At 61.4% G+C, this 115,343-nt stretch carries 101 protein-coding genes, 5 tRNA genes and 1 pseudogene (1 of these 107 running past the window's edge); 50 read left to right on the forward strand and 57 right to left on the reverse strand.

What is annotated here, in order from left to right; translation table 11 throughout:
- The first annotated feature begins 571 nt into the window (after window positions 1–571).
- The 17 genes from ICM05_RS07565 (at window position 572) to clpX (ending at window position 16,515) form a co-directional block, all read left to right on the forward strand.
- Window positions 572–644 (forward strand) — tRNA-Asn (locus ICM05_RS07565).
- 215 nt (window positions 645–859) lie between these two features.
- Window positions 860–933 (forward strand) — tRNA-Gly (locus ICM05_RS07570).
- Between the two features lie 212 nt (window positions 934–1,145).
- The gene (efeU, locus tag ICM05_RS07575) at window positions 1,146–2,066 is read left to right on the forward strand and encodes an iron uptake transporter permease EfeU (RefSeq protein ID WP_188023986.1); all 921 of its coding nucleotides are present in this window, start codon (window positions 1,146–1,148) and stop codon (window positions 2,064–2,066) included.
- Between the two features lie 99 nt (window positions 2,067–2,165).
- On the forward strand, window positions 2,166–3,392 hold the full coding sequence (gene efeO / locus ICM05_RS07580) for an iron uptake system protein EfeO (protein WP_353055847.1): 1,227 nt from the start codon (window positions 2,166–2,168) through the stop codon (window positions 3,390–3,392).
- 33 nt (window positions 3,393–3,425) lie between these two features.
- On the forward strand, window positions 3,426–4,853 hold the full coding sequence (gene efeB, locus ICM05_RS07585) for an iron uptake transporter deferrochelatase/peroxidase subunit (RefSeq protein ID WP_188023987.1): 1,428 nt from the start codon (window positions 3,426–3,428) through the stop codon (window positions 4,851–4,853).
- A 75-nt stretch (window positions 4,854–4,928) separates the two neighbouring features.
- Complete coding sequence (locus ICM05_RS07590; protein WP_188023988.1) at window positions 4,929–5,534, forward strand: TetR/AcrR family transcriptional regulator; 606 nt, start codon at window positions 4,929–4,931, stop codon at window positions 5,532–5,534.
- On the forward strand, window positions 5,534–6,925 hold the full coding sequence (locus tag ICM05_RS07595; RefSeq protein WP_188023989.1) for a cytosine permease: 1,392 nt from the start codon (window positions 5,534–5,536) through the stop codon (window positions 6,923–6,925). Before ICM05_RS07590 ends, ICM05_RS07595 begins: the two co-directional genes overlap by 1 nt.
- Entirely contained in the window at window positions 6,922–8,040 is a 1,119-nt protein-coding gene (locus ICM05_RS07600) for a DUF917 domain-containing protein (protein WP_188023990.1), read from the forward strand. The genes ICM05_RS07595 and ICM05_RS07600 overlap by 4 nt, the downstream gene beginning before the upstream one ends.
- Complete coding sequence (locus tag ICM05_RS07605) at window positions 8,037–9,596, forward strand: hydantoinase/oxoprolinase N-terminal domain-containing protein (protein WP_188023991.1); 1,560 nt, start codon at window positions 8,037–8,039, stop codon at window positions 9,594–9,596. Before ICM05_RS07600 ends, ICM05_RS07605 begins: the two co-directional genes overlap by 4 nt.
- 173 nt (window positions 9,597–9,769) lie before the next feature.
- Window positions 9,770–10,216 (forward strand): MarR family transcriptional regulator, encoded by a 447-nt coding sequence (locus tag ICM05_RS07610; protein WP_188023992.1) that lies wholly within the window; start codon window positions 9,770–9,772, stop codon window positions 10,214–10,216.
- Window positions 10,217–10,306: 90 nt separating this feature from the next.
- Window positions 10,307–11,536 carry an MFS transporter gene (locus tag ICM05_RS07615; protein WP_353055867.1) on the forward strand — a complete coding sequence of 410 codons (1,230 nt, stop codon included), beginning with the start codon at window positions 10,307–10,309 and terminating at the stop codon, window positions 11,534–11,536.
- A 110-nt stretch (window positions 11,537–11,646) separates the two neighbouring features.
- On the forward strand, window positions 11,647–12,093 hold the full coding sequence (locus ICM05_RS07620; RefSeq protein WP_188023994.1) for an SRPBCC domain-containing protein: 447 nt from the start codon (window positions 11,647–11,649) through the stop codon (window positions 12,091–12,093).
- A 126-nt stretch (window positions 12,094–12,219) separates the two neighbouring features.
- Window positions 12,220–12,297, forward strand: a tRNA-Pro gene (locus tag ICM05_RS07625).
- Window positions 12,298–12,346: 49 nt separating this feature from the next.
- Window positions 12,347–13,684 (forward strand): trigger factor, encoded by a 1,338-nt coding sequence (gene tig, locus ICM05_RS07630; RefSeq protein WP_188023995.1) that lies wholly within the window; start codon window positions 12,347–12,349, stop codon window positions 13,682–13,684.
- A 146-nt stretch (window positions 13,685–13,830) separates the two neighbouring features.
- Entirely contained in the window at window positions 13,831–14,427 is a 597-nt protein-coding gene (locus ICM05_RS07635; RefSeq protein ID WP_188023996.1) for an ATP-dependent Clp protease proteolytic subunit, read from the forward strand.
- A gap of 32 nt (window positions 14,428–14,459) precedes the next feature.
- Window positions 14,460–15,125, forward strand: a complete 666-nt coding sequence (locus ICM05_RS07640) for an ATP-dependent Clp protease proteolytic subunit (protein ID WP_188023997.1) — start codon at window positions 14,460–14,462, stop codon at window positions 15,123–15,125.
- A gap of 118 nt (window positions 15,126–15,243) precedes the next feature.
- Complete coding sequence (clpX, locus tag ICM05_RS07645; RefSeq protein ID WP_188023998.1) at window positions 15,244–16,515, forward strand: ATP-dependent Clp protease ATP-binding subunit ClpX; 1,272 nt, start codon at window positions 15,244–15,246, stop codon at window positions 16,513–16,515.
- 212 nt (window positions 16,516–16,727) lie between these two features.
- Here clpX and ICM05_RS07650 read toward each other — a convergent pair whose 3' ends face one another.
- Genes ICM05_RS07650 through valS form a run of 3 tightly spaced genes read right to left on the reverse strand, consistent with a single transcriptional unit; the run spans window position 16,728 to window position 20,160 of the window.
- Window positions 16,728–17,255, reverse strand: coding sequence for a hypothetical protein (locus ICM05_RS07650; protein ID WP_188023999.1), 528 nt, complete (start codon window positions 17,253–17,255; stop codon window positions 16,728–16,730).
- Window positions 17,256–17,257: 2 nt separating this feature from the next.
- The gene (locus ICM05_RS07655; protein ID WP_188024000.1) at window positions 17,258–17,569 is read right to left on the reverse strand and encodes a Fe-S oxidoreductase; all 312 of its coding nucleotides are present in this window, start codon (window positions 17,567–17,569) and stop codon (window positions 17,258–17,260) included.
- 5 nt (window positions 17,570–17,574) lie between these two features.
- On the reverse strand, window positions 17,575–20,160 hold the full coding sequence (valS, locus tag ICM05_RS07660) for a valine--tRNA ligase (protein WP_188024001.1): 2,586 nt from the start codon (window positions 20,158–20,160) through the stop codon (window positions 17,575–17,577).
- Window positions 20,161–20,556: 396 nt separating this feature from the next.
- Here valS and ileS point away from each other — a divergent pair, with 396 nt between their 5' ends.
- The 4 genes from ileS to ndk all read left to right on the forward strand — a co-directional run bounded on the left by ileS (window position 20,557) and on the right by ndk (window position 26,254).
- A complete protein-coding gene (gene ileS / locus ICM05_RS07665) occupies window positions 20,557–23,943 on the forward strand; it encodes an isoleucine--tRNA ligase (RefSeq protein WP_285895422.1) in 3,387 nt (1,128 codons plus the stop codon).
- Entirely contained in the window at window positions 23,940–25,301 is a 1,362-nt protein-coding gene (locus ICM05_RS07670; protein WP_188024003.1) for a folylpolyglutamate synthase/dihydrofolate synthase family protein, read from the forward strand. Before ileS ends, ICM05_RS07670 begins: the two co-directional genes overlap by 4 nt.
- Window positions 25,298–25,762 (forward strand): DUF4233 domain-containing protein, encoded by a 465-nt coding sequence (locus ICM05_RS07675; protein ID WP_353055848.1) that lies wholly within the window; start codon window positions 25,298–25,300, stop codon window positions 25,760–25,762. The genes ICM05_RS07670 and ICM05_RS07675 overlap by 4 nt, the downstream gene beginning before the upstream one ends.
- 75 nt (window positions 25,763–25,837) lie before the next feature.
- Complete coding sequence (ndk, locus tag ICM05_RS07680; RefSeq protein ID WP_188024004.1) at window positions 25,838–26,254, forward strand: nucleoside-diphosphate kinase; 417 nt, start codon at window positions 25,838–25,840, stop codon at window positions 26,252–26,254.
- Between the two features lie 84 nt (window positions 26,255–26,338).
- Here ndk and ilvD read toward each other — a convergent pair whose 3' ends face one another.
- Complete coding sequence (ilvD, locus tag ICM05_RS07685) at window positions 26,339–28,198, reverse strand: dihydroxy-acid dehydratase (protein ID WP_188024005.1); 1,860 nt, start codon at window positions 28,196–28,198, stop codon at window positions 26,339–26,341.
- 84 nt (window positions 28,199–28,282) lie between these two features.
- On the opposite strand from ilvD, the gene ICM05_RS07690 reads away from it, so the two are divergent.
- Entirely contained in the window at window positions 28,283–29,092 is an 810-nt protein-coding gene (locus ICM05_RS07690) for a helix-turn-helix transcriptional regulator (protein ID WP_188024006.1), read from the forward strand.
- On the opposite strand, the gene ICM05_RS07695 is transcribed toward ICM05_RS07690, so the two are convergent.
- Window positions 29,093–29,524, reverse strand: a complete 432-nt coding sequence (locus ICM05_RS07695; protein ID WP_188024007.1) for a MarR family winged helix-turn-helix transcriptional regulator — start codon at window positions 29,522–29,524, stop codon at window positions 29,093–29,095.
- Window positions 29,525–29,760: 236 nt separating this feature from the next.
- Here ICM05_RS07695 and uvrB point away from each other — a divergent pair, with 236 nt between their 5' ends.
- From uvrB to ICM05_RS07750, 11 genes are all read left to right on the forward strand, one after another.
- Window positions 29,761–31,851 (forward strand): excinuclease ABC subunit UvrB, encoded by a 2,091-nt coding sequence (gene uvrB, locus ICM05_RS07700; protein WP_188024008.1) that lies wholly within the window; start codon window positions 29,761–29,763, stop codon window positions 31,849–31,851.
- Between the two features lie 49 nt (window positions 31,852–31,900).
- Window positions 31,901–32,470: a hypothetical protein gene (locus tag ICM05_RS07705; protein ID WP_188024009.1), complete on the forward strand. Its 570-nt coding sequence runs from the start codon at window positions 31,901–31,903 to the stop codon at window positions 32,468–32,470.
- A gap of 87 nt (window positions 32,471–32,557) precedes the next feature.
- Window positions 32,558–35,455, forward strand: a complete 2,898-nt coding sequence (gene uvrA, locus ICM05_RS07710; protein ID WP_188024232.1) for an excinuclease ABC subunit UvrA — start codon at window positions 32,558–32,560, stop codon at window positions 35,453–35,455.
- Window positions 35,452–37,383 carry an excinuclease ABC subunit UvrC gene (uvrC, locus tag ICM05_RS07715; protein WP_188024010.1) on the forward strand — a complete coding sequence of 644 codons (1,932 nt, stop codon included), beginning with the start codon at window positions 35,452–35,454 and terminating at the stop codon, window positions 37,381–37,383. Before uvrA ends, uvrC begins: the two co-directional genes overlap by 4 nt.
- Entirely contained in the window at window positions 37,380–38,258 is an 879-nt protein-coding gene (gene rapZ / locus ICM05_RS07720) for an RNase adapter RapZ (protein ID WP_188024011.1), read from the forward strand. Before uvrC ends, rapZ begins: the two co-directional genes overlap by 4 nt.
- 50 nt (window positions 38,259–38,308) lie before the next feature.
- Entirely contained in the window at window positions 38,309–39,289 is a 981-nt protein-coding gene (gene whiA, locus ICM05_RS07725) for a DNA-binding protein WhiA (RefSeq protein WP_188024012.1), read from the forward strand.
- Window positions 39,290–39,416: 127 nt separating this feature from the next.
- Window positions 39,417–40,031: a superoxide dismutase gene (locus ICM05_RS07730; protein WP_188024013.1), complete on the forward strand. Its 615-nt coding sequence runs from the start codon at window positions 39,417–39,419 to the stop codon at window positions 40,029–40,031.
- Window positions 40,032–40,116: 85 nt separating this feature from the next.
- On the forward strand, window positions 40,117–41,319 hold the full coding sequence (gene pgk / locus ICM05_RS07735) for a phosphoglycerate kinase (protein ID WP_188024014.1): 1,203 nt from the start codon (window positions 40,117–40,119) through the stop codon (window positions 41,317–41,319).
- Window positions 41,316–42,110, forward strand: coding sequence for a triose-phosphate isomerase (gene tpiA / locus ICM05_RS07740; RefSeq protein WP_188024015.1), 795 nt, complete (start codon window positions 41,316–41,318; stop codon window positions 42,108–42,110). The genes pgk and tpiA overlap by 4 nt, the downstream gene beginning before the upstream one ends.
- Before the next feature lie 87 nt (window positions 42,111–42,197).
- The gene (gene secG / locus ICM05_RS07745) at window positions 42,198–42,446 is read left to right on the forward strand and encodes a preprotein translocase subunit SecG (protein ID WP_188024016.1); all 249 of its coding nucleotides are present in this window, start codon (window positions 42,198–42,200) and stop codon (window positions 42,444–42,446) included.
- A 28-nt stretch (window positions 42,447–42,474) separates the two neighbouring features.
- Window positions 42,475–42,831 carry an RNA polymerase-binding protein RbpA gene (locus ICM05_RS07750; protein WP_188024017.1) on the forward strand — a complete coding sequence of 119 codons (357 nt, stop codon included), beginning with the start codon at window positions 42,475–42,477 and terminating at the stop codon, window positions 42,829–42,831.
- A gap of 82 nt (window positions 42,832–42,913) precedes the next feature.
- On the opposite strand, the gene ICM05_RS07755 is transcribed toward ICM05_RS07750, so the two are convergent.
- From ICM05_RS07755 to tkt, 3 genes are read right to left on the reverse strand one after another with little or no spacing between them, the layout of a single operon-like run.
- A complete protein-coding gene (locus ICM05_RS07755) occupies window positions 42,914–44,539 on the reverse strand; it encodes a glucose-6-phosphate isomerase (RefSeq protein WP_251364580.1) in 1,626 nt (541 codons plus the stop codon).
- The gene (gene tal / locus ICM05_RS07760; protein ID WP_188024018.1) at window positions 44,536–45,648 is read right to left on the reverse strand and encodes a transaldolase; all 1,113 of its coding nucleotides are present in this window, start codon (window positions 45,646–45,648) and stop codon (window positions 44,536–44,538) included. The genes ICM05_RS07755 and tal overlap by 4 nt, the downstream gene beginning before the upstream one ends.
- Before the next feature lie 8 nt (window positions 45,649–45,656).
- Complete coding sequence (gene tkt / locus ICM05_RS07765; protein ID WP_188024019.1) at window positions 45,657–47,726, reverse strand: transketolase; 2,070 nt, start codon at window positions 47,724–47,726, stop codon at window positions 45,657–45,659.
- A gap of 84 nt (window positions 47,727–47,810) precedes the next feature.
- On the opposite strand from tkt, the gene ICM05_RS07770 reads away from it, so the two are divergent.
- Entirely contained in the window at window positions 47,811–48,737 is a 927-nt protein-coding gene (locus ICM05_RS07770) for a heme o synthase (RefSeq protein ID WP_188024020.1), read from the forward strand.
- Between the two features lie 407 nt (window positions 48,738–49,144).
- On the opposite strand, the gene ICM05_RS07775 is transcribed toward ICM05_RS07770, so the two are convergent.
- Together ICM05_RS07775 and ICM05_RS07780 are read right to left on the reverse strand one after the other, a co-directional pair.
- Window positions 49,145–50,572 (reverse strand): APC family permease, encoded by a 1,428-nt coding sequence (locus ICM05_RS07775; RefSeq protein ID WP_188024021.1) that lies wholly within the window; start codon window positions 50,570–50,572, stop codon window positions 49,145–49,147.
- 48 nt (window positions 50,573–50,620) lie between these two features.
- A complete protein-coding gene (locus ICM05_RS07780) occupies window positions 50,621–51,724 on the reverse strand; it encodes an alcohol dehydrogenase catalytic domain-containing protein (RefSeq protein WP_188024022.1) in 1,104 nt (367 codons plus the stop codon).
- A 143-nt stretch (window positions 51,725–51,867) separates the two neighbouring features.
- On the opposite strand from ICM05_RS07780, the gene ICM05_RS07785 reads away from it, so the two are divergent.
- Window positions 51,868–53,319 carry a CdaR family transcriptional regulator gene (locus ICM05_RS07785; protein WP_188024023.1) on the forward strand — a complete coding sequence of 484 codons (1,452 nt, stop codon included), beginning with the start codon at window positions 51,868–51,870 and terminating at the stop codon, window positions 53,317–53,319.
- Here ICM05_RS07785 and ICM05_RS07790 read toward each other — a convergent pair.
- Window positions 53,316–54,236 carry a COX15/CtaA family protein gene (locus ICM05_RS07790; RefSeq protein ID WP_353055849.1) on the reverse strand — a complete coding sequence of 307 codons (921 nt, stop codon included), beginning with the start codon at window positions 54,234–54,236 and terminating at the stop codon, window positions 53,316–53,318. The genes ICM05_RS07785 and ICM05_RS07790 overlap by 4 nt on opposite strands.
- 252 nt (window positions 54,237–54,488) lie before the next feature.
- On the opposite strand from ICM05_RS07790, the gene sufB reads away from it, so the two are divergent.
- The 6 genes from sufB to ICM05_RS07820 all read left to right on the forward strand — a co-directional run bounded on the left by sufB (window position 54,489) and on the right by ICM05_RS07820 (window position 60,337).
- Window positions 54,489–55,907 carry a Fe-S cluster assembly protein SufB gene (sufB, locus tag ICM05_RS07795; RefSeq protein WP_188024024.1) on the forward strand — a complete coding sequence of 473 codons (1,419 nt, stop codon included), beginning with the start codon at window positions 54,489–54,491 and terminating at the stop codon, window positions 55,905–55,907.
- Window positions 55,908–55,909: 2 nt separating this feature from the next.
- Window positions 55,910–57,088 carry a Fe-S cluster assembly protein SufD gene (gene sufD / locus ICM05_RS07800; protein ID WP_188024025.1) on the forward strand — a complete coding sequence of 393 codons (1,179 nt, stop codon included), beginning with the start codon at window positions 55,910–55,912 and terminating at the stop codon, window positions 57,086–57,088.
- The gene (locus ICM05_RS07805) at window positions 57,088–57,420 is read left to right on the forward strand and encodes a non-heme iron oxygenase ferredoxin subunit (RefSeq protein WP_188024026.1); all 333 of its coding nucleotides are present in this window, start codon (window positions 57,088–57,090) and stop codon (window positions 57,418–57,420) included. Before sufD ends, ICM05_RS07805 begins: the two co-directional genes overlap by 1 nt.
- Window positions 57,417–58,175, forward strand: coding sequence for a Fe-S cluster assembly ATPase SufC (gene sufC, locus ICM05_RS07810; RefSeq protein WP_188024027.1), 759 nt, complete (start codon window positions 57,417–57,419; stop codon window positions 58,173–58,175). The genes ICM05_RS07805 and sufC overlap by 4 nt, the downstream gene beginning before the upstream one ends.
- Window positions 58,176–58,184: 9 nt before the next feature.
- Window positions 58,185–58,535, forward strand: a complete 351-nt coding sequence (locus tag ICM05_RS07815; protein ID WP_223160387.1) for a metal-sulfur cluster assembly factor — start codon at window positions 58,185–58,187, stop codon at window positions 58,533–58,535.
- Window positions 58,536–58,738: 203 nt separating this feature from the next.
- Window positions 58,739–60,337 (forward strand): ABC-F family ATP-binding cassette domain-containing protein, encoded by a 1,599-nt coding sequence (locus tag ICM05_RS07820; protein WP_188024028.1) that lies wholly within the window; start codon window positions 58,739–58,741, stop codon window positions 60,335–60,337.
- A 67-nt stretch (window positions 60,338–60,404) separates the two neighbouring features.
- Here ICM05_RS07820 and ICM05_RS07825 read toward each other — a convergent pair whose 3' ends face one another.
- The 3 genes from ICM05_RS07825 to ICM05_RS07835 all read right to left on the reverse strand — a co-directional run bounded on the left by ICM05_RS07825 (window position 60,405) and on the right by ICM05_RS07835 (window position 63,010).
- The gene (locus ICM05_RS07825) at window positions 60,405–61,415 is read right to left on the reverse strand and encodes a cutinase family protein (RefSeq protein WP_188024029.1); all 1,011 of its coding nucleotides are present in this window, start codon (window positions 61,413–61,415) and stop codon (window positions 60,405–60,407) included.
- A 43-nt stretch (window positions 61,416–61,458) separates the two neighbouring features.
- The gene (locus tag ICM05_RS07830) at window positions 61,459–62,370 is read right to left on the reverse strand and encodes an SURF1 family protein (RefSeq protein WP_353055851.1); all 912 of its coding nucleotides are present in this window, start codon (window positions 62,368–62,370) and stop codon (window positions 61,459–61,461) included.
- A gap of 259 nt (window positions 62,371–62,629) precedes the next feature.
- Complete coding sequence (locus ICM05_RS07835) at window positions 62,630–63,010, reverse strand: DUF3099 domain-containing protein (RefSeq protein ID WP_188024030.1); 381 nt, start codon at window positions 63,008–63,010, stop codon at window positions 62,630–62,632.
- Between the two features lie 142 nt (window positions 63,011–63,152).
- Between ICM05_RS07835 and fabG the strand changes: the two genes are divergently transcribed.
- Window positions 63,153–63,863: a 3-oxoacyl-ACP reductase FabG gene (gene fabG / locus ICM05_RS07840; RefSeq protein ID WP_188024031.1), complete on the forward strand. Its 711-nt coding sequence runs from the start codon at window positions 63,153–63,155 to the stop codon at window positions 63,861–63,863.
- A 79-nt stretch (window positions 63,864–63,942) separates the two neighbouring features.
- Here the strand turns inward: fabG and ICM05_RS07845 are convergent, their stop codons facing one another.
- The 5 genes from ICM05_RS07845 to ICM05_RS07865 all read right to left on the reverse strand — a co-directional run bounded on the left by ICM05_RS07845 (window position 63,943) and on the right by ICM05_RS07865 (window position 69,200).
- On the reverse strand, window positions 63,943–64,938 hold the full coding sequence (locus ICM05_RS07845) for a CPBP family intramembrane glutamic endopeptidase (RefSeq protein ID WP_188024032.1): 996 nt from the start codon (window positions 64,936–64,938) through the stop codon (window positions 63,943–63,945).
- A 91-nt stretch (window positions 64,939–65,029) separates the two neighbouring features.
- The gene (locus ICM05_RS07850) at window positions 65,030–66,640 is read right to left on the reverse strand and encodes a ubiquinol-cytochrome c reductase cytochrome b subunit (protein WP_188024033.1); all 1,611 of its coding nucleotides are present in this window, start codon (window positions 66,638–66,640) and stop codon (window positions 65,030–65,032) included.
- Window positions 66,637–67,725 carry a ubiquinol-cytochrome c reductase iron-sulfur subunit gene (locus ICM05_RS07855; RefSeq protein ID WP_188024034.1) on the reverse strand — a complete coding sequence of 363 codons (1,089 nt, stop codon included), beginning with the start codon at window positions 67,723–67,725 and terminating at the stop codon, window positions 66,637–66,639. Before ICM05_RS07855 ends, ICM05_RS07850 begins: the two co-directional genes overlap by 4 nt.
- 42 nt (window positions 67,726–67,767) lie before the next feature.
- Window positions 67,768–68,565 (reverse strand): c-type cytochrome, encoded by a 798-nt coding sequence (locus tag ICM05_RS07860; protein WP_188024035.1) that lies wholly within the window; start codon window positions 68,563–68,565, stop codon window positions 67,768–67,770.
- A 20-nt stretch (window positions 68,566–68,585) separates the two neighbouring features.
- Complete coding sequence (locus ICM05_RS07865) at window positions 68,586–69,200, reverse strand: heme-copper oxidase subunit III (protein WP_188024237.1); 615 nt, start codon at window positions 69,198–69,200, stop codon at window positions 68,586–68,588.
- A 161-nt stretch (window positions 69,201–69,361) separates the two neighbouring features.
- Here ICM05_RS07865 and trpD point away from each other — a divergent pair, with 161 nt between their 5' ends.
- Complete coding sequence (gene trpD / locus ICM05_RS07870) at window positions 69,362–70,429, forward strand: anthranilate phosphoribosyltransferase (RefSeq protein ID WP_188024036.1); 1,068 nt, start codon at window positions 69,362–69,364, stop codon at window positions 70,427–70,429.
- A 64-nt stretch (window positions 70,430–70,493) separates the two neighbouring features.
- On the opposite strand, the gene ICM05_RS07875 is transcribed toward trpD, so the two are convergent.
- The 5 genes from ICM05_RS07875 to ICM05_RS07895 all read right to left on the reverse strand — a co-directional run bounded on the left by ICM05_RS07875 (window position 70,494) and on the right by ICM05_RS07895 (window position 74,557).
- Entirely contained in the window at window positions 70,494–71,294 is an 801-nt protein-coding gene (locus ICM05_RS07875; RefSeq protein WP_251364582.1) for a M23 family metallopeptidase, read from the reverse strand.
- A gap of 168 nt (window positions 71,295–71,462) precedes the next feature.
- Window positions 71,463–72,107, reverse strand: a complete 645-nt coding sequence (locus tag ICM05_RS07880) for a phosphoribosylanthranilate isomerase (protein WP_188024038.1) — start codon at window positions 72,105–72,107, stop codon at window positions 71,463–71,465.
- Between the two features lie 31 nt (window positions 72,108–72,138).
- A complete protein-coding gene (locus ICM05_RS07885) occupies window positions 72,139–73,017 on the reverse strand; it encodes a hypothetical protein (RefSeq protein ID WP_188024039.1) in 879 nt (292 codons plus the stop codon).
- Window positions 73,018–73,219: 202 nt separating this feature from the next.
- The gene (locus ICM05_RS07890) at window positions 73,220–73,672 is read right to left on the reverse strand and encodes a hypothetical protein (RefSeq protein WP_188024040.1); all 453 of its coding nucleotides are present in this window, start codon (window positions 73,670–73,672) and stop codon (window positions 73,220–73,222) included.
- A 96-nt stretch (window positions 73,673–73,768) separates the two neighbouring features.
- On the reverse strand, window positions 73,769–74,557 hold the full coding sequence (locus ICM05_RS07895) for a phosphatase PAP2 family protein (RefSeq protein WP_188024041.1): 789 nt from the start codon (window positions 74,555–74,557) through the stop codon (window positions 73,769–73,771).
- A gap of 240 nt (window positions 74,558–74,797) precedes the next feature.
- Between ICM05_RS07895 and ICM05_RS07900 the strand changes: the two genes are divergently transcribed.
- Window positions 74,798–75,952, forward strand: a complete 1,155-nt coding sequence (locus tag ICM05_RS07900) for a P1 family peptidase (RefSeq protein WP_188024042.1) — start codon at window positions 74,798–74,800, stop codon at window positions 75,950–75,952.
- Between the two features lie 32 nt (window positions 75,953–75,984).
- Here ICM05_RS07900 and ICM05_RS07905 read toward each other — a convergent pair whose 3' ends face one another.
- Both ICM05_RS07905 and ICM05_RS07910 read right to left on the reverse strand, forming a co-directional pair.
- Window positions 75,985–76,812: an RNA methyltransferase gene (locus tag ICM05_RS07905; protein WP_188024043.1), complete on the reverse strand. Its 828-nt coding sequence runs from the start codon at window positions 76,810–76,812 to the stop codon at window positions 75,985–75,987.
- Window positions 76,809–77,672, reverse strand: coding sequence for an alpha/beta hydrolase (locus tag ICM05_RS07910; RefSeq protein ID WP_353055852.1), 864 nt, complete (start codon window positions 77,670–77,672; stop codon window positions 76,809–76,811). The genes ICM05_RS07905 and ICM05_RS07910 overlap by 4 nt, the downstream gene beginning before the upstream one ends.
- Before the next feature lie 108 nt (window positions 77,673–77,780).
- Between ICM05_RS07910 and ICM05_RS07915 the strand changes: the two genes are divergently transcribed.
- The gene (locus tag ICM05_RS07915) at window positions 77,781–78,485 is read left to right on the forward strand and encodes an exonuclease domain-containing protein (RefSeq protein ID WP_188024044.1); all 705 of its coding nucleotides are present in this window, start codon (window positions 77,781–77,783) and stop codon (window positions 78,483–78,485) included.
- Between the two features lie 191 nt (window positions 78,486–78,676).
- Here ICM05_RS07915 and ICM05_RS07920 read toward each other — a convergent pair whose 3' ends face one another.
- Both ICM05_RS07920 and ICM05_RS07925 read right to left on the reverse strand, forming a co-directional pair.
- Window positions 78,677–78,925 (reverse strand): type B 50S ribosomal protein L31, encoded by a 249-nt coding sequence (locus ICM05_RS07920; protein ID WP_188024045.1) that lies wholly within the window; start codon window positions 78,923–78,925, stop codon window positions 78,677–78,679.
- Between the two features lie 173 nt (window positions 78,926–79,098).
- Complete coding sequence (locus ICM05_RS07925; protein ID WP_188024046.1) at window positions 79,099–79,884, reverse strand: ABC transporter ATP-binding protein; 786 nt, start codon at window positions 79,882–79,884, stop codon at window positions 79,099–79,101.
- A gap of 77 nt (window positions 79,885–79,961) precedes the next feature.
- Between ICM05_RS07925 and serB the strand changes: the two genes are divergently transcribed.
- Both serB and ICM05_RS07935 read left to right on the forward strand, forming a co-directional pair.
- Window positions 79,962–80,609, forward strand: coding sequence for a phosphoserine phosphatase SerB (gene serB, locus ICM05_RS07930; protein ID WP_188024047.1), 648 nt, complete (start codon window positions 79,962–79,964; stop codon window positions 80,607–80,609).
- Between the two features lie 219 nt (window positions 80,610–80,828).
- Window positions 80,829–81,665, forward strand: coding sequence for an aldo/keto reductase (locus ICM05_RS07935; RefSeq protein WP_188024048.1), 837 nt, complete (start codon window positions 80,829–80,831; stop codon window positions 81,663–81,665).
- Between the two features lie 64 nt (window positions 81,666–81,729).
- On the opposite strand, the gene ICM05_RS12970 is transcribed toward ICM05_RS07935, so the two are convergent.
- From ICM05_RS12970 to ICM05_RS07965, 6 genes are all read right to left on the reverse strand, one after another.
- Window positions 81,730–82,176 carry a TetR/AcrR family transcriptional regulator gene (locus tag ICM05_RS12970; protein ID WP_188024049.1) on the reverse strand — a complete coding sequence of 149 codons (447 nt, stop codon included), beginning with the start codon at window positions 82,174–82,176 and terminating at the stop codon, window positions 81,730–81,732.
- Window positions 82,177–82,179: 3 nt separating this feature from the next.
- Window positions 82,180–82,623, reverse strand: a complete 444-nt coding sequence (locus ICM05_RS07945) for a GNAT family N-acetyltransferase (RefSeq protein WP_188024050.1) — start codon at window positions 82,621–82,623, stop codon at window positions 82,180–82,182.
- An 18-nt stretch (window positions 82,624–82,641) separates the two neighbouring features.
- Window positions 82,642–83,064, reverse strand: a complete 423-nt coding sequence (locus ICM05_RS07950) for a cytochrome c oxidase subunit 4 (RefSeq protein WP_188024051.1) — start codon at window positions 83,062–83,064, stop codon at window positions 82,642–82,644.
- 18 nt (window positions 83,065–83,082) lie between these two features.
- Window positions 83,083–84,717, reverse strand: coding sequence for a cytochrome c oxidase subunit I (gene ctaD / locus ICM05_RS07955; protein ID WP_188024052.1), 1,635 nt, complete (start codon window positions 84,715–84,717; stop codon window positions 83,083–83,085).
- 17 nt (window positions 84,718–84,734) lie between these two features.
- Window positions 84,735–85,586 carry a cytochrome c oxidase subunit II gene (gene coxB, locus ICM05_RS07960; protein ID WP_188024053.1) on the reverse strand — a complete coding sequence of 284 codons (852 nt, stop codon included), beginning with the start codon at window positions 85,584–85,586 and terminating at the stop codon, window positions 84,735–84,737.
- A 162-nt stretch (window positions 85,587–85,748) separates the two neighbouring features.
- The gene (locus tag ICM05_RS07965; RefSeq protein ID WP_251364583.1) at window positions 85,749–86,111 is read right to left on the reverse strand and encodes an iron-sulfur cluster assembly accessory protein; all 363 of its coding nucleotides are present in this window, start codon (window positions 86,109–86,111) and stop codon (window positions 85,749–85,751) included.
- Window positions 86,112–86,317: 206 nt separating this feature from the next.
- Here ICM05_RS07965 and ICM05_RS07970 point away from each other — a divergent pair, with 206 nt between their 5' ends.
- Window positions 86,318–86,851: a DUF3043 domain-containing protein gene (locus ICM05_RS07970; RefSeq protein WP_251364584.1), complete on the forward strand. Its 534-nt coding sequence runs from the start codon at window positions 86,318–86,320 to the stop codon at window positions 86,849–86,851.
- 119 nt (window positions 86,852–86,970) lie between these two features.
- Here the strand turns inward: ICM05_RS07970 and ICM05_RS07975 are convergent, their stop codons facing one another.
- The 6 genes from ICM05_RS07975 to ICM05_RS08000 all read right to left on the reverse strand — a co-directional run bounded on the left by ICM05_RS07975 (window position 86,971) and on the right by ICM05_RS08000 (window position 94,024).
- On the reverse strand, window positions 86,971–88,005 hold the full coding sequence (locus ICM05_RS07975) for a quinone-dependent dihydroorotate dehydrogenase (protein WP_370566773.1): 1,035 nt from the start codon (window positions 88,003–88,005) through the stop codon (window positions 86,971–86,973).
- Window positions 88,006–88,018: 13 nt separating this feature from the next.
- Entirely contained in the window at window positions 88,019–88,501 is a 483-nt protein-coding gene (gene nrdR, locus ICM05_RS07980) for a transcriptional regulator NrdR (RefSeq protein ID WP_188024056.1), read from the reverse strand.
- Window positions 88,501–89,811: a histidinol dehydrogenase gene (hisD, locus tag ICM05_RS07985; protein WP_188024240.1), complete on the reverse strand. Its 1,311-nt coding sequence runs from the start codon at window positions 89,809–89,811 to the stop codon at window positions 88,501–88,503. The genes nrdR and hisD overlap by 1 nt, the downstream gene beginning before the upstream one ends.
- A gap of 27 nt (window positions 89,812–89,838) precedes the next feature.
- Window positions 89,839–91,410, reverse strand: a complete 1,572-nt coding sequence (locus ICM05_RS07990) for a methyltransferase (RefSeq protein WP_188024057.1) — start codon at window positions 91,408–91,410, stop codon at window positions 89,839–89,841.
- 77 nt (window positions 91,411–91,487) lie between these two features.
- On the reverse strand, window positions 91,488–92,873 hold the full coding sequence (locus ICM05_RS07995; RefSeq protein WP_188024241.1) for an amino acid permease: 1,386 nt from the start codon (window positions 92,871–92,873) through the stop codon (window positions 91,488–91,490).
- 368 nt (window positions 92,874–93,241) lie between these two features.
- Entirely contained in the window at window positions 93,242–94,024 is a 783-nt protein-coding gene (locus ICM05_RS08000) for an SDR family oxidoreductase (protein ID WP_188024058.1), read from the reverse strand.
- Window positions 94,025–94,179: 155 nt separating this feature from the next.
- Here ICM05_RS08000 and ICM05_RS08005 point away from each other — a divergent pair, with 155 nt between their 5' ends.
- Entirely contained in the window at window positions 94,180–94,545 is a 366-nt protein-coding gene (locus tag ICM05_RS08005) for an RNA polymerase-binding protein RbpA (protein ID WP_188024059.1), read from the forward strand.
- 6 nt (window positions 94,546–94,551) lie between these two features.
- Here ICM05_RS08005 and lnt read toward each other — a convergent pair whose 3' ends face one another.
- The 7 genes and pseudogenes from lnt to ICM05_RS12775 all read right to left on the reverse strand — a co-directional run.
- Window positions 94,552–96,192: an apolipoprotein N-acyltransferase gene (gene lnt / locus ICM05_RS08010; RefSeq protein WP_188024060.1), complete on the reverse strand. Its 1,641-nt coding sequence runs from the start codon at window positions 96,190–96,192 to the stop codon at window positions 94,552–94,554.
- Window positions 96,192–98,480 (reverse strand): RNA helicase, encoded by a 2,289-nt coding sequence (locus ICM05_RS08015; protein ID WP_188024061.1) that lies wholly within the window; start codon window positions 98,478–98,480, stop codon window positions 96,192–96,194. Before ICM05_RS08015 ends, lnt begins: the two co-directional genes overlap by 1 nt.
- A 2-nt stretch (window positions 98,481–98,482) precedes the next feature.
- Window positions 98,483–99,316, reverse strand: coding sequence for a twin-arginine translocase subunit TatC (tatC, locus tag ICM05_RS08020; RefSeq protein ID WP_215401762.1), 834 nt, complete (start codon window positions 99,314–99,316; stop codon window positions 98,483–98,485).
- Between the two features lie 10 nt (window positions 99,317–99,326).
- A complete protein-coding gene (locus tag ICM05_RS08025) occupies window positions 99,327–101,426 on the reverse strand; it encodes a YafY family protein (protein WP_188024062.1) in 2,100 nt (699 codons plus the stop codon).
- Window positions 101,427–101,431: 5 nt separating this feature from the next.
- Window positions 101,432–102,334 carry a peptidylprolyl isomerase gene (locus ICM05_RS08030; RefSeq protein WP_188024063.1) on the reverse strand — a complete coding sequence of 301 codons (903 nt, stop codon included), beginning with the start codon at window positions 102,332–102,334 and terminating at the stop codon, window positions 101,432–101,434.
- A 108-nt stretch (window positions 102,335–102,442) separates the two neighbouring features.
- On the reverse strand, window positions 102,443–103,510 hold the full coding sequence (locus tag ICM05_RS12770) for a tRNA (adenine-N1)-methyltransferase (RefSeq protein ID WP_251364596.1): 1,068 nt from the start codon (window positions 103,508–103,510) through the stop codon (window positions 102,443–102,445).
- A gap of 177 nt (window positions 103,511–103,687) precedes the next feature.
- Window positions 103,688–104,263: pseudogene (locus ICM05_RS12775) on the reverse strand (HAD family hydrolase); the annotation flags it as partial.
- Between the two features lie 110 nt (window positions 104,264–104,373).
- Here ICM05_RS12775 and ICM05_RS08040 point away from each other — a divergent pair.
- Window positions 104,374–105,483, forward strand: coding sequence for a PAC2 family protein (locus ICM05_RS08040; RefSeq protein ID WP_353055853.1), 1,110 nt, complete (start codon window positions 104,374–104,376; stop codon window positions 105,481–105,483).
- 85 nt (window positions 105,484–105,568) lie between these two features.
- Here ICM05_RS08040 and ICM05_RS08045 read toward each other — a convergent pair whose 3' ends face one another.
- From ICM05_RS08045 to ICM05_RS08090, 10 genes are all read right to left on the reverse strand, one after another.
- Window positions 105,569–107,944 (reverse strand): hypothetical protein, encoded by a 2,376-nt coding sequence (locus tag ICM05_RS08045; protein ID WP_188024065.1) that lies wholly within the window; start codon window positions 107,942–107,944, stop codon window positions 105,569–105,571.
- Window positions 107,945–108,065: 121 nt separating this feature from the next.
- Window positions 108,066–109,313 (reverse strand): cysteine--1-D-myo-inosityl 2-amino-2-deoxy-alpha-D-glucopyranoside ligase, encoded by a 1,248-nt coding sequence (mshC, locus tag ICM05_RS08050; RefSeq protein WP_188024066.1) that lies wholly within the window; start codon window positions 109,311–109,313, stop codon window positions 108,066–108,068.
- Window positions 109,313–110,194: an undecaprenyl-diphosphate phosphatase gene (locus ICM05_RS08055; RefSeq protein ID WP_188024067.1), complete on the reverse strand. Its 882-nt coding sequence runs from the start codon at window positions 110,192–110,194 to the stop codon at window positions 109,313–109,315. Before ICM05_RS08055 ends, mshC begins: the two co-directional genes overlap by 1 nt.
- Before the next feature lie 93 nt (window positions 110,195–110,287).
- Window positions 110,288–111,601: a M20/M25/M40 family metallo-hydrolase gene (locus ICM05_RS08060; RefSeq protein ID WP_188024068.1), complete on the reverse strand. Its 1,314-nt coding sequence runs from the start codon at window positions 111,599–111,601 to the stop codon at window positions 110,288–110,290.
- 118 nt (window positions 111,602–111,719) lie between these two features.
- A tRNA-Leu gene (locus ICM05_RS08065) sits at window positions 111,720–111,804 on the reverse strand.
- 143 nt (window positions 111,805–111,947) lie between these two features.
- Complete coding sequence (locus ICM05_RS08070) at window positions 111,948–112,691, reverse strand: YidC/Oxa1 family membrane protein insertase (protein ID WP_353055854.1); 744 nt, start codon at window positions 112,689–112,691, stop codon at window positions 111,948–111,950.
- 208 nt (window positions 112,692–112,899) lie between these two features.
- Window positions 112,900–113,205 (reverse strand): hypothetical protein, encoded by a 306-nt coding sequence (locus ICM05_RS08075; protein WP_188024070.1) that lies wholly within the window; start codon window positions 113,203–113,205, stop codon window positions 112,900–112,902.
- A 128-nt stretch (window positions 113,206–113,333) separates the two neighbouring features.
- Window positions 113,334–113,418 (reverse strand) — tRNA-Leu (locus tag ICM05_RS08080).
- Between the two features lie 149 nt (window positions 113,419–113,567).
- Entirely contained in the window at window positions 113,568–114,062 is a 495-nt protein-coding gene (gene ybaK, locus ICM05_RS08085; protein WP_188024071.1) for a Cys-tRNA(Pro) deacylase, read from the reverse strand.
- Between the two features lie 47 nt (window positions 114,063–114,109).
- A protein-coding gene (locus ICM05_RS08090) for a DEAD/DEAH box helicase (RefSeq protein WP_353055855.1) crosses the window boundary here: on the reverse strand, window positions 114,110–115,343 show its 3' portion. It continues 575 nt past the right edge of the window; 1,234 of the gene's 1,809 nt are visible here — the last part of the coding sequence; its start codon lies off the right edge, out of view; its stop codon occupies window positions 114,110–114,112.

The raw sequence follows: 115,343 nt of genomic DNA on the forward strand, positions 1-115,343 counted from the left end.
ACCACGCATTGGGTTGGCGATGTCGTCGTTGGCACGGTTAATGGTGCCGGACATTAGTGATCTGGTTCTAGCGGCGTGATGACGCGGTTAGATCAGGGTTCCATCCACTCTTTTTGGCCTATAAGCCGACAGTTTCTGCCGAGATTGATGGTCTCATGCGCCTGAAAGACCTTGTTTCGGGAAACGGGCCTGTTTCGAGGCAGTGGCTGTGTTTCCTGTATGTGGCAACAGGTGGGTCGGGGAGCGGTGTGGGGGCTCCCGTTCTTTGCCGCCAATATGTAATCGGCCGTAGATATGTTCCAGGGGGCCTGAAACGGCATATTGAGGGCAGATCGCATATCTACGGCAAGAGTCTCAGCCGTGGCGGCGCACCGGAGCGGTTTGGCTGGACATTCTGGTTTACGAGAAGGAAACACGAACTGTCACGGTGAATTGCGGCGGTGATGGACTCGATTGCCCGGAAGGTCGTTGGTTTTGGAAAAGAAATTCCGACACGGCGCGCGACACGGGCAAATGATTTGCGATTGCGCTTCGCAGGCCGCTACTATCGTAAACGTTGCTTCGGCAATGATCCCCTGTAGCTCAGTTGGCAGAGCGCTTGACTGTTAATCAGGATGTCGCTGGTTCGAGCCCAGCCGGGGGAGCAAGCAAGACCCTCACCTTCGGGTGAGGGTCTTTTGTTGTGTCCGTGGCTTTCTGGGCGCGGCGCTCAGATGCTGGTCACCCAGCAGTCCAGCAGCCCTGCCACCCGGCGACCTCGCAATCCGCCGACACGCGGGGTGAATCGAAGATGTGCGTCACCACGCTTTTCCACTATGCTGATCGAGGTGCTTCTGCACTGGATAACTCTCAGAGTTATGGGGATGTAGCTTAATGGTAAAGCTCCAGTCTTCCAAACTGGCTACGCGGGTTCGATTCCCGTCATCCCCTCCACTGAACCCCTGCCTCGGCAGGGGTTCTTGCGTTTCGGGACTCACGCGCAGCGTCACGCCCCTGGCCTTTGATGATGCCCGGTTGGGCGATTCTGAGCTCACCTCTGGCTCGGTATTGCCAACTCGCTTCACAAACATCTGATGAATCTGCTACAGTCACTCCGTAAGGTTCGCCTTGCATAGATCTGATGTTTGAAGTGAAAGGCCCGGAGCATGCTCGCGACGCTACTTATTGGAATGCGTGAGGGGCTCGAAGCGGCGCTAGTGGTGAGCGTTCTGCTCGCGTACGTCAACAAGATCGTTCGCCGAGATGCAGCTCGGAAGATTTGGTTTGGCGTTGGTGCAGCGATTCTGCTGTCGCTCATTGTTGGTGCGGTGCTGACGTACGGGGCCTACGGCCTCTCATTTGTGGCGCAGGAGGCAATCGGTGGCACGCTGTCGCTCGTTGCCGTTGCGATGGTCACCTGGATGGTGTTCTGGATGCTGAAGATGTCGCGGGGCTTGAGTGGTCAGCTCCGCGATCAGCTCGACAAGGCGCTGCTTGGCGGTGGTTGGGGAGTGGCCGCGGTTGCGTTCATCTCCGTGGCCCGCGAGGGCATTGAGACCGCGCTCTTTATCTGGGCGACGACGCGAGCGAGCGATACGACTCCGCTCGTTGGTTTTCTGTCAGCAATCTCGGGCATTGTCATCGCTGCGGTGCTCGGCTGGGCACTCTACCGCGGGCTCCTCGTGATTAACCTCACGGTGTTCTTCCGTTGGAGCGGTGTGCTGCTGATTATCTTCGCTGCAGGAGTGCTTGCGTATGGCGTGCACGACCTGCAGGAAGCCGGGCTGCTGCCCGGGCCGTTCATGCCAGTACCTCTGAGTGCAGGACCCGTGGTGGCGAGCTGGTTTGGTGAGGCTGCCTGGGCCTTCCAGATTTCGCACGTCATCGCGCCAGACGGGTTCCTTGGTGTCCTACTGAAGGGCACGATTGGTTTCTCACCTGAGATGACCAAACTCGAGGTGCTGGCATGGGCCACCTATCTCATCTGTGTGCTCCCGCTCTTCTTGGTGCGTTCGTACCGCTCGTCGAAGCCCGCTTCACGGCCCGCCGCTATCTCAGCGTCGGCGACGGCAGAGAAGGCGGGCTGACGCTTCGACGGGTCAGCCCGCCGCGCCCGCACCGGCGAAGTAGCACACCTGCGACGATCCGCGCCCGTATTTTTCTCCCATGTCCCGAAAGGACCATTCGTGATTTCCACGCACTCTCCCTCCACACTTCGTCTGCTCGGCGCGGCAGGCGCCTGCGGCATCGCGACGCTTGCGCTCACTGGCTGCGTGCCGAACGGCGCAGCCGATGCGACGACGATCGCGGTTACGGCGTCAGACGACGGCTGCTCGGTATCGACCGCGTCCGCTGACGCAGGCACCATCACGTTCCAGGTGAAGAACTCTGGCACGAAGGTGAATGAGTTCTATGTCCTCGGAAGCAACGAACTCACGATTGTCGGCGAGGTGGAGAATATTGCCCCAGGCGCCACCCGTGAACTGACGATTCAGGTCGGTGCCGGCGACTACTTCACGAGTTGCAAGCCCGGCATGATCGGTGCGGGCGTGGGTCAGGCAGCATTCACCGTCAGTGGCGATGCTGTGAGCGCCTCGCCTGAGGAGGAAGCGGTCATCGCACAGTACATCTCGTATGTGAAGACGCAGACCGAGGAGCTCGTGCCCGAGGTGCAGGCGTTCGTTGACGCCTACAAGGCCGGCAATGACGATGAAGCACGCGCCCTGTTCCCGATCGCACGCATTAATTACGAGCGGATCGAGCCCACGGCCGAGCAGTTCGGTGATCTGGACCCGAAGATTGACTACCGTAAGCCCGGCGCGATTGAGGAAGGCCTCGAGTTCACCGGTTTCCATCGAATTGAGCAGGATCTGTGGCTCGAGCGTGCCATCGAGAACTACTCGCAGCCCGAGAAGAATCACTATCCGAAGGATGACCTGGTTGCGCTGACTCCTGAGCAGCGTGCAGAGCTCGGCGATCAGCTTGTTGCTGACGTCACCGAGCTCAAGAACAAGGTCGCAAGCCCTGACTTCACGCTCACCCTCGCAGATATCACTGAGGGCGCAAAGGGCCTGCTTGACGAGGTCGCTGCACCCGATGGCAAGCTGCCTGGCGAAGAGAACGAGTTCGCGCACACCGACCTCTACGACTTCGTCGCAAATGTGGAAGGCGCTCAGGTGGCGTTCGACACTGTGCGTCCGCTGCTCGTAGCGAACGGTGGCGAGGAGCTTGCGACCGAGCTCGACACCCGGTTTGCCGAGATGTTTGAGCTGCTTGCGACCTACGGTTCGTTTGACGCGGGCTTCGTCTCCTACGACACGGTTGATGCGACACAGCGCAACGAGCTCGCAGCAAAGCTCACCGCCCTGAGCGAGCCCATGTCACGCCTGACCGCTGGTGTAGTCAAGGCCTAGCCCGAGTTCGGCCAGAGAAACCGCAAGAAATCCATGTTTTCCGACGACGTCACCACACCCACCCCAACCGACCCCGCTGATTTGTCAGTCCCCACAGCGCCACAGGGTCGACAGCAGCGCAACACGCACTCCGAAGGCGCAGGCGACGCAGGTCGGGCAGGCCAGAATTCCTCCCTGGTTCGTCCGTCACGTCGCGGCCTCTTCGGTCTCCTCGGCGCCGGTGCCGCGGGACTTGCGCTGGGTGGCGTCGCCGGAAATGTTCTCCAGCGGGGGCGCGGATCAGCCGCGGCCCCCGCACAGTCGGCCGTGACGTTTGCTGGACCTCACCAGGCCGGTATCGTCACTCCAGCTCAGGATCGGTTGCACTTCGCTGCGTTCACCATGAATACGGGGGCGACGCGCGACGACCTCATTTCACTGTTGCGTGACTGGACCGCTGCGGCGAGCGCGCTCGCGCGCGGTGAAGAGGTGGGTGAGGGGATGGAGCCTCAGAACGCGCTCTTGCCGCCTGATGACACTGGAGAGGCCTCCGGTCTCGGCCCTGGCAATCTGACGCTGACGTTTGGGTTTGGGCGTTCGTTGTTTGTGGGCAGTGAAGCTGGCGGTACCGGCGCGACGGGTACTGGGGCAGACCCGTTCGGGATCCGCGACCAGTTGCCGAAGCAGTTTGAGCCGCTGCCGTCGTTTGCCTTCGATCTCCTTGATGCGACGCAGAGTGGTGGGGATCTGTGCGTGCAGGCGTGCAGTGATGATCCGCAGATCGCGGTGCATGCGATCCGTAATTTGGCGCGTATTGCGACTGGTCGAGCGCATATGGCGTGGAGCCAGTTGGGGTTTGGTCGCACAGCCTCGACCTCGCTTGAGCAGGACACCCCACGAAATCTCTTTGGTTTCAAGGATGGCACTGCGAATGTCATGGCCGAAGAGGCCGAGGAGCTTGCCGATCACGTGTGGGTGGGGAACGAAGCGCCTGAGTGGATGCGAGGTGGCTCGTATCTTGTGGCTCGAAAGATTCAGATGACCATCGAGACGTGGGATCGCGCGAACCTGGCAGAGCAGGAGCGCATCTTTGGGCGCACGAAGCGTGAAGGCGCGCCGCTGACGAGTGCGCATGAGTTTGATACGCCTGATTTCGATGCGATGGATAGCGCGTCAGGTGACCCGAAGATCGACGTGGCTGCGCATGTGCGGCTTGCACATCCCGTGCACAATGGGGGAGTGCGACTGCTTCGCCGTGGCTACAACTATGTTGACGGGTCGAACTCGCTTGGCCAGCTCAATGCCGGACTGTTCTTTATCTCGTTCCAGCGTGACCCGGCGAGCTTTGTGCGGGTGCAGCAGTCACTCAAAGGCGATCTACTGAACGAGTACATTCGCCATATTGGTTCAGGTCTGTGGGCCGTGCCGCGTGGACTTGAGCGTGGAGGCGACGAGTTCATTGGCCAAGCGCTATTTGAGTAACGGTTCGTATTCCAATTTTGCGGAGCTCGCTCCCGCGTTCTAAACTCCCTAACGACCATTAGTTAGGCGGTTACCGTGACAGAGACTCGCTCGCGCATCCTCAGCGCAGCATTGCTTCGCTTCGCGCAGTCGGATTACACCTCGACGTCCCTCAAAGACATCGCAGCGGATGTTGGCATTAAGGCGCCATCGATCTACGCGCATTTCACGAGCAAAGAAGAGCTCTACGCAGAGGTCTATACGCGCTCGATCGGTGACCACCAAGACTTCTTCAACGCTCGGATCGACGACGCTGCTGCGCTCGAGCCGATCGAGCGTCTCCACCAGCTGTTCACTGGCGTGCGAGAGTTCTATCGCTCGCGCCCTGAACTCCTTGAGTTTCACCTGAGCACCGCACTCGGACACAATCGAGCAAAGGCGCCAGGCATGGCCGACACATTCCAGGTTTGGGATGCCGATTTGTCGGCAGCCGTCCGAGAGGCATATCTCGAGGGCGTTGCACGGGGGCAGTTCACGAGCCTGTCACCCGAGGCCTTTACATCCCACTTCATGTGCCTCCTGGATGGGTTGTTCCTCCAGATGGGCCACTATCCGTCTGCGCTCTATGACGCGCACCTCACTCAGACATGGGATGTCCTTGTGCAGTTCCTCACTGCACACACGTCCCAGGAGAGCTCGTAATGTCTCACACCACTGAACCTCCATCGGCGAACGCGCCCGTGGCTGCACCGACCGAGAAGGCCCGTTCCGACTACGAATTGGGCACAGTCCCCGCTGCGGAGCGCAAAGGTTGGCTCCCGATCGCTGGCATCTGGATCGCGATCGGTATCGACCTTTCGGGCACGATCATGGGTGTTTCGCTCGGTAGCGGCTTGCCCTTCGGCGATGCGCTCGCTGCCACCATCCTCGGATCTGTACTGCTTGGCCTGCTGGCCATGGCGTGCACCTATGTTGGTGCCGCAACCGGCCTCACGAGCGCAATGCTCTCGCGCGCGGTCTTTGGTCGCGTCGGTGGCCTCGTGATTGCGGTCGCGATGGCGATCTCCTCGCTCGGCTGGTTCGGCGTGCAGACCGGCTTCTTCGCTGACAACGCGCGCGTCGCGTTCGACGAGCTCTTCGGCATGAGCGTTCCCGTGCAGGTGTTCACGGTCATCGGTGGCGCGCTCATGATCCTCACCGCGCTCTGGGGCTACCGCTCGATCCAGCGCCTGAGCTCATGGGCTGTGCCCCTGCTCATCGCGTTGCTCGCGCTCGCGGTCGTCATGGCCTTCATGCAGTTCGGCACCGGCGACCTCTTCAAGGACGTCGCTCCCGCGTTCAGCTTCGGCGGTGCGGTCTCGCTCGTCATGGGCATCTTCGTGTTCGGCGTCATCGTGTCGCCGGATATCGCGCGCTGGGCAAAGACCCCCAAGCAGGCAATGGCTGCTGGCTTCGTCGGCTTCTTCATCGGCAACTCGCTCATCGTGATCGTCTCGCTCGTCCTCTCGCGCGTCATGGGCACTGAAGACTTCATGCGTATGTTCTTCATGCTCGGCCTCGGTGGCGTTGCAATCGTCGTCCTCACGCTCGCACAGTGGACTACGAACACCAACAACCTCTACTCGGCCGCGCTGAACCTCTCGGCTGTATTCCCGAAGGTCAGCCGCCGCGCACTCACCCTCATCGGTGGCGTCGTCGCGATCGCGGCAGCGCTCGCTGGCATCTACGACGCGTTCATTCCCTTCATCTCGCTCATGGGCACCTTCATCGCGCCCTACGGTGGCGTCTACCTCGCTGACTTCTTCACGCACGTGAAGGGTCGCCTGCGCACCGGCAGCACCGAGGTTCCGAAGATCGATGGCTGGGCATTCGTCGCGTGGGGCATCGGCTGTGTCGCCGGTCTCCTCACCACGAACCCGCACGATGGTTTCGGCATCGGTGTCATGACCATCACCACGATTCCCGCGCTCGACGCAATTCTCGTTGCGTTCGCAGCGCACATGGTCATCGGTTGGGTGCGTCGCGCAGCCAGCTCGAATGCCGTCACCGCACCCGTACACGCAGGCGCACAGACCGAAGGAGCGGAAGGTTGAGCACTGATCACCTCACCGTCATCACCGAAGCGGATATCGACGACATCGCCATTGGCGCTGCCGTTCTCGGTACCGGCGGCGGCGGCGACCCCCACGTAGGGTCCCTGCACGCGAAGCGTGCGATCCGCCTCCACGGCGAGGTTCCCGTGCTGCAGGTTTCTGATCTCGACGACGAGGGCCTCGTAGTTCCCGTCGGCATGATCGGTGCCCCGTCGGTGTCGATTGAGAAGATCGCTGGCGCAAACGAGCTCAGCCGTGCGCTCGACATGCTTGAGCAGGGGACAGGTCAGCGCATTGCTGCCATCATGCCGATCGAGATCGGTGGCGGCAATTCGCTCATCCCGATTGCTGCGGCCGCTGAGCGTGGCCTGCCGATTGTTGACGGCGACGCAATGGGTCGCGCGTTCCCCGAGGCGCAGATGGTGACGTTCCACCTCGCAGGCTACGGCCCCGGAGCAACCGTGCTCGTGGACGCGCAGGGCAATGCCGTGCTGTCCTACCCGATTAACGGCGCGTGGTCGGAGCGCCTTGCGCGCGTGATTACGTTCGAAATGGGCGGATCCGCCACCATGATCGACTACGCCTACCCCGGCGCTGTCGCTCGCGAGTGCGCGATTCCCGGCACGCTCACCATGGCGCGCGATATCGGCCGCATGCTCCGCAGCTCGGAGCTCCGCGATGACGAGCGCACCGATGCGATGCTCGAAAAGCTCGGCGGGTTCCGTCTCTTCATGGGCAAGGTCACCGAGATCGAACGTGCGGTACAGGGTGGCTTCACCCGCGGCCGCGCAGTGCTCGCAGGAACGGGCGCGGATCGCGGCGACACCTTTGAGCTCAGCTTCCAGAACGAGATGCTCCTGGCAACGCGCAATGGCGAGCTCGCTGCGGTGACCCCGGATCTCATCGCCGTCCTCGATCAGGCCACCGGCCACCCAATCACGACAGAGACCCTGCGGTATGGCGCGCGCGTCACAATCGTGGCGTTCCCGTGCCACCCGCAGTGGCGCACGGAGCGCGGCATCGAGACCGCGGGCCCCGGCTACTTCGGCTACGACGTCGAATTCACGCCAGTAGAAACGTTGATGGCAGCAACTGCTGAGGAGGCACGCGCATGAGCTACCGGATTGGTATCGACGTCGGTGGCACAAACACCGATGCCATCGTCCTCGATGCCGAGCGCCGCGTGCTCGCATCGGTCAAGACCCCCACCCAGGCGCAGTCGGGCGACGGCGTCGCACGCGCGATCGACCTCGTGCTCGAGGCATCGGGCGTTCCGAGCAGCGAGGTGCGCTCGGCAATGCTCGGCACCACGCACTGCACGAACGCGATTGTTGAGCGCAAGGGACTCGGAAAGGTCGGTGTGCTCCGACTTGGCGGCCCGGCGACGAGCGCAGTGCCCCCGTTCGAGGGCTGGCCAGCAGACCTGCAGGCAGCGGTCGAGGGTCCCTCGTTCATCATCGCCGGCGGCAATGAGTTCGACGGCCGCGAGATTAGCGCGCTTGACGAGGCTGGCATCCGCGAAGCTGCAGCGGCAATGCGCGGCAAGGTCGACGCGATCGCAATCGTTGGCGTCTTCTCACCCGTCGCGACCGCACACGAGAACCGCGCCGCTGAGATCGTCGCGGAGATCATCGACGTTCCGATCTCGAAGTCGGTCGAGATCGGCTCGATCGGCCTGCTCGAGCGTGAGAACGCGACGATTCTGAATGCTGCGCTGATCCGCACACTCGGTGACATGGCAGCCGGCTTCGAGCGCTCGCTCGCTGAGCATGGCATCGACGCAGACATCTACTTCGGCCAGAATGACGGCACCCTCATGCGCCTCGCCTATGCACTGAAATACCCGGTCTTCACCATCGGCTGTGGCCCAACGAACTCGATTCGTGGTGCGGCGCACCTCTCCGGGGTATCTGACGCGCTCGTTGTTGACATCGGTGGCACCACGACCGACATCGGTGTGCTCGTTGACGGTTTCCCGCGTCAGTCGGCGCACGCGGCAGAGATCGGCGGCATTCGCACGAACTTCCGCATGCCTGACGTCCTCTCGGTGGGTCTCGGCGGCGGCACGATCGTGCGCGGCCTTGGTGCGAACGGCACCGGCGCAGACGAGCCGATGAAGCTCGGCCCGGATAGCGTCGGCTACCGCATCGCAAGTGAAGCGCTCGTTTTTGGCGGATCGACCGTCACCGCAACCGATATTGCGGTTGCGGTCGGTCGCCTCGAGATTGCGGATGCGCAGACCCCGGAGCTCCCGGCAGATGTCACGGCGGCAGCCGATCAGGCGATCCGCGAAATCATCGAGGAAGCCATCGATCAGATGAAGCCGAGCGCGGCGCCAGTGCCCATCGTGCTCGTCGGTGGCGGAGCCGCAATTTCACCGACCGAGCTTGCTGGCGTTTCTGAAGTCATTCGCACCGAGCACTCGAGCGCTGCAAACGCAGTTGGTGCGGCACTCGGTGACGTTGCTGGCCAGGCCGAACGGGTGTTCTCGCTGCGCGAGATGACCCGCCAGGAGGCCGTCGCTCTCGTGCGTGACGACGCGATTGCGCGCGCGGTCGCAGCGGGCGCGGATCCTGATACCGTCGAGGTCCTCTCGCTCGAGGAGCTGCCCGTCGCCTACATGGAAGACACGGTCATCGTCCGCGCTCGCGCGGCCGGTCGCCTCGCGTAGTTTCGCACTGACGCCGCACAGCGGTAAGTTCGTCAGACACAACGGCCCACCCACACCACAGTGCGGGTGGGCCGTTGTGTACGTGCTGAGGGATGATCCGCCCCCAGAAGCTGGGAATTGGCGCTGGCACGAATTTACATAGTGATGCTATGTAAATCTGGTACACTGCAGTCGTGACCAAACATTCTCCTGCTGGGCGGGAAGCGCTTGAGGCGCTCTCCCTGGAATTTATTGTTTCCGCTGCGCGATTGACACGCGTCGTCGGGAAGAAATCTGGCTCTGCGTACTCGTCGAACGCGTGGCGAGTGCTCTCTGACCTTGAGCGTCACGGCGCGCAACGCGTGAGTGACCTCGCGCAACAGCAGAACGTTGCCCAACCAACCATGACAGCGCTCATGCAGCGTCTCGGTGGTGAGGGATGGGTGACGCGCGAACCTGACCCGACGGACGGGCGCGCAACACTGGTCACCATTACACCAGCCGGTGCCGCTGCCCTCGCCGACTACCGCACCAAGGCGGCGGCCGTGCTCGTTCCGCACCTCGCCGATCTCCCCAGCGAAGACCAGGCGACACTCCTGCGGGCGGCAGCGATCATGCACCGAATCGTCGAAGTCGCGTAACCACACGCGGCCGTAAGCAAAGGAACGAATACGAATACCGAGACTCCACCCAAAGTTTCACTCTGGCGACAGCCGACCGCCGTCTGGGCAATTGCGTTTGCATGCGCGATCTCCTTCATGGGCATCGGTCTCGTCGACCCGATCCTCCCCGCGATTAGCCATGAACTTGGCGCATCACCCAGCCAAACGATGCTCCTATTCACGAGCTATCTGTTTGTTACCGGCGTCGCAATGCTCTTCACCAGCTGGGTATCTGGTCGGCTCGGAGTTCGCTGGACCCTCGTCATTGGCCTCATTCTCGTTGTCATCTTCGCAGCCCTGGCAGGCGCCGCAGGTTCGGTGGACGCAATCATCGGCTTCCGTGCGGGGTGGGGCCTCGGGAACGCGCTCTTCATCTCAACCGCGCTTGCGGCAATCGTCGGCGCGGCCTCGGGCGGATCACGTCAGGCCATCGTGTTGTACGAGGCCGCGCTCGGTGTTGGCATGGCGGTTGGTCCACTCGTTGGCGGCGCGCTGGGCTCCATCTCGTGGCGCGGGCCATTCTTTGGCACCGCAGCGCTAATGGCGGTCGCGCTCGTCGCGATCCTCGTGTTCCTCAAGTCGCCCAAGCAGCCCGCCACGCAGGCGGCAGCAGTACCGGCGGGGGAGAAGCCTTCACTGCTTTCCAGCTTCCGCGCGCTTCGCAACCCGGCACTCCGATCGCTCGCGCTCGTTGCAGTGTTCTACAATTTCGGCTTCTTCGTACTCCTGGCGTACAGCCCGTACCCAATGGAGGCGGCCGCAAAACTCGCTGGCGCTGACGCATTCGGCGCGCACGAGCTCGGGTTCGTTTTCTTCGGCTGGGGTGTCGCGCTCGCGCTCACCTCCGTGCTGGTGGCTCCGGTGCTCACGCGACGGTTCGGCCTTGCGGCCGTCCTGTTTGTCATGCTTGGCGGCCTCACCGTGTGCCTCGTGCTGCTCGGGGTGTTCGTCAACTCCCTCACCGGGCTGGTGGTCGTTGTGGTGGTGAGCGGGTTGCTTCTCGGTGTGATTAATACCGCGCTCACGGAAGCGGTGATGGAAGCCACCGACCTCCCGCGCAACGTGGCGTCATCGACCTACTCAGGCGTGCGCTTCATTGGTGGCGCGATCGCACCAGCGGTAGCCGGCCCCATCGCGGCAGCATTCGGAGCGCCGGTGCCCTACTGGGTCGGAGCCGCAGCGGTGCTCATAGCGATTGTGGTGCTGGCCTGCTCGCATAAGCGACTTGCACACATTGGTGCAGAGCATCGTAACCCAGTCGCCGAAGCGGCAATCATTGGAGCAGGTGACGCGGCCTAGTCCCACTGAACACCCCCTGAGCATTCCCGCTCAGGGGGTGTTTCTCTTCCCTGGTCACTGTTAGCCTGGCTCGACACCGCAAAACTGCCTGCCTGAACAAGGAGAGCAACATGAACGACATCACCGCATCCGGTATCGAAATTCAGCGAGAGTTCGATGCAGCACCAACCTCGGTCTTCACTGCATGGACGACGGGTCAGTCGTTCGCGCACTGGTTCGGTGGTGCCGGAGTAAATGTTCCACTTGAACACTTGGAATACGTCGCAGAGACTGGTCGTGAATGGCGAGCGCGAATGGAACTCCCGGACGGCAACCACATCGACTGGACGGGTGAGTTCATCGAAGTCACCCCCGGTGCGCGCCTGGTGCTCACAATGACGGACCAGCCCGCCGACCCATCGCGGGCGGTGATCGTCGTTGATCTTGAGAGTTCCGAGCGTGGCACGCTGATGAAGTTCACCCAGGAAACTCCCGGGTTTACCCCCGAACAGCAGTCGGCAGTACTGCAGGGCTGGGAGTCATTCTTCGATGCAATGGCAGAACTTCTGCCGCGTTAACGCGTGATGACACGCCCAGGAACCGCCAGATAACCAACCCGGGTTGCTTTCCAAGGGGGAGTATCGGCTAGACTTTCCCAGGTTGCGCATTTCTCAATGCGTAACTACCGAGAACCCACAGGGTTACGGGGTATAGCTCAGCTTGGCTAGAGCGCCCGCTTTGGGAGCGGGAGGTCGCAGGTTCGAATCCTGTTACCCCGACCAGGGCCGTCCGGTCCGATTCGCAGCCCTAACACAACGATGAGAGGCCAAATTGCCGAAGACGATCGCTGAGAAGCTCACCCCGACCCGCGTCAAGTTCAACGTGACTGTCACGGCAGACGAGCTTGCGCCGTACCTCAAGACCGCGTACAAGACGGTTGCCGAGCAGGTCAACATCCCCGGCTTCCGCAAGGGCAAGGCTCCCGCGCAGATCATCGATCAGCGTGTTGGTCGCGACGCAGTTGTTCAGGAAGCAGTGAACGCTTCGCTCGATGACTTCTTCCGCGCGGCTCTCGAAGAGTCCGGCGAGCAGCCCATGGGCCGCCCGACCGCTGACGTTGTGACCTGGCCTGAGGCTAAGGACGCGGATCTCGAGCTCACCTTCGAGGTTGAGGTTCGTCCCGAGTTCAAGCTCCCCAAGTACGCTGGCATGAAGATCACCGTTGATAACGCTGAGATCGACGATGCAGCTGTTGAGGCTGAACTCACCAAGCTCCGCGAGCGCTTCGGCACCCTCGTAACCGCTGACCGTCCCGCAAAGACCGGCGACTTCGTCGAGCTCGACCTTCTCGCGAAGATCGACGGCGTTGAGGTTGACCAGGCAAGCGGCGTTTCGTACGAGGTCGGCGCAGGCAACCTGCTCAACGGCACCGACGAGGCAATCGAGACCCTCACCGCTGGTGAGTCGACGACCTTCACCTCGCAGCTGCTCGGCGGCGAGCACGAGGGCAAGGACGCAGAGGTTGAGCTCACCCTCACCGCTGTCAAGGAGCGCGAGCTTCCTGAGGCGAACGATGACTTCGCACAGCTCGCGAGCGAGTTCGACACCATCGCTGAGCTTCGCGACAGCCTGAAGGACCAGGTTGGCCGCGCTGCAGTCTTCGCACAGGGCCAGCAGGCACGCGACATCTTCACTTCGACCCTCATCGAGAAGGCGGGCATCCCGGTTTCGGAAGAGCTCGTTGAAGAAGAGGTCCACAACCACCTCGAGGGCGAAGGCCGCCTTGAGGACGACGAGCACCGCGCAGAGGTTCGCAAGCAGGCAGAGGACCAGATCCAGCTGCAGCTTCTTCTCGACGCACTCGTCGACGCTGAAGAGGTCGTTCCCACGCAGAACGAACTCCAGCAGTACATCTTCCAGTCGGCACAGCAGTACGGCATGGAGCCCGGTCAGTTCCTCCAGGCAATCAGCCAGGGCAACCAGATGGGCGTCATCATTGGCGAGGTAACCCGTAACAAGGCTCTCGCTATCGCACTCGCAAAGGCAAAGGTTACCGACAAGGACGGCAACGCTGTTGATCTTACCGAGTTCACCGCTGTCGACAACGAGCCCGCTGAGGACGCAGCTGAAGAAGCAGCGACCGAAGAGGTAGCAGCAGACGAGAAGTAGTCTTCTCGCACTGCACGTACATCGTGTCTAGGAACCCCTCACCAGTTCACCTGGTGAGGGGTTCCTGCGTGTATCGCTCACGCCTACGGCGAACAGAGCCGCTAGATTCGCTGTGAGTCGATAACCTCGAATCAGATACTCGACGAATGGAGCCCCGAATGGCTGATCAGATGGCACCGAACAGTGTGTTCGACCGACTGCTCAAGGATCGCATTATCTGGCTTGGGTCAGAGGTGCGAGACGACATGGCGAATGAGATCTGCGCCAAGATCTTGCTGCTCGCAGCTGAAGATCCCGAGGCAGATATCTACCTCTACATCAACTCGCCGGGTGGCTCGATCACCGCTGGTATGGCGATCTACGACACGATGAGCTTCGTGCCCAATGACATCGTCACTGTTGGCATCGGCATGGCCGCGTCGATGGGACAGTTCCTGCTCACCGCAGGCACCAAGGGCAAGCGCTACATCACGCCCAACGCACGCGTTCTGCTCCACCAGCCCCACGGCGGTTTCGGTGGCACCGCGAGCGATATCCAGACGCAGGCTCAGCTCATCAACTCGATGAAGCAGCGCCTCGCAGCTATCACCGCAGCGCAGACCGGCAAGACTGTCGAACAGGTCAACGCTGATGGCGATCGTGACCGTTGGTTCACCGCTGAAGAGGCCCTTGAATACGGCTTCGTAGACTTCATCCGCGATTCTGCTGCTGAGGTTTCCGGCGGCGGCGGCACCAGCAAGTAATCACGGACGCAAGAGACATGGAGTACGAACAGATGAACACTTCAATTCCGCAGGCTGGCGGTTCTGGTCTGATGATGCCGAACTCGCGCTACGTGCTGCCTTCGTTCGAGGAGCGCACCGCATACGGCTTTAAGCGTCAGGATCCCTACGCAAAGCTCTTCGAAGACCGCATCATCTTCCTGGGCGTCCAGGTCGATGACGCATCTGCTGACGACGTGATGGCCCAGCTCCTCGTTCTGGAAAGCCAGGACCCTGAGCGCGACATCACCATGTACATCAACTCGCCCGGTGGCTCGTTCACGGCAATGACCGCGATCTACGACACGATGCAGTACATTCGCCCGCACATTCAGACTGTGTGCCTCGGTCAGGCAGCCTCGGCTGCTGCCGTGCTGCTCGCAGGCGGCACTCCGGGCAAGCGCCTCGCGCTCCCGAACGCTCGCGTCCTGATTCACCAGCCGGCTACCGGCCAGGGTGGCGGCCAGGCTTCGGACATCGAGATCCAGGCTCGTGAGATCATGCGCATGCGCGAGTGGACGGAAGAGACGCTTGCGAAGCACTCGAACCGCTCAGTCGAGCAGGTGCATCAGGACATCGATCGTGACAAGATTCTGAGTGCTGCTGAGGCTCTCGAATACGGCCTCGTTGACCAGGTGCTCACGAGTCGCAAGAACCCGATTCAGGCAATCTCGGCCTAAGTCATGTCCGACGGGGGAGTGGCGAGTAAGCGACACGACCCCGTCGGAATCTCGAAATGTCAGTGGGTGCGACTAGGCTCGATGGTAATCTCACGATGATCACTAAGGGGGCTCAGCCATGGCACGTATGACTGAGAGTAGTGAAGTGCTCAAATGCTCCTTCTGCGGGAAGTCGCAGAAGCAGGTTGCTCAACTCATTGCAGGTCCACAGATCTACATCTGTGACGAATGCGTCTCGTTGTGTAACGAGATCATTGAAGAACGTCTCTCTGAGCAGCAGGCGCCCGAGCCAAGTGATGTTGCACTGCACAAGCCGCGAGAGATTGCCGAGTTCCTCGACGAATACGTGATCGGTCAAGACCGCGCGAAGCAGTCGCTCGCTGTTGCTGTGTACAACCACTACAAGCGTGTGAAGGCGGCGAGCTCACTCGCAAGCACGGATCTCGCGGGTGATCAGGTTGAGATTGCCAAGTCGAACATTCTCATGCTCGGTCCCACTGGCTGTGGCAAGACCTATCTTGCTCAGTCACTAGCTCGTCAGCTCGGCGTTCCCTTCGCTGTCGCTGATGCCACCGCTTTGACTGAAGCGGGCTACGTCGGTGAAGACGTCGAGAACATCCTGCTCAAGCTGTTGCAAGCTGCCGACTTCGACGTGCAGCGCGCAGAGCACGGCATCATTTACATTGACGAGATCGACAAGATCACTCGCAAGGCAGAGAACCCCTCGATCACCCGTGATGTTTCGGGCGAGGGTGTCCAGCAAGCTCTCCTCAAAATTCTCGAGGGCACCGTGGCGTCAATCCCACCGCAGGGTGGCCGCAAGCATCCCAACCAGGAGATGCTGCAGCTTGACACCACGAATGTCCTCTTCATCGTCGCCGGCGCATTTGCCGGCCTCGAAGAAATCATTGCCTCGCGTCTTGGCAAGGGTGGTATCGGCTTCGGAGCTCCCGTCGCAGCAAAGCAGAATGAGCAGGAGCTCTTCTCAGAGGTACTGCCTGAAGACCTGCACAAGTTTGGCCTCATTCCTGAGTTCATTGGTCGACTCCCCGTGGTTGCGACGGTCGATCCGCTTGACGTTGCCGCGCTTACACGAATTCTTGTTGAACCAAAGAACGCGCTCGTCAAGCAGTATCAGCGCATCTTTGAGATGGACGGTGTGAAACTCGAATTCGAGCCAGATGCGCTCTCAGCTATTGCTGAACTTGCGGTCTCCCGCCAGACCGGTGCCCGCGGTCTTCGTGCGATTCTCGAATCGGTACTTGGGCCTGTCATGTTCAATGTGCCTTCTGAAGAAGACATCTCGCGAGTCATCGTGACACGTGCCACGATTGAAGATGACGCAGAGCCCACTTACGTGTACGAGTCGAACGCTCGCGAGAGCGCGTAACCACCTCCTGGCTTATGAGCTCTGGTTCGCACCGGAGTCCGAGAGTCGGTCCTGAAACGCACAGGCACACGTGTACCGACCAGGCTAGATCAGGTGATCGATCCCGTGTGAACAAAGCAAAATGCCCCTTCTCTCATGAAGGGGCATTTTGCATCAGTCATGTCTGACCCAAACCGCAAGCACGTGCGTCGTGAAGTTTAACGCGTGACAGCCTACGGCATCAGTGAGAAGACGGTGATGTCATAGTTCATGAGCACTGTGCCATCTTCCTGGGGGAGTGTCATCGCGTCGACACTTGCATCGTCCGACGTCAGCGTGGCCGATGTGCCACCCTCGGTCGTCTCTGCGGCATCGGCTACTTCGAATGAGCCGTCAGTAATGACCTGCTGCCAAAGCGTTTCCGCCTCAGCCGCATTCTGCGCAACGAGCACTAAGAACCACGTCCCAGCGTTCCGCGATCCAACATCATAGATCTTGGCGCTTTCTGGCACCGGGAAAGTCTCAGGGAAGTCAGCGGGCAAGACGGTGACCTTTTCGGTCTCCTTGTCGAGCTCAGGCCACTTCGTCTCGTCTTCGATTTGCGTGGTCAAATCATCTGGTGCATCGATTTCTGGTTCAGGGGCGCAGCCGGTGAGCGCGCCAAACGCGATTGCTCCAGCCGCTACTACTGCGATCGCACGCCGAGTGTCGCGCGGTGTGCTGCGGGTGGAGCGAATCACCTGAATGAAGTTTCGCTGCATGATTAGCCTCCCAAAAGCCAGTCGTCATCGTCGTCGTCGTCATCTACCGATGACAGCGACGCGTCTTCGCCGAAGGATTCCTGCGCATTGGTAGCCAGGGCGGTGAAGTCTTTCACTCGCACCACACCCTGCGCATCGACAGAAATCTCTGCGAGATCATCGAGCGCCAACCGCGGTCGACCCTCAAGCCAAGTGAGCGTCCACGCATGCGCTGATGGGTGAGCCTGTTCGCACGCCGTAATCGTGTCGAACAGGGTTGGGGGCACGCTGCGGTGCGGGTCGTTCCCAACCTGCCAGCGTGCCCCCAACTGCATGATCGTTACTCCGCAGTCTCGAGGTTGATTTCAGCTACTACGACGCCATCGACGTCTGCAGCTTCGATACGAAGCTCGGTGATGCGGCCGACTCCAGCGAGGTCCTCTGCAGCGAGCACGAGGCGCTCCTGCAGCGCAGCAGGCGCCTGGACAACGGCGAGCGATGCCTGGGTGCGCTGCGAAACCTTTGCCTCAGACTTCGCGCCACGAATGCCGATGAGCGCGGTTCCGACGAGATCGAGCAGGTCGATGTCTGCGTCTTCGCCGATGAACTCAGCGAGTTCACCCGCAACAGGCCACGAAGCCTGGTGTACCGAACCCTCGGCGAACCATGACCAGACCTCTTCGGTAGCGAAGGGGATGAACGGAGCGAGGAGACGCACGAAGACCGAAAGGGCCTCACGAAGCGCGGTGACTGCCGAAGCCTGTGCCTGGCCGGAGCCGGCGTGTGCGCGGTCCTTGACGAGCTCAAGGTAGTCATCGCAGAAGGTCCAGAAGTACGACTCGGTGATTTCGAGTGCACGCTGGTGATCGTAGGTCTCGAACGAGCGAGTTGCCTGCTCGATCACGCGAGCAAGGCCGGCGAGCATCGAGCGATCGAGTGCTTCGGTGACCTGGCCAGCGCCTGAAGCGTCGAAACCGAGCGTGAACTTCGCTGCGTTCAGAAGCTTGATCGCCAGACGGCGACCGATCTTGATCTGCGTCGGGTTCTGCGGGTCGAACGACGCATCGGTGCCGAGCTTTGCCGAAGCCGCCCAGTAGCGAACTGCATCCGAACCGTGCTGCTCGAGCATGCCAGCCGGGGTAACAACGTTGCCCTTCGACTTCGACATCTTCTTACGGTCGGGATCGAGGATCCAGCCCGAGATGCCTGCGTTCTTCCAGGGGAGCTCGCCTGACTCAAGCTCCGAGCGGAGCAGGGTCGAGAACAGCCAGGTACGGATGATGTCCTGGCCCTGGGGGCGAAGATCGAACGGGAAGACGAGCTTGTACAGCTCCTCGTCGCGCTCCCAGCCGCCAGCGAGCTGCGGGGTGAGCGACGAGGTCGCCCAGGTGTCCATGACATCAACTTCACCCTGGAAGCCGCCAGCCTGGCCGCGCTGCTCTGCGGTGTAACCCGCGGGGATGTCGGTCGACGGATCAACGGGCAGCTGCTCAGTCGTGGGGAGGATCGGCTTGTCGAAGACAGGATTGCCGTCGCCGTCGATGGGGTACCAGACGGGGATCGGCACACCGAAGAAGCGCTGGCGCGAGATGAGCCAGTCACCCGAGAGGCCCTCTACCCAGTTCTCGTAGCGCACGCGCATGAAGTCGGGGTGCCAGTCGAGTTCTTTGCCGTGCGCGAGCAGGCGCTCACGAAGCGCTTCGTCCTTTGCGCCGTTCTTGATGTACCACTGGCGAGTCGAAACGATCTCGAGGGGCTTGTCGCCCTTTTCGAAGAACTTCACCGGGTGGTTGATCTTGCGGATCTCGCCGACGAGTTCGCCCGAAGCCTGCGCAGCCTCAACGATTGCTGCCTTAGCGCTGAAGACGGTCTTGCCTGCGATCTGTGCGTACAGCTCGCGGCCACGTTCCGAGGTGATGACCTCGGGAGCCTCCGAGATGATGCGGCCGTCGAAGCCAAGGATCGCACGGTTCGGGAGGCTGAGCTCGCGCCACCAAATCACGTCGGTGACGTCGCCGAAGGTACAGATCATCGCGATGCCCGTGCCCTTGTCGGGCTGCGCGAGGTGGTGCGCGAGGATCGGGACCTCAACGTCGAAGAGCGGGGTACGCACGAGTGAACCGAAGCGGTCCTTGAAACGCTCGTCGTCGGGGTGCGCAACGAGTGCGACACACGCTGCGAGCAACTCGGGACGAGTGGTATCGATGAGGATGTCATCGCCGCCGTCAACCGGGTGGAACGCAAGCTGGTGGTACGCACTGGGCTGCTCGCGGTCTTCGAGCTCTGCCTGCGCAACTGCTGTGCGGAAAGTAACGTCCCAGAGCGTCGGAGCCTGTGCCTGGTACGCCTCGCCACGCTCTACGTTGCGGAGGAATGCGAGCTGCGATGCGCGGAGCGAGTCTGCGCCAATCGTGCGGTAGGTCTGCTTCCAGTCGACCGAGAGGCCGAGGGTGCGCCAGAGATCTTCGAACTGCTTCTCGTCTTCGACGGTCAGCTTCTCGCAGAGCTCGATGAAGTTACGACGCGAGATCGGCTGCTGGTCAGCTGCCTTGATGCTCTTGCCTTCGCCGCCGTCGTGCGGGGGAACGAAGTCCTCGACGTAGGGGAGTGACGGATCGCAGCGCACGCCGTAGTAATTCTGAACGCGACGCTCGGTGGGGAGGCCGTTGTCGTCCCAACCCATCGGGTAGAAGACGCGCTTACCCTGCATGCGCTTGTAGCGCGCAACGGTATCGGTATGGGTGTACGAGAACACGTGGCCGACGTGCAGCGAGCCCGACGCGGTGGGCGGAGGGGTGTCGATGCTGTAGACGTCGTCGCGATCCGCACCCTCACGCGAGAATGCGTAAGTACCCTGCTCTTCCCAGACCTGGCCCCACTTCTCTTCAAGGCCTTCGAGTTTCGGCTTGTCAGGGATAGCACTCATTGAGGGGCTCCGATTCAGTATGGGCGGCACCGCGTAGTCGCACACCGCGAGATGGGTGCACTGGTGCCTGAAGGTGTAAACCACTCCAGTCTAGCTTCGGAAAGTGTCAGTGAGTGTGCAGCCCACGCAGTGTCGCGCCCTGGTAGTATGTGGGTCATACGACTTTGATCCGGCTATCACCGGGGAGTCTTCGGAAGAACGGGTGGCTGGCGAGAGTCAAAAGCCCCAGTAGAACCGAACGGGCAACGGCACGTTACGCCGAATGAAGTGGCGCGATCCGCACCCTATCCAATAGGGCGCAGGTCAGCAAGCGGGGTGGTACCGCGGGTAGCGAGTCAGTGCGACTTGCCGCTCGTCCCGGCACGATACGTGATGACGTTCGACCGAAGGAGCCACATGGCTTACCCCAAGCAGCCCACCAACGCGGGCGATGCAGCAACCCAGAATGGCGCAAGTTTTGGCGTCGTGCCGTCGCCGAACTTCCCCTCGCTCGAAGAGCAGGTGCTCGCGTTCTGGAAGAACGACGATACGTTCTTGGAATCGATCCGCCAGCGTGAAGGCGCAGAAGAGTGGATCTTTAACGACGGTCCTCCCTTCGCAAACGGTCTGCCGCACTACGGTCACCTGCTGACCGGTTACGCGAAGGACGTCTTCCCGCGCTTCCAGACCATGCGTGGCAAGAAGGTCGAACGTCGCTTCGGCTGGGACACGCACGGCCTGCCCGCTGAGCTCGAAGTCATGAAGCAGCTCGGCATTACCGAGAAGAGCGAGATCGAGGCCATGGGCATCGACGTCTTCAATAAGAAGGCACGCGAGTCGGTCCTGCACTACACCGGTGAGTGGGAGACCTACGTCACCCGCCAGGCGCGCTGGGTGGACTTCGAGAACGATTACAAGACGCTCAACCTGCCGTTCATGGAGAGCGTCCTGTGGGCGTTCAAGCAGCTGCACGAAAAGGGCCTCGCGTACGAGGGCCACCGCGTGCTCCCGTACTGCTGGCGTGATGAGACCCCGCTCTCGAACCACGAGTTGCGCATGGATGACGACGTCTACCAGATGCGCCAAGACCCGTCGGTCACCGTTACCTTCCCGCTGCAGGGCGAAAAGGCGGCGTCGCTCGGCCTCACCGGCGTGCGCGCGCTCGCGTGGACGACGACTCCCTGGACCCTTCCCACGAACGCTGCGCTCGCAGTTGGCCCGGAGATCGCGTATGCGATCGTGCCCGCTGGCCCGCTCGGTGCCGCTGACGGTGGCGAGACCGGCGTAGCGAGCTACATGCTCGCGACCGATCTTGTTGCAGCTCACGTCAAGGAGCTGGGATACGAATCGGCCGAGGACGCACTGGCCGCAGTCACCAAGACCGTGACGGGCGCGGATCTCGAAAATGTCGAATTCGAGCCGCTGTTCGACTACTTTGCTGACACAGAGAAGTGGGGCACCGAAAACTACTGGCGCATCCTCGTTGACGACTACGTCTCGACGACCGACGGCACCGGCATCGTCCACCAGGCTCCTGCCTACGGTGAGGACGATATGCGTATCACCGGCGAGGCTGGCATGCCCCCGATTCTCAGCGTTGACGAGGGCGGTCGTTTCATTGCGGCGGTGACCGACGTCGCTGGCGAGCTGTGGCAGGATGCGAACCGTCCGCTGATCCGCCTCGTCAAGGAACAGGGTCGCCTGCTGCGCGAGCGCTCGTACGAGCACTCCTACCCGCACTGCTGGCGCTGCCGCAACCCACTGATCTACCGCGCCGTCTCGAGCTGGTTCGTGAGCGTTGGCCCGATCAAGGAGCGCATGCTCGAGAACAACGAGCAGATCACCTGGGTTCCTGGCAACGTCAAGCACGGCCAGTTCGGTAAGTGGCTCGAGGGCGCACGCGACTGGTCGGTCAGCCGCAACCGCTACTGGGGCAGCCCGATCCCCGTGTGGAAGAGCGACAACCCCGACTTCCCGCGCGTCGACGTCTACGGCTCGCTCGAGGAGATCAAGGCCGACTTCGGCACCCTCCCCGTGAACGATGACGGTGAAGTTGATCTGCACCGCCCGTACATCGACTCGCTGACCCGTCCGAACCCGGACGACCCCAGCGGCAAGTCGACCATGCGTCGCATCGAAGACGTCTTCGACGTCTGGTTCGACTCTGGCTCGATGCCGTTCGCGCAGGCACACTACCCGTTCGAGAACCGCGAGTGGTTCGATGCAACGCAGCCCGCAGACTTCATCGTGGAGTACATCGGCCAGACCCGTGGCTGGTTCTACGTCATGCACGTCCTCGCGACGGCACTCTTCGATCGCCCCGCGTTCAAGAGCGTCATCAGCCACGGCATCGTGCTCGGTTCTGACGGCAACAAGATGTCGAAGAGCCTCCGCAACTACCCGGACGTCAACGACGTGTTCAACCGTGACGGCTCGGACGCAATGCGTTGGTTCCTCATGGCATCGCCCGTCGTTCGCGGTGGCAACCTCATCGTGACCGAAGAGGGCATCCGAGAGGGCGTGCGTCAGTTCATCCTGCCGCTCTGGAACACCTGGTACTTCTTCAGCCTCTACGCGAACGCCGACGGCGTTGAAGCGCAGTGGAGCGTTGACTCGACTGATCCGCTCGATCAGTACATCCTGTCGAAGACCGGCGACCTCGTGCGCTCGGTTGAGGCTCACCTCGAGAACCTTGACACCACCTCGGCTGCCGAGTCGCTGCGCGACTTCGCAGAGGTCCTCACGAACTGGTTCGTGCGTCGCTCGCGCGACCGTTTCTGGGAGGGTGTCAACGGCGAGAACGGTAAGCCCGAGAACCAGCAGGCGTTCAACACGCTCTTCACCGTCCTCGAGACCCTGACCCGCATCGCCGCTCCCATGGCGCCGCTCGTCACCGAGGAAATCTGGCGCGGCCTCACCGGCGGCCGCTCGGTACACCTCACCGACTGGCCCGACGCTTCGGTCTTCCCGAACAACGAGTCGCTCGTTGCTGCGATGGACGAGATCCGCCAGGTCACCTCGTCGGCACTCGCGCTGCGCAAGGCAAACGGTCTGCGGGTGCGCCTGCCGCTCGCTGAGCTCACCGTCGTGACCGATCAGCCCGCCGGCATCGAGCCCTTCGCAGACATCCTGCGTGACGAGCTGAACGTAAAGTCGGTCAGCATCGTTGAGCAGAAGCCCGAGAGCGCTGCCGAGTACGGCATTGTGCACTCGCTCGCAGTCAACGCGCGTGCCGCTGGCCCGCGTATCGGCAAGAGCGTGCAGCAGGCGATCAAGGGCGCAAAGTCGGGCGACTGGTCAGAGGTCAACGGTGTGGTCACCGCTGGTGGCATCGAGCTGGTCGAGGGCGAGTACGAGCTCACCCTCACCGCAGATGGCGCTGCAGCAGCCGGCCGTGCACTCGGCCTGCTGCCCACCGGCGGCTTCGTGCTCCTCGCGACCGACCTCACTCCCGAGCTCCTCGCAGAGGGCCTCACGCGTGACGTCACCCGCGCGGTACAGGAAGCACGTAAGAACGCTGGCTTCGAGATCAGCGATCGCATTGAGCTTGAACTCTGGTTCGCCTCGGCTGAAGACCTCGCGGACGTCACGAGCGCATTCGTTGCCGTTGCCGTCGCTGACGACACCCTCAGCGTCGCGTACTCGCTCGGTTCGGACGACACCGCGGCGCTCGCTTCGAGCTCGTTGGCTGACGGCCGCTTCGCTGGCGAGTTCGAGCACACCGAGACTGTTGCAGCAGATAAGTACGCGAACCGTGGCGAGATCCGCGTGAGCGTCCGTCGCGCAACCGAGGCCGGAGCATGAGCGCGATCTCACAGAACCTGACCCCGAGCGAGCGCATCTATGCTGCGCTCCTCGAACGCACCGGCGAAGCCGCGCCCGAGCCTCGGCTCGGGCCGGTTCGCCGGCTGGCGGAGCTCGCGGGTTCACCCCAGCTCCAGTACCCGGTGATCCAGGTCGCTGGCACCAACGGTAAGACCTCGACGAGCCGTGCCATTCAGACGCTGCTCAGCGCGCACGGCGTGCGTTCAGGTCTCTTCACGAGCCCGCACCTCATCGACTTCACCGAGCGCTTCCAGATCGATGGCCAGCCCATCGACGCTGAACTGCTCGAGTCGATCTGGGACGAGCTACAGTTGCCGCTGTCGGTCGTTGACGCTGAGCTTGAGGCGAAGAACGAGCCGAAGATCACCTTCTTTGAGGCGCTCGTCGTGCTCGGCTTCGCGGTCTTCGCTGACGCCCCCGTTGATGTTGCCGTCATCGAGGTGGGCATGGGTGGCGAGTGGGACGCGACGAACATCGTCGATGCAACCGTCGCCGTTTTCACACCAATCGGCCTCGATCACACCGAGATTCTCGGCGACACGATCGCCAAGATCGCGAAGACGAAGTCTGGCATCATCAAGCAGGGTGCGACCGTCGTGAGCGCGGCACAGGACGACTCGGCACTCGCCGAGATCGCCGCTGCCGCTGTCGCCCACGATGCGAAGCTCTACGTGGCTGGCACTGACTTCTCGATTGGTGAGGATCGTCTCGCAGTCGGTGGCCGCCAGGTCGATTTCGTTGGCATCACCGGTCACGCGTACGAGCCTGCGTTCGTGCCGCTCTTCGGACACCACCAGGCGGCGAATACCTCGCTCGCAATCGCTGCGGTTGAGGCGTTCTTCGGCGCTGAGCGCCCGATCCCTGACGAGGTACTTGAGGAGGGTCTCGGTCACTTCACGTCGCCGGGCCGCCTCCAGCTCATCTCGAAGGAGCCCGTCACCTATGTCGACGCGGCACACAACCCGCACGGCGCCGAGGCGCTCGTGCGCGCGGTCACCGAGTCGTTCTCGTTCTCCGAGCTCGCCATCGTTGTTGGTGTACTGGGGGAGAAGGACGCCGCTGGCCTGCTGCGCACGCTCGCGCCGATCGCACATCGCGTGTACGCGACCGCGGTTGATTCGCCTCGTTCACTTGAGGCGGATCGCATTGCCGAACTCGCAGAAGACGCTATCCCTGAGACCCCTGTTCTCACGGTAGATGCCTTCGAAGACGCGGTTGCAGACGCGCACCAGTGGGCAGCTGAGGAAGACGGCCGCGCAGTGCTCATTGTTGGCTCGGTCGTACTCGCGGGTCAGGCACTCGCGCTTTCGCATCGTGAAGATTGGGGCATCGCGTGAGCCACCAGAACGCCAATTCCGAAGAAGAATTCAAGATGTCTCCGTCGGAGACGCTCGCCCACAACTCGGCGATGCGTATTTCCGGCGCGGGCCGTACCGACGATGCGGCCAAGACGCAGAAGGCACTGGGTTCGATCGTGCTCGGCTTCGAGCTGATCATCGTTGTGCTCATTGGCCTGGCCATCTTCGGTCTCGGCCTGCTCGAGCCGCGCGAACTCGGCCTCTACATCGGCGGCGGCCTCGCGCTCGTCCAGATCATCGGTCTCGGGACGATGCGGATCGGTCGCGTCGGTATCATCGTCGGCTGGATTGCACACGCGCTCATGCTGCTGTGCGCATTCATCCTCCCGATGGCACTCATCGTTGGCCTGCTGTTCACCGCACTCTGGGTGTACTGCATGGTGAAGGGCGCACAGATCGACCGCGGTCGTATCGCGCACTTCGCGGCAATGGGTCGCTAACAAATTTGCCGAGTTCGCTCGGATACACTGAACGCCGGGGGACACCCCGCAGCACTACTTTTGAATGGAGCATTCATGTCCGTAGAAGCAACTCTCATCCTCGTAAAGCCCGACGGCGTCGCTCGTGGCTTGACCGGTGAGATTCTCCGCCGTATTGAGGCAAAGGGCTACACCCTCGCAGACATCCGCTTCGTGAACGCAGATCGCGAGCTCCTCGCGCAGCACTACGCTGAGCACGAGGGCAAGCCGTTTTACGAGCCGCTCCTTGAGTTCATGCTCTCGGGTCCCATCGTTGCCATCAAGGCAGAGGGCGAGCGCGTCATCGAGGGCTTCCGCTCGCTCGCTGGCGCAACCGATCCCACGACCGCTGCTCCCGGCACCATCCGTGGTGACCTCGGCCGTGACTGGGGTCTCAAGGTGCAGCAGAACCTCGTGCACGGCTCTGACTCGACGCTCTCCGCAGAGCGCGAGCTGGGTCTCTGGTTCGCATAAGCGAATATTCACCAGTACACGCTGAAGGGCTGGCGCCGATCCGCAATTGGATCAGCGCCAGCCCTTCAGTGTTGCAGCGAAGACTTAGACGTCTTCGGGGATGACGCGAACCGCGCCCTTGTCTGCCGACTGCGCGAATGCAGCGTACGCGCGGAGCGCATCGGTCACGGGGCGGATACGGTTCTTCGGCTTGTAGCCGCCGTTCGCTTCGAGCTCTGCGCGACGGCGATCGAGCTCGTCCTGAGGTACATCGAGCGTGAGCTCACGGGTCGGGATGTCGATCTTGATGATATCGCCGTCCTCAACGAGAGCGATGACGCCGCCACGTGCAGCCTCGGGGGAGACGTGACCGATCGAGAGACCCGAGGTTCCGCCAGAGAAGCGACCGTCGGTGATGAGCGCGCACGCCTTGCCGAGACCGCGTCCCTTGAGGAACGAAGTCGGGTAGAGCATCTCCTGCATGCCGGGGCCGCCCTTGGGGCCCTCGTAGCGGATCACGACGACATCGCCCTCGACGACCTGCTTGTTGAGGATCTTCTCAACAGCCTCGTCCTGCGACTCGCAGACAACTGCGGGGCCAGAGAACGTCCAGATCGACTCGTCAACACCAGCGGTCTTCACCACTGCGCCATCAACGGCGATGTTGCCGCGGAGCACAGCCAGGCCGCCGTCCTTCGAGTATGCGTGCTCAACCGAGTGGATGCAGCCACCCTCCTGGTTGAGGTCAAGCTCGCGCCAGCGCTCCGACTGCGAGAACGCGGTCGACGAGCGAACACCACCGGGAGCAGCGTGCCACAGCTCGAACGCCTTCTCCGAAGCCTTGCCGCCACGCACGTCCCACTCGTCGAGCCACTCGCCGAGGGTCTTCGCGTGTACGGTGTGGACCTCGTCGTTGAGCATGCCGCCGCGGCGGAGCTCACCGAGGAGCGCGGGAATGCCACCTGCGCGGTGCACATCCTCCATGTAGTAGGTCTTGCCGTTGGCAACGTTCGGCGCGACCTTCGCAAGGCAGGGGACGCGACGTGAAACCGCGTCGATCTCCTCCAGGCCGAAGTCGACGCCAGCTTCGTGAGCTGCGGCGAGGAGGTGGAGGATCGTGTTCGTCGATCCGCCCATTGCGATATCGAGCGCCATGGCGTTCTCGAATGCAGCGTGGGTCGCGATGTTCCGGGGGAGGACGGTCTCGTCATCTTCCTCGTAGTAGCGCTTGGTGATGTTCACGATGAGCTCGCCAGCCTCTTCGTAGAGTGCGCGGCGGGCGGTGTGGGTCGCGAGGGTCGAGCCGTTGCCGGGCAGTGCGAGACCAATGGCCTCAACGAGGCAGTTCATCGAGTTTGCGGTGAACATACCCGAGCACGAACCACAGGTCGGGCAGGCCGACTCCTCGATCTTCTGAAGATCTTCGTCTGAGACGTTCTCGTTCACTGCCTCAGAGATCGCGTCAACGAGATCGAGGGTGCGAACCATGCCGTTCGCGAGCGTTGCACGACCCGACTCCATGGGGCCACCCGAAACGAACACCACGGGGATGTTCAGGCGCAGCGCTGCGAGGAGCATGCCGGGGGTGATCTTGTCACAGTTCGAGATGCAGATCAGTGCGTCAGCGCAGTGTGCATTCGCCATGTACTCGACCGAATCAGCAATGATGTCGCGCGAGGGGAGCGAGTACAGCATGCCGCCGTGGCCCATTGCGATGCCGTCATCGACAGCAATGGTGTTGAACTCGCGGGGGATGCCACCTGCGCGGGTGATCGCCTCAGAGACAATGCGACCGACAGGTGCGAGGTGGGTGTGGCCTGGGACGAACTCGGTGAACGAGTTTGCCACGGCGATGATGGGCTTGCGGCCAAGATCGGCGCCGGGAACACCGGCAGCACGGAAGAGCGCACGAGCGCCAGCCATGTTGCGGCCATGGGTAACAGTGAATGAGCGATAGGCGACCATAACTCATATTATCCACCCCTTTTTCCGGGCGGGAGGCCGGGGCGCGAACAGAGTTACTACTAGTACTCCTGGTACTATGAATGCATGATTCGTCCTCGTACCCCGCGCGGTGTCCAGCTCGGTGAGTTCCTTGCCACGAAACGCAAGGGCGTGGATCGAGCTGGCCTCGGCTTGCTCGGCGGCACGCGCCGTTCTTCGTCTGGGCTGAGTCGCGAAGAGGTAGCGATTCTCGCCGGCATGAGTGTGAGCTGGTACACCTGGCTTGAGCAGGGTCGCGACATTAATGCCTCACGGCAGGTGCTTGCGGCTGTCGCCCGCGTGCTGCAACTCACCCCGTCAGAGGCGGAGTACGTGTTTGCACTTGCTGGCCCGAACGCCGACTTCCCCGCGGTTGAGCACGAGATGGCGCCCGCGCACCTGCAGCGCCTCATCGACTCGCTCGATTACCCGGCGTTTATCGTGTCGTCGGCGTGGGACATTCTCGGCTGGAACAAGGGGTACGAATGGCTGTACGGCCCCATTGCAACGCTCCCCACTGCGCAACGTAACCTGCTTGGCCTCGTGTACACCGATCCGCGCCTACGAGAGATGCTCCCAGACTGGGAAAATGACAGCCGTGCGTTCATGGCGGAGTTCCGTGCGGAATCCGGTGCACGCCTGAGTTCAGAGAGTCACCGCGCGGTGGTGGATCGGCTGCTCGCGCAGAGCGAGGACTTCACGAAGCAGTGGGCAGAACAAAGCGTCGAGCGCTTCAAATCTCGGTTGCGCACATTTGTGCACCCGGAAGCTGGCGTGCGAGTTTTCGAGCATCATCGCCTGGTGCCCTCAGATGCGACCGATTTGCACGTCGTCATGTACGTGCCTGTCGTGGAGCCCGTGGCTGCCACGGGCTAACTAGCCTCGGCGCACGATCTCGTCGTACTTACGGAACACCGCGTTGAGTCCGCGATCGAACGCGGCCCGGTCCTCTGGCGCGATGGCGCGGACCAGCTCGCGAGAGACCTCGGCGTGCGCAAGCTGGCGCTCCCGCATTTCCTGATGCGCCAATGGCGTCAGAGTGACGAGTACCGCACGGCGATCGTGCGGGTCGGCGGCGCGGATCGCGTATCCAGATTCCACCAAACCATCGATCAACGAGGAGATGCTACGCGGAGTGATGCCCATCGCGCGGGCGAGTGCCTGCTGAGATGACGGACCCGCGTGGAACAGCGTCTGCATCGCCTGGATCCTGGCGGTCGTCAGTGACGTGCCTTTGAGTGAACGGTGCTCGTTTCGCTTGAAGAGTGTGCTGATGGCGAGCAGTCGGTCCAGCAGGGTCGGGTTCACGCCTTTACGGTAGCACTTTGTGAGGTGGTGTAATGAACGCGCGGCTGCGGCGCCAGTGGGGCGATTGACCTGTCATATGGCGGATCGTGGCCACCTCGGGCGTGTTTGGACGCTGTTGTCGTTGGGTGATCGTTCCCTCATGTAACAGTTGCTTGTTCGCGATGGGCGTGCTCAGCGGGCCTGCGAATTGGCCGCTTCACGGTCGAATGTCGGTGGCAAAAGATAGGGTGAGAAACATGGAAACCACGCGCAGTGTTCGACCCTTCGAGGTCATCTCGGAATACGAGCCGAGCGGCGATCAGCCGAAGGCGATCGAAGAGCTTGCTGCGCGCATTAACGCGGGTGAGACTGACGTCGTATTGCTCGGTGCAACCGGTACGGGCAAGTCGGCAACGACGGCCTGGTTGGTTGAAGCCGTGCAGCGTCCGACGCTCGTCCTCGCGCACAACAAGACGCTGGCCGCGCAGCTGGCAAGTGAGTTCCGTGAGCTCTTCCCGAATAATGCGGTCGAGTACTTCGTGAGTTACTACGACTACTACCAGCCTGAGGCGTACGTTCCGCAGACTGACACCTTTATCGAAAAGGATTCCTCGGTGAACGCCGAGGTTGAGCGCCTCCGCCACTCGACAACGAACGCGTTGCTGTCCAGGCGTGATGTGATCGTGGTCTCGACGGTCTCGTGCATTTATGGCCTGGGCAAGCCTGAGGAATACTACGAGGCAATGGTGCCGCTGGTGGTTGGTGACCGCCTCGACCGCGACGTGCTGCTGCGCCGCTTTGTCGATATGCAGTACCAGCGCAATGACATCGAGTTCGTGCGCGGCAACTTCCGCGTGCGCGGCGACACCGTCGAGATCATTCCGATGTACGAAGAACTCGCGATTCGCATTGAGTTCTTCGGTGACGAGATCGAGGCGCTTTACTATCTCCATCCACTCACGGGCGACGTCATCAAGCAGGTTGAGACTGTTTCGGTGTTCCCTGGCTCGCACTACGTTGCTAGCCGCGACGTCATGAACCGCGCGATGGGCACGATCGCGACCGAGCTCGACGAGCGTCTCGCCGAGCTCAAGCGCCAGAACAAGCTTGTTGAAGAGCAGCGTCTTCGCATGCGCACGACGTTTGACCTCGAGATGATGGAGCAGATCGGTTTCTGCTCAGGCATCGAGAACTATTCGCTGCACATCGATGGGCGCAAGCCGGGGGAGGCGCCACACTGTCTGCTCGACTACTTCCCGGACGACTTCCTCGTCGTCATCGACGAGTCGCACGTGACCGTGCCGCAGATCGGCGCAATGTACGAGGGTGACGCTTCGCGTAAGCGCACGCTCGTTGATCACGGCTTCCGCCTGCCGAGTGCGCTCGACAACCGGCCGCTGAAGTTCGCAGAGTTCAAGGAGCGCGTCGGCCAGACGATTTACCTGTCGGCAACGCCGGGTAAGTACGAGATGGAACGCGCAGACGGCATCGTCGAGCAGATCATCCGCCCGACAGGCCTGATCGACCCTGAGATTGTCGTGAAGCCCTCCGAAGGTCAGATTGACGACCTTCTCGAAGAGGTGCGCGCACGCGCTGAGCGTGACGAGCGCGTGCTCGTCACGACCCTCACCAAGAAGATGGCTGAGCAGCTCACTACCTTCATGGAGGAGGCGGGCGTTCGCGTTCGCTACCTGCACTCTGACGTCGACACGTTGCGACGTGTTGAGCTGCTCACTGAATTGCGTGCTGGCGTCTACGACGTACTGATCGGCATCAACCTGCTGCGTGAGGGTCTCGACCTTCCTGAGGTGTCGCTCGTCTCGATTCTTGATGCTGACAAAGAGGGCTTCCTGCGGTCGTCGACGTCACTCATTCAGACCATTGGTCGTGCGGCTCGAAATGTTTCGGGACAGGTGCACATGTACGCCGACAAGATCACGCGTTCCATGCAAGAGGCGATTGAAGAGACCAATCGTCGCCGTGAGATTCAGGTGGCGTACAACACGGAGCACGGTATTGACCCACAGCCCCTCCGGAAGAAGATCGGTGACATCACCGAGATGCTGAACCGCGAGGCTGCTGACACCGAAGACGTGCTTTCTCGCTCTGGCGCACACGCGCAGCGAAAGGGCGGCTCTACTCAGAAGGCAAAGGGCAAGGCTGCGGCACGCGCCGGCGCAATCGCTTCCGAAGGTGCGGCAAAGCTCGAAGAACTCATCAGTGAGCTCACTGAGCAGATGCTGCTCGCCGCTGAGGAGCTCAAGTTTGAGCTCGCCGCGCGCCTGCGCGACGAGCTCACTGAACTCAAGCGTGAGCTGCGCAGCATGGACGAAGCGGGCCACCTCTAGGCCTGGCGATCCGCGCCCACCCAAACGATCAGGAAACAACGGAGCACCGATGACCGCAGCTACGAACGCCACCCGCGGGGCGAACATCCCCGCGCTTGAGCGCGCCTCGAACGTGACCTGGGCGGACTGGCTCGAGCTTTTTGCGGGCGCGAACGCAGCCTCGCTCAGCCACGGTGAGATTGCGGCAATCGCACTCACCCGGATGCCGACAGCGCTTGAAAACCCGGAGTGGTGGGCACAGATGGCGACGATCGCTTTCGAGCAGCACGCTGGCATTCGTCGCCCCGGCCAGTCAGCAGACGGCACGTACCGCGTAAGTGCAAGCCGCACGATCACGGGGGACCGCGATACGGCAATTGAGCGATGGGCCGAGCTTGCGCTCGACACCGATTTTCTCGGCGCGGAGCGATCCGAGCCTCGCCGCTCGCGTACCGATAAGCGCACGTTTTGGCGGTCGAATCTCACGGGACTTGGCAAGCTGGAAGTGGCCGCCGCAGCGAAAGATGACACAAAGATTATCGTGACCATCAGCCACGATGGCCTGCCTGCCGAGAGCGACGTCGAACGTTGGCGCGCATTTTGGAAAGAACAGCTCGCACGTTTTCCCAGCGCATTTTAATCGCACATATGTTCGAACTTTTTGCCCGTTGCAACGTAAGATAGAGCCGTGACTTCGAAGAACTTCGACCTTGCCCCCAGCACCCCGATTCGCTCCTCTGCAGCGCATGCCGAGATCAGCGTCAAGGGTGCCCGCGTCCACAATCTCCGCAATGTCGACCTGTCGATTCCACGCGACTCCATGGTGGTGTTTACCGGCCTTTCGGGCAGCGGTAAGTCCAGCCTTGCGTTTGACACGATCTTCGCAGAGGGTCAGCGCCGCTATGTTGAGAGCCTGAGCGCGTACGCACGCCAGTTCCTTGGCCAGGTTGACCGCCCAGACGTTGACTTCATTGAGGGCCTGAGCCCTGCGGTCTCGATCGACCAGAAGTCAACGAACCGCAACCCGCGTTCGACCGTCGGCACAATCACCGAGATCTATGACTACATGCGTCTACTTTGGGCGCGCGTTGGCATCCCGCACTGTGCGCAGTGCGGCGAAGCAATCCAAGCCCAGACGGTGCAGCAGATCGCTGACCGCCTCATGGGGCTCGAAGAGCGCACCCGCTACCAGGTGCTCGCGCCCGTCGTGAGCAAGAAGAAAGGCGAGTTTGTCGACCTCTTCCAGGAGCTCGCAGCTGGCGGTTACTCACGCGCGATCGTTGATGGCGAGATGATTCAGCTGTCCGATCCGCCCAAACTCAAGAAGCAGGTCAAGCACGACATCTCTGTCGTCATTGACCGCCTCGTGGCGACGCCAGACGTTCTCGGCCGTCTGACCGACTCGCTCGAGACCGCATTGCGTCTGGCTGGTGGCATTGTCGCGATTGAATACGTTGATCGCGACAAGGGGAGTGACGACCGTGTACAGCTCTTCTCCGAGAAGCTCAGCTGCCCGAACCAACACCCCGTACAGCTCACCGAGATCGAGCCCCGCACGTTCTCGTTCAACGCGCCCTTCGGTGCCTGCTCCGCTTGTTCGGGCCTCGGCACGAGCATGTCGGTAGACGAAGACCTCGTGCTTGGTGACCCCGCGCTCTCAATTGCAGAGGGCGTCATCGTTCCCTGGACGAGTCAGGGCAAGAGCCTGTATCAGTACTACGAAAAGCTGCTCGTCGGCCTCGCAGACGACCTTGATTTCTCGCTCAAGACCCCGTGGGGCGAGCTTGATGAAGAGGTGCGTGAGGCAGTGCTGCACGGCAACAACTTCAAGGTCAACGTTCGATGGAAGAACCGCTTTGGCCGCGAGGTGAAGTACTCGAGCGGCTTTGAGGGCGTCATTCCCTTCATCGAGCGCCAGTACTCCGAGGCTGAGTCCGATGCGAAGCGCGACCGTTGGCAGGAGTTCCTGCGCGAGGTGCCGTGCCAGTCGTGTGCTGGTCAGCGCCTGAAGCCCGAGGTGCTCGCAATCACCGTGAACGAGCAGTCGATCTCGCAGGTCACTGAGCTGAGCCTGTCGAACGCCAAGCAGTTCTTCGACGAGGTCACCCTGACCGAGCGCGAGGCAAAGATTGCGGCACAGGTGCTCCGTGAGATCCGTCTCCGCTTTGACTTCCTCATCGAGGTTGGCCTTGGCTACCTTACGCTCGCCCGCGCGGCAGGCACCCTGTCCGGTGGTGAGGCGCAGCGAATCCGCCTGGCAACGCAGATCGGCTCCGGCCTGACCGGCGTGCTCTACGTGCTCGATGAGCCGTCGATCGGCCTGCATCAGCGTGACAACCGCCGCCTCATCGAGACGCTCGTGAAGCTGCGCGATCTCGGCAACACCCTCATCGTCGTTGAGCACGACGAAGAGACGATCGAGGCAGCTGACTGGATTGTTGATATCGGACCGGGTGCTGGCGTTGAAGGTGGCACGGTTGTTCACTCCGGCAGCTACGCAGAACTGCTGAGCAACCGCGAGTCTGTGACCGGCGACTATCTCGCAGGCCGTCGCAGCATCGAGACTCCCAAGCATCGCCGCAAGCGTGACAAGAAGCGCGAACTCAAGGTCGTTGGTGCCCGCTCAAACAACCTCCAGAACGTCGACGCGACGTTCCCGCTCGGCGTAATGACCGCGGTTACCGGCGTCTCGGGCTCGGGTAAGTCGACGCTCGTGAACGACATCCTGTACCGCGTGCTTGCGAACCAGCTCAACGGTGCACGACTCGTGCCAGGCAAACACACTCGCATCACCGGCCTCGAACACCTCGACAAGGTCGTACACGTCGACCAGGCACCCATCGGCCGTACACCGCGATCGAACCCCGCGACGTACACGGGTGTCTTCGACAAAATTCGAAACCTGTTCGCCGAGACGCCAGAGGCAAAGACCCGCGGTTACCTGCCAGGTCGCTTCAGCTTCAACGTAAAGGGCGGTCGCTGTGAGGCGTGTTCGGGTGACGGCACCCTCAAGATCGAGATGAACTTCCTGCCCGACGTATACGTCGCGTGTGAGGTCTGTGGCGGTAGCCGCTACAACCGTGAGACGCTGCAGGTTCGGTACAAGGGCAAGAACATCTCCGAAGTTCTCGAGATGCCGATCGCTGAGGCTGAGTCGTTCTTCGAGCCGATCTCGTCGATCCACCGCTATATGAAGACTCTCGTCGATGTTGGGCTTGGCTACGTGCGCCTCGGTCAGAGCGCGACAACGCTCTCCGGCGGTGAGGCGCAGCGTGTGAAGCTCGCAACCGAGCTCCAGAAGCGTTCGAACGGCCGCAGCATCTACGTGCTCGACGAGCCGACGACCGGCCTCCACTTTGAAGACGTGCGCAAGCTACTGCTCGTGCTCAACGGTCTTGTTGACAAAGGCAACACGGTCATCACCATCGAGCACAACCTCGATGTCATTCGCAGCGCCGACTGGGTCATCGATCTCGGCCCAGAGGGCGGCTCCGGTGGTGGCACGATTCTCGCGACGGGTACCCCTGAGCAACTCGCTGAGCACCCCGAGAGCCACACCGGCCGATTCCTCGCAGAGGTACTGCACGGCCGTGAAGCGAAGGCGGCCGCAAAGGCCAGCAAGTGACACCTGAAGACAACCGATCTTCCTTCCGCCCCGCGCAGGGGGAGATCCCCACCAGCCCCGGCGTGTATCGGTTCAGCGACCGATACGGCCGGGTGCTGTACATCGGCAAAGCAAAAAACCTGCGCCAACGGCTCGCAAACTATTTCCAGCCGATGCACGCACTCATGCCGCGTACGCAACGCATGCTCATGCTTGCCGCCAAGCTCGACTGGACCGTTGTCGCAACCGACACCGAATCGCTCGTTCTTGAGCACACCTGGATCACGGAATTCAAACCTCCGTTCAACGTCCAGTTCAAAGACGACAAAACCTATCCGTACCTTGCCCTCACCCTGCGCGAGGAGTCGCCACGACTCATCATCACTCGCAACGAGCACATCCGTGGCGCGAAGTACTTTGGCCCGTACCCGAAAGTGTGGGCGCTCAAGGAGACGGTTTCGCTGCTGCAGCAGGCATTCCCGATCCGCACCTGTAACGACGCCGATTACAAACGCGCCATGAGCTCCGGCCGGCCGTGCCTTGCGGGGCAGATCGGCCGCTGTGGCGGACCGTGCTCCGGCACGATCAGCATCGCTGACCATCGGGCGCGGATCGAAGAGCTCAGCGCCTTTCTCGCTGGCGCTGACGATTCCCACCTCAAGGTTCTCGAGCGTGAGATGAAAGCCGCTGCTGTCGAACAGCGGTATGAGGATGCCGCTAAGCTCCGCGATCAGATGCAGGCCGTCGCTCACGTGCTTGAGAAGAATGCGATCGTGCTCGGCATGGACGTGAACCTCGACGTGTTTGGTCTACGCTCTGACGAGCTATCTGCCGCGGCGCACCAGTTCATCATTCGTGGCGGCCGCATCCGCGGTGAACGCAGCTGGATCGTCGACGTCGAGCTTGATGATTCGCCGTCGCGGCTCGTTGAACAGGTACTGCAATCGGCGTACCCGCAAGACCGCGAGCCGCCCGCGGAGATCCTCGTATCGGTCATGCCAGATGGGGTCGACGAGCTGCAAAAGGCGCTTGGCAAGCAGCGGCCTCGCGGCGGCAAGGTGAAGATCCGTATCCCGGAACGCGGCGACAAGGCCCAGCTGATGGATCGTGCGATCTTGAACGCGGGGGAGAACCTCGTGCGCCACAAGCTCAAACGCGCGAGCGACATTACCTCCCGCACCGATGCGCTCGCCGAGATCCAGGACGCACTCGGCATGGACGTCGCGCCGCTGCGCATTGAGTGCATTGACGTTTCGCACTTGCAAGGCACGAACGTCGTGGCTTCGCTCGTCGTGTTCGAAGATGGCCTGCCTGCGAAGAGCGAGTATCGAAAATACTCCATAGAGGCGACAACGGACGATACTGACTCGATCTATCAGGTGGTTTCGCGTCGTGCCGCTCAGCTGAACCAGCATGAGGCAGCTGGCGATCTCCCGAACGGCGTGTACCGCGATCGTCCGCAGTTGCTGATTGTGGACGGTGGTGAACCACAGGTCGCCGCTGCAGCCCGAGCACTCTCCGAACATGGGATCACCGACGTGATGCTGTGTGGCATTGCGAAACGACTCGAGGAAATCTGGCTTCCGGAGGATCCATTCCCCGTGATTCTGCCGCGCACAAGTGACGCACTGTTCCTAGTCCAGCGCATTCGCGATGAGGCCCATCGTTTCGCGATCACCTTCCAGCGGCAAAAACGCAGTTCGGCGATCTCTACGCAGCTCTCTGAGATTCCAGGCCTCGGGCCGAAACGCGTCAAGGAGCTCCTCAAGCGCTTTGGATCGGCCAAACGATTGCGTGCAGCGACGGTCGCTGAGATCTCTGCGATGCCCGGCTTTGGCGATCGTCTGGGGGAGCAAGTACACCGCCATCTCGCGGCGGCGACAGAAGTCTCCACAGCCGGTAAGCTGGGGGTTCCTGAAACGGATCAGACCAAAGGTGAGGCTTCATGAGCGAAGAGAAATCGATTCAAGAGATTTTGATCGTCACCGGAATGTCAGGCGCCGGGCGAAGCACCGTTGCGAACACGCTCGAAGACCTTGGCTGGTACGTGGTTGATAACCTTCCGCTTTCCATGGTGAAAACTCTCGCTGACATGGCAGATAAGTCTGGGGGAGCACTGCCCCAGATCGCTGCCGTCATTGACGCACGTGGTCGAAACCTGTACAGCGACATTCAGTCAACAGTTGCTTCACTTCGGGAAAACGCGTCAGTCCATGTGGTTTTCCTTGACGCAAACAATGACGTACTTGTGCGTCGTTACGAGCAGGTACGTCGCCCACACCCGCTCCAGCTTGAGGCTGGCGGGCTCCTCGAGGGCATTCGACTTGAACGAGAGCGAGCAAGCGAGCTTCGCGCGTCGAGTGATGTGGTGATCGATACGTCAAACTACAACGTTCACGGTCTCACCACCCACGTTCGTGACCTCTTTTCGTCGGAAGACACCCCCGGGCTGCAGCTCAGCGTAATGAGCTTTGGATTTAAGTATGGCGCGCCAACTGACGTGGATCTCATGGCAGACATGCGTTTCCTACCAAACCCATTCTGGGAAACTGATCTGCGTTCGCTCACGGGACTCGACGGACCTGTGAAAGACTATGTGCTTGCGCAAGAAGGCGCAGCAGAGTTTCTCGAGCACTACGTAGCTTCTCTCGCGCCAGTTCTTGCTGGGTTCCAGCGTGAGAATAAACGTCATGCGGCGCTTGCAATCGGCTGCACTGGTGGCAAACACCGGTCAGTCGCAATGGCCCGCGAGCTTGCAGATCAGTTTGCTGCCCTCCCTGGCGTGAGCGTGTCGCTCCGTCATCGCGACCTCGGTCGCGAGTAGCGCACACCTTTTGATTTTCTGTTGAACTTTCGTTGAGAGGACTCTTCTCCGTGCCGACTACCGCTGAAGTCAAGGGCGAGCTCGTCCGCATTCCCGTCCAGCCGACTGGGGTGCGGATGGCAGAGGTTGCCACGACGCTTCGCCTTTCTGGAGGACTGCACACCATCAACGGTCGCATTGTCCTCGAGGCCGAACTGCACACCCCGCAGATCGTTCAGCGTGTCCGTAAGGACCTCGCCGAGCTGTACGGCGTTCGCGCTGACGCCAAGCAGCTGCCCCCCACCACGGTTCGCCCCGGCGCACCGCAGTTCCTCGTGCGTGTACTTGACGGCGAAACCCTCGCACGTCAGCTTGGCCTGCTTGATCAGCGCCGCCGCCCGATTCGCGGTTTGCCGAACCGCGTCGCGACCGGCGACGCAGCAGAGCTCGCCGCAGCACTCCGTGGCGCATTCCTTGCGCGTGGTTCGATCACCCCTCCCGGCCGCACCGCCGGCCTTGAGATCGCTTGCCCCAGCAGCGAGGTTGCTATGGCCCTCGTTGGTGCAGCTGGCCGCATCGGCATTGATGCCAAGAACCGTGAGGTTCGAGGCACCAGCAAGCTTCTCGTGCGCGATGGCGAGGCCATCAGCGCAATGCTCGGCGCAATGGGTGCCATCGGCGCTCGCACCGAGTGGGACAACCTGCGCAAGGCGCGCGAGACCCGTGCGACCGCAAACCGCCTCGTGAACTTCGATGACGCAAACCTTCGTCGATCCGCCCAGGCCTCGGTCACCGCATGTGCTCGTGTGGAGCGCGCGCTTGAAATTCTCGGCGACGATGTCCCTGAGCACCTCAAGTACGCGGGCATGCTGCGCCTGCAGCACCGTGAAGCAAGCCTCGATGAGCTCGGCACCAAGGCTGAGCCCGCACTGACCAAGGACGCAATCGCTGGCCGCATCCGCCGCCTGCTCGCAATGGCAGACAAGGAAGCGCTCGCAAAGGGCATCCCTGGCACCGAAGCGAGCCTCCCCGAATTCGCAGAGGGCAACTAGCCGACAGCGCGATACTCTCGGAATACCCCGGGAGTATCGCTAACTGCGAACGATTTTGCCTGACTTCCGCGCGCCACAGCGAGTAGAGTGGGCATACACCAACACCGATCTGAAACGGAGCAAGGCAATGGTTTACACCCTTCCTGAGATGCCCTACGACTACGCAGCACTGGAGCCGCACATCAGCGGCAAGATCATGGAGCTGCACCACAGTAAGCACCACCAGGCATACGTCACCGGCGCAAACGCAGCTGTTGAGGCACTCGCAGAAGCTCGCGAATCGGGCAACCTTGCAAACGTGAACAAGCTCGAGAAGGACCTTGCGTTCAACCTTGGCGGTCACGTGAACCACACCATCTTCTGGAACAACATGTCGCCCGAGGGTGGCGACCGTCCCGAGGGTGAGCTCGCAGCTGCAATCGACGAGTTCTTCGGCAGCTTCGAGAAGTTCCAGGCACAGTTCACCGCGACCGCACTCGGCGTGCAGGGTTCGGGATGGGCTGCGCTTGCATGGGATTCGCTCGGCCAGCGTCCGAACATCGTTCAGCTCTTCGACCAGCAGGGCAACCTCCCCGCTGGCACCACGCCGTTGCTCATGCTCGACGTGTGGGAGCACGCGTACTACCTCGACTACCTCAACGTTCGCGCTGACTACGTCAAGGCTTTCTGGAACATTGCAAACTGGCAGGACGTCGCACAGCGCTTCGAGACCGCTCGTTCGCAGACCCCTGGCCTGATCTAATTTCCGTTAAGCGGGTGGGTGACTCCTTCGTCACCCACCCGCTTCGGCATGTTCTCCCGAAATACCACTAGGAGTATTCACCGCTATGCGCACGCTTGAAGACCTCGGCTCGCTCGCTTCGCGAACGGTTATTGTTCGCTGCGACCTCAACGTCCCTCTTTCGGAGGGCGTGATTACCGATGATGGGCGGATCCGCGCATCTCTCACCACCATCCGCGAGCTGCGCGCTGCGGGTGCACGCGTGGTGCTCCTTTCTCACCTCGGCCGCCCCAAGGGTGCGCCCGAGGATCGCTTCTCCCTTCGCCCCGTCGCCGCTCGCATGGCAGAGCTCCTTGAGGCTCCCGTGCAGTTCGTAGGGGAGACCGTTGGCGCAGAGGCAACCGCAGCTGCTGCGGCACTCACCGACGGCGATGTGTTGCTGCTCGAAAACCTCCGCTTCAATGCGGGTGAGACCAGCAAGGACGACGCAGAGCGCCGCGCATTCGCAGAGCAGCTCGCCGCACTCGGCGAACTCTTCGTTTCGGACGGCTTCGGTGTAGTGCACCGCAAGCAGGCGAGCGTCTACGATCTGCCCCAGATTCTTCCGAGTGCAGCTGGTCGCCTCGTTGCGGCTGAGACGGTTGTGCTCGAACGCCTCACTGAGCATGCCGAGCACCCCTACACCGTCATCCTCGGCGGCTCGAAAGTCTCCGACAAGCTCGGCGTCATCTCCCACCTCATCGAGCGCGTTGACGCGCTGCTCATCGGTGGCGGCATGCTCTTCACCTTCCTCGCAGCGCAGGGCTACAAGGTCGCTTCGAGCCTCCTCGAAGAGGACCAGCTCGAGACCGTGCGTGGCTACCTCGCAGACGCAGAACGCCGTGGCGTTCGCATCGTTCTGCCGACCGACATCGTCGTAGCTGATCGCTTTGCTGCTGACGCGGCTCACGAAGTCGTTGCTGCTGATGCAATCGAGTCGAGCGCGTTTGGCGTCGCAGGCATCGGCCTCGACATCGGACCTGACAGCGCGGCAGCCTTCGCCGAGGTCATTGGCACTTCGAAGACCGTGTTCTGGAACGGCCCCATGGGCGTGTTCGAGATGGACGCATTCGCAAATGGCACTCGCACCGTTGCTCGCGCGCTCACCGAGACCGACGGTTTCACCGTTGTTGGTGGCGGCGATTCGGCTGCGGCAGTTCGCGCACTCGGCTTCGCAGATGACCAGTTCGGTCACATCTCGACCGGCGGCGGCGCAAGCCTCGAGTTCCTCGAGGGCAAGCAGCTTCCCGGTCTCGAGGTGATCGCATGAGCGCACAGTTCACTCGCACTCCGCTGATCGCGGGCAACTGGAAGATGAACTTCGACCATCTGCAGGCGATTGCATTTGTGCAGAAGCTCGCTTGGGGCCTGAAAGACGCGAAGCACGACTTCGCTGACGCAGAGGTCGCAGTCTTCCCCCCGTTCACCGACCTGCGCTCGGTGCAGACCCTGCTTTCTGCCGACAAGCTCGCACTGAGCCTCGGCGCGCAGGACGTCTCACCGCAGGCCGCCGGTGCCTTCACTGGCGATATTTCAGCGGCGATGCTCACAAAGCTCGACGTTCAGTACGTCATCATCGGCCACTCGGAGCGTCGCCACGGCCATGGCGAGTCCGACGAGGTCGTGGCGGCGAAGACCGCTGCAACCGCGCAGGCTGGCATGGTTCCTGTAATCTGCGTTGGCGAAACCGCTGAAGACCTCGAGACGCATGGTGCAGCTGCGGTACCCGTTGCACAGCTGCGTGCCGCACTCGCTGGCGTACCTGCCGGCGCACCCTTCGTGGTTGCTTACGAGCCCGTATGGGCGATTGGTAGCGGCCAGGCAGCAACTCCCGAGCAGGCTCAGGCTGTTGCTCACTCACTTCGTGCAACGATCACCGAGGTTGCGGGCGAGGAAGCTGCCAGCGCAACTCGCGTTCTGTATGGCGGATCGGTCACCAGCGAGAACATCGCAGCGTTTATGCGCCAGGCGGATGTTGACGGCGCGCTGGTAGGTGGCGCTAGCCTGAAGGTCGATGAGTTCCAGCGGATCATCCGATTCCGCCAACACGTCGGCGCGTAATCATTTCAGGGCCGTTCGGCGGCTATACTGGTTTCTGGTCCGTCGGCGCCGCGCACCTCGCGTGACGCCAAGTGAAAGGTTTCCTCAGTGCTCGTAGTTAAGATCATCCTCTTGGCGCTGCTTGTTCTTACGAGCTTGCTCCTGACGCTGTTCATCCTGCTGCACAAGGGTCGCGGTGGCGGCCTCTCCGACATGTTCGGTGGCGGTATGGGTTCGGCGCTCGGGTCGTCGGGCGTCGCAGAGCGAAACCTTAACCGTATTACGGTTGTCGTCTCGATCGTTTGGGTTCTCTCGATCGTCGGCGTCAACGTTATTGATCGCTTCACGCTGATCTAAGTTTTATCTTGTAGAAAGCAGGTCACTCGTGGCAGGCAGCAGTAATGCTATCCGCGGTGCCCGCGTCGGTTCTGGTCCCATGGGGGAGCAGGATCACGGCGTGCGTGCCGAACGTGTACAGGTCTCATACTGGGACGCACTGGGCAACGAAACGATCCGCTACTTCTCGGCTGATGTCGCCGACGAAGAAATTCCGGATCAGATTGATTCGCCGACCTCGGGTCTCCCCGCTGGTCGCAACAAGAACGAGCCACCGCAGCTCGTCAAGAACGAGCCTTACAAGACGCACCTCGCGTATGTGAAGGAGCGCCGCACTGAAGAGGAAGCTGTTGAGCTCCTCGAAGAGGCGCTGCAGAAGCTTCGCGCGCGTCGCGGTCGCCGCTAAGAACAGCGACACCCAATAGGAAAGGCCCCAAGTATTTTGCTTGGGGCCTTTCCTATTGGTCTATACGGACAGCATTCGCTCGCTAGCCCCCCGAAGCGGTGATTGCGGCGATGAGCTCATCGATCGCAAGAACCGTTGAGTCACCACTCACCCGGAGCACCGAGCGACCTCGCTCTCGCAGCACGGCTGCGTCTCCGTTCGCCTGAGCACGCATCAGTGATGCGAAACTCGATTCGCCACCAGGGATGTCCAGGTCCGACGACGGGGTATCGATGATTTGGAGGAAGACGCCGAGCGGGCGGCCACCCTTGTGGAATTGCCCGACCGAGTGAAGGTAGCGCGGACCCCAGCCAAGACTCACTGGAATATCCCACGCGTCAGCGAGCGCAGCACGCAAGCGTTCCAGCGGAGCGGCGCACGGACCCTCAGGCGCGCCGTACACCTGAATTGCGATATATCCGTTGACCGGCACGGCACGACGAAGTTCGGTGAGCAAGCTCTCCGGATCGATCGACGTGCCGGCCCCACAGCTCACGCCTGACACCTCGGTGCCTGCGAATGCCGGCGTCCAAGATTCGGTAGATTCCTCTGCTGCGGTGAGGTTCTTGCGAGCCGCGACCTTCGCTGACTCTACGTCAGGCTGGTTGAACGGGTCTACGCCAATGAGATGACCAAGCGCTGCGGTTGCAACCTCCCATAGGAGGAACTGTGCGCCAAGTGCACCAGCGACCGCGATGGTCTGATCACTGGCGAGCTGTACAGCTGAGTTCACAAACGTTTCGTCAAGAAGCTCAACCACTCGTGCCGGCTCGGCCGTGGTCGGAAGGGCTCCGCGGGGGAGCGACAAAGGAAGCACACCCTTGCCGTTCTTTCCCGTCGACTCCGCGACAAGCTGTTCAATCCACAGGCCAAGGCCCCAAGGCTGGGTCGCCGACTCAACGAGTTCGAGTACGTAGCGCTCGGGGAGATCCGCGAAGATCGCCGCCGCCAATTGGAGCGCGGGATTCTCGACAGAGTCGAGCATAACTTCTGGGCGTACCGACTCAGCTTCTCGCAGGAGCCCGTCAATGTCAGACCCTGCAAGCCCGGCAGGAACGATACCGAAGGCAGTCAGCGCCGAGAACCGGCCACCCACATTGGGGTCAGCGTGGAAGACGCGTTGACCCGCAGCGGTAGCGCTGGCCTCGAGCTGCGAACCAGGGTCGGTGACGACCACCACATGCTCTGCAGGGTTCACACCAGCTGCTGCAAACGCTTCGGTAAACACCGCGCGATGACTCAGCGTTTCAACCGTCGAACCAGACTTTGAGCTCACCACCGCAACCGTGCGTGCAATATCGCCAGAGAGAGCGGTGCGAACGGTGTCAGGATGTGTCGAATCAAGCACGGTGAGGGAGATGCCGTCGCGACGCGTGATGACATACGGCGCGAGACTTGATCCACCCATGCCGCAGAGCACGAGTTGCGTGATGCCTCGCTCGAGAAGCTCTGCGCGATACTCCTTGACCTGCTCAAGCACCTGACGTGCCTCCTGAGCGAAATCTACCCAGCCGAGACGGATCGCTGCCTCATCGGCAGCACGCTTTCCCCAGAGCGAGTCGTCTTTCGCGAACAGTCGAGTAGCGAACTGCGCGTCAACCAGCTGCGTGAGCACGGTTGCCGAACGTTCGGCTGCGTGCGCCGTCAGTCGTACGGATGCCGCGCTCAACGGCTCACCTGGATTGCTTCGGTCACGGTCTCCACGAGTTCAGCCCATGATGCGTCGAACTTGGCAAGCCCTTCGTTCTCAAGCTTGGTCATCACCTCGTCGTAGTGAATGCCGAGACCGTCAAGCGTGTTCCAATGCTGGTTGGCTTCGAGGTACTCGGAGACGACGCGGTCCGTTGCTGGCAGCGCATGATCAGCTACTGCCTCGAGCGTCGCGAGCGGCATGGTGTTCACCGTGCCACTCGTCACCAGCTCATCGACATACGCAGTGTCAGCCAGCAACTCAGCGTTTTTCACGCCCGTCGATGCCCACAATAGGCGCTGAGGGGTCGCGCCGCGATCGTGCAGGTAGCCCAGGCGAGCGGTGCCATTCATGTTCACGAGGATCTCGTGCATGAGACGTGCGTTCGCAATGCCTGACTTGCCTCGCAGTGCGAGTGCTTCCGACGTGCCGATTGTGGTGAGCTGCAAATCTACCTCGGTATCGACACGAGACACGAACACTGAGGCGACCGAGTGCACCTGTGAAACATCGATGCCCGCTGCGCGCGCCAACTCAACACCCGCGTAGTACGCGTGAATGACCTGGCGATAGCGGGTGATGCTGAAGATCAGGGTGACGTTGACACTGATTCCCTCGCTGACCACCGCCGTGATCGCTTCGAGGCCCGCTTCAGTCGCAGGAATCTTAATCATCGCGTTTGGACGATCGATTCGCTGCCACAGGTCGCGAGCCTGAGCGATGGTTCCTGCAGTGTCGTGCGCGAGACCGGGGTCAACCTCAATCGAGACGCGGCCATCACGACCGGCTGTTGCCGCGTACACATCAGCGAACAAGTCGCACGCTGCGGTGACATCGGCTACCGTGAGGTCGCGGATCGTCTCGGTTACGGACAGGCCACGGGCGACGCACTCAGCGACTGCGTCGCGGTACGCCTCGCCGTCCGCAAGTGCGGCGGCAAAGATCGTGGGGTTCGTGGTTACGCCTACGACGTCATGTTCGCGCACGAGCCTCGAGAGCTGACCGCTCTCGAGGCTGCGGCGCGAAAGATCGTCAAGCCAGATACTCACGCCCGCACTGCTGAGCTCAGCGGTGTGCGAGTGGGACATGGATCCTCCTATGCCTGCGCCTGCAGGCTTTCCTGTGCTGCCGCAACGACAGCCTCAGTTGTGATTCCGTACTCACGGAACAGCGTCTCAAAGTCGGCCGAAGCACCGAAGGTCTCGATCGAAACCGAGCGACCGGTGTCGCCAACAAACTTTTCCCAGCCGAGCGAGAGGCCAGCTTCAACGCTCACGCGCGCCTTTACAGCCGCGGGGAGCACGCTTGCGCGGTACTCAGCGGGCTGTTCTGCGAACCACTCGAAGCAGGGGATCGAAACGACGCGCGCGCCGATACCCTGTGCTGCGAGCTCTTCGCGTGCTGCCACTGCGAGCTGCACCTCCGAGCCGGTTGCCATCAGAATAACGTCAAGCGAATCGGTCGGGGTATCTGCGAGGACATATGCGCCACGACGCACGTCATCGGTGCGAGTGCCCGCAAGCACGGGGACGTTCTGGCGAGTCAGTGCGAGGCCGGTCGGGCCAGCGTGACGGGTGAGGATCTCATGCCACGCAATTGCAGTCTCGTTTGCGTCTGCGGGGCGAACCATTGCGAGGTTCGGGATCGCACGAAGCGAAGCGATGTGCTCGATCGGCTGGTGCGTGGGGCCGTCCTCGCCAAGGGCGATGGAGTCGTGCGTCCAGACGAACACGCTCGGAACGTTCATGAGCGCGGCGAGACGCACTGCGGGACGCATGTAGTCAGCGAACTGCAGGAAGGTGCCGCCGTAGCTGCGAGTCTTGCCGTGCAACTGAATGCCGTTCAGAATCGCGCCCATTGCATGCTCGCGAATACCGAAGTGCAGCACTCGGCCGTAGGGGTTGCCCTGCCAGGTCGACGTCGAGTGGTTTGCGGGAACGAACGATGCCGAGTTCGGGATCGTCGTGTTGTTCGAACCTGCGAGGTCTGCCGATCCACCCCACAGCTCGGGCATGATCGGGCCGAGAGCTGCAAGCACCTTACCGCTTGCCGAGCGAGTCGCGATGCTTGCGCCGGTCTCGAACTGGGGGAGCGCGGCTTCTACACCCTCGGGCAGCGCCTGCGCCTCAAGGCGATCCAGGAGCTGCTTGCGCTCAGGGTTGGCTGCAGCCCAAGCATCGAACGATGCCTGCCACGTTGCGCGCTTCTCAGCACCGCGGTCGACCGCGGCACGGGTGTGCGCGATGACCTCGGGAGCGACGTCGAAGTGCTTCTCAGGATCGAAGCCGAGCACGGTCTTCAGGCCAGCGAGCTCTTCAGCACCAAGCTTTGCGCCGTGAATTCCACCGCTGTTCTGCTTGCCGGGCGAAGGCCAACCGATGATGGTCTTGAGGATGATGAGGGTCGGTTTCGTCGACTCAGCCTGTGCCTCTTCGATTGCGGCGTAGAGCTCGGCGACGTCCTCGACGTATGCACCGGTCTTCTTCCAGTCAACCTCGAGCACCTGCCAGCCGTATGACTCGTAGCGCTTCGCAACGTCTTCAGAGAACGAAATATCGGTGTCATCTTCGATCGAAATCTGGTTCGAATCGTAGATCGCAATGAGGTTACCGAGCTCCTGGTGGCCCGCGAGCGAAGCTGCCTCAGCAGTCACGCCCTCCTGCAAGTCACCGTCGCCTGCGACGACGTAAATGAAGTGATCGAAGGGGCTCGTGCCGGGCGCAGCCTCAGGGTCGAACAGGCCACGCTCGTAGCGTGCCGAGTATGCGAAGCCAACAGCCGACGCGAGGCCCTGACCCAGCGGACCAGTTGTGATCTCGACGCCCCTGGTGTGGCCGTACTCAGGGTGACCGGGGGTCTTCGAACCCCAGGTGCGAAGCGCCTCGATGTCTTCAAGCTCAAGACCGTAGCCGCCCATGTAGAGCTGGACATACTGAGTCAGTGAAGAGTGACCGATCGAGAGAATGAAACGGTCTCGGCCGAGCCAGTCAGCGTCAGTCGGATCGTGGCGCATCACCTTCTGGTGCAGCAGATACGAAACGGGGGCAAGGCTGATCGCCGTTCCGGGATGGCCATTGCCAACCTTCTCAACTGCGTCAGCAGCGAGCACACGAGCGGTGTCCACCGCCCGATTATCAAGCTCGTCCCAGTGCAATCCGTTCGTCAACAGCCCCAGCCTCTCATGTTGCGTTTTGCGCCTACTCAGCGCACTCCCAACCAATCTTACCGACTACCGGTACCATGGGGAGTGATGTCCGCAGAGATTTCTACCCCAGCAGCTCCCGTTCAGGCCCCGCGTTCGTTCGGCCGGACGGTGAAGAACTACGTTGCACTCACAAAGCCGCGAGTGATGGAGCTTCTGCTCGTTGTCACTGTTCCGGCCATGATTTTGGCTCAGGGCGGCCTGCCGAACCTCTGGCTTGTGCTTGCAACGCTTATCGGTGGCGCCATGAGCGCGGGCTCCGCCGGCGCATTCAATTGCTACATCGACCGTGAGGCCGATCGTGTGATGAATCGCACGAAGAATCGCCCACTCGTCACGCGAGAAATCTCCGATCGCAACGCATTGATCTTTGCGTACGCGCTCGGCGTTGCGTCGATCGTGTGGCTGTACTTCACCACGAACTGGCTTGCTGCGCTGTTGAGCCTCGCAGCAATCTTCACGTACGTTGTGGTGTACACCATGTGGCTCAAGGGCCGCAGCGAGCAGAACATCATCTGGGGCGGCATCGCTGGCTGCTTCCCGGTGCTGATCGGCTGGGCGGCCGTCACCGAGTCGCTCGCATGGCCTGCGTGGATCTTCTTCCTCATCATCTTCCTGTGGACCCCGGCACACTACTGGCCCCTGTCCATGCGATACCGCGAGGACTATGCTGCAGCCGGCGTGCCGATGCTTGCGGTGGTCCGCGGCCGCACCACCGTTGGTCTCCAGGTCATCCTGTACACCTGGGCAACTGTCGTGTCGAGCTTCCTCATGATTCCCGTAGCAAACATGGGCTGGACCTACACAGTCGTCGCACTCGCGAGCGGTATCTACTTCATTGTTGAAGCACACAAGCTGTACAACCAGGCTATTCGTGGCAACGAGGGCAAGCCGATGCAGGTCTTCCACGCGTCGATTACGTACCTTTCGGTGCTGTCGATTGCTATTGCAGTGGATCCGCTGCTTCCGTTCTAATCTCCCGCGTACGGCCGTTGTGTGGTCGTAATCGCAGGAAGCCCCGGGCCGTTTGGCTCGGGGCTTTCGCGTTGTCTGGGGCGTCGTCACCACCTGCCTTCGCCATGCCGTCTCCCGTTACGGTCAACCCCGCGTGACGGCCCCGTTCGCGCACGGCGAGGCCTTTCATGCGTGTGAAACGGGTCATTGTGCAAGAACAGGCCAGCTTCGAGGGGTTGCCCTCAAGATGGGGCGCGGATCAGGCCACACGCCACGCGGTGGCACGCAAAGCGCCTCTTCTCACGTGTTGGCCCGCGACACGGCCCGGCCCGGCCCGCCACAGACAGTACACATACAAAGAGGTGGCGATCCGCCCCAGAAAACCGGGGAGAATCGCCACCTCTTGGCGTGTGGGAAGTGCGGCGTGGTTAGCCGACGCCCTCGAGCATGTCAGTGTCGGTGTTGCCGATCCGCGCAATCACATCGGGGCGCTTCTGCTTGAGGTAAACGAAGCGGGTGAGTGCCAGAATCATCGTGAGCAAGAAGAGGTACGGGATGACGTTCAGCGGGAACGCCGGCACGGGCCAGACGTTTGCGAAGAACACGTATGCCATTGCGACAACCGCAATGGTGGCGCAGAGCGTGACGAGCGCGCTCCGCATCTTCTCGCGGCGAACGTAGACGACACAGGCGATCGCGACAAGCGCGTACGCCACCATGTATCCGTAGGTGCCGTAGGTATCGACCCACACGACGATGTCCATCGGATGCACGCCACAGGCAAGCAAGATGACATCGAGCACGATTGCTGCGGGACCTGCGATCAGCAGCACGCGATGCGGGGTGAGGTGCGTGTCATGAGTGCGTCCGAAGCGCTCGGGAACAACGCCTTCCTTGCCCATGACGTAGACAATGCGACCCACGACGTTCAGCGGTGCAACGACAACCGCGAAGAATGATGCGGCTACGCCGAACACGAGCAACGGCGTGAACCACACAGGCATGCCGATCTTGTCCGAAATAGCCTGCAGCGGGCTTACGGCCTCGCCCAGCTCCTCGCCCAGCACAGCGATCTGCGTGTAAGCGGCGAAGATGTAGAGAATACCGACCGCTGCGGCACTCCACATGATTGCGCGGGGGATCGCGGTGTATGGGTTCTTTGCTTCGCGACCGAGCGCGTCAGCCGAAGAGAATCCAACGAAGCCAAGGATGCCGAGCACCATGCCCGCAGCCACACCCTGGAAGGGTGCGCCGGTCATCTTGAACTGCGCGGGATCCCATGCGTCGGGACCAACCGCGATCAGCGCAACGACCAGTAGGACGAGGATGATCGCGAGCGAGACAAGCTCCAGTACGAGCGAGACACGAGCTGAGACCCGGATGCCACGAATCGTGAAGAAGGTCGCAAGGCCACCGATGATGATCGCGAGTGCGATCAGCCAGATGACGTTGTCAGCGGGAACACCCAGCAGGGTGAGGAGGTCGGAAGTGTACGAGACCGCGCCGCCGAGCGAACCCGCGGCGATGCCCCAACAACCGATGATGAGTGCGACGCCTGCGATGTACGCGCCCGTCGGGCCGAGGCCCTTCGAAACGTAGGTGTACAGCGAACCAGCGGAGGCGTTCTTCTTTGCGAAGACTGCCACGCACCAGCCGACACAGAGAATCACGATGGTCGCAAGCAGGAACGACATCATGGTGCCGTTGCCAGCGCCAACGAAGATTCCAGCCGCGGTGAAGGCCATGACGGCACTCGGCGCGATATTGGCGATTGCCTGGGCAGAGAGCTCTGCGCCAGACATCACTCCCTGACGCAGACCAGCGTCTACGGGCGCTTGCCGTTCAGTAGTAGCCATGAAAATGAATCACTCTCCTTCGAGTGGTCGAAATATCTCGGAGGAGACTTACGGGATGAGCAGGGTGCGCAGAACGCCGCCTGCTTCGAGATCGTCGAGTGCCTCTGCCGCGTCTTCCAGGCGGCGACGGCCCGAGATGAGCGGATCAAGCTTCAGCTGACCATCCATGTAGCGATCAACGAGGGCGGGGATGTCGATCGAGGGGCGAACCGAACCGTAGTTCGAGCCGAGGATGCGCTGGTCTGCCTCCGCAAGCACGAGCGGCTCGAAGGACGCCTTCGCACCGGTCGGCGGCAGGCCGACGATGACTGCTGCGCCGCCAAGGCCGAGCATACGAATCGACTGCTCGGTCGTGATGGTGCGGCCGATGGCGTCGAACGCGTAGTCGACGCCGTCAGGGACGAGTGCGAAGAGCTGCTCGACAACATCACCGTTGGAAGCATCGATGCGATCGGTTGCACCGAACTGCAGTGCCATTGCGGTCTTCTCGGGGAGCAGATCGATCGCGATGATGCGTTCTGCGCCAGCGAGCTTTGCGCCCTGCACGACGTTGAGGCCAACGCCGCCACAACCGATGACAGCGACGGTCGAGCCGGGCTCTACCGCAGCGGTGTTCAGTACGGCGCCAACGCCAGTCGCGACTGCGCAACCCACGACTGCGATGACATCGAGCGGTGCGTCATCGCGCACCTTGACCGCACCGGAAACCGGCACGACAACCTCTTCAGCGAAGGACGAGACACTCAGGTAGTGACGCAGCGATTCGCCAGTCTCTGCGTTGGTGAGTCGCGAGGTGCCATCGAAGAGTGAACCGGTGGCGTTGTTCACCTCAACGACCTTCTGGCAGCGCGCCTCGTGCCCCTGAAGGCAGTATCGGCACTCGCCACAGGGCGGAACCCAGCTCAGCACAACATGATCGCCGACAGCGAGCGAGGTGACACCCTCACCGAGTTCAACCACAACGCCGGAGCCCTCATGACCCATGACGAGCGGCGCGGGGGCGTCCCACTCGCCGCGCTTGACGTGCAGGTCCGAGTGGCACACGCCAGCCGCAGCAATCTTCACACGGACTTCGCCTGCCTTCGGGCCTGCAAGCTCTGCTTCAACGACCTCTACACGAGTGTCCGGGTCGCGAAATACGACAGCCTTCATTGGTTATTCCTCCGTTGGATACTGTTCGCGCTGCTCATTCAGCGCGAGGCTACTCCGAGATGGTACGTATCGTTTGGGCACTTTGTCGCTGTACCAACGGTTGATTCTTGGTAACACAAGCAAGCATTTGGTACATTCGCTGCATGGCGCTTACTGTTTCGGCTGTGACTCGCGCGGTGCGCGGAACGTTCATTTCGCAGGGGCTATCGAGCCTGAGTCCCATCGATAGTGTTACCGCACACGAGGATCTTGTCGTGGTAGGTAACCCCGGGTATTCGACGCTCATCACCGGCGATACTGACGCACTCTTCGCGCGCGTGGACTCAAGCCAAGAGAACGCGCAGCTCTTTGCAAACACGGTCTGGGTGTCTTATGCAGACAGTCCAGAGTTACGAGACAAACTCGCGGCACGTGGACTCAATGCGATTCTCGGGTGCGCGCTCGAAGGGGATGCGCTCCACGCCGCAATCACGGCGCTCCTCGTTGAAGACCGCGCCGCGTCTGACCGTCTGGTCTCCAGTGGCATGAAGGTGCTCACGCAGGCGGCACGACGAGGGGGAGTGACCGCTGTCATCGCCGAGCTCACGCATCGCGTCAACGGCTGGGCAGTGCTGCTTGACCCACAGGGTCAACTCATCGCGAGTGCCGGCGCAGGACGCTTGCACGTCACTGACGCCTCGGCCGTCGCACTTGGACGCCCCGTGCGCGTGCGTCACGAGGGTCTCCAGATTCATCAGGTTGGCTCCGACCGCGACCTCGCGGGCTACCTGGTCATTGCCACCCGCTCCGGCACAATGAGCCATGCGCGCGACCTCGCCTCGCTCGCAGCCGAACTGTGCGACCTGCTCCTCCGCACGCACGATCCATCCCGGACGGATCACCTCGGCCGCGAGGCCCTCATGAAAACGCTGCTCGACGGCGGACCTGCAGCACTGGAGCTCCTGCGTAGGTGGGGTGTCCATGAACACACGCTGACAGCATTCGCGCTGGGATCTCGCTCACGCACGATCGATGCGGAGCGAATCTTGCGACGCTGGCTCCACGAAATGGGTGCGGAGTATGTGTTCGCCTCACGTGGCGGAAGAATGCTGGGGTTCGTGCGCGAAGACCTCGTGCCGAACCTCTTGCAGCGGGTGGAAGAACTACGGCCGGTTGCCGGGCAACGATTGCACGTCGGGGTTGGCACTGCGGCTCCCGGGGATAATCTGTCCTACTCGGCAAGCCAGGCCCTGCAAGCGCTTGAGACCGCGCTCGATGACGGGCAAACCGTGGTGCATTACGAACGGGTGTCTTCGGTATCGCTCGTGCTCGGGGCGCTCGCCGAGACGCCGCGAGCGCAACTTGCACAGGTGCTCGATCCGCTGCGGGATGACCACGGTATTCACGGCGATCTCACGGCAACCTTGCGCGTGTTCCTCGCCGAGAATGGGCGTCACCGAGTGAGCGCGGATCGCCTAGGCATCCACCGCCAGACACTGACAGCCCGCCTGCAGCGGGTGGAAGACCTCACTGGGCTGTCGCTCGCTCAGGTTGATGACCGAACGACAGCCTGGCTCGCACTGCGAGCCATCGACGGCGAGGGAGTACTTCGTTAGTTTGCTGCGACCGCTGCGGATTCCGCAGGCGTATCAGTGGATGCTGGAACCGGACGCTTGAGTGACAGAATCGAGACCGTCATGGTCGCGACACTCAGAGCGGCGAGCACCATGTGCACGCCAACGACAAGCGCAGGCAGGCCGTTACGTGCCTGGTAGAGGCCAACGAGGATCTGCACAAAGACGAGCAGCGCGAGCGTGACGGCCCACTTCGCGGTCGGCAGCTTCTTCGCAATCGACCAAATCATCAGGATCACCAGGAGCGTGCCGGTGATGTAGCCGGGCCATGCGTGGAGGTGTGCAAGGAAGCTCGCGTCGAAGCCGTTACGGATCACGTTTTCGTCGCCCGAGTGTGGGCCATTGGCCGTCGTGAGCACACCCATGATGATCAGGATCGCCATACCGAGCGTCGACACGTGGGACAGAATCGCGTAGCCCTTGGGTACCACGCGCACACGAGTGCCGGCAGGCTGCTTCATCAGCACGACGTAAGCTGCGGCGATGCCGATGATGATGAGGCTCACGATGTAGTGGAAACCAACGAGGAACGCGGCGAGGTCAACCCAGACGACTACGCCACCAACGAACGCCTGCAGGAGCACCAAGCCGAGTACGAGCCACGAAAGAATGGAGAGATCGCGGCGCTGTGCGCGGATCCGCCAAGTGAGAATCACGACAGCAACAGCCGCGATAAGGAGCGGTCCACTGATGGTTCGGTTACCGAACTCAATGAGCGAGTGGTAGCTCAACTCTGCAGTGGGGACAAGCGATCCAGGGGTGCACAGCGGCCACTCGGAGCAGCCGAGGCCGGAGCCCGTCAGGCGAACGGCTCCACCCGTTGCGATGATCAGCACGTTCAAGAGGAATGAGATCCAGGCGAACGTCTTCAATGTGCGGGGGAGTCGCACTTCTGACACTTGGTGCTCCTTTATAAGCGCTCATCCATCTCGACTGCACTTGCGCGCCCCCCACCAGATTGTCAGTGGGAACCTGTAGAGTGATGAGTTGTGGTTGAGAACGATTCAGCCCCTCAGCGGATTCGCTGAGGCGGCCGTTCAACGCCCAGACTACTGCACCGCTGCAGGGAATTAGCTCTACGAGATAGTGCCCAAGCGCGGTGCATCCCGCGAGCTAAGATCCCGCGCAAGACGATGAATGAGGGAGTGATCATGTCTGAAGTGCTGATCGACCGGCCAGAGCTTGAAGGGCTCGGCCAGTACGAATTCGGCTGGCACGACAGCGACGCAGCCGGCGAGGCCGCGAAGCGCGGCCTGAACGAAGACGTTGTACGCAATATTTCTGGCCTGAAGAACGAGCCCGAGTGGATGCTCGAGCGTCGTCTCAAGGCCCTCCAGATCTTCGGTCGTAAGCCGATGCCGACCTGGGGTGCAGACCTCACCGGTATCGATTTCGACAACATCAAGTACTTCGTGCGCTCGACTGAGAAGCAGGCGACGACGTGGGAAGATCTTCCCGACGAAATCAAGGACACGTACGAGAAGCTCGGCATCCCCGAGGCTGAGCGTCAGCGCCTGGTTGCTGGTGTTGCTGCACAGTACGAGTCGGAGGTCGTGTACCACCAGATCCGTGAGGATCTCGAGGCACAGGGCGTCCTCTTCCTTGATACCGATACTGCGCTCCGCGAACACCCCGAAATCTTCCAGGAGTACTTCGGCACCGTTATCCCCTCGGGCGATAACAAGTTCGCTGCGCTGAACACCGCAGTCTGGTCGGGCGGCTCATTCGTCTACGTCCCCAAGGGCGTTCACGTTGAGATCCCGCTCCAGGCGTACTTCCGAATCAATACGGAAAACATGGGTCAGTTCGAGCGCACCCTCATCATTGCTGACGAGGGCAGCTACGTGCACTACATCGAGGGTTGCACCGCTCCGATCTACAAGTCGGACTCGCTCCACTCGGCAGTCGTCGAGATCATCGTGAAGAAGAACGCTCGCGTTCGTTACACGACGATTCAGAACTGGTCGAACAACGTGTACAACCTCGTCACCAAGCGCGCAATCGCTGAAGAGGGCGCAACCATGGAATGGGTCGATGGCAACATCGGCTCGAAGGTCACCATGAAGTACCCGTCGATCTACCTCGCAGGCGAGCACGCAAAGGGCGAAACCCTTTCCGTAGCGTTCGCTGGCCCCGGCCAGCACCAGGACGCCGGCGCAAAGATGATCCATATGGCTCCCCACACGAAGTCTTCGATTCTTTCGAAGTCGATCGCCCGTGGTGGCGGCCGCACCGGTTACCGTGGCGAGGTTCGCGTTGACGCAAACGCGCACCACGCAGCGAACTCGGTGGTGTGTGACGCACTCCTCGTTGACACCATCTCGCGTTCGGACACGTACCCCGCGATTGATATTCGTACGGACGATGCAGTGCTTGCACACGAGGCGACCGTGACGCGCGTGAGCGAAGACCAGCTCTTCTACCTCATGAGCCGCGGCCTCTCGGAAGAAGAAGCAATGGCAATGATCGTTCGCGGCTTTATCGAGCCGATCGCGCGCGAGCTTCCCATGGAGTACGCGCTCGAGCTGAACAAGCTCATCGAAATGAGCATGGAAGGATCCGTCGGTTAATCATGTCGAATCTTCAGACTGAACAGCTCGGTTTCAAGGCGCACAGCGATGGCGACTGGGACAACCGTGCACCCATTCAGACTCGTTCGGACCGCTTCAAGTCGACCAACCTCGCAGACTTCCCGGCAGTGACCGGCCGCGAGGTCAACTGGAAGTTCACCCCGATCGCCCAGATCAAGCACCTGCTCACTGGTGACCTCAACAGTGCAGCTACCGCACTCGAGATCTCCGACGCCGCTGGCGTGACGGTTTCCGAGGTTGCAATGGACTCGGAGTTCGTCGGCCGCGCCGGCATCCCCGAGGACCAGGCTGCAGCAAACGCATGGGGCCAGGTTGCAGCTGCACAGCGCATCCTTCTCACGAGCGAAGAGCACCAGACCGTCGTTGTGAAGCGCACCGCGCTCTCGACCGAGGCGACCGCAGCTCACACCGTGATCGAGACCGCGCCTCACGCGCAGGCACTCGTCATCATCGAGAACTCGGGCGACGCGAACCTGACGGAGACCGTCGAGATTGTCGTCGGTGAGGCTTCGAAGCTCACCGTTGTTTCGATCCACGAGTGGAACGAAGACGCGATTCACCTGGCAAGCCACAACGCGACCATCGGTCGCGACGGTGACCTCCAGCACATCGTTGTTTCGCTCGGCGGCAAGGTTGTTCGCGTCAACCCGACGCTGCACCTTGACGGCCAGGGCGCAAACGGCGAGGCGTACGGCGCATACTTCGCCGACGCAGGCCAGCACCTCGAGCACCAGGTCTACATCGACCACAACGCACCCAACACCCGCAGCCGCGTGGCGTACAAGGGTGCGCTGCAGGGCGAGGGTGCACACGCTGTCTGGATCGGCGATGTCCTGATCCGTCGCGTTGCGGCCGGCACTGACAGCTACGAGGAGAACCGTAACCTCACCCTCACCGAGGGCACGCGTACCGACTCGATCCCGAACCTCGAGATCGAAACCGGTGACATCGCTGGAGCAGGTCACGCGTCGACCACCGGTCGCTTCGATGAAGAGCACATCTTCTACCTCCAGAGCCGTGGCATTTCGGAAGATGAGGCGCGCAAGCTTGTTGTGCGCGGCTTCCTCTTCGACGTGATCCAGCGCATCGGCAACGAGCAGGTTGAGGAGCGCCTCCAGGCTGCGATTGACGCCGAGCTGCAGCAGAGCGTACTCGCATAATGGCACGTCTCAAGGCACTTGATCTGAGCGACCTCACGCAGGACCAGGCCGTACGCGTCGAACTCGATGGAGTTCCGATGGCAATCGTGCTTGATAACCAGGGCGTGGTTCACGCGATTGGTGACACCTGCAGTCACGGTCAGATCAGCCTCTCGGAGGGCTTCGTCGAGGGCAACACCCTCGAGTGCTGGGCTCACGGATCGGCGTTCGATCTGTGCACCGGTGTTCCTCAGAATCTTCCGGCATATGAACCGGTACCCGTTTACGTCGTCGAAATTGAAGACGGCACTGTTTACATTGACCCCCACGTTACGAAAGAGATTGAAGCATGACTTCCGTTCTTGAGATCAAGGATCTGCACGTCAGCGTTGAGACCGAGCAGGGTCCCAAGCCCATCCTGAAGGGCGTGAACCTCACGATCCGTAAGGGTGAAACCCACGCAATCATGGGCCCCAACGGCTCGGGCAAGTCGACCCTCGCATACGCGATCGCCGGCCACCCCCGCTACGAAATCATCGGCGGCCAGATCATCCTCGACGGTGAAGACGTCACCGAGATGGAAGCTGACGAGCGTGCACAGGCTGGCCTGTTCCTCGCGATGCAGTACCCGGTCGAGATCCCCGGCGTGACCAACGCAAACTTCCTCCGCACCGCGAAGACCGCTATTGACGGCGAAGCTCCCGCGATCCGCACCTGGATGAAGGACGTCAAGGAGGCGATGGGCAACCTTCGCATGGACGAGTCCTTCGCTGCACGTAACGTCAACGAGGGCTTCTCGGGTGGCGAGAAGAAGCGCAACGAGATCCTTCAGCTTGAGCTCCTCAAGCCGAAGTTCGCAGTCCTCGACGAGACCGACTCCGGCCTCGACGTTGACGCGCTGAAGATCGTTTCGGAGGGCGTGAACCGTGCGATGGACAACACCGGCCTCGGTGTCCTGCTCATCACGCACTACACCCGTATCCTGCGTTACATCAAGCCTGACTTCGTTCACGTCTTCGTCAATGGTCGAGTTGCTGAGCAGGGTGGCCCCGAGCTCGCAGAGCGCCTTGAAGAAGAGGGTTACGACCGCTTCCTCACCGAGGCGTAAACTAGCCTCATGTCCAACGATAACAACGCACCTCAGGTCTCCATCGACCCTGAGTTTCGCGAGCAGGCAGTCGAGGCGCTGAAAAACGTCTCCGACCCCGAGCTCGGCGTCAATATCGTCGACCTCGGCCTCATCTACGATCTTGCGTACGATGAGGAACACGATGCTCTCGTGATCAGCATGACGCTCACCAGCGCGGGTTGCCCGCTGACTGACGTCATCGAGAACGACATCGCCGAAGCGCTCGACGGTCTGGTAGCTGCATTCCGTATCAACTGGGTATGGATGCCGCCCTGGACGCCCGAGCGAATCACCGATGAAGGGCGCGACATGATGCGCGCCCTCGGGTTCGCAATCTAAAACATCCTTCGGTTCGGGGATCGATTTCCCGCACTCTGGTGCTAGGCACGGCCTTTGGCCTGCTTGGCACACGGGCGCGAATTGGTGAAATCGGTCCCCGAACTATTGGTGTTTCTTGACGCACGTTTGCGTCACCTCTTTGGCTGCCCTGAATCCGTCGCGGATCGGCAGGCCTACATCACTCAAGCTTTAAGGACCCCCTCATGATCATTGTCGAGGATCTTGCGATCGACGTTGGCGCACGCCGTCTCATGGGGGGCGTAGACTTCCGCGTGAACCCCGGTGACAAGATCGGCCTTGTCGGCCGTAATGGCGCTGGCAAGACGACGCTCACCCGCACGCTTTCCGGTGAGTTGCAGCCCGCAGAGGGCTCGGTCACGATCTCTGGTGAGCTCGGCTTCTTGCCTCAGGATCCGCGCACTGGCGACCCTGAGCAGATTGCGCGTCACCGCATTCTCGACGCCCGCGGACTCGGCACCCTGCAGAAGAACATCGACAAGGCATCGCTCGAGATGGCTTCCGATGATCCTGCGGTTGCTGCGAAAGCGATGAAGCGCTTTGGTAACCTCACCGACCGGTTCCACGCACTCGGCGGCTACGCTGCCGAATCTGAGGCTGCGTCGATCTCGCACAACCTCGGCCTGCCCGACCGTGTGCTTGACCAGCCGCTGAAGACGCTGTCCGGTGGCCAGCGCCGTCGTATCGAGCTCGCGCGCATTCTGTTCTCGGATGCCGACACGATGATCCTCGATGAGCCGACCAACCACCTTGACGCTGACTCGATCGTGTGGCTGCGAGAGTTCCTGAAGACGTACAAGGGCGGAGTCATCGTGATTAGTCACGATATCGATCTCGTCGGCGAGACCGTCAACCGCGTCTTCTACCTCGATGCGAACCGTCAGGTCATCGACGTCTACAACATGGGTTGGAAGCTATACCAGCGCCAGCGCGCAGCAGACGAAGAGCGCCGTCGTAAGGAACGCACGAACGTCGAGAAGAAGGCGTCTGCTCTCAAGGATCAGGCAGCACGCTTCGGCGCGAAGGCGTCGAAGGCTGCAGCCGCGCACCAGATGGTTGCGCGCGCTGAGAAGATGCTGTCGGGCCTCGAAGAGGTTCGTCAGGCGGATCGCGTCGCAAAGCTGCGTTTCCCGGACCCCGCACCCTGCGGCAAGACCCCGATCATGGCGGAGGGGCTGTCGAAGTCCTTCGGTTCACTCGAGATCTTCGCTGGCGTGGATCTCGCGATCGACCGCGGTTCCAAGGTCGTCATCCTTGGCCTCAACGGTGCTGGTAAGACGACCCTGCTTCGCCTGCTTGCACAGGTTGACGAGCCAGACACCGGCGAAATCATCGCTGGTCACGGCCTGAAGGTTGGCTACTACGCGCAGGAACACGAGACCCTCGACGTCAAGGCGAGCGTTCTGCAGAACATGATCTCTGTGTCGCAGCACCTCACCGAGACCGAAGCCCGTAAGGTGCTCGGTTCGTTCCTCTTCACCGGTGATGATGTACACAAGCCCGCCGGCGTGCTGTCGGGTGGCGAGAAGACGCGTCTCGCGCTCGCGAAGCTCGTTGTCTCGAGTGCAAACGTGCTGCTCCTCGATGAGCCAACAAACAACCTGGATCCTGCGAGCCGCGAAGAGATTCTCGATGCACTCGCACACTTCACCGGCGCCGTCGTGCTCGTTTCGCACGACCCCGGTGCAGTCGAAGCCCTCAACCCAGAACGCGTTCTCGTGATGCCCGAGGGCACCGAGGATCACTGGTCCAAGGAGTACCTGGAGCTCATCGAGCTCGCGTAACCCACCCACAACGCACCGGGCCGGGCAAGCACGAATACTGCTTGCCCGGCCCGGTGCGTTGTATCACTTAGGGGCGCGGATCGGTTCCCGCTGTACCCTGTTCGGTCTCGGTCGCGGGGGAGTCGCCCTGCTTCTCATCTGAGGTCTTGTCCTCGGTGGATTTGTCGTCAGGGGTCTTGTCGCTCTGCGTCTTCGAGTCCTTGACCTTTGCTTCCTTCTTAGGCTTTGGCTTTGCGGGGTCGAGGCGAGACACGACAAATGCAGTTCCGTCCTGCTGCATACCGTTGTCGAAGTACTCAACATGAGCTTCTTCGGTGGCATCAAATGCACTTTGGCAGACGAGATCCTTATCGACACAGAAGTCGCGAATGCGGCTTTCGTATTCGTCCAACGCACCTTCGCGTCGTGGGAAAACGCCGTCACGATTCATCTTGTATGTGCCGAAGTCGTACTTCTCTGCCGACTGGAACCGCGGGTTGCCGTACATGACCACCGAACGCACCTGTGCAGCAGCTTCTTCGGGGACCACGCCAGCAGTCACACCAACCATGCGGTCTTCGGGAGCTGACAGTGCGTCGCCAATGACGAGCGCACCCTGGGAGTAGCCGAGCAGAATGTACGACTGCTCATCACCACAGGTTTCTGACTGTACGCGCAACGTATCCAGCAGCACGCGAACGCCCTTGGATCCGCCCTCTCGTACTTCAGTGTCGGCTGGGTAATCCAAATCAATCTGCGTAACTTCGCCTGGTCGAGCCTTTGAAATCTCGCGCGCGACAGGGGAGAGGAGCTGCCCCTTCGTAGGTTCGCCAGTGCCGCGTACCGTCACAACGAGATACGGCGTGCACTCGAGCGCTTCCACCATTGGTTCGGGATGCAGCTCGAAATCGTATGCCTCATCGGTGACCGCGGCCGCATCGACCGACGGTTCTTCAATGGCTTCTGCAACCGCATCACGGGTCGCGATCGAATCAACCTGCGGTGAGGAGCACCCCACCAAGAGCGGGACGGTGCACGCAACCAGTACGGTGGCGCCGATCCGCCCAAAAGTTCGAACAGGGGACTGGAGCTTGGTCATGCCGATATTGCCTTCGTAGCGGTGCGTGCGTTGTACTCAGATTCTACGCGCCGAGCAGCGCGTCTTCCTCATCAGCGTCCGTGACCTTCTTGCTGCGCTTTTCAGCTCGCACAGCATCAGCCTGACGCACCTTTTCAGAACCGGTGTTCAAGCCACGGTACTCCTGGCGAGCCGCGTAGGTGACGCCGATGCCAGCGATGATGATGAACACGTACCACTGCAGGGCATACGAGAGGTGTGGCCCCTCATCGCGCTCCGGGCGAGCGGGCAGCGTGCCGTGCTCAGCAGAGATAGTCTCGCCGTCACGCGCCGATTCTTTGACGAGCATGCCGTACGTTTCGAGGTACGCTTCTGCTTCGGTGCCCGTTACGCGCGCAATCTCAGACGACTGAATACTCGCCACGGTCATGCCGTCAGACGTTCGGCCCGGGATTTCGGGTTCACTGGCGCGCAGTCGTGCGGTCAGCTCGATCTGCCCCGCAGGAACACTCGGGAGTGAGGCCAACGCTGACTCGCGCGCTGCAGAATCTTCTGACTCAGACTGTGCACCGTCAACGTTCACCCAACCTCGATCCACAAAGAACACCTTGCCATCGAGCGTTTTGAACGGCACGATCATGTCTGAACCGACGCTGCCCGGACCGGGACGGTTGCGCGCGAGGATAATCGTGTCGAGGTACTCGCCAGTGACGGTGACCTGCTGCCACTTCTGCGCATCCTCGTTGAAGGCAGCCCTGTCAGGAACCTCCTCGGCGAGCGGGACAGGTTCCGAGTCATAGTTCAGGTCAATCCGGTCGATCTCAGCCCGCGCCTCAGCGCGGCGCTCGAACTGCCAATTTCCCAAGAAGACACACGCGATCGCAAAGATCACGAGCAGGGCAAAGTACCCGATCCAACGCGGAGAATAAAGAAACTTCCAACCGGGAAGCTCGGTGTCACTCTGAGGCAACGTCACGATTACTGTTCGCTTTCCTGGGTCGGTGCTGGCAGATCCGCCACTGAAATCACTTCGAGTGGGAAACTGCGCGCTTCGAGAAACTCGCGGAGCACTTCACGGTGCGGCTCACACGCGAGCCAAGTCTTACGTCGATCGGGGGTATGGATTTTTGGGTTGCGCCACTGAATCGCCCACTCTGCCGTTTCGGAACAGCGTGCTCGGGAGCAGCGAAAGCGCTCATCAAGCTCGCCTCCGAGGCCAATCTGCGGAACCGCGATCATGCTGCGTCACCTTCGCTGTCGCGTGACTCACTTCGTCGCTGCGGATCAACATCAACAACAATCACTGGTTGAGCCTGTGGACGATTCGAATCCCCGTCAGCATCGTCTGTAACCGGGAGGGCCTCAAGCTGAAGCGGTTCAGGGGCGTCAACATCTTCACCGCCGCCGTGAGCCACAGCGTTGCCGATCATCACTGCAAACCAGGGAAGAATAATCGCACCGGCGGCCGACAGCAGCACCCACCAGCCGTGCACCCAGAAGAGGGAAAGCACGCAGGGGACACGAAGACCCATCGAGATGTAATACATCTTCTCGCGATGTGCGCGATCTGCAGCCGGGTTCACTCCAGCGGAAGTTACGCGATAGGTCTTCGACATCCTGCTCCCACGATCAATACCACCCCAGCCTACGCCTTTCGGCCTGGGGAAATGCCCGTGAATCGCCTGCGCGCGCCTGGCTTCCCGGCATTACCGGGTAACTTAGGCTGTATTCATCTGTATGTTTTTCGAAAGGACTCTCATGACGACTTCCCGTACCGTCCTCGTTACCGGCGGCAACCGCGGCATCGGCTACGCAATCGCTGAGCGCCTACTCACCGACGGCCACCGTGTTGCCGTAACGGCACGCTCCGGCGAGGGCCCTGCGGGCTCGCTCACTGTACGAGCAGACATGACCGATGCCGAATCCATCGATCGCGCATTCACCGAGATCGAAGAAGCGTACGGCTCCGTTGAGGTTGTCGTCGCGAACGCAGGCATCACCAAGGACACCCTGCTGCTCCGCATGAGCGAAGAGGACTTCACGAGCGTCATTGACACGAACCTCACCGGCACCTTCCGAGTGGTCAAGCGGGCAGCAAAGGGGCTTCTGAAGGGTCGGTTTGGTCGCGTCATCATGATCTCCAGCGTTGTAGGTCTCTACGGTGGCCCGGGCCAGATCAATTACTCGTCATCGAAGGCTGCCCTCGTTGGCTTCGCACGTTCACTCACGCGAGAGCTCGGTGCACGCAACATCACCGCAAACGTGGTCGCCCCAGGTTTCATCGAAACCGACATGACCGCAGTGCTTCCCGAAGAAACGCAAAAGCAGTACCTCGGCACGATTCCCGCAAACCGTTTCGGCCAGGTTCAGGAAATCGCCGGCGCGGTTTCGTTCCTTGCTGGCGACGACGCGGCGTACATCTCGGGAGCGGTCATCCCGGTCGATGGTGGCCTCGGAATGGGTCACTAGGCGCCTGTCGCTTCGGCACAAATAAAGCCCGGCACGCGTCACGCGTCCGGGCTTTATTTACATCCAATCATCGTTACAGCTACTCACTAAGAGTAGTTGTCACCGAAATCTCCTCAGAATCCTGCGGTTTTTGGGCCAGTTCTGGCTGTTTCTTGAACTGCCCGCACGCAAACAGCACCAGAACGCACGCCGCGAGCACGATCCACCCCGCTACACCAAGTGGACTCACGAGGGCGGGGTCAGGTTGCTCGCCGGCAGTACCCAGAAGCATGAAAAGCCCTGCCGCGGCATTCAAGGATCCGTGTGCGATGACGGCAGGCCAGAGTGAAGCACTCCGCAACCGAAGCCAGCCAAAGAAGACGCCCCAGGCAATGCAGCCAGCAACCATGAGCAGCACTCCAACAATGTCGGTGCGATTGAAGTTGTACCCCAATAGGATCACCGGCGCGTGCCAGAGCCCCCAGATTGCGCTAGAAATCAGCAGCGCCGGCCAGGTGCCCAGCGGACGTAGCGCCGGCAGGAGCCAGCCACGCCACCCAACCTCCTCACCAAAGGCGAAGAGACAGTTGAACAGCGCCCCAAGCGGAATTGCAGCAATTTGCGCGAGAACGAGCAACGACACGGGTGGTAACCCCAGGCTTGACGCGTCCATCCCCATCGTTGCGAGCTGCGCATCGAGCACCTCGGCAAAGCCAGAGAAGGCAACAAGGTCCAACTGAATCCAGCCATGTAATGACGCCACCCAAACGGAAAGTGCTACGAGTGCGATGGGCGAGAGTAGGCCGAGAACAATGAACCAGACAACCCTGCGAGCGGGACGCAGTGGCCATATGCCCGTGAAACGCAGCCAATGCGCACGTGGACTCTTCAGAACGAAGACGACGGCCAGGGTTGCGACCAGTGGTGTGAACATCATGCCACTCGCGATAGCGCCAAATAGCGCCTGATACCCAGGCCGGGCCGGATCCATCACCCAGACGGGGATCGCGACCGCCCACGCGAGCGCCATTGCGACAACCGTGAACACGACCACAGCACGCCAGGGAACTCGGGTAAATCTGTCTGGTCGAGACATGAGCAGCTCCTTCACGCGACAACACAACAGAGGGAGGCCCTCCACTAGAAATCCTAGTGGAGGGCCTCCCTCTGTTGACAAGCAGTCTGGCTTAGTGGCCTTCGTGCTTCGCCTTCTCGATCTCACCCGCGGTGGGGGGAACGATACGGTCCTCGTAGAACCAGCGGCTCATGCCTGCACGGAGACGCTGCGAGAACTTAATCTGGCCGTTGTCGTCCGGGCGGAGCATCATGGGTGCGTAGTCGTCGTAGCTGACGAGCTCCCAACGTTCGTACTCGTTGAGCTCCTTGTGAACCTCAACGAATTCGCCGCCCGGCATGCGGACGATGCGACCCGACTCGAAGCCGTGGAGCGCGATGCTGCGGTCCTTCTTCTGGAGGCCGAGGCAGATGCGCTTCGTGAGAATGTACGCAACGATCGGGCCAATGAAGAGCAGCGCCTGCAGGGTGTGAATGACACCCTCCATCGAGAGCTGGAAGTGCGTTGCCATAAGGTCAGAGCTTGCGCCTGCCCACATGACCGCGTAGAAGGTCACACCTGCCGCACCGATAGCGGTACGGGTCGGAGCGTTACGCGGACGATCAAGGATGTGGTGCTCGCGCTTGTCGCCAGTTACCCAAGCTTCAACGAAGGGGTAAATCGCAGCAAGGATGAGCCACACGCCAATGATGATCAGCGGAAGGAGCATGTTCCACGACCAGGTGTAGCCGAACCACTCGGTCTCGAGCCCCGGGGGAACGAGACGCAGCATGCCATCAGCAAAGCCGATGTACCAGTCAGGCTGAGTACCAGCCGACACCGGTGAGGGGTCATACGGGCCGTAGTTCCAAATCGGGTTAATTCCGAAGAACGTCGCGATCAGGAGGACCACACCGAAGACGATGAAGAAGAAGCCGCCAGCCTTCGCCGCGTACACGGGAAGAACAGGGAAGCCAACTACGTTGTTCTCGGTCTTGCCCGGGCCGGGGTACTGCGTGTGCTTGTGGATGACCACAAACGCAAGGTGCAGCGCGACGAAGAGGATAACGAGTGCGGGGAGCAGCATGATGTGCAGCATGTACAGGCGACCAACGATGTCAGTGCCCGGGAACTCGCCACCAAAGAAGAGGAACGAGAGCCAGGTGCCAATCACGGGGATTGCCTTGATGATGCCATCAATAATGCGGAGGCCGTTACCCGACAGAACGTCATCGGGAAGCGAGTAGCCGGTGAAGCCCTCTGCCATTGCCAGTACGAAGAGAACGAAGCCAATGACCCAGTTCAGCTCACGGGGCTTACGGAAAGCGCCGGTGAAGAAGATACGGAGCATGTGGAGACCGATCGACGCAACAAAGAGCAGTGCTGCCCAGTGGTGCACGTGGCGCATCAGCAGGCCGCCGCGGACCGAGAACGAGATGTCCAGGGTCGAGGCCATTGCTGCCGACATCTCTACGCCCTTCATGGGAACGTAGGGACCCATGTAGTGGGTCTCAACCATCGACGCCTGGAAGAACAGGGTCAGGAAGGTACCCGAGAGAAGGATGATGACGAAGCTGTACAGCGCAACTTCACCAAGGAGGAACGACCAGTGGTCGGGGAAGACCTTACGGCCAAACTCCTTGACTGCAACGCCGATCTTGGTGCGATCGTCGATGTAGGAAGACGCCGCAGACGTGAAGCGGGTCGAGCCGCTCTGTGCGGTGGTATCAGTTACGGTGCTCACTTCAGGCGCTCCCAATAGCTCGGACCGACAGGTTCATGGAAATCGCTCTGCGCCACGAGGTAACCCTCACTGTCGACCGTGATCGGCAGCTGGGGGAGAGGACGCTTAGCGGGACCGAACACGACCTTTGCTTCCTTTGACACGTCGAACTGCGACTGGTGGCAAGGGCAGAGGAGGTGGTGGGTGTGCTGCTCGTACAGAGCAACGGGGCAACCGACGTGGGTGCAAACCTTCGAGTAAGCAACGATGCCGTTGTATGCCCAGTCTTCGCGACCCGGGCTCGGGTGGAGCTCCTTCTCGTCCAGACGCATAAGAAGGACAATCGCCTTCGCCTTCTGGTTGAGAACGTCACCAGCCGAAGCAAGGTTCTCGGGAACAACGTGGAACGCCGAGCCAATGGTCACGTCTGCTGCGCGGATCGCGCCGCCGACATTCGAACCACCGAGGTCACGTGCGAGGCGGGTGCCCTTCTCCCACATGGTGTGGCGGAGAACCTCTACCGGATCGATGTCCTGCGGTGCGAGACCACGAAGGAGGGTGATGCCGGGGATCGGGAACGCGATAAGCGCGCCCAGGAGGCTGTTGCGGACAAGAGTGCGACGCGAGAAGCCCGACTCCTTGTCAGCGAGCTCGAATACCTCAGCTGCGGTTTCGCGCACCTCAGGTGAGCTTGCCACGGGGTGACGGTAATCGATCGACTCGTGGTCAGCCATCAGGGCCTTGCCCCAGTGGACTGCGCCGATACCGAGCGCAAGCAGCGCGAGCGTCATGCCGAGGCCGACGAACATCGTGTGCGTGCGGATCGATGCAAGAGCACCGTCCTCGATCGGGAAGAACATGTACGCGAGAACCGCGCCAAGGCTTCCTACGATCGAGAGGTAGAAGAGGGTGTAAACAGCGCGGTTTGCGCTCTTTTCCTTCTTCGGGTCGATATCAGTAACGCGCTTCCGATGAGGGGGAAGCCCGGGATTCTGCACTGCGTCAGACGAAATGACCGCGGTTCCCACCGAGGCACCGTCACCGCTGTGGCCGTGGGCGCCGACGACAGCGTCCTGAGCGCCGTCGTTCTTCGCTTCCTCTGCCATGTTGCTCCTTGACTTAAGAAATAAACTGCTGATGCGTTGCCGCTAGTTGGACTTCGCGGTGACCCAAACGGTCAGACCGACGATAAGGCCGAGGCCGATAACCCAGATGAAGAGACCCTCTGCAACCGGACCAAGCGAACCGAGCTTGAAACCGCCAACAGCCGGCTCGTTCTCGATGTACTTGAGGTACGAGATGATGTCTGCCTTGTCCTGCGGCGCAAGGTTTGCGTCGTTGAAGACGGGCATGTTCTGGGGGCCGGTCACCATCGCGTTGTAGATGTGCGTCGGCTCGACGCCATCAAGCGAGGGAGCGAACTTACCCTGGGTCAGTGCACCGCCAGCTGCTGCAACGTTGTGGCACATTGCGCAGTTAATGCGGAAGAGGTCGCCACCGCGAGCAACGTCACCGTCAGCCTGGAGGTACTGCGACTCGGGGAGCGCAGGGCCAGGAGCCAGCGATGCTACGTAAGCAGCCATTTCGAGGGTCTGCTCCTCGGTGAACTGCTGAGGCTTCACCATGCCCTGGGGGCCCTGGAAAGCGAGAGGCATACGGCCGGTACCAACCTGGAAGTGTACCGAAGCAGCACCCACACCAATCAGGGTGGGGCCATCTTCGGTGCCCTCTGCGTTGATGCCGTGGCAAGTTGCGCAGTTTGCGCCGAACAACTTGCGACCCTCATCGATTACCTCAGTCGAGTTGAGGTCAACCTCTGCGGTTGCCGAAGTCTGCGTGAAGCCGGCGTATGCAGCGCCAGTTACAACGAGACCCACAGCGAGCAGAGCAATGGTAGCCAGCGGATGGCGGCGACCAGTCTGTCGATTCTTCTTGGCGATTGCCATGATCTTCTAACTCCTGAGCTTTACTTAAGTACGTAAACGATGAGGAACAGAATGATCCACACGACGTCGACGAAGTGCCAGTAGTAGGACACGACGACTGCGGTGGTCTCTTCCTTATGCGTGAAGTTCTTGACCGCGTAGATACGACCGATCACGAGCAGGAACGCAACCAGGCCGAGCGACACGTGAATGCCGTGGAAGCCGGTGGTCATGTAGAAGGCCGAGCCGTAAGGATCGCTCATAAGGGTGACACCCTCAGAAACGAACGTTGCGTACTCGTAGGACTGGCCTGCAACGAAGATCGCACCGAGGATGAAGGTGAGATAGAACCACTCAACCGTTCCCCAGTTACGGATTCCGCGGCCAGTACGGCGGGGCTGCATACGCTCTGCCGCAAACACGCCTGCCTGTGCGGTGAACGAAGACGCCACCAGGATCAGGGTGTTAATAAGGGCAAAAGTGAAGTTGTGCTTCTCGGTCTGCGTTGCCCACACATCGGGGTTCATAGCCCGAAGCGTGAAGTAGATCGCGAAGAGGCCTGCGAAGAACATGACCTCGCTGCCCAGCCACACGATCGTGCCGACGGCGACGATATTGGGTCGCTTAACCGCGGGCACGGCTGACTTGGTATTCATAGTGGTCTTGGTCACCCTTCCATTATGGCTGAAAGTTTGGTGTGCATTTTTCATCGCAGCGCAAAGTATGCAGATTACTGCGAAATACCTGACAATCCTATCGTGAACCGAAGAGCTTTGTGCGCCACGCCTCGCCGTGGCGTGCCGGATAGTATTTACGTATGATCGACGCTCAGACTTGGCCAGCAGTCCTAACAGCCCTCCTTGCGGGAGAAGACCTTAGTGTTTCCCAGTCGGAATGGGCAATGTCCCAGGTAATGACCGGTGCCGCAACGCAGGCACAAATGGGCGCATTCCTGGTTGGCCTTCGCAGCAAGGGCACAACCGTTGAGGAAGTCATCGGCTTCCGTGACGCGATTCTCGAAGAGGCGCTGCCTATTTCCCTTCCCGCGATGTCGCTCGACATCGTCGGCACGGGTGGCGATCGTTACGGCACCGTCAATATTTCATCTATGTCTTCTATCGTTGCTGCCGCGGCTGGCACCCCCGTTGTGAAGCACGGCAATCGGGCAGCATCGAGCAAGTCAGGCTCGTCCGATGTCCTGTCGGAGCTCGGGATCAACCTTGCGCTCGACGCTGATCAGCTCGCCGCTTCGTTTGAAGAAGCTGGAATTGCCTTTGTTCATGCCGCGCACTTCCTTCCAGGGTTCCGCCACGTCGCACCCGCGCGCAAGGAACTCGGAATTCCTACCGTGTTCAACTTCCTTGGCCCACTGTGCAATCCAGTGCGCCCAGAGGCTTCTGCGGTCGGTGTCTCCGATATTGATCGCATCCCGCTCTTTGTAGGGGTCTTCCGCCTGCGCGGCGCTTCCGCCCTCGTGTTCCGTGGCGACGACGGCCTGGACGAGCTCACCACCACCGGCCACTCACGCCTGTGGGAGATCTCACGAGGCAATCTGAGCGAGCACGACATTGATCCGCGCGACCTCGGCCTGCCACGCGCGAAGATGGACGACCTGCTGGGTGGCACCCCACAGGAGAACGCAGAGGTCGTGCACCGAGTGATGGCCGGCGAGCGCGGGCCCGTCCGCGATATCGTCTTGCTGAACTCGGCTGCGGGACTGGTCTCTTACGACCTCGCATCAAAGCCTGACGCTGATGAACGTCCGCTCCTCGTTCGCCTGCGCGAGGGAATCGAGCGAGCGGAAGCTGCGATTGACAGTGGCGCTGCAGCCGCGAAGCTCGAGGCATGGTCTGCCGCGACTTCACGCCAGGCAACCGCACAGTAGCGACAAACGTAAGGAGCCGATCCGCCAGGTGTGTGGCGGATCGGCTCCTTACGTCTATATACGACTACGCGGCTGGCTTGGCTGCAACGGGCTCAACCTTTGGCACTACGCGGCTATACGTGGCCAGGAAGGGCATGGGATCCACTGGGACGCCCTCAATCTCAATAACCAAATGCAGATGCGCACCGAACGACAGTCCGGTGTTGCCGACGTTTCCGACGACGTCACCCTTCTTGATGGCGTCGCCGACCTGCCAGCTGTGGGAGTCTGTCTGCATGTGGCAGTAACGACTCTTGGTCGCCTTGCCGTCGATGTCGTGCTGGATCTCAATCGCAAAGCCACAAGCCTCAGTAATGAACGGCCCGGCACTCACAACACCATCGGCAATTGCAAGTGCTGGCGTGCCCTCGGCAATGCCGAAGTCCTGCGCTGCGTGGAATTGCTCCACCGGTTCCGATCGATAGCTAAAGCCATCCGTCAGGACCGAAGGTTGATCGAGTGGGTATCCGACAATCGCATCGGGGAGCGCAAAGAAGTTACTCCCAACATCGGAGCCAAGCGCCACCGCTGGGATTTCGCCGAGCGCGCCCGCAACACCATCTTCGTTACCGATGGCGCTGTAAAACTTTTGCCCAGCGACATCTTCGCCGGCACCAACCGTGGTTTCTGCGAGGGAAGGCAACGCAAGGGAGAGCACAAGCCCGGCTGCGCTGGCAGCTCCGGTGACTTGAAGCGCACGCTTGAGTCTGGAGACCGGGCGGGCAGGTGCTACGTGAGCCTCCTGCTGCGTCTCGTTCCGCTCGTCAGGCAGGGTTGCGATTGTCGTGATTGCCGCGGTGGAGACCTCAGCAAGCTGTTCACGCATCCGGATTTCGCGTCGCGACGGAAACGCTCGCGGCGTGTAATTACTATCGGAGTTCATACATCCCTGAATATAGGCGGGCGAGCAGTCAACACTCTAAGGTAACGATTATGTTACAGCGAAGCAATTTGAGACACCAGTCAGAGTTGCCCAAACCTCACGCATTTGCACCTAATCTCCAGGTTTTGCCACCGCCGCGCCTTTTGCATTTGTCACAAACGCCTCGATCAGAGCAAGATCCTTCACGCCTCGCGAGGATTCAACACCGCTCGACACATCGGCGCCACCCGCACCAGAGCGCATCAACAGTGCAGCCACGTTTGCAGGGGAGAGGCCGCCCGCGAGAAGCCACTCGTTGCCCAGGCTCAACCCTGCGGTAGCATCCACATCCCACACGTCTCCAGAACCGGGGACACTGCCATCGAGGAGCAAACGCTCCTCACCGCATTCGCCAACCGCAATTTCTGGCTCATCTGCCAGCGATGCCGCCCGCCAGACTCGGAGGCCAGCGTCACGAGCAACTGCGAAATCAGCAGGGGAGTAGCCGTCGTGCAGCTGCAGCACGTCAGTGCCGTACGCAGCCATTCGCGCAATCGCCTCGTTCACGCCAATGCCGCGCACGACGAGCACGGTATCGACCGCACGGCCGAGGCCAGCGGTCGCGTCACGGGCAGCGCGCAGTACTGACTGTGCGTGATCCGCCTCAATGTGCCGCGGACTCAGCGGGTACGAGACCACGCCTATGGCATCAGCGCCGGCGCGCACGGTGAAGTCAGCGGTGTGCGGATCTGTGATTCCGCAGATTTTCACATACATGCGTCGAGAATTCCGTTCTGACATCTACTGTCTATTCGCCAGCCGAGTCCCCGAAGAGACAGTCGGTCTGGAAACGCAGAGTGAGACTCCCGTCGATCGTAAATCGATCATTGACCGAAAGGGAGGAGACGGGATGTGCATCGCTCACATAGACCTGTTGAGATCTCATCTTATCTTCGAGCGAATATCCGGCCGCATGCCACGCGCCAGCAATAGCGGTTACGGCGTCTCCGCTTTCATCGCTGGAAAAACCTACGACGAGTGAGCCCAGAATTCCGTGAGCTTGTCCGTCTGGGGTGGCGCAGGCCTCACGCACAAGCATCGGCTTGGCATCTTGGGGTTCCGCTTCCAGCTTGGGATCCTGCAACAGCCTTGCGCGGGAATCCGTAACCTCACTCGCACGCTCAAGCAACATCGCAACCTGCGCATCAGCATCATCGATTGAGAAGATTCGCTGGGGGAGTACGGCGTCCTCATCCTGCTCCACCGACGCTGGTGTTGATGTGACAAATCTCTGTGCCATGTCCGTAGCCCAACTCACCTTATTGCTGGCCATTCCGCCGGCAAGCACCAAGGTTCCAAGCAGCAAGCAAGCTGACACCAGAAGCGATACCAGCCAAAGCCTGCACCTATGCCAAGCGGCAACCGCAGTGCCACAGGCAATCACAGTTAAGGAAATTGCAAGGGTGGCATAGGTGCTGTTCAAGGACTCGTTTGCCGCCGCAATTGCGTCAAACCACGCTTCACTGGTGCGGACATCATTGGGATCAAATCCCTCAGCCGCATTCACGGAAAGCGCGTTCAGTAATAGCCAGCCACAGAGACACAAGACTCCAAGCGGCAGGACGGTCGCGGCTGCACGCTGAGCGTCCAGTTTCCACGACCGCGTCTTGGCTCCAAGATTTGGCATCCGCCAAGCATATCCGCCCGCTCGGGGAAGCGCGCGGAGTATCCAAGCTGACATAATATAGATTATCCGCGAATACTCGCAATTGAGGAGTGGTCTCAAATCTGGCCGCTTGCGGCGTCGCTGGACGCGATTCCTGCACCAACGGCGCGTGCAGGACTTACTGACTCTGCGCGCGCCGCACTGAGGATCGATCTGGGAGAACTTACGCAGTCGACTCAGCGTCGTACACGGGCGCGATCGACAGCGCACTGAACGCGAACGGACGCGTGACGCGATCCACGCTCAGTGGGCAATGCTTGACGCCTGCTGGAATGTAGATCGAACCCGACTGGGTGATTTCACGTTCTTCGCCGTCGATCGTCATCGTGAGCACCGCGCCGAGATCTCGCGGGTTCTCCGGATCGCTGCCGGTCCAGATCAGCACTTCGTCGTAGTCGTGCACGTGTTCGCCGACCCACGGGTGCTTTTCGTCATCCGCGGTGAACCACACGTGCGTCATGTGGATCTTGGTGTCGTTCTGCGTCTGGCTGCCGACGAGCTCGCGGCCCTCACCCTGGTTGGGCGGCATCGGAATCCCGGCATTCTCCCCCTCGGTTTCGAACTCGAAGTTGAGTGCGGGCGTGGTGTCATTCAGCAGACCGTCAAACTTGCTCACGTTGGCTCCTTTGCCATTCCGTGGGGCTACTCCCCTGGTTTTTCTACGTGTGTAGATAAGTAAACCAGGTTTCACGGTATTTGACCAGCAATGCGGCTACTTCTTGCCACTCCCCAAACGCAGCAGAGCGCGCGCAGCGAGCGCAGACAGACCGATCGCACCGAACTGCCCCGATCCCAACATGAGCGCGGATCGGCCAGACATCCAAGACCACAGCGCCAGCAGGAGTGCCCCGGCAATCAGTGCCCAACCGCAGAGCGCAAGGCCAATCGAAGCGGCCTGGCCAAGCGTCACCGTGCCACGTGCGGTGGCGGGTTTGAGTACACACGCGACAGCGAATGCAATCACGCCGAGTGCGAGGCCACCGAACACATCACTCGGGCGATGCCAGCCATACTCCAAGAGCTGCCAGGCGGCAGCACCGAGCACTGCGGTGCCGATCACGACAACGAGTGCGCGGAGTCGTGCAGGCACTGCCCACACCAATCCGCCAATGAGCACAGTGAATACGGTCATGTGCCCGCTCGGGAAGGTATTGGGCACGTCAAACTCGAAGAGTTCAGGTCGCGTGAGGAGTTCCAGTTTCAGGAGCTGCGATGCTGCGATGCCGAGTCCGGGAATGATCACCACAACCAGCGCGCGCCGCATGCCGTGGGCGAAGAACGCAATCATGCCGATCACCACCAGCGAGACGCCAATCATCGGCACCGAAACGAGGTTGAGCGGAGGCGGTGGTTGCGTGGTGAAATCAGCAGCGTCGAGCACGCTGTTTTCGGCACGCTGTCCCAGTTCAAGTTGCACGCCGAGCAGATACGATCCGCCGCCAACGATGCCCCAGAACAGCAGGGTCCACAACGCCGTGCGGCGACCAGCCGTTTGCTTCATCGGTACTCCCCTGCGCTTACCCACGCTCGAACGCATTTGAATGGCGAAGCCTGAGCGCAAACATGTATCGCCAAACACTACACCGAGCCGGGCCACCGCACGGCGATGCATCGCCGCTCCGCCAGGGAACACACAGACAGATGATCGGCGGTGAGGTTCGATTCTGGGCGGGTGCGGTGATCCGCCAACCGAGAATGGTTCGATTCTTCGTAGGGTAGGACGCAGGGAAAGGAATCCACCGTGTTCAATGACGAATCGCACCCCACAGACTCACGCCCGCGCGCTCGCGACCTAGGTATCCCGTTCGACGGCGTTCCGGGCGCGCACAACGCAATCACTGACGTGCCCGGCCTCGAGGTCGGCTTCGTCACGCTCACGGGCGATGCCCCTGGCGCTCCCGGCGGCATGCGCACGGGAGTCACCGCGATCCTGCCACGCGGTCGTGCGAAGGCGGCACTCCCCTGCGCCGCGGGAGTCGCCGTGCTGAATGGCAACGGTGAGCTCACTGGGCGGAGCTGGATCGAGGAATCGGGTCAGCTCCAGGCACCAATCGCTATCACGAACTCACACGCCGTCGGCGCCGTGCACACGGGCATTGATCGCTGGATGGCTGCGAATCACCCGCAGGCGGCGGCCGCGTGGATGCTCCCGGTAGTTGGTGAAACCTGGGACGGCTACCTCAATGCAATCAACGCAGGGACGGTCACTCCTGATCATGCGATTGCCGCACTCGACTGCGCTGCCGGTGGGCCCTTCTCAGAAGGCAACGTCGGCGGCGGAAACGGCATGAACTGCTACGGGTTCAAGGGCGGCACGGGCACGGCGTCGCGCGTGGTGACGTCCGGGGCCGATGCCTGGACCGTTGGCGTGCTCCTGCAGGCGAACTTCGGTTCGCGCGAGGAACTTCGGGCGGCCGGACGCACGCTCGGGCGCGATTCCGCGGCACCGAACACGATGGAAACGAGCGGCTGGTTCGCCAAGGAGCACGCGGCTGCGGTTCGTCTGCCCGGTGGCGCCGGCAGCGTCATTGTGATCGTCGCGACCGATGCACCGCTGCTCCCGAGTCAGTGCGAGGCGCTCGCACGCCGCGTTCCGCTCGGCCTCGCTCGGACGGGCACGACCGGCAGCCATTTCTCTGGCGATATCTTCCTCGCGTTCTCCACCGCGAACGAGGGCGCGCTAGTCTCACGCATGAGCGACGAGACGGTGACCGTTGAGACCATGAGTCATGTGGCGTGGGGTTCGATTGACCCGTTCTTTGAGGCCGTCGTCGAGGCGACCGAGGAGGGGGTCCTCAACGCCCTCGTTGCGGCCCAGGACGCGACCGGCCGCAACGGGCACCAGAGCTTCGCGCTCCCCCACGAAGAGGTACGCGCGGCGTTCGCTGGTAACTGATTCGGGGCGGATCGGGCCAAACACGTCGGCAGTTATGCCGAGAACTTGCCCTGGTCCGCCGAACGCACTGCCCAAAGCGCGAGTGCCGCGGCCGTCGCGACGTTGAGTGAGTCGACGCTGTGCTCCATCGGAATGAGTACCGTGCGCACCGACGAAGCGAGCGCACGGCGCGACAGGCCGGGACCCTCGGAACCGAACATGAGCGCGAGCTTCTCGGGCACAGCGCCAACGAAGTCAGCAAGGTCTTCAGCGTCATCGCGCAGCGCGAACGCTGTGAGCTCGTAGCCCGCATCGCGGAACATCGGACCGGCCTCACGCCAGTCAGGGAGGCGCGCCCACGGCACCTGCAGCACGGCACCCATGCTCACGCGCACGGCGCGACGATACAGCGGATCGGCGCAGCCAGGCGACAGCAGCACCGCATCGGCCCCGAGGGCTGCGACGGAGCGGAAGATCGCGCCAACGTTGGTGTGATCAGTGAGGTCTTCGAGGACGACCACGCGCTTCGAAGCCTGGAGGAGTTCGAGCGGGTCGCGATCCGCCGGGCGATGCATGGAGGCAAGCACGCCGCGGTGCATATGGAAGCCGGTGAGCTGCTCGAGCTGCGCCTCGCTGCCGACGTAAACAGGGACGTCGGGGTGCTCGGCGAGTGACTCCCCCAACTGCGACAGCCATGCCTCGGTCGTGAGCACGGCACGGGGCTTGTGACCGGCAGCGATCGCGCGGGCAATGACCTTCGAGGACTCGGCGAGGTACAGGCCCTCTTCTGGCTCGCGGACGCGGCGCAGCGCGACGTCAGTCAGCTGCGTGAAGTCATTGAGCTCGGGGGCATTGATGTCTGTGATCGGAATGAGGTTCATTCGGCGTCTCCCAACGCATCGGTGATCCATGCGGCCGCGTCTGCCACGGCTTCGTAGTGCACAAGGTGTCCAGTGCCGGGGATGATGCGCAGCGTTGCGCCCGGGATTCGTCGTTGGAGGTCAAGCTGCGCCGCGAGCGGCGTGATGTCGTCACGGTCGCCCACGATGAGGAGCGTTGGGACACGGTACTCCCCCGCGAACTCGCGCACGGTATGCGAGACCGAGGCTTTGAACGCCTCAAGCAGCGTCGCTGAGTCAGAGAAAGCGCTGAAGTACGCGTGGTGCTGGGCGTGGATCCAGGCACGCAACTCGGGGTCACGAGTCTTAGCCATGACCTCGCTCATGACTCGCACAATCAGGCGGTTGCCGAGCAGCTCCTTCGCGGCACGCTCGGGAAGGAGGCTGCCGGCCTTGTAGTAACCGATGGCGAGCTGCGTGAGCACTGCCTGCGGGCCTTCAAGCGCGGGAGAAGCAATGGGGTTGATCAGAATGACCTGATCTGGCGAAAGCCCGGCACGGAGGGCAGCAGAGACCACCAGCGAGCCGAATGAGTGGCCCAGCATCGTGTGCCCCTCGGGCGCAGCCTCAGCAACGAGCGCGACCAACCAGTCGCCGTAGGCAGCGAGGTTGTGCTCGACGCCAGCCATCGGCCCGGTCTCGCCGAAGCCGGGCAGATCGGGCACCAGGAAACGCTTGCCAGGGTTCTTCTCGGCAAGCGATTCAGCGAGCCCCTCGAGACCGTGATGATCACCTCGGAAACCGTGCACCAGGAACACCGGCCAGCCATCGGCTGCGCCGTACTCCCACACATGGGTGCGGGTTCCTGCCACGTCGAACGTGTGTACCGTGCTCGTATTCACCTGTTTATCGTATCGGCCACCCCTGACATTCCAGCTCGCCGCCGCCCGCGCGCCACGGTGAGCCGATAGCATCGAAGTCAACGTGCCCGCAGCTCGAAAGGACTTCCGTTGCAGCGACCACTCCCCCTCTGGGCCTCACAAATCGCAGTGTTCGATACCGAGACCACCGGCATCGACACTGACACGTCACGCATCGTGAGCGCGACGGTCGCCCTGCTCGGTGATCAGGGTGAGGTGCTTGAGCGTTACGACTGGCTGCTGGATCCGGGCGTCGAGATCCCAGACGCAGCGGCGCGCGTGCACGGCATCACGACCGCAATCGCACGCACGAGCGGCACCAATGCGGCCGTAGGTGTTGCGCAGATCGCTGCTCGCCTCGCCGAAATGGTCGACCGCGGATTCCCCGTCGTCATCTACAACGCCCCATACGATCTTTCGTTGCTCGCTTCCGAGCTGGAGCGCCACAACATTGATGCGAGCGTCCCGACAACGCCGATTCTTGATCCGCTCATCATCGACAAGCAGGTCGACAAGTACCGTCGCGGAAAGCGCACCCTCGAGGCCGCTTCAGCGCACTACGGTGTCGAGCTCGGGAACGCACACGACGCAGGAGATGATGCGATCGCTGCCGGCCGCGTCATGCAGCAGATCGCGGCCAAGTTTGGTGAGTCAATGGCTGACGATCTTGAGTCGATTCATGCCGCACAGATCAAATGGGCGGCGGATCAGGCCGAAAGCTTCCAGGACTACATGCGTAAGAACCGGGACCCGAACTTTACCGCGGACGGCCGCTGGCCGATTCGTCGCGGCTAGCTCGCCGCTTCCGCGAAACCCACGAAAAAGGGCCTTTCTCTCGAGAAGGGCCCTTTCTAGTACCAGAAACACCGTGTTTCGAGAGAAACGGGCGGTTTCGCGGGGCTGAGGCCCGCAGACGCCCGCAGACGCACGTCCCAAACGCACGAAAGCCCGGGTTCCGAAGAACCCGGGCTTTCGTGAAGCGAGACTTAGGCGCCGAAGCCCTTGAAGCGCTGGTTGAACTTCTCAACGCGGCCAGCCGAGTCGAGGATACGCTGCTTGCCGGTGTAGAACGGGTGCGAAGCGCTCGAGATTTCCACATCGAGAACCGGGTAGGTCACGCCGTCAAGCTCGATCGTCTTGTCGCTCTTGAGGGTCGAACGGGTGAGGAAGGTCTCGCCCGAAGCCAGGTCGCGGAAAACGATTGCGTTGTACTCGGGGTGAATTGCGGTCTTCATTGGAATAATCCTTTTGCCTTGATGATGGTGTGTAACAGCACACCGTGGGCCTGCGGCCGGAGCCGCAACAAGCGTCTAGTTTAGCAGACGATTCGCAGAGAATCTTCGCATTTCTGACGCGATTCGCTTGGCGCCTTCAAAGAGCTCACAAGCAAAGTCTAAGGACGCGTGTATTACGCGCGTGCGGTCGCGTTGTAGCGACCGTTCGACTCGGTCAACACCAGCGGCAGATCGAACGTGCGCTCGAGATTCTCAGCCGTCAGTGTCTCAGCGATCGGGCCAGCTGCCTGGATCTTGCCGTCAGCGACGAGCATGAGGTGGGTGAACCCGGGCGGGATCTCCTCAACGTGATGCGTCACGAGGATCATCGCCGGCGAATATTCCGACTGCGCGAAGCCCGAGAGCATCTGAATGAGTCGCTCACGAGCGCCGAGATCGAGGCTCGAGCCAGGCTCATCGAGGAGCAGCATCTCGGGATCCGCCATCACCGCACGAGCGATCATGGCACGCTTGCGCTCGCCATCACTCAGGGTTCCGAAGCGACGATCCGCCAGTGCTTCGAGATCCCACTCAGCGAGCACACGACGGGCCTGACGCACATCGATCTCGTCGTACGACTCGTTCCAGCGGCCCTCAACCGCATACGCGGCAGTGAGCACGAGATTGAGCACGGTTTCGTCTGCGGGGATGCGGCGCATCGCAGCCGATAACACAAAGCCGATGCGGGTGCGCAGCTCGCGCACATCGACGCGACCGAGGCGCTGATCGAGCACATCGACCGTGCCCTTCGACGGGTAGTCCTGCCCAGTTGCGAGCTTCATCAGCGTGGTCTTACCCGCGCCGTTGGGGCCGAGAATGACCCAGCGATCCGCCGAATCGATCGACCAATTGATGCCGTCAAGAATCGGACGGCCATTACGGACGTACGAAACGTCGGAAAGCTCGAGAACAGTTGCCATGCCTCCACACTAACGACTTGTCGCGCGCCCGCGCGTACATGAAACGCAGTGCGTCGGAATTCTCTAAACTGTCTTCCATGACCGTTGCACCGCTTGTAGTACTCGACTGTGATTCCACGACGATCCAGGACGAGGTGATTGAACTTATCGCGGAGGCCGCAGGCACCCGCGAGCAGGTGGCGGAGGTCACCGAACGCGCAATGCGCGGCGAGCTCGACTTCGCTGAGAGTCTCGCTGAGCGCGTTGCGACACTCACAGGCACGCCCGAGAGCGTGTTTGCAGATGTGTATGCGCGGATCCGCCTCTCCCCCGGCATCGTTGAGTTGATCAGCGAAGTTCACGCGCGTGGTGGCAAGGTTGGCGTTGTGTCGGGCGGCTTCCACGAGGTGCTCGATCTGCTCGCAAAGGATCTGAAGCTCGACTTCTGGTCGGCAAACCGCCTCGAGGTCGAGAACGGTGTGCTCACCGGCCGCACCGTTGGCCCCGTGATCCACGCACAGGCGAAGGCGGAGAAGCTCCGTCTGTGGTCGACCGAGAGTGGCATTGCACTCGATTCGTCGGTCGCAATTGGCGACGGTGCGAACGATCTCGAAATGATGAAGGTCGCTGCGATCGGCGTTGGCTACAACGCAAAGCCCATCGTGCAGGAGCAGGCTGACGAAGCGATTGAGGGTGATCTCCAGCAGGCGATCCCGTTCCTCGATCGTCTGCCAATGCAGGAGTAAGTTCCCGCACAAGCTTCACCTCTGCGTGAAAGCATCTCCAAGGCGGTCGTGATTCTCTGCACAGCGGGATGCACGGCCGCTTTGTGCATTCTCCAAGCACGCAAGGCGGTTGAGCCAGCCGTGTTTGCCACATTTCTATTCCCCTGACGCGCTGTCCTCGTTATCGTTATCCACGTAGCGCCCTATGGCGGCAGTTTTCACACGCGAGAAAGAGACGGCATGCCTCATACGTCAGTCCCCACTGTCACGCTCAATAACGGACTCGAAATGCCGCAGCTCGGCTTCGGGGTATACAAGGTGTCGAACGACGACGCGGCGACGGTCGTTACGCATGCGATCGACGCCGGTTATCGCAGCATCGATACTGCGGCGCTGTACGGCAACGAACAGGGGGTGGGAAAGGCAATTGCGCAGACAAGTGTCGCGCGCGAAGACCTCTTCATCACCTCAAAGTTGTGGCCGAAAGACTTCACCTACGAAGGTGCGCTGCGCGGCTACGAAACCTCACTCGAGAAGCTCGGACTTGAAAAGCTCGACCTTTACCTGCTGCATTGGCCCGCACCTGCGACCGACTCGTACCTTGAGGCTTGGCGCGCGCTCACCCAGTTGTACGCAGAGGGACGCGTCGGCGCAATCGGTGTCTCCAACTTCCTCCCCGAGCACCTTGCGCGACTGGGTGAAGTCAGTGACATCGTCCCCGTTGTGAACCAGATCGAGCTGCACCCGTTGTTCCAGAATCGCGCGAGCGTGGCTGCAAACACCGCGCGTGGCATCGTCACCGAAGCCTGGAGCCCGCTTGCACAGGGTGCCGCGCTCTCACACCCGGCTGTGGTCGAAATCGCGGATCGCCTAGGAGTTACCTCGGCTCAGGTCATCCTGCGCTGGCACCTGCAGCAGGGTCGCGTCATCATCCCGAAATCGCAGACACCGTCACGTATGGCTTCGAATCTTGACATCTTCGGCTTCGCACTCTCGGAGACCGATCTCGCTGTCATCGATAGCTTGGACAGCGCTGCAGGTCGTGTCGGCCCGAACCCAGCAGAATTCAACGGCTAGAACTCAGCAGCGCACAACAATACGGCCGGTACATCCGTGGAGATGTACCGGCCGTATTGCAATTTCACCCAGAGAACTCGGCTGGCGCCGAACTCACATCACTGCCATGTGCTAACAAGGCTGTGACCCCAAGTTGAGTCAGCAGCGTGAACTCAGTTGGGCCATACAGCTCAGAAAGCTCCCGTATCAGCGGAGCGATCGCTGGACCGACCTCGCTGTCTGGCATCGAAGCAATCAATTGAACGAGTAAGAGAAGATCTTCTGGCGAAGCTCCAGAAGCCTCTGTGAGCGCACATAAGCGCTCAATTGAATCCTCCGCACAAGCGAGCAACAATGCGCGCTTAGACGGGAAATTCGCGTACAGATGGGGCTGAGGTACGTCTGCCCGCGCGGCAATCCGGCCAGTTGAGGTGCCGTGATAGCCGTAGAGGCCGAACTCAACGAGTCCGGCCTCTACCAGGCGGCGACGATTTTCACCCGGGCGCCTACGGCCCTTGTGAGCGTCTGTCATCCGTTAAAAGATATCGACGAGCTTGCGGTAGTGCTCGCCTACCGCTTCGAAATCTCGGTGGTTATAGAACGAACCCATACGTGCCGTGGAAGCCGAGATCTGACGCACGCCACGCCCTGAGCAGTAGTGCTCATTTGCTGACATGAGGCGATCTCCGATGCCGTTTTCACGTGCGGATTCATCTACAACGATCTCCTGCAGGTGGGCGGTGAGGCCCGGTGCATGGAGGAGGCGAGACACGGTCAGAAGCGAATAGCCGACAATTTTTCCATCAATCTCCGCAACGAAGAGCACGTTGGTCTCTTGCTCGCGGCGGATCATGATGTTGTCGTACGCAACCATGAACTCGTCTCGACCGATCGGCTCGCGACCGGTGGAAAACTGGCGGGCCAGGCCGAAGACAGCTTTTGCGTCTTCGGCCTGGCCGCGTCGAATCGTGATGCTCACGAAATCATCCAGATCTGATTACCGGGCGAAGTTACCGCGGTAGTACTCGTATACCCAGCCCACGACCGAAACGATCAGCAGGGGAACCGAGAAGAACGAGATCCAGAAGTTGAACGAGAGGCACATGCCGAGAACGACGAGTGCACACGCGAGAGCGAGCATGAACGGCCACCAGCTCCAGGGGCTGAAGTCGCCGAGCTCGGGATCGCCATCGTCGATGTCCGAGTCCAGACGATCCTCGATCGCAACGCCGCCCTGCTTCTTCTGAACGAGACCCAGGTAGACGGCGATCATGCCGGCAAGGAATGCTGCACCGTAGATCGACATCGAACCTGACCACTCGAGGTAGCCGTGGACGATGAAGTTCCATGCGGTGTACACCGTTGCAAGGAGAGCGAAGTAAATCGCAAGGATCCAGAAGATTACGATGTTTGATTTCATAGCCTTGTTCCTTCCTTACTACTTAGCTTCTGCGATTTCACGCACGACGGGCTGCTCCACGCCGCTCACCTCAGGGTGATGCAGGTCGAAAGCAGGTGATTCCGAACGAATACGCGGGATCGAGGTGAAGTTGTGACGCGGGGGCGGGCAAGAGGTTGCCCACTCGAGCGAACGACCGTAGCCCCAGGGGTCATCAACTGTGACCTTGGGAGCGCGACGCGCGGTGAGGTATACGTTCACGAGGAACGGAATCATCGATGCGCCGAGGATCATTGCACCAACGGTCGAGAGCTGGTTACCCCAGGTGATGCCATCGCTCGGCATGTAGGTGTAGTAACGGCGAGGCATAGCCATGACGCCGAGCCAGTGCTGCACGAGGAAGGTGGTGTGGAAGCCGATGAACAGCACCCAGAAGTGAATCTTGCCAAGACGCTCGTTGAGCATCTTGCCGGTCCACTTCGGCCACCAGAAGTAGAAGCCTGCGAACATCGCGAAGACAACCGTACCGAAGATCACGTAGTGGAAGTGAGCGACCACGAAGTAGGTATCGGAGAGGTGGAAGTCAAGCGCCGGCGAAGCCAGGATGACACCGGTGAGGCCACCGAAGACGAAGGTCACGAGGAAGCCAAGCGACCAGAGCATCGGAGTTTCGAAGGTGATCGATCCGCGCCACATCGTGCCGATCCAGTTGAAGATCTTCACACCGGTCGGAACCGCGATGAGCATGGTCATCAGAGCGAAGAACGGAAGGAGGACCGAACCGGTGACGTACATGTGGTGAGCCCACACGGTCATCGAGAGTGCAGCAATTGCAATCGTCGCGTAGATCAGGGTCTTGTAACCGAAGATCGGCTTGCGGCTGAATACCGGGAAGATCTCAGAGACAATGCCGAAGAACGGCAGCGCAATGATGTAGACCTCGGGGTGGCCGAAGAACCAGAACAGGTGCTGCCAGAGGATAGCGCCACCCTCACCGTTGAACACGTGAGCACCGAAGATACGGTCAGCTGCGAGGCTGAAGAATGCTGCTGCGAGAACGGGGAAGACGAGGAGTACGAGGATCGAGGTCACCAGGGTGTTCCAGGTGAAGATCGACATACGCCACATGGTCATGCCAGGGGCACGCATCGTGATGATGGTCGTGATGAAGTTCACGCCACCAAGGATGGTGCCGAAGCCACCGATGCCGAGGCCAAGAACCCAGAGGTTTCCACCTACGCCTGGTGAGTACGTCATTTCAGACAGCGGCGCGTACGCGAACCAACCGAACGAAGCAGCACCCTGCGGGGTAAGGAAGCCACCGACTGCGATAAGCGAGCCGAAGGTGTAGAGCCAGAACGCGAAAGCGTTGAGGCGGGGGAAAGCCACATCCGGTGCACCGATCTGAAGCGGCATCATGACGTTTGCGAAGCCAGCGAAGAGCGGCGTTGCAAACATCAGCAGCATGATCGTGCCGTGCATGGTAAACAGCTGGTTGTACTGTTCCTTGGTAGCAATGACCTCGAGGCCAGGCTGGAACAGCTGCGCGCGGATCACCAGGGCCATCAGGCCGCCAATGAGGAACCACACGAAGGAGCTGATCAGGTACATGTACCCGATCACCTTATGGTCCGTGGATGTCATCCACGTGACAACTACGTTGCCCTTCTTCATCTTTCTGCTATCCCCTATTAGTCGTTCTGAGCCTTAGCCTCGTCCGAGGTGAACGAAGCCTGGTTCGGGTTGTACTCTTCGCCAACCAGACCCTGGTTCTCCGGGTTTGCCTTCAGGGTGTCGATGTACTGATCGTAATCTTCCTGCGAGACAACCTTGACCTGGAAGAGCATCATTGAGTGGTACTCACCGCAGAGCTCAGCACACTTACCCATGAAGGTGCCGATTTCCTTGGGCTCGAAGCTCATGTAGTTGGTCTGACCCGGGATCATGTCCTTCTTGTAGAGGAACTCTACGATCCAGAAGGAGTGAATGACGTCACGGGTTTCGAGACGAATCTCGGTCTTCGTGTCAACCGGGAGGTAGAGAACCGGCATGGTCTCTTCGGTTGCTTCACCGGTCTCGTCGGTCTGGACCTGGACGCCCTGGAAGTGGACATCCTCGTTGACGTAGTTGAAGTCCCACGCCCAACGCTTGCCAATAACCTCTACGACGTTCTCCGGGTTGTCGTAACGAGCTTCAATCTTTGCCATCTCCTGAGCGGTGAAGGCGAAGAAGCCGAGGACAAGGAGAACCGGGACCACGGTGAAGAAGGTCTCGATCGGCATGTTGTAACGCAGCTGAACGGGGAGACCAGTCTGACCCTTGCGACGACGGTAAGCAATCGTCGCCCAGATGATGAGTGCCCAGGTGATTACGCCCACAGCAAGGAGCACAATCCACGAGGTTACCCAGAGGCCAGTAATACCTTCGGTGTGGTTCGTCGCATTAGTGGATCCCTCGGGGAGGAATCCGCGCTGCTCTTCGGGCGTGCAGCCCGCGAGCACAAGTGCCGCGGACAGCGCCACAGGGGCCGCGACCCATTTCATTAGACGATTGGAACGCACCGCATACCTTTCGATATCTACTTCTCGTCGCCCCATTTCGGGCAGACGAATCTGATGACTACCTGTTAGCTTAGCGCGAACCTGAACGTTCCCCGAACACGGATGTACGGGTGTCGCAAACAGGAACGCGAAAAATCAACAGATTTAGCTAAAACTGTCGCCACAGGCGCAGCTGCCCTGGGCATTCGGATTGTCGATCGTGAAGCCCTGCTTCTCGATCGTGTCTTCGAAACCGATGGTTGCGCCACTGAGGTAGGGCACGCTCATCATGTCTACCGCGACCTCAACACCATCGAAATCGACGATTGCGTCGTTCTCGAGCGTGCGCTCATCGAAGTACAGCTGGTAAATCAGGCCCGAGCAGCCACCGGGCTGCACGGCGATTCGCAGGCGAAGGTCGTCACGACCCTCCTGCGCGAGCAGGCTGCGAACCTTTTCTCGCGCCGCATCACTCAACGCAACGCCGTGTGCCTGATCAACGGCACCCTCAGCAGTCTCCATTTCCATGGCTGCTCCTTTACGTATAAAACTCAGCGAATTCGTATCCCGACAAGTCTACGCCTCTCAGAGGGAGAGGGTACGCTGTTAGGTGGCCCGTTTCCCTTGCGCATATCCGCGAGGCACGGCCCCGGAGCCAACGGGTTTCGGACTCGAAAGGAATAACGACGAGAATAATGAGTCGCGCAGAGCAGCCACAGGCCCAGGACTCCGGGATGAGCTCCAACGAAGAAGCAAACGGTAAGGGACGCCCGACCCCGTCGCGTAAGGCTGCCCAGGCAGCAAACGCACGCCCGATCGTCGGCTCGAAAGATAAGGCGCAGCAGAAAGAGATGCGCCGCAACCAGGTCGCCGAGCGTGAACGCGCTCGCGTCGGCATGATGCAGGGCGAGGAGCGCTTTCTCACCGCACGCGACCGCGGCCCGCAGCGCCGTTTCGTACGCGATTATGTTGACGCGCGCTGGAGCGTCGGCGAGCTACTGATCCCCCTCATGCTGGTCGTGCTCGTCATGACCTTCATTCCGGGCATCATCCAGGTACTGAGTCTCGTGCTCATCTGGGCGTTCGTGGCGCTCGCAATTCTTGACGCTGTCTTCCTTGGCTTCCGCCTCAAGAAGAAGCTCGCAGAGAAGTTCGGCGAAGAAAACGTTCAGGGCGGCTTCCGCTGGTACGGCGCAATGCGTGCGATGCAGTTCCGCCCGCTTCGCGTGCCGAAGCCTCAGGTCAAGCGCGGCAACTACCCCGCGTAAGTTCGTTGCACCGCACGGTGCAGTGCGCACGACTGAGCCCCGGGTGAGATTGATTCTCACCCGGGGCTCAGTCGTGTGTGGGGCGCCGATCGCGTGAGCGGATCCGCGCCCCATTGCAGCTACGCGGCCTGGCGCCAGCCAGCCTTCTTCAGGCCACGGTTGATCGCGCGCGCCCACAGCGGTCCCTCGTAGATAAACGCGGTGAAGCCCTGCACCAGGGTCGCGCCGGCGTCGAGACGTTCGATCACGTCGGCCGCAGTCGTCACGCCACCAACCGAGATCACGCAGAAGTCAGCGGGAGCGGTCTTGCGAATCTGCTTGAGGACCTCAATCGAGCGATCCTTGAGCGGTGCGCCAGAGAGGCCACCTGCTCCAATCGCCTCGATCTCAGCGGGCGTTGCTGAGAGACCCTCACGCGAGATCGTCGTGTTGGTCGCAATAATGCCGTCAAGCCCGAGGCGGACAGCGAGCGCGACAATTCCGTCGATCTGCTCGTCCCCCATGTCGGGTGCGATCTTCACGAGCAGTGGGGTCTCTCCCGCAGCCTCGCGCACTGCAGCGAGCAGCGGCTCGAGCATGTCGATCTCCTGCAGACCGCGCAGGCCGGGCGTGTTGGGCGAACTTACGTTCACGGCGAGGTAGTCAGAGATCGGTGCGAGACGGCCGGCGCTCCACACGTAGTCGTCGATCGCGTTGTCGAACGGGGTCACGCGGCTCTTGCCGATGTTTGCACCGATGATCGGGCGATCCTTGCGCAGCCGGGCCCGCTCGATGCGGGGAACCGCGGCTGCCGATCCGCCGTTATTGAAGCCCATCCGGTTGATAAGACCGCGGTCAGCAACGAAGCGGAACATGCGCGGCTTGGGATTGCCCGGCTGCGCGTGCATCGTGACCGTGCCGACCTCGACGTGGCCGAAGCCGATCTCGCCGAGACCACGAATACCCTCTGCGTTCTTGTCAAAGCCTGCTGCGAGACCGAACGGGCTCGGGAAGGTGAGACCGAGTGCCTCAACCTGGAGCGAGGGGTCGGGAGCGCAGTAGCGTCGCACGAGTCCACCAAGCAGCGGGGTCGCTCGGATCACGCGGAACGCGAGGTGATGTGCCACCTCGGGATCCATCGGCTTGAAAAAGATGTTGAACAGTGCGGGGTACAGGCGCATGCCGGAATTACTCCTTGATGGGTGCTGAGCTTGCGCTCGGGGACGAAGCGTTCGAGCGAAGATCACTGATCGCGCTCTCAAAATCTGCGAGCGAGTCGAAGGCCTGGTAGACGCTTGCGAATCGTAGGAAGGCGACCTCGTCGAGCTCACGCAGGTGCGGCAGAATCGCAAGGCCAATCTCATTCGCTTCAAACTGAGCAATGCCGGCCGACCGCACGGACTCTTCAACCCGCTGCGCAAGTACTGCGAGATCAGCGTCGGTGACCGGGCGCCCCTGGCAGGCCTTACGGACGCCACTCACGACCTTTTCGCGACTGAACGGCTCAACCACACCTGAACGTTTGATGACCGTGAGGCTCGCGGTTTCGGTGGTCGTAAACCTGCGACCGCACTCGGGGCACTGACGACGGCGGCGGATCGACATACCGTCATCGGCGGTACGCGAATCGATCACACGCGAGTCTGAGTGGCGGCAGAACGGGCAGTGCATTAGCGTGCCTCTTCGAATCGCGCCGAGACTGCCTCGCCATGCGCGGGCAGGCCCTCGGCTCCAGCGAGAGAGAGCAATGGCGCTTCGACCTGTGCCAGCGCATCGCGGTCATACGAAATGATCTGCTGCGGACGTAGGAAGGTGTGTGCGCCGAGGCCGGAAGCAAAGCGTGCGGTACCACCGGTGGGAAGCACATGGTTCGAACCCGCGAGATAATCGCCAAGACTCACCGGACTGTAGCTACCGACGAAGATCGCACCTGCGTCAGTGATGAGCGAGAGAATCTCGTCATCGTTGCTGGTCTGGATCTCAAGGTGCTCTGGGCCGTATGCGTTACTTACCCGTGCACCAACGGTCATGTCATCAACCAGCACAATTGCCGACTGCGGGCCGCCGAGGGCCACTGCGACGCGCTCGGCATGACGGGTCTCCCCCGCACGTGCCGCAACCTCAGCCACGACGCGGGCCGCAAACTCTTCCGAATCGGTCACGAGTACCGAAGCTGCTGCCTCGTCGTGCTCAGCCTGACTGATGAGGTCGGCGGCGACGAAGCGGGGATCCGCGCTCGAGTCAGCGAGGACGAGAATTTCAGTCGTGCCTGCCTCAGAGTCAATGCCGACGAGACCGCTCACGACGCGCTTAGCGGCGGCAACGAACACGTTACCCGGGCCAGTGACGACATCGACCGGCGCAAGGTCAATGCTCGGGACACCGTGCGCAAACGCTGCAATTGCGCCAGCGCCACCAATTGCGTACACCTCAGTCACACCGCACAGGGCTGCCGCCCACAGCACAGCGGGGTGCGGAAGGCCGTTGTTGTCCGCCTGAGCAGGCGAGGCAAGGGCAAGTTCGGGAACACCTGCGGTCTGCGCAGAGACGGCGTTCATGATGACCGACGACGGGTAGGCAGCCTTGCCTCCCGGCGCGTACAGGCCTACGCGGGACACGGGCTGCCAGCGCTGCGTGATCGTGGCACCGTCAGCGATGCGGGTGACCTGCTCGGCAGGAACCTGCGCCGCAGAGCCTTGACGCAGACGCACGATGAGCTCGCGGAGTGCAGCCTCGACCTCGGGCGGGCAGTCGGCAAGCGACTCCTGCACGGCTGTCTCTGGGACACGAAGCACATGCCCTTCAACACCATCAAAGTCGCGCGCCTGTTCACGCAGGGCAAGCTCGCCGCGGACGGCAACGTCCTGGACAAGCGGGCGGACACGCTCTACGGCGACCTCTGCTCCGAGGGCCGCACGCGGGACGAGTTTGAGCAGGTCAGCGCGGGTAAGCTCGCGCCCCCGCAGATCAATCGTTCGCATCACCCTTCCAGTCTACCTGGCGGGCGGTCACACTCCCGTCGATGGCGCGAGCATTCCGAGCCATGCGAGCTCGCGCACGGCCGAGATGAGCGCCTCGGCAGCTGCGCCGCCGTCGACCTCAAGGATCGTCGCAAGCGCGTCTGCAATCTGACCGAGGTCGAGGTCGCCATCGCACGCACCAACCGCGGCGGCAATGAGCGGATCCGCCCCCACGCGCCGCGCGAGCGGACGGTCGATCGTGAGCGCAAGCGCTCGCGGCGATTCCTCGCCCGGAGTGTGCTCGCGTTCTTCAACAACATCGCGTGACCGCAGCCAGTGCGTCGCCAGCACCTCGGCGTCGCTCATCCGCGCGGCAATGACGCCGTTCGTAAATGCCGATGCGAGCAGGTCACCAGTTCGCGGCCCGCCGTACGCACCGGCAACCTGCTCGATGTGCACGAGCGGGTCGACTCCCGGCGTGACTTCCCGACGGATGCGGATCGACCCAAGCCCCACCCCGGCGATGCGGCGCGCAGCGAAATCGTTGAGCCAGCCGTTCATCAGGCGCTCAAACTCTGCAGAGCCGGGGCGTGCGCCACCGTCGCGGGCCCAGGTCTCTGCGTACTGTGCCGGCTCGACGCGATCTCGCTCAATGACCCACGCGGCAAGCGCACCGTGCGCGTCGCTTGCCGCCTCGATCCAGGTCTGCACGCGGCCGAGTCCATTCTGGCCCCACGGCGATTCCCAGTTCGCGAGGCAGATGAGCGTGCCGCCGGCTGCGAGCAGCGCTGGTCCCTCGCGTACCACCCGTTCCGCAAGCGCGTCACCGGTCATTCCACCGTCTCGGTACTCATAGACCGGGGCAGAGTCGTCACGTGGCGTGATCACAAAGGGAGGGTTCGACAGCACAAGTTCGAAGCTTTCTCCCTCGACCGGAGCAAACAGATTCCCCTGTCGGAATTCAATGTTAGACACTTCGTTGAGGCGTGCGTTGGCACGTGCGATCATGAGCGCGCGCTCAGAAATGTCCGTGGCGACGACGGGGCCGCGAAGCGCGAGGTGCAGGGCAACAATGCCGCAACCGGTACCCAGATCGAGTGAGCTTGCGACATCACGGCCCGGCGCCTGGGAGATGAGCGAACGGGTCGCACCGCCAATTCCCATGACATGATCGGTGCGCGCAGGACCGCGGCGCAGCTGATCGTCAAGGTCGGAAATGATGCGCCAATCCAGCGGATCATCGCTCCGCGAGTCTTCGACCTGCACCGGGTTCAGGGAAAGCGCTGCCCGGAAACGCTCATCTGCGGCGCTCGCGCCATCGGCGACACTGGCAACGAGGCCGAGCTCAACAGCACCAGTGGCCGTCAGGCTCGGGAGCGCATGGGTGAGATCGGCAGCGCTCACCTCCTGACCAAGCAGGAAGATCTGAATGAGGATGCTCAGCGGCGTCTGCTGATCCGCACCCTGCGCACGTTCGGAAAGCACCCGCAACGCAGGTGCGAACACACCGCGCAGACGCGCGGCGTCGGCAGTCACACCAAGCTCAGCCATCACGGCTTCTGCCCAGTAGTCCGCGTGGTCAAGGTCGTGGCGCAGCTGGTCGATAAGGTCGATCTTCACCGTGCAAGCTTACGGTGTGGACCTCAGGAATGCCGAACGCCCCGACACAGTGCCGGGGCGTTCGGGGTGCGCTCGAGTTAACGCTTCGTGACCGAACTGTTGACCTGCGTAGAGATCACGGTGTCGAAGTTCGGACCCGCGATGCGACGCTTCTTGAGGTTCTTGTTCACCAGCGGCCAGAAGATCACCAGAACCAACGTTGCCGCGAGGCTCGTAAAGACCTGCGTGCGACCGCTCTCAGACGTCAGCATGACCACGACGATCGCAGCGATCGCGGCGATGAGGAAGATGTTCAACCAGGGGTGCAGCCACACCTTGATCTTCAGCTTGCCTACTTCATCAGGGGTCATCTGCTGGCGCATACGCATCTGGGTGAGTGCGATGAGTACGTACACGAAGAGCGCAACAAGACCGGCCGAATTCATGATGAAGTCAAAGACGCCAGAGTCGGGAGCGAAGAAGTTCACGAGGGTAGCGATAATGCCACCGAACGTTGAAGCAATGAGCGCAAACACGGGCACCCCGCGTCGGTTCTTGCGAGCGACGATCTTCGGGGCGTAGCCCTGCTCTGCGAGCGCTGCAAACATACGCGATGCAGAATACAGGCCAGAGTTGAGCACCGAAATCACCGCGGTGAAGATGATGAGCTGCATAATCTCGGTTGCGAAAGGCAGGCCGAAGCGTTCGAAGACCAGGGTGAACGGCGCGTTCGCGACGTTCGTCGGAGCAGGAAGCTCGTTCCAGGGAATGACCATGGTGACGATAAGTACGCCGCCAACAAAGAAGAGGAGGATTCGCCAGATCACGGTACCGGTTGCCTGGCGAATACCCTTTCCGGGATCCTCAGACTCAGCGGCGGCCATGACCGCAATTTCAGTGCCGAAGTAGGAGAAGATCACGAGCGAGACGCCAGTCAAGGCGATGCCCACACCGTTCGGTGCGAAACCGCCGTGCTCCCACAGGTTGGGAACCGAGAAGTGCGAATCGGGCCACAGGCCAAGGACGAAGAGGACGCCAGCGCCGAGGAAGACGACGATCGCGATGACCTTAATGCTCGCGAGCCAGAATTCCACCTCGCCGAATGCGCGCACCGACACCATATTCACGCCGATGAAAAGCACAAGCATGCCAATACCCCAGGCCCACGATGGCAGCACCGGGAACCAGGCGTGGAGTGTTTCGCCACTCAAGACCGCTTCATAGGCCAGCACGCCAACCCAGAAGTACCAATACAACCAGCCCACCAGATACGCCGCCCAGCCGCCAAGGCCGACGCGAGCGTATTCCATGAAGGATCCGGTAGCTGGCCGGTTCGCAGCCATCTCGCCGAGCATGCGCATCGCGAGGAAGACCAACAAGCCGCCGATGAGGTAGGAAATGATCGCGGCGGGACCGACGCTCCGAATAACGTTGCCCGAGCCAACGAACAACGCTGCGCCGATGATGCCACCGAGCGTGATCATGGTCACATGTCGTGACCGAAGCTTTTGCTGACCGGAAACAACTTGGCCTGCTGATGTGGCCGGGGATACCGGCTTGTCGTAGCGAGATTCACTCTGCATGTTTCGCCCTTGAAAAATCGAGACTCTTTGCCTGTTGCCACGCTGCTCTACAAGCAAGATGGCAACACTGCCAGGTCCTGGTGAGAACCGTCCCGCTTAGTCTCGCGGATCACTGCAAATATGCAGATGTCGCATCTGCACAGTGACTTCCGATCGCACTGGGCAAACCCGCCGCATGAGAATTTGACAGGGCCACCCACATGTTTCATGACACAAAACAGCGGCTACTTCCAAAAGAGAAGCAGCCGCTGAGTGAAGCAAGAAAGCGTTTAGCCTTCGCCGTTGAAGCTTGAAGTGTCACCAACGAGACGGGTGTTGTCTGCGGGGACCGGCTCAACCGCAGCCTTCGCAACCTCAGCAGCGAACTCTGCGACGTTGTACAGCTTGCCTGCCTGCTCACGACGCTCTTCAATCGCGCCGGGGTTCAGACGGTTGAGGAGCGTTGCGGTAACAGTGCCCTCAATCATGTCGCCCGAGACCACGACGAAGCCGATGCCGCGAGCTTCAAGCTCGGGAATACGCGCACGGAGTGCGTCTTCGCCGGCACGCTTCGACTCTGCAACCGGGACATACTCCGGCATGGTCGGGGTCGTGCGAATGAAGTGTGCCTGGTGGCTCGTCACGAACACGACGCGCGAACCTTCACCGAGCAGCGGAAGCGCTGCATCGAGCACACTGAGCTGCGCGTCACGGTTCAGCTGCAGAGCGTAGTCCTCAGCCATGCCGCTCTCCATGCCGCCCGAAGCGTTAAGCACGAGGATGTCGAGACCGCCGAACTCTTCCTTCACGTTCGCCATCATGGCCTGCACTGACTCGGGGTCGGTGAGGTCAGCACCCTGCACGAGCGCGCGAACACCAAGGTCCTGCAGCTGCGAAGCAAGCTTCTCTGCGCGGGGCGCCTTGTTGCGGAAGTTTACGACGACGTCTGCGCCAGCTTCTGCAAAGTAGCGGACGGTGTCGGCGCCAACGCCGCGGGAGGATCCCGTGACCAGTGCGCGGCGGCCAGCAAGGCTGCCCGACTCGAGGACGGTGGGCTGAGCGGTTTCAGTCATCTGCGATGCTCCTTTGAGGACTCTGCATACGTACCCACCCAGCGTACTGGAAGAAACATTCCCTCTATCGCCGCGACGCGATCCCCGATAGCCTGCACATAGGTGGGCGGCGATGAAGAAGCCAGGAGGTGTCGCCCTCGACATGGAGGTCCAAGATGGCCGATCGCACACTTCGCGGAGCCCGCATTGGCGCTACGAGCATGCAGAATGAGCAGGGCGTTGAGCTGGCTCCCCGCAAGACCGTTGAATACCTGACCGACAAAGGCACCCGTTTCAAGGTGGTCTTTGACGCCGATGCCGAGCCCCCGGCCGAGTGGACCGATCAGCGCAGTGGCGAACTCGGCTTCCTCGACGACGAGGCAGGCAAGGCTGCTCGCGCCGAATTTGAAGGCAAAGAGTCGACGCAGCGCACCCCATGGGACATGCTCATTGAGCGCCGAAGCCGCGAAGAGCTTGAGGAAGTTCTTGAGGAACGCCTCAAGATCCTGCGCGCTCGCCGCGGTAGCCGCAAGAAGAAGTAACGCCTCCTAGGCTGCGGGGTCGTTGCGCTTGCGCGATCCGCGCCCCTGCCAGAGACCGACTGCGCCGGCTGCACATCCGAGCGTCCCGAGGAGCATCCAGAAGGCTGCGAACCACGACCCCAACACGATGCCTGCCGTTGCGCCTGCAACAAGCGGCACCTCAGCGACCATCGCATCACGAGTGAACGGTGTCAGCGCATCAGCTGACGTGCCATCGGGGAGAACGATCGCGCTCGTGCCCACGGTCGAGATGTTCACGAGCGAGCGTCCGCTCTCAATAGCGCGCAAACGTGCAATCGCAAGCTGCTGCGCGCTCTGGTCAGTCTGGCCAAAGTCAGCATTGTTCGTCGGGCCGAGGATGAGTTCTGCACCGCCCGCATTCATTGCGCGCGCCTGATCGTCGATCACCATGTCGAAGCAGATCGCTGTGCCCATACGCACAACGCCCTGCGCGGTGACGGCTTCGAGGACCGACGGACGCTCCCCCGGCGTGTATTCCAGCTGCACCAGGTCGACGAGATCTGGTGCCAACATGTGGAAGAAGTCACGGTTCGGCATGTATTCCGCAAACGGAACTGGGAATCGCTTGTCGTATCGCTGGTCAGTGACACCGAAACGGTCGACCACCACAACGCTGTTCGAGTAGATGCCCTCAGGAGTCTCTGGCGTGAAGTCCTGCAGAATCGTGCCGACGACAATCGGCGCATCGGCCCGAGCTGATAGCCGCGCGACCTCCATACTGCGGAGCGGTTTCCCCGGCAGGTCAAACTCAGCAGAGTTCTCGGGCCACACGATGAGGTCAACGCGCTCCCCCGTGGCCTCAAGCTCATCGAGCAATTCTTCAGTGCCTGTCACATGATCGCGAAATACCGCACCTGCCTCACGATCATCAAAGATCGCAGCCTGTGCGTTTCCCTGCACCGCTGCGACGCGCAGGGTGCTGGTCGTTGGCAAGGTATACGGCGGCACGAACGCAGTAGTAGCGACGACAGCTGCGGTCACACCCAGACCGATGACTCGGTGACGTGCGGTGATCCGCGCCCTATTCGTACGCGGCCAGGCGTACCCAACCACGCAGGCACTAACGAGCACAACCAGACCGCTGAACCCGGCGAATCCGGTCCACGACACCAGCGCGTTCCACGGTGATTCTGCGAGGGGGAAACCAGCTCGCCCCCACGCGAACCCACCGTATGGCAGCGAGATCTGTCCCTGCTCGCGCAGCACCCAGAGTCCTGCGGCAGAGAGCGCCTGCGCAGGAACGAGCCAGCGCGCAAGATGGGGGCGGATCGCAGCAAGCTGTGCCAGTCCCCGTGTTGCGACGGCAGTGACGCCGCCAAGCAACACCATCCACACCGTCATCGCACCTGCAAGCCCGATCCACGGCAGTGGGCCGAGGTACAGGGTCAGCCAAGAAATGTGCAACAGCCAATACGCCGCGCCAGCAATAAGCCCGGCAAGGAGTGCCACGCCAACGCGCTGCTGCCACCACGCTGCAAGTATGAGCGCAATCCCAGGCAGGATGAGCGGCCACGCTCCGACTCCGGGACTTGCGAGGTCAAACAGCGCGCCGCCCGCCGCCGCGGCAGGAAATGCAACGTACCACGCAAGGCGCGCGGGCTGCCCCGCGGTCTGCAACCAGGCCATCAGCTCGAGCTCGAGGCTTCGACGATGCCGCGCTTCACGAGGCGCTTTGCATCGCGTGCGCGCGTTGCCAGCTCTGCGAGCGACTCGGGGGCACCCTCGAATTGGGCGGCGTGTGCACAGGCCTGAGCGACCTGATCGAGCAGGTCGATGGTCTGCTTCGACCAACGGACGAAATCGCCTGCTCCGATGCCGCTCTGCGCGAGCACGTTCTCAAACGTTGCACCTGCAGCCCAGTCGTACATGGCTGCCGCGAGGCCAGCATGCGGCATGGTCGTCTGCGGCAACCGATAACGCTCAGCGAGGTCGTCGAGATAGACCCACTCATCGAGGATCCGATCGTAGGCAGCCGAGAAGGCACCTCCCGGCAGGCGTGGCGACTCTTCGTCATCTCGCCGCGGCTCGTAGCTCAGCGTGCAACACATTGCCGCAAGCGCGGTCGCATCGAGTGGCTCAAACAGCCCAGAACGAATGCACTGTGCGACAAGCAGATCACGATCTCCGTAGATACGCCGGAGCATCTCGCCCCACCCCGTCACGACGATCTCGGTCTTGTCGTTGATACGAGTCTTCTCGAGATAGTCGAGTTCAAGCAGCTCATCAACCACGCGACCAAATGTGCGAGCGATCGTGCCCGTCTTGTTCGTGACCTGGCGGCGACCGCGCTCAATCTTGCGCCGAAGTTTACGAGCGCGGTCTTCCCAGCGCTTCTTGTCGGATCCCTGTGCCTGTTCCGCCGCGCGCTCGTAGCCCGCAAGCGAGCGCTGCTCGGCCTGGAGGTCACGAGCCTGGTCCACCACCGCGCGGTCTGCCTGGAACTGTGCAAAGGAGAGCTCAAGTGTGTCTTGCGCCTGCTCGACCGTCAGCCGCTCGAGCAGATTCACTGCCATGTTTGGCGTGGGCCGGAAGCTTGACTTGACGGGGAACGAACGTGCACCTGCGAGCTGCGAAAGCTCTTCAACGTTCAGCCCGTCCTGCCAGACGACAACGGCGTGACCCTCAACGTCGATGCCACGTCGGCCGGCTCGACCGGTGAGCTGGGTGAACTCGCCTGAGGTGAGCGGCACACGCTGTTCGCCATTGAACTTATCGAGACGTTCAATGGCGACCGCGCGGGCAGGCATATTAATACCGAGCGCGAGCGTTTCCGTTGCAAAGACGATCTTCACGAGACGGCGTTGGAAGAGTTCCTCGACCGCCGACTTAAACGCGGGAAGCAGGCCTGCGTGGTGAGCCGCGATGCCACGCTCGAGACCTGAGATCCAATCGCGCACCCCGAGCACCCGGCGATCCTCAGCTGAGAGGTCTCGGACGACGCGATCCGCCACCTTTCGGATCTCAGCGCGCTCCTCGCGGGAGGTGAGATTCATTCCTTCAAAGAGACACTGCTTGACGGCCTGATCGCAGCCATTTCGGCTGAAGATAAAGACGATAGCCGGCAGCAACCTCGCCTCGGCGAGCGACCGGGCAATATCTGCGCGGGAGATGCGTCGTGAGCGACGTTCAGGGGCGCGTCCACGGGCACGCTCACGACGATCACGGCTGTTTCGCCCACCGCCGCTCGGGCGGGGGCTTCCCGCCAGCTGCCGCAGGTCTGGATTCACGCGACCGCCGGTCGTCGTCTCACCATCCTTCGTGACAAACAACGGAATGAGTTCACGCGAGGTAAGCACGTGCTGGTACAGCGGCACTGGGCGATGCTCAGAGAGAATCACGTCAGTCTCGCCGCGAACCGCGTGCATCCAGTCACCGAACTCTTCCGCGTTCGACACGGTCGCAGACAGCGACACGAGACGCGTCTCTGGCGGCAGGTGGAGAATGATCTCTTCCCACACGGCACCGCGGAATCGATCGCCGAGGAAGTGCACCTCGTCAAGCACGACGAAACCGAGGTCATCGAGCGCCGACGACTCCGCATAGATCATGTTTCGCAGCACCTCGGTCGTCATTACGACGATGGGTGCGTCTCCGCGCAGATTGACGTCACCCGTGAGGAGGCCAACTTCATCCTCACCGTAGGCCTCGCAGAGTTCATGGAACTTCTGATTCGAGAGCGCTTTGATCGGCGCGGTGTAGAAGATCCGCTCATCACGCTCTCGGCGTGCGAGGTACACGGCAAACTCTGCAACCGTTGTCTTACCCGACCCGGTCGGCGCAGCAACAAGTACGCTCTTGCCGTCTTCCAGTCGAGCACATGCCTCGCGCTGGAACGGATCCAGCGGGTATGCAAGGCGCGATTCAAAGTGGTCAAGGGCGGGATGCGTTGTCATCTCTGAACCGGCCTCAGACATGGTTACTTGGGCTCCTCTGTGACATCTGCGATATCTGGGATGTCATCGCGATCGTAGTCTGCAAATTCTTTTGCGCGTCGCTTGTCAACGCGTCGGTCATGCAAGATAGCAACGCCGGTCGCGAGGAAGAACAGCACAGTAATGGGGACGGCGAGCAAGAACATGCTCATGAGATCCGCCGCAGGGGTCGTAAGCGCCGCAAACAACACGATAATCATGATCGCAATGCGCCAGCTCTTGAGAATGGTCTTGCCGCGCAGTACCCCGATGAAGTTCAGCAGCACAAGCAACACCGGCATCACAAACCCAACGCCAACAGCAAGCAGGAGCTTAATCGTGAACTCGAGGTAGGTGCGCGCGTTGATGTAGAACGCATCTTCGGTCGGCTGGAACGTCGACATCAGACGAACAATGTTCGGCAGGACCATCCAGCCCGCATAGATGCCGGCGAGGAAGAGCGGCACGGCGGTGCCAAGGAAGCCAACGCCATATAGCTTTTCACGCTTCGTCAGCCCAGGGGCAAGGAACGCCCAGATCTGGTAAAGCCAGATCGGCGAGGCGATAATCACAGCGATGAACAGCGAGATCTGGATCTTCGTGTCGAAGCCACTCGTGACGTCGGTGTATTGGATAAGCGCAGTACGGCCATTCACTGAAAGGTCGTTAATGGGCTTGCGCAGCATCTCCCAAACCCAGTCTGAGAGTACCCAACCAGCAATCAGACCAACCGCAATGGCGATCGCTGAGATCACCAATCGGTTGCGGAACTCCACAAGGTGCGAGCCCAGACTCATCCGCCCAGTCTTGCGCTGCGGATCCTTCGCCTTTTTTGCCATGATTCTCAGCTTATCTCAGCTCGCTCAACCCGAACTGCGACGCGGTCGCAGCGGTACAAGAAGAATGCCAGCGTGCGGCATATTCTGCCCATTCACGCACGGCGGATCGCGCAACCGTCGGCTGCTCAACCTCAAGTTCGCCCGGCGCACGTTGCGCGAGCCGCACCGCAGTATCAGCGTGCCAGCTCGTCAATTGCACGCGCACGCGATCGCCAGAGAGCTGCTCCACCACCGTCGGCGAAAAGCCGTCGATGCGGGAGAGCAGACGATCGGGCAGACGTGCGACGAGGAGGTCTGCGTTGTCTTCGCTCCGATGATCACTCATCACGTGCGTATCATCGGCTGGACCAGCACTGTTGACATCGGACATGCCTGCGACGAGGAACATCCGCTCACCAACGCGCTCGCGACACCACCCGCGGAGGTACCACGCATCGTCAAGCTCCACCAGAAGATACGGGTCGACCACGCGCGTGCTCTCGATGCCATTGCGGCTCACATAGGTGAATCCAATGGCCTCGCGGTGCTCGATTGCCTGGGCAATCTTGGCGATGCGCGGATCCGCTGGCGCGCCAGCAGCAGAAATCGCCGCGTTGCCCGCGGCGTCACCAAGCCTGCCGAGACGGGCGCGAAGTCCTGCCGCTAGCTCGGAATCAGACGCAGAAAGCACCGGCATGAGCGCTTCAAGGCCAAGCAACAGCGATGACAGCTCCACGCCACTCAATCGAGGCGCATCGTCAATCGCAACCGAGTGCGAGAGACTCACGACGCCGTCCTTCAGTGCGTCCCAGTCAATATCGAAGAGATCGTCGTGCTGATACGACAACGATTCCCCTGGAATCCCGGCTGTGCCAAGAAAACGAATGAGATCAAACAGACGCGATTCATCGACTTCAAACCGCTCGCCGAGCTCGGCCAACGACACCGGGCCGCTTTCACGCAGGAACGGCACCAGCGCGAGCAACAGCAACACCGCATCTTCCATCGCCAATGGCGCGCGCCGCGCAACAGCAGAGCGATGTTGTTTCGAGGGAGCATCGATAGGTACCGGAGCCTCCCCTGCGTGAGCCGAGGCAACCGCAAGCAGCGCATCACGCACATCGTCGCGAAGCGATGCAGGTTCGAGCACGACGATGTCAGCGCCGTACGCCGCAAGCTCCGTCGCGAGCTCGGCGTAATCAATCGTGCCGAACGTAACGACCGCATACGCGCCGTCAGCAGTGAGCCGCAGTTCACCTCGCTGACGCAGCTGGCCGGCAGCGAAAGAACCGACTCGCGCAGCAACGCGCACTGGCTGGCGCTCCTGGAGGGACACGAGCGCCGCGATCTGCTCGGGCACCAATGCGCGAAGTTCTCGATCAAACGGCTGACGCGTCTGCTTGATGACCGAGGTGATCCGAGAGAGCAAGAACACGCGCGGCTGATCGCGATCAAGGTCGTAGCCGAGCACATGCCAGCGGCCCTCGAACCGATGAATTGCTAGCGGTGCGACGTGCCTGGTGAGCGGCGCGGATCGACCACGCAGTTGATACTCAAACCGCACGTTCTCCCCCGCGTCAATTGCGGCAAGCAGCGCAGGCGCCGCTGGCTCAGCGAGCCCGAAGCGAGGAACGACGTGACCGTGTAGCGCCGCATCAGGCGCACGCAGTGCCTCGACCTTCAGCGTCGCACGGCGACTCACCGTATCGAGGCTGCCGCGTCGCCACGACAGCGCAGCAAGGCGCAGGAGCATGAGCTCACGGTCGCTAAAGGTCAGGCCTTCTGGGACCTGCAGCTCGCGTTTGGACACGCGATAGCGGAGCATCTGATTGTTTCCAGGCTCCGAGGGTGATTCGATGACTTCGAGCGGAACGCCAATGTCCCGCAGCTTCGCCTTGTCACGTTCAAATTGACGCTCGAGTGCCGCGAGTCGCTGCTTGCGGGTCTCCCCCGCGGCAGGCTGCACGTCATACCCGTCGACGGTGTCGAAGAGCTCTTGTTTCGTGAGACCCCGTTCGCTCGACAGTAACGCGAGGACGAGCGTGAAGAGGCGCTGCTCGGGCCGATTCCTTTTCAGAGGCCCGAACAGCGCGTCCCAGTCGTCGAGGTCATCCCACTCGACTGCCGCCATGCAGATTAACCTGCCGCGACGATGTCCATGATGAAGACCTGTGCCTGGCCGCCAACGTCAGTGATGACGACGACCTGCGAGCCGATCTTCTTCCCGGTGAGGGCAGCGCGGAGGGGGTCTTCACCCGAATCTGCGCCGAGTGGTGCGGTCATACCGCTGTCCCACGTGTTCACGAAGACTGACTGATCTGCCCAGTTCACGCCCATAGCGTTTACCTGCACGATGTCGGTGTCCTTCACCACGGGGCCGTCGCCAGCGATACGCACCGCAGACTGCGTGCCGGTCGGCGCCTTCGACGGGGGAAGCACGATACCGGGCTGACCGGCCTCGTTGGTAACGACCGCGGGGAAGCCGTTCGGCAGGCCCTTTGCGCGGCCCTCCGCCTTTGGACCAAACGCATCAATCACGTCGATGACGGCGATTGCGGGCGTCCCCATGGTCATGCCGTACTGGGTTGCCGTCTGCGAGCTCAGGGTCACCACTACGCGATCACCGGGCGCCGCACAGCGGATACCTTCGGAGAAGGGAGACGCCTGCGCTTCGGTGACAGAGACAAGCTGCTTCGAGCTGCCGCCGGACTGTTCCTTGCTGTCGTAGATCGTCTGGCCTGATCCGCCATCAATGACGACCATGTTGACGGTCGCGATGTCACCCTCGGTGATCACGCGGCTGCGGTCAGTAGCCTTGTTCAGGATCGTGCGCTGCGTCAGCAGGTCTTTCTGGGGGTACGCAAGGCTCACAGTGATCGGGTCACCGATGCCACCCTGCACCGACACCGAGTCACTCGAGGAACCTGCGGTCAACATCGGCTTGCAGTTCGCCTCAGCGGTGTGAGCCGAGGTGCAGCCAGTCAGACCAGCAACCAGAAGGGCGGCCGCTGCAGTGGCCGGGACAATGCGACGAAGCATGGAGAAACCTCTCGAGGGGACAGATCGAAAACGATCGGGATGTTTGTCATCCTAGTGCCACACAGGGCGGCGATTCCTGCAAGCTCGCCGCCCTGTGTGTACTGAAAATTAACCTTCTGCGCGATCCGCTCGCTGGTCAGCGACCTTCTGCGCTTCGCGAGCCTTCTTGCGAAGAATCTTGTCGCTCTTCACGCGCTCGCCAACGGCTTCTGGGGTCCAGGTCTCCTCTGAAGTGGCGTCTCCCATGTCAGGCAGCCAGTTCGCAAGGTCGGCGTCGGTGAAGTCGCTCTTCGACGCGCGGCGCTTGAGATCGGGAACCGTCGTGTTCGGCGCGAGGCGACGAGCAGTGACAAGGAAGCCGGTGTGCGCAACCATACGGTGGTCGGGGCGGACTGCGAGGCCTTCAACGTGCCAGCCGCGCACCATCGTCTCCGACGCCTGCGGGTGGGTGTACAGGCCCGAGCGGCGCATCTCTTCAACGGTGCGCGACAGCTGGGTGACGGTTGCGACGTAGCAAATGATGACGCCGCCAGGAGCGAGCGCATCAGCCGCGATGTCGACGCACTCCCAGGGAGCGAGCATGTCGAGCACAACGCGGTCAATCGAGCCAGGCTCAACCGCGTTGGGAAGCTCGTCCTGGAGATCACCGACCGTCACTGACCAGTTTGCGGGGTCTTCGCCAGTGAAGGCGCGCACGTTCGCACGAGCGATCTCAGCGAACTCGTCGCGACGCTCGAACGAACGCAGGGTGCCGGTCGAGCCGATGCCGCGGAGCAGGTGCAGCGAGAGCGCACCAGAACCAACGCCAGCCTCGACGACGTTCGCGCCAGGGAAGATATCTGCGAGCGAAAGGATCTGCGCCGCATCCTTCGGGTACACAATGGCTGCGCCGCGGGGCATCGACATCACGAAGTCTGACAGCAGCGGGCGGAGCAGCAGGTACTCCTCGCCCGACGAGTTCGTGACCACTGAGGCGTCGGGCTGACCGACAATCTTGGCGTGCGGCAGCGTGCCACGGTGGCTCTGGAACTCGCCATCCACCTCAAGGGTGAAGGTGTTCATGCGCCCCTTGGGGCCGGTGAGCTGGACGCGGTCGCCGTACACAAACGGGCCACGCAGTGCGGGGGTTCCCGCGGTCTCTGCAGCCGCGTCAGTCGCGCTTGGCTGATCGGTCATGTCTGTCTCCTCGATCGTGGATGTGAGATGTGAGTCCTGACCCGCCGAGTGGGCGGATCGGTACAGGGTAAAAGTCTTGCTGACATCGTCTGCGTTTCGGCCCGCGAGTCCGGAATCCCAGACCTCGTGGGCGGGTGCGTCTGCGAGCGACACCATGTTTGGCAGGCCGATCGTCACGGCGCCGGAGGCAGCTGCCGAGCGAACGCCCGTGCGTGAATCTTCGAAGGCGACGCACTCCTCGATGGCGACGCCAAGCGCCTGTGCGCCGAGCACATACGGCTCGGGGTGCGGCTTCTCGTGTGTCACCTCGTCACCAGCCACGACAGCGGCAAACGTGCCAGCAGGCAGCATGTCGACAACCGCATCTGCGATCCGCCGAACCGACATCGTCACCAGTGCCGCAGGAACACCGAGGCTACCGAGCTCAGCGAGCAGCTCGCGAGCACCGGGACGCCACACTGCCGGTTCCGTCTGCATACCTGCGACGACGCCGTCGGCCCACTCGTCAACGATGGTGTCAACCGTGAGCGGCACACCGAGTTCTTGGAAGCGGCGGGCCGCATCACGGAGGCCAGTACCCACCAACTGCTCTGGCAAGTCGGCAGGCATGTCAATGCCATACCGTGCAAGCATTGCGAGCTCAACACGGAGCCAAAACGGCTCAGAATCAATGATCGTGCCGTCCATGTCCCACAGCGTCGCCAGCGGCAGCGCGTGGTCCTGGCCGTTGGGCGCAGCGTGATGGGCGTTCATTCACCCCAGTCTACCGGCCAATCTCCGGTACTCTGGTGGTCTGCAAGCGCGTCGAGGCCCTCTGGCCAACAAATCTGTGCCGCGCTGAAACCCTGTGAAGGAGATTCTTCGTGAGTATTCGCTCCGCATCCGGAGAAGACGCGCGCATTTTGATTGCCGCGTTCCAAGGGTGGAGCAATGCCGGAGACGCAACCACCGAAGCTGTTGCTCACCTCACGGAAATGCTCGACAATGAGGTCATTCACACGATCTCCGGCGAACAGTACTGCGACCTGCAGCTGAATCGGCCGCGCGTGAGTCGCGATGAGGACGGCAAGCGCATCATCACCTGGCCCGACACCAAGCTTTGGGGTCCGGTGCGCCGCCCCGAGCTGGAACAGCTCGCAGGTATTGCCGAACTCGCTGAGCTCGAAGGCCTCCCCGTGCCCGAAGGCGCCGTCGAAGCTGTTGCTGTCGACCGTGTGACTCGCCTCGACGGCACGGCCGTAACGGAACTTTTCGTCCTCTCAGGTGTAGAGCCCACCCGGGACTGGTCTGCGTTCTCCGAGGAGATCGTCGATCTCGTCGATGTCTGGGATATCGACGTCGTCGTATTCCTCGGCGCACTGTTCGCTGATGCGCCGCACACCCGCCCCATTGTGACCACCCTCAGCTCCGAAGACCCGGCACTCCGCGAAGCCCTCGAAGCAGAAAAGGCAACCTACGAAGGACCAGCTGGCGTCCTGACTGCGGTCGACCTTGCGCTCAACGCACGCGACGTGCCGACCGTCGCACTCTGGGCTCAGGTTCCCCACTACGTGCACAGCGCCCCCTCACCGAAGGCAACGCTGGCGCTGCTCGACAAGCTTGAGGAAATTCTCGATATTTTCATCCCCCGTGGCGACTTGCTGGATCTCGCGACGGATTGGGAGAACAACATCAACAACATCGCCAGCGTTGACGAGGAGATGTCCCGATACATCACCCGGCTCGAGGAAGCCCGCGATGAGTTGCACGCGGCAGACGGCGCGGGTGATGCGCTTGCGCTGGAGTTCGAACGTTTTTTGGGCGCGGATCAGCATCTCCTGAAGTCCGATAGCTCTGTCTCGCTCCCCCAGGCGCAGGCGGAATCCGATTCGGGAACGGACGCCACTGAGCCATCGGATGACTCTGCTGATGGCATCACCGCTGAGACGGATGCCACCGATCTGCCCGACGACGAGCAGCCCACTCAGCACTAACACATGTGATGCCGCATACGCAGAGCGCCCACTCGCAGGAAAGGTTCCTCCGAGTGGGCGCTCTGCTATGTATCGAGATGCGAGGCTAGCTTAGGCGCTTTCGTCGCGCAGAGAGCACTGTCACACCAGCACCGAGCGCCAGCAACGTCGCTGCGCTCAGGTACAACGAGCTCATGTCAGCGCCGGTGTTGGCCAGGCCGGCAGCGTGCTTTCCTGCTGCGCCTGTCGCGACACCAGTGTTTGCTGCACCGGTGGTAGTGACGGTACCGCCGCCTACGCCTCCGTTGCCAGTGGTTCCCGTGCCCGTATCGGTGTCGACAACCTCGCCGGCAGTCGGCCCGTTGTCGCCACCAAGTGCCAGATACCCCGCGCGCGCCGCGGCCAGCTCAGCCGCAGCTGCTTCAGCCGCAAGCTGCGCGTCGCTCAGCGCGGCCCCGCTGCGGAGCAACGCACCCTGCGCGTCTTCGTGTGCGGCTCGAGCAGCATCAAGTTGTGCCTGCGAGGCGTCGACAACGCCTCCGGCCGCAGCGAGCGCCTTGTCGCGAGATGACACCGGCGCATCAGCCAGGGCCGCAGCAAAACTCCGGAATGTTGGACCTGGCACCGGCTCTCCCGCGCCCGGCTCGAGCGCACCGGCATGGTCGTTGAGCCAGTCGAGCTCAGCCTCAATTGCTGCCAGGGCCGCCGCTGCGTCTTCCGCACGCGCGAGGACGTCAGGGAGTTGCGTTTCGAGGGCGGCAAGCTCCTGTTCGAGCTGCGCGAATGCCGCGCGAGCAGCTGACAGCTCGTCACCCAGGCGCGCAGCGTCACTGTCAGCCGCAGCGGCCGCTGCAATCGCTTCGTCGCCAGCCTCCCGAGCACTCTCTGCTGCCGCTGCTGCCTCTGCGAGCCGCGCGAGCAAGTCCGGCCACGCAGCGAGAGCTTCTTCTAGCTGCGCAAGCGACGCCCCGAGTTCCACAGCCTGTGTTTGCAACTCCGCAAGTGTTGCACCGTGTGCGAGGGCAAGCGCGAGCTCTTCGCTCACTCTCGCGATGTCGTCTTCCGCTTGCGCTACTGCCGCAGGGATCCCCGCCTCAGCGGCGCGCGTTTCATCGAGAGTGTCCTGCGCGCGATCTGCATCTTCTGCGCGGTCTCGCACCGTTTCAGCGGCGGATTCTGCTGCGAGTTCTGCATCGTACACCGCTGCCGCCAGTTGTGCGCGACTCGCGAGAATCCCGTCTACGCCGCTCTGCGCGTTCGCGACATTTGCGTTCGCCACAGCTTCACTCCCGCTCGCGCTATTCAACGAAGCCTGTGCGGCATTCTCCGCCTGCACTGCAGCCGCAAGGCGCTCCGCGGCGGCCTCGCGCTCTGACGGCATCGCGTCTGCTGGGAGTGCAGCGAGCGCTGCTTCCGCTTCGGTTTTCGTGCGCGTCGCTGCCGCGAGTGCGTCACGGGCGTTCTGCGTGATGCCGGCTGCCTCGGCAGCAGTGGCCTGCAGCGCATCAAACGCTTCAAGCAGCGCCTGATCATCGGGGTTGGCCAGTTTTGTGGCCAGTGCAGACTTCGCAACGGTCACGGCCTCGTTGGCCTGTGTCAGCACCTCTGCCGCTGTCGCGTGCGCGGATTGAGCCTCCAGCAGCAATCGCCCTGCTTCACTCACGGCCGCGGCCGCCTGAGCCGGAGCGACGTTGATCAGGTGGTTCAGCTGCCGCTCGTAGTCATCCAGCTCGCCACGAATCACGGCTTCAGCGCGCGGTGGGCTTTCCTGAAGCTCCGAAATCTCTTCCTGGTTCGAGGAGATTGCTTCCTGGAGCGAATCATGCGATGCCCGATCCGCCGCAGCGTCACTTTCCCCGGTTGTCAGGGCGGTCTTTGTCGCCGCGATGGCGGCGTCGAGTGCTGGAATGTCGACCGTTGCCGCCAACGCCGCGGTTTCCTCAGCGAGCTCATCCGCGGCTGCACTCGCCTCTTCCAAGCGCTCAACCTCTTCACTTGCGCCCGCGACCGCGTCACGCTTGAGGTCGATCTGCGCTTGGAGACTGGTCAGCGCATCGCTTGCTGCCTGATGCTCGGCCGCTGCTGTTTCATGGATAGCGGTCGCAAAATCAAGCTCGCTCACCGCCGCAATGGCATCAAGGCTTTCGACTGCTGCCTCGTGTTCTTCTTCCGCGGCCGCAACCGCCACGCGAGCTTCCTCTGTCGCAGCTGATGCTTCACCGTGTTCGGCGACTGCCACTTCGAGCACACGTTGAGCGCTGGCCAGCGCCTGCTCTGCAAGTGCCAGGCGCTTCTTTGCTGCCTGGTACGTTGCGTTCGTGTCTGCGGTCTGACGCGCGACTGACGGGTCAACCGCTAAGGTCGCCGCGGAAGCGATGGCGGGAGCGACCGCCATGCTTGCAACGACTGCGGCGGCGGCTGCGGTGGTCGCGACAGTTCGTTTTTTCGTAAATGATGCACCGCTGAATTTCGACTCAGACACTAGATACTCCCTTGTATACAACCAAAAAGCGCACAGATTACTATCACAAACCCCATATGGGTCTACGTGTAACCTATGCGCTAACTTGGTGTCACACAAGAGTTAAAGTACAGCTGTTGCCTTACAGGGCGACTCCCAGCAGTGCGAGCACTGCATCAGAAAGCAATCTCGTGTCATCAACACCGCGATCAAGCGCCGCATCGAGCGTTGCGAGCATGACAGGGGTGTCAAGGTCGTTTGCGAGCGCCGTGCGGAGCTGCTGGACAACGCCGACCGCCGATAGGGGTTCGGCGCACTCGCGCTCAAGACCGTCACGCCACGCTTGCAGGCGTCGATCCGCCTGCTCAAGATCGGCATCTTCCCACTCCCACTCCGAGCGGTAGTGGTGAGCAAGCAATCCAAGACGGATCGAACTGGGATCAGCGCCTGCATCAAGCAGCTTCGAAACGAACACGAGGTTTCCGCGCGATTTCGACATCTTGTGACCGCGATAAGCAACGAGGCCCGCGTGACTGTAGAGATGCGCAAGTGGGGTGTCCGTCACTGCGGTCGCGTGCGCCGCCGTGAATTCGTGGTGCGGGAACACAAGGTCTTCGCCACCACCCTGCACCGTGAAGGTGCCACCGAGAGCGCCGGTCGCAATGACCGAGCACTCGATGTGCCAACCAGGTCGGCCTGCGCCCACCACGGTGTCCCAGCTTGGTTCACCCTCGCGTGCGGAGCGCCACAGCAGTGGATCAAGCGCGTCACGCTTCGCGTAGCGGTCGGGGTCTCCCCCGCGCTCCGCGCTGAACTTTGCCATTGTTTCGCGGTCGTACGGAGCGACATCGCCGAGCCGCCACTGCGAACGTTCCTGAGCACCCTGCACGTCGAAGTAGATGTCGTCTCCGCCGAGCGAATCGGCGGTGGGGACGGTGTATGCAAACCCACGCGCGAGGAGTTCAGCCACGGCCGCTGCGATCTCGTCGATCTGCTCGGTCACGGCGACGTAGTGCGCAGGCGGAATCATTCCCATCCGGTACATGTCAGAACGGAACAGCCCGATCTGGTCGTCGGCAAGCTCACGCCAGTCAACACCGGTCGCGTTTGCGCGTTCCAACAGCGGATCATCAACGTCGGTGATGTTCTGCGCATACACGGTCTCGATGCCGGCGTCGCGCCAGGCACGCTGCATGATGTCGAACGTGAGGTAGGTGAAGGCATGACCCAGGTGAGTCGCGTCGTAGGGCGTAATGCCACACACGTACAGCGATGCCTTGCCATCCTGGATTGCTGGGTACTCCAGTCGCCCGGTCGCGGTGTTGAACAGCTTCGGGGTGACGCCCTCGCCGGGAAGATCGGGGATCTCGGGCTGGGTCCAGGTACGCATTAACCAACTCCATTCGTTGCGAGGGCAGCTGCGGCCGCGCTCGCTGCGGTTCCACCATCAGCATCGAGAACGCCGGTGCCGAGGAGGATGAAGACAATAATGCCGAGCGCGATCCGGTAGATCACGAAGGGCATGAAGCTCTTCTTGGAGATGTACCCCATGAAGAACTTGATGACGAAGATTGCAATCACGAACGCAATCACCGTAGCCACAAGGGTGAGTGACATCGGAACACCAGCGGTCGGTTCTTTCACTTCCTTGAGGAGCTTGTAGAAACCAGAGCCCAGCACGGCAGGAATCGCCAACAAGAAGGAGTAGCGTGCAGCGGCCTCACGTTTGTACCCCATCAGCAGACCAGCGGTAATCGTGCCACCAGAACGGGACACGCCTGGAATGAGCGCGAGCGCCTGCGCGCAGCCGTATGCCAGGCCGTGCTGCCAGGTCATCTTTTCGAGCGGGAGCGTCTTCGGGCTAAAGCGATCAGCAAACCCAAGCAGCAGGCCAAACACGATGAGCATCGTTGCGGTAAACCACAGTGAACGAAGCGTCGTATCAATCGCGTCTTCGAAGACGAGACCAAGCAAAACAATCGGGAGCGAGCCCAGAATAATCCACCAGCCCATGAGAGCGTCGGGGTTCTTGCGCGGAAGCTTGCCCGTCAGCGACTTCCACCAATTCCCAATGATGCGTACGATGTCGCGCCAGAAGAACACGATGACGGCAGCCTCGGTACCGATCTGCGTGATCGCCGTAAACGCCGCACCCGCGTCACCGATTCCGAGGAGCTCGCTTGCAATGCGCAGATGCGCGCTGGAAGAGACCGGCAAGAACTCCGTGAGTCCCTGCAGGATGCCGAGCAAGATTGCGTCTAAGAAACTCATCGTTTCCTTTCGTGGCCAGTGGTACTGTGCTCCGCGCGAGTTCACTCACGCGGAGGGCCGCCGTCAAGAATAGCTGAGGGTTGCCCGCAATTCTTAGTACGTACGCAGCAAGTCGACCAATACGCGGTGACCGAAGTCGAGCGCATCGAGCGGCACGCGCTCGTCGACACCGTGGAACATGCCGGGGAAATCAAGGTCAGCAGGGAGACGCAGCGGCACGAAACCATACCCAGTAATGCCAAGACGCGAAAGCGCCTTGTTGTCAGTGCCAGCGGCCAACAGGTACGGGAGCACGGTTGCCTCAGGATCGTGACGGGAGAGGCTCGCGGTCATCGCCTCAACGAGTTCACCCGAGAATGGAACCTCGAGGCCAATGTCAGAATGCAGCGCCTCAACCTCAATGTGTTCGCCAACGATCTCCTGGATCTTACGCATCACGGCTTCTTGCTCGCCCGGAATCGAGCGAACGTCAACGAGCGCATCAGCCGTGTCAGGAATCACGTTGTGCTTGTAGCCAGCTTCAAGCACCGTCGGGTTTGCCGTGTTGCGAAGGCTCGCCTGGATGAAGCCGCCACCCTTACCAAGTCGCAGAACGAGCTCGTCAGGATTAACCTCTGCGGGATCTGCGCCCACGATACGGGACAGCTCAGTAATGAGGTCACGCGTGGTGTCGCACAGTGCGATTGGCCACTCGTGACGGCCAAGCGCGGCAATCGCCTCAGCGAGAGTGGTGAGCGCGTTGTCTTTCCAGTACCGCGAACCATGTGCAGCAGTGCCACGTGCACGCAGTCGGATCCAATCGAGTGACTTTTCACCCGTCTGAATCAGGTAGGCACGCGTACCCTCGACGTCAACCGAATAGCCGCCAACCTCACTGACTGCGGTGGTAGCTCCAGCAAACAGTTCGGGATGGTTCTCCACGAGATAGTGAGAACCGTACAGGCCACCATTCTCCTCATCGGCGAAAAACGCAAGAATGATCTCACGGCACGGCTGTTCTCCCGCGCGCAGAATCTCTGCAATCGCGGTGAGCATCATCGCGTCCATGTCTTTCATGTCGACCGCGCCGCGACCCCACAGCATGCCGTCCTTAATTACGCCCTCGAACGGGTCAACGCTCCAGTTCTCGGGATCGGCGGGCACAACGTCAAGATGGCCGTGCAGCACCATTGCCGGCAGTGAAGGATCGGCACCTGCCACCCGAGCGACGACACTCGCGCGGCCAGGAGCAGACTCGAAGACCTGTGGCTCAAGCCCGAGCTCACGCAAATAGGAGACAACATAGTCGGCCGCGGGGCGCTCTGGCTCTGCATCGCCGCCGCCACGGTTGGTGGTGTCGAAACGAATGAGGTCGCGGGCAATGCGCGCGGTCTCGGAGAGGTGCAGTTCGGGCTGGTCGTTGCTCATGACTTCCACCGTAGTCGTAACCACCGACATTTCAAGGAAACGTGAAGCCGTGTGACACCGACCGCGGAAAACACAAAAGCGGTGAGATCTTACGATCTCACCGCTTTTGCTCTGTTCGTGCGCGGAGGGGGACTTGAACCCCCACGTCCTAATACGGACACTAGCACCTCAAGCTAGCGCGTCTGCCATTCCGCCACCCGCGCGAACCGTTCCAAACCTTCGTCGGCTGAACAAGTAATAACTTACACGGGATCGGAATCATGCACCTAATCGAATGTGCTTTTCGGCGTTTCGCCGCGCCAAGCGAGCGCGCAAAAGTGAGGCAGCCACAGGGATCTAGCTCTCCCTACCGTTCGGCAGACACCTCCGCGCCGATCGTCTTACTCAGAATCAGTCGCTCACAGAATGTCCACGTGGTTGTGGTCAACAGGTAGAGCGCAGCGGCCAACGGCACGAACGCCGCGAACAGCACCGTCAAGAACGGTATAAAGCCGACCATCTTGGTAAGCCCCGAAAGATCAGGCATCTGCGGAATTCCCTCAACCTGCGCAGTCCGAGCGGGCTGCGCCTGCGCCGCTCGCTGTGCAGCCGGCTGCTGAATGTATCGACGCGATAGCCACGTCACCACTCCAATAAGCAGCATGATCGACAGGAATACCGCAACTGAACCCATGTCGATTGCCGGCCCACCCAACATGACAGAGAGTCGGGAGTCGAGCGGCACCCCCAGGAAGGTGTGGCTCAGGAGCTGGTTCGGTTCGCCGTGAATCTCAGATCGCATGAACAGTCCATAGACGGCCATCAGAACCGGCATCTGCAGCAACATCGGCAAGCAGCCGGCCATGGGTGAGGCCTTCTCGCGCTGGTAGAGCTCCATAGTCTTCCGCTGCAAGAGCTCGGGGTTCTTCTTGTAGCGCCGCTGCAGTTCCGCAAGCTCCGGCGCCAGGCGCTGCCGCATGACCGTCGCCTTCACCTGCGAACGCCCGACCGGAATCAGTGCCGCACGCACCGCAAGCGTCAACATCACGATGGCGATTGCGGCACTTTCTGCGCCAGCGAATGGTTCCAACAGGTCACTCAGATGGGTCACGATCCAATATGCGCCTTCAATCAATAGGCGGATCGGCAAAAAGTCATACAGGTTCAACAGTGTTCTCGTCTTTCAAGCGAAGTGTTTTGGTTTCCAAAACGCCTCGCCTGAGCGCGGGCACAACGAACGCAAGCGGGCATGCCATGCACCGCTCTGGGCGGTGACAGCACTCCCCTAGCGGCCCCCAGTGGGCTCGGCAACAGCAGGCTCAGGCGAAAGCGCGCGTCGTCGCAGCAGGAGCTCGAACCACAACGGTGCCCGATGCCCCGGGTGCGCCAGAGAATAGGCGCGTCACAGCGCCAAAGACACGAGGCACTGTGGGCGGATCATGCCGCAGCCAGCCACACACACGCACAATCGCGATACCAGCATGCTTCGAGACGCCGGCGATTGCCAGCGCACTCAGGAGGACCACCAAAACCGCTTGGCTCGGCGACTCTGGCGCAGCAGCTCCAAAGCCGAGAACGAGGGCAAGCATGACGAACTGCACTGCAATCCACAGTGAAGCTGTCATCACATTACTCACCCAACCTCGATCGGTATCGCAAGCGTAACCAATAGAGCTGAGTGCTGAAACCGGTGCGGTTCCAGAAAACACAAAAGCGGTGAGATCTTACGATCTCACCGCTTTTGCTCTGTTCGTGCGCGGAGGGGGACTTGAACCCCCACGTCCTAATACGGACACTAGCACCTCAAGCTAGCGCGTCTGCCATTCCGCCACCCGCGCGAACCGTTCCAAACCTTCATCGGCTGAACAAGTAATAACTTACACGGATTCTCACCCGTGCCACCAATTCGCTTGCAATCTCGCGCGCGTCGCCTCGGAAACATGCGGATCTTGAGCAGGAAAGGCTGGAAGGCGCCGATCCGCGCTCATCACGCAGATCGTCCAATTCCCGCAAAGATTGCCCCGGTGACCGCAGCGAGATCGGTGGCGGCGAGCTCAACGTCAAGTCCGCGCTTGCCGCCAGACACCAGCACGGTTGCGTGTGTGCGCGCTGACTCGTCGAGCACCGTCGGGAGCTTGGTTCGCTGCCCGAGCGGGCTAATACCTCCGACCACGTATCCTGTCTTGCGCTCTGCGACCTTCGGGTCGGCCATGACCGCCTTCTTGCCGCCAACCGCAGCCGCGATCGCCTTGAGGTCGAGCATCCCAGAGACAGGCACGATTCCAACGACGAGATCGCGGCCGTCCACCTCGACAAGAAGCGTCTTGAACACACGAGCTTCCGCGATGCCGAGCGCTGCGGCCGCTTCGGCGCCAAAGTCAGTCACTGCAGGGTCGTGCACGTACTCGCGCGCGACGAACGTCACGCCTGCGCGAGTGAGCGCGATGGTCGCAGGGGTGGATCCGCCAGTCTTCTTTGCCATGGCACTACCGTAGCGCTCGTCCAGCAAGCGTCAGGCGGTTCAGCCCGCTATGGGCGCAATCGTCGCCGCAACAGCTCGATGCGCTTCTGAATCTGCGTCACCGACGCCTGCCCCACCGTCGGGCCACCACAAATACGACGAAGCTCATTGTGAATGTCTTTGTGCGGCTCACCCGTCACGCGGGCATACATGCCTACCAGACTGCTGAGAAGCTTGCGCTGCTCCCCCAGCGTACGGTGCAGCGCTTCGGGCGCCTCAGCCTTTTCTGGCGCGTGCTCGTGCAGCCCCTGACGGGCGGCACTGCGCTTCGCCTGGCGAGACTGCCGCTGCTGGAGCAGCGCCTGAACTTCCTGCGGCTCGAGCAGTCCAGGGAAGCCAAGGAACTCGAGCTCCTCCTCGGTCTCGACCTCGGCATAGCCGCCAAACTCTTTGCCATCAAACACTGCACGATCGAAGTGCGCATCAGAGGCAAGCGCCTCGTACTTGAAGCCGTCATCGACGAGCTCGGAAGAGGCCTTGTCCTCGCGCTCTGCCTCGGTCATGAGTGCGGCTTCAGCGTCCCACATCTCTTCCGCACTCTTCGGGCCTTCGAGAACGTGGTTACGTTCCTTCTCCAGTTCTGCCGCAAGACGCATGAGCGGGGGCACGTTTGGGATGAAGACCGACGCGATCTCACCGCGACGGCGCGATCGCACAAAGCGCCCAATTGCCTGCGCGAAGAAGAGTGGGGTCGACGAGCTCGTCGCATACACGCCGACGGCGAGACGCGGAACGTCGACACCCTCAGACACCATGCGAACGGCGACCATCCACCGCGAGTCTCCCTTGGAGTACTCATCGATGCGGGAGCTCGCCTCGGGGTCGTCAGACAGAATCAGGGCGACCGGCTGCTTCGAAATCTCGCGCAGCATCGCCGCGTATGCCTTCGCAGAGGCATGGTCCGTCGCGATCACGAGTCCACCAGCGTCAGGGACCTGTTGCCTGACTTCGGTGAGGCGCCGATCCGCCGCGTTCAAGACCTTGGCCATCCAGTCGCCAGCAGGATCAAGCGCGGTACGCCACGCCTGATTCGTGACGTCCTTCGCGTTACCCTCGCCCAGGCGCGCTTCCATCTCTTCGCCTGCCGAGGTCTGCCAGCGCATCTTGCCGGCGTACACCATGAACACGACGGGACGGACGATGCCGTCAGCGAGCGCGCGACCATACCCATAGTCATAGTCGGTGAGTGAGATCGTCGTGCCGTCTGGCTGCGGCGCGTACTGCACGAACGGAATTCGTGCC

Source organism: Leucobacter sp. cx-42 (assembly GCF_014529985.1).
Classification (GTDB): domain Bacteria; phylum Actinomycetota; class Actinomycetes; order Actinomycetales; family Microbacteriaceae; genus Leucobacter.

Excerpts from the sequence above, each read along its gene's own strand:
- efeU (WP_188023986.1), top strand. The coding sequence starts at position 1,146 with ATGCTCGCGACGCTACTTATTGGAATGCGTGAGGGGCTCGAAGCGGCG.
- efeB (WP_188023987.1), top strand. The coding sequence starts at position 3,426 with ATGTTTTCCGACGACGTCACCACACCCACCCCAACCGACCCCGCTGAT.
- ICM05_RS07595 (WP_188023989.1), top strand. The coding sequence starts at position 5,534 with ATGTCTCACACCACTGAACCTCCATCGGCGAACGCGCCCGTGGCTGCA.
- ICM05_RS07605 (WP_188023991.1), top strand. The coding sequence starts at position 8,037 with ATGAGCTACCGGATTGGTATCGACGTCGGTGGCACAAACACCGATGCC.
- ICM05_RS07620 (WP_188023994.1), top strand. The coding sequence starts at position 11,647 with ATGAACGACATCACCGCATCCGGTATCGAAATTCAGCGAGAGTTCGAT.
- ICM05_RS07635 (WP_188023996.1), top strand. The coding sequence starts at position 13,831 with ATGGAGCCCCGAATGGCTGATCAGATGGCACCGAACAGTGTGTTCGAC.
- ICM05_RS07640 (WP_188023997.1), top strand. The coding sequence starts at position 14,460 with ATGAACACTTCAATTCCGCAGGCTGGCGGTTCTGGTCTGATGATGCCG.
- clpX (WP_188023998.1), top strand. The coding sequence starts at position 15,244 with ATGGCACGTATGACTGAGAGTAGTGAAGTGCTCAAATGCTCCTTCTGC.
- ICM05_RS07650 (WP_188023999.1), bottom strand. The coding sequence starts at position 17,255 with ATGCAGCGAAACTTCATTCAGGTGATTCGCTCCACCCGCAGCACACCG.
- ICM05_RS07655 (WP_188024000.1), bottom strand. The coding sequence starts at position 17,569 with ATGCAGTTGGGGGCACGCTGGCAGGTTGGGAACGACCCGCACCGCAGC.
- valS (WP_188024001.1), bottom strand. The coding sequence starts at position 20,160 with ATGAGTGCTATCCCTGACAAGCCGAAACTCGAAGGCCTTGAAGAGAAG.
- ileS (WP_285895422.1), top strand. The coding sequence starts at position 20,557 with ATGGCTTACCCCAAGCAGCCCACCAACGCGGGCGATGCAGCAACCCAG.
- ICM05_RS07670 (WP_188024003.1), top strand. The coding sequence starts at position 23,940 with ATGAGCGCGATCTCACAGAACCTGACCCCGAGCGAGCGCATCTATGCT.
- ndk (WP_188024004.1), top strand. The coding sequence starts at position 25,838 with ATGTCCGTAGAAGCAACTCTCATCCTCGTAAAGCCCGACGGCGTCGCT.
- ilvD (WP_188024005.1), bottom strand. The coding sequence starts at position 28,198 with ATGGTCGCCTATCGCTCATTCACTGTTACCCATGGCCGCAACATGGCT.
- ICM05_RS07690 (WP_188024006.1), top strand. The coding sequence starts at position 28,283 with ATGATTCGTCCTCGTACCCCGCGCGGTGTCCAGCTCGGTGAGTTCCTT.
- uvrB (WP_188024008.1), top strand. The coding sequence starts at position 29,761 with ATGGAAACCACGCGCAGTGTTCGACCCTTCGAGGTCATCTCGGAATAC.
- ICM05_RS07705 (WP_188024009.1), top strand. The coding sequence starts at position 31,901 with ATGACCGCAGCTACGAACGCCACCCGCGGGGCGAACATCCCCGCGCTT.
- rapZ (WP_188024011.1), top strand. The coding sequence starts at position 37,380 with ATGAGCGAAGAGAAATCGATTCAAGAGATTTTGATCGTCACCGGAATG.
- ICM05_RS07730 (WP_188024013.1), top strand. The coding sequence starts at position 39,417 with ATGGTTTACACCCTTCCTGAGATGCCCTACGACTACGCAGCACTGGAG.
- pgk (WP_188024014.1), top strand. The coding sequence starts at position 40,117 with ATGCGCACGCTTGAAGACCTCGGCTCGCTCGCTTCGCGAACGGTTATT.
- tpiA (WP_188024015.1), top strand. The coding sequence starts at position 41,316 with ATGAGCGCACAGTTCACTCGCACTCCGCTGATCGCGGGCAACTGGAAG.
- tal (WP_188024018.1), bottom strand. The coding sequence starts at position 45,648 with ATGTCCCACTCGCACACCGCTGAGCTCAGCAGTGCGGGCGTGAGTATC.
- ICM05_RS07770 (WP_188024020.1), top strand. The coding sequence starts at position 47,811 with ATGTCCGCAGAGATTTCTACCCCAGCAGCTCCCGTTCAGGCCCCGCGT.
- ICM05_RS07775 (WP_188024021.1), bottom strand. The coding sequence starts at position 50,572 with ATGGCTACTACTGAACGGCAAGCGCCCGTAGACGCTGGTCTGCGTCAG.
- ICM05_RS07780 (WP_188024022.1), bottom strand. The coding sequence starts at position 51,724 with ATGAAGGCTGTCGTATTTCGCGACCCGGACACTCGTGTAGAGGTCGTT.
- ICM05_RS07785 (WP_188024023.1), top strand. The coding sequence starts at position 51,868 with ATGGCGCTTACTGTTTCGGCTGTGACTCGCGCGGTGCGCGGAACGTTC.
- sufB (WP_188024024.1), top strand. The coding sequence starts at position 54,489 with ATGTCTGAAGTGCTGATCGACCGGCCAGAGCTTGAAGGGCTCGGCCAG.
- sufD (WP_188024025.1), top strand. The coding sequence starts at position 55,910 with ATGTCGAATCTTCAGACTGAACAGCTCGGTTTCAAGGCGCACAGCGAT.
- ICM05_RS07805 (WP_188024026.1), top strand. The coding sequence starts at position 57,088 with ATGGCACGTCTCAAGGCACTTGATCTGAGCGACCTCACGCAGGACCAG.
- sufC (WP_188024027.1), top strand. The coding sequence starts at position 57,417 with ATGACTTCCGTTCTTGAGATCAAGGATCTGCACGTCAGCGTTGAGACC.
- ICM05_RS07815 (WP_223160387.1), top strand. The coding sequence starts at position 58,185 with ATGTCCAACGATAACAACGCACCTCAGGTCTCCATCGACCCTGAGTTT.
- ICM05_RS07820 (WP_188024028.1), top strand. The coding sequence starts at position 58,739 with ATGATCATTGTCGAGGATCTTGCGATCGACGTTGGCGCACGCCGTCTC.
- ICM05_RS07825 (WP_188024029.1), bottom strand. The coding sequence starts at position 61,415 with ATGACCAAGCTCCAGTCCCCTGTTCGAACTTTTGGGCGGATCGGCGCC.
- ICM05_RS07835 (WP_188024030.1), bottom strand. The coding sequence starts at position 63,010 with ATGTCGAAGACCTATCGCGTAACTTCCGCTGGAGTGAACCCGGCTGCA.
- fabG (WP_188024031.1), top strand. The coding sequence starts at position 63,153 with ATGACGACTTCCCGTACCGTCCTCGTTACCGGCGGCAACCGCGGCATC.
- ICM05_RS07845 (WP_188024032.1), bottom strand. The coding sequence starts at position 64,938 with ATGTCTCGACCAGACAGATTTACCCGAGTTCCCTGGCGTGCTGTGGTC.
- ICM05_RS07855 (WP_188024034.1), bottom strand. The coding sequence starts at position 67,725 with ATGGCAGAGGAAGCGAAGAACGACGGCGCTCAGGACGCTGTCGTCGGC.
- ICM05_RS07860 (WP_188024035.1), bottom strand. The coding sequence starts at position 68,565 with ATGGCAATCGCCAAGAAGAATCGACAGACTGGTCGCCGCCATCCGCTG.
- ICM05_RS07865 (WP_188024237.1), bottom strand. The coding sequence starts at position 69,200 with ATGAATACCAAGTCAGCCGTGCCCGCGGTTAAGCGACCCAATATCGTC.
- trpD (WP_188024036.1), top strand. The coding sequence starts at position 69,362 with ATGATCGACGCTCAGACTTGGCCAGCAGTCCTAACAGCCCTCCTTGCG.
- ICM05_RS07875 (WP_251364582.1), bottom strand. The coding sequence starts at position 71,294 with ATGCGTGAACAGCTTGCTGAGGTCTCCACCGCGGCAATCACGACAATC.
- ICM05_RS07880 (WP_188024038.1), bottom strand. The coding sequence starts at position 72,107 with ATGTATGTGAAAATCTGCGGAATCACAGATCCGCACACCGCTGACTTC.
- ICM05_RS07885 (WP_188024039.1), bottom strand. The coding sequence starts at position 73,017 with ATGCCAAATCTTGGAGCCAAGACGCGGTCGTGGAAACTGGACGCTCAG.
- ICM05_RS07895 (WP_188024041.1), bottom strand. The coding sequence starts at position 74,557 with ATGAAGCAAACGGCTGGTCGCCGCACGGCGTTGTGGACCCTGCTGTTC.
- ICM05_RS07905 (WP_188024043.1), bottom strand. The coding sequence starts at position 76,812 with ATGAACCTCATTCCGATCACAGACATCAATGCCCCCGAGCTCAATGAC.
- ICM05_RS07920 (WP_188024045.1), bottom strand. The coding sequence starts at position 78,925 with ATGAAGACCGCAATTCACCCCGAGTACAACGCAATCGTTTTCCGCGAC.
- ICM05_RS07925 (WP_188024046.1), bottom strand. The coding sequence starts at position 79,884 with ATGGCAACTGTTCTCGAGCTTTCCGACGTTTCGTACGTCCGTAATGGC.
- serB (WP_188024047.1), top strand. The coding sequence starts at position 79,962 with ATGACCGTTGCACCGCTTGTAGTACTCGACTGTGATTCCACGACGATC.
- ICM05_RS07935 (WP_188024048.1), top strand. The coding sequence starts at position 80,829 with ATGCCTCATACGTCAGTCCCCACTGTCACGCTCAATAACGGACTCGAA.
- ICM05_RS12970 (WP_188024049.1), bottom strand. The coding sequence starts at position 82,176 with ATGACAGACGCTCACAAGGGCCGTAGGCGCCCGGGTGAAAATCGTCGC.
- ICM05_RS07950 (WP_188024051.1), bottom strand. The coding sequence starts at position 83,064 with ATGAAATCAAACATCGTAATCTTCTGGATCCTTGCGATTTACTTCGCT.
- ctaD (WP_188024052.1), bottom strand. The coding sequence starts at position 84,717 with ATGAAGAAGGGCAACGTAGTTGTCACGTGGATGACATCCACGGACCAT.
- coxB (WP_188024053.1), bottom strand. The coding sequence starts at position 85,586 with ATGAAATGGGTCGCGGCCCCTGTGGCGCTGTCCGCGGCACTTGTGCTC.
- ICM05_RS07965 (WP_251364583.1), bottom strand. The coding sequence starts at position 86,111 with ATGGAAATGGAGACTGCTGAGGGTGCCGTTGATCAGGCACACGGCGTT.
- ICM05_RS07970 (WP_251364584.1), top strand. The coding sequence starts at position 86,318 with ATGAGCTCCAACGAAGAAGCAAACGGTAAGGGACGCCCGACCCCGTCG.
- nrdR (WP_188024056.1), bottom strand. The coding sequence starts at position 88,501 with ATGCACTGCCCGTTCTGCCGCCACTCAGACTCGCGTGTGATCGATTCG.
- hisD (WP_188024240.1), bottom strand. The coding sequence starts at position 89,811 with ATGCGAACGATTGATCTGCGGGGGCGCGAGCTTACCCGCGCTGACCTG.
- ICM05_RS07995 (WP_188024241.1), bottom strand. The coding sequence starts at position 92,873 with ATGATCACGCTCGGTGGCATCATCGGCGCAGCGTTGTTCGTTGGCTCG.
- ICM05_RS08000 (WP_188024058.1), bottom strand. The coding sequence starts at position 94,024 with ATGACTGAAACCGCTCAGCCCACCGTCCTCGAGTCGGGCAGCCTTGCT.
- ICM05_RS08005 (WP_188024059.1), top strand. The coding sequence starts at position 94,180 with ATGGCCGATCGCACACTTCGCGGAGCCCGCATTGGCGCTACGAGCATG.
- lnt (WP_188024060.1), bottom strand. The coding sequence starts at position 96,192 with ATGGCCTGGTTGCAGACCGCGGGGCAGCCCGCGCGCCTTGCGTGGTAC.
- ICM05_RS08015 (WP_188024061.1), bottom strand. The coding sequence starts at position 98,480 with ATGTCTGAGGCCGGTTCAGAGATGACAACGCATCCCGCCCTTGACCAC.
- tatC (WP_215401762.1), bottom strand. The coding sequence starts at position 99,316 with ATGGCAAAAAAGGCGAAGGATCCGCAGCGCAAGACTGGGCGGATGAGT.
- ICM05_RS08025 (WP_188024062.1), bottom strand. The coding sequence starts at position 101,426 with ATGGCGGCAGTCGAGTGGGATGACCTCGACGACTGGGACGCGCTGTTC.
- ICM05_RS08030 (WP_188024063.1), bottom strand. The coding sequence starts at position 102,334 with ATGCTTCGTCGCATTGTCCCGGCCACTGCAGCGGCCGCCCTTCTGGTT.
- ICM05_RS12770 (WP_251364596.1), bottom strand. The coding sequence starts at position 103,510 with ATGACCGATCAGCCAAGCGCGACTGACGCGGCTGCAGAGACCGCGGGA.
- mshC (WP_188024066.1), bottom strand. The coding sequence starts at position 109,313 with ATGCGTACCTGGACCCAGCCCGAGATCCCCGATCTTCCCGGCGAGGGC.
- ICM05_RS08055 (WP_188024067.1), bottom strand. The coding sequence starts at position 110,194 with ATGAGTTTCTTAGACGCAATCTTGCTCGGCATCCTGCAGGGACTCACG.
- ICM05_RS08060 (WP_188024068.1), bottom strand. The coding sequence starts at position 111,601 with ATGAGCAACGACCAGCCCGAACTGCACCTCTCCGAGACCGCGCGCATT.
- ICM05_RS08075 (WP_188024070.1), bottom strand. The coding sequence starts at position 113,205 with ATGACAGCTTCACTGTGGATTGCAGTGCAGTTCGTCATGCTTGCCCTC.
- ybaK (WP_188024071.1), bottom strand. The coding sequence starts at position 114,062 with ATGGCAAAGAAGACTGGCGGATCCACCCCTGCGACCATCGCGCTCACT.